Origin of the sequence: Pseudomonas syringae (assembly GCF_001698815.1) — a bacterium.
Lineage (GTDB): Bacteria > Pseudomonadota > Gammaproteobacteria > Pseudomonadales > Pseudomonadaceae > Aquipseudomonas > Aquipseudomonas syringae_A.
Map to the genome: position 1 here is coordinate 1 of NZ_LGSI01000068.1, position 114,554 is coordinate 114,554.

General features: G+C 57.5%; 102 protein-coding genes, 2 tRNA genes, 1 pseudogene and 2 riboswitches (1 of these 107 running past the window's edge). Of the genes and pseudogenes, 47 read left to right on the forward strand and 58 right to left on the reverse strand.

Going from position 1 to position 114,554, the window contains the following annotated elements; translation table 11 throughout:
- The 3 genes and pseudogenes from AFK24_RS23575 to AFK24_RS23585 all read right to left on the reverse strand — a co-directional run.
- A pseudogene (locus tag AFK24_RS23575) lies at positions 1-465 on the reverse strand (integrase domain-containing protein); the annotation flags it as partial.
- A 911-nt stretch (positions 466-1,376) separates the two neighbouring features.
- Positions 1,377-2,699 (reverse strand): tyrosine-type recombinase/integrase, encoded by a 1,323-nt coding sequence (locus AFK24_RS23580; RefSeq protein WP_065835522.1) that lies wholly within the window; start codon positions 2,697-2,699, stop codon positions 1,377-1,379.
- A gap of 162 nt (positions 2,700-2,861) precedes the next feature.
- Positions 2,862-2,937 (reverse strand) — tRNA-Asn (locus tag AFK24_RS23585).
- Between the two features lie 161 nt (positions 2,938-3,098).
- Here AFK24_RS23585 and AFK24_RS23590 point away from each other — a divergent pair.
- Positions 3,099-4,724 carry an NADP-dependent glyceraldehyde-3-phosphate dehydrogenase gene (locus tag AFK24_RS23590; RefSeq protein ID WP_065835523.1) on the forward strand — a complete coding sequence of 542 codons (1,626 nt, stop codon included), beginning with the start codon at positions 3,099-3,101 and terminating at the stop codon, positions 4,722-4,724.
- Positions 4,725-4,811: 87 nt separating this feature from the next.
- Positions 4,812-5,171: a biliverdin-producing heme oxygenase gene (locus AFK24_RS30175; protein WP_139110567.1), complete on the forward strand. Its 360-nt coding sequence runs from the start codon at positions 4,812-4,814 to the stop codon at positions 5,169-5,171.
- Between the two features lie 185 nt (positions 5,172-5,356).
- Here the strand turns inward: AFK24_RS30175 and AFK24_RS31255 are convergent, their stop codons facing one another.
- Positions 5,357-5,506, reverse strand: coding sequence for a hypothetical protein (locus AFK24_RS31255; protein ID WP_170826386.1), 150 nt, complete (start codon positions 5,504-5,506; stop codon positions 5,357-5,359).
- Between the two features lie 144 nt (positions 5,507-5,650).
- Here AFK24_RS31255 and AFK24_RS23600 point away from each other — a divergent pair, with 144 nt between their 5' ends.
- The 3 genes from AFK24_RS23600 to AFK24_RS23610 all read left to right on the forward strand — a co-directional run bounded on the left by AFK24_RS23600 (position 5,651) and on the right by AFK24_RS23610 (position 8,469).
- On the forward strand, positions 5,651-6,535 hold the full coding sequence (locus AFK24_RS23600; RefSeq protein WP_065835524.1) for a DMT family transporter: 885 nt from the start codon (positions 5,651-5,653) through the stop codon (positions 6,533-6,535).
- Positions 6,536-6,693: 158 nt separating this feature from the next.
- Positions 6,694-6,927 (forward strand): hypothetical protein, encoded by a 234-nt coding sequence (locus AFK24_RS23605; RefSeq protein ID WP_065835525.1) that lies wholly within the window; start codon positions 6,694-6,696, stop codon positions 6,925-6,927.
- Between the two features lie 111 nt (positions 6,928-7,038).
- Complete coding sequence (locus AFK24_RS23610; protein ID WP_065835526.1) at positions 7,039-8,469, forward strand: NAD-dependent succinate-semialdehyde dehydrogenase; 1,431 nt, start codon at positions 7,039-7,041, stop codon at positions 8,467-8,469.
- Between the two features lie 69 nt (positions 8,470-8,538).
- Here the strand turns inward: AFK24_RS23610 and AFK24_RS23615 are convergent, their stop codons facing one another.
- Both AFK24_RS23615 and pbpG read right to left on the reverse strand, forming a co-directional pair.
- A complete protein-coding gene (locus tag AFK24_RS23615) occupies positions 8,539-8,997 on the reverse strand; it encodes a DUF2214 family protein (protein WP_065835527.1) in 459 nt (152 codons plus the stop codon).
- A 219-nt stretch (positions 8,998-9,216) separates the two neighbouring features.
- On the reverse strand, positions 9,217-10,152 hold the full coding sequence (gene pbpG, locus AFK24_RS23620; RefSeq protein ID WP_065835528.1) for a D-alanyl-D-alanine endopeptidase: 936 nt from the start codon (positions 10,150-10,152) through the stop codon (positions 9,217-9,219).
- A 264-nt stretch (positions 10,153-10,416) separates the two neighbouring features.
- On the opposite strand from pbpG, the gene AFK24_RS23625 reads away from it, so the two are divergent.
- Positions 10,417-10,977, forward strand: a complete 561-nt coding sequence (locus AFK24_RS23625; RefSeq protein WP_065835529.1) for a hypothetical protein — start codon at positions 10,417-10,419, stop codon at positions 10,975-10,977.
- 103 nt (positions 10,978-11,080) lie between these two features.
- On the opposite strand, the gene AFK24_RS23630 is transcribed toward AFK24_RS23625, so the two are convergent.
- The 3 genes from AFK24_RS23630 to AFK24_RS23640 form a co-directional block, all read right to left on the reverse strand.
- Positions 11,081-11,263, reverse strand: a complete 183-nt coding sequence (locus AFK24_RS23630; protein ID WP_065835530.1) for a hypothetical protein — start codon at positions 11,261-11,263, stop codon at positions 11,081-11,083.
- A gap of 115 nt (positions 11,264-11,378) precedes the next feature.
- Positions 11,379-11,573: a hypothetical protein gene (locus tag AFK24_RS23635; RefSeq protein ID WP_065835531.1), complete on the reverse strand. Its 195-nt coding sequence runs from the start codon at positions 11,571-11,573 to the stop codon at positions 11,379-11,381.
- A gap of 207 nt (positions 11,574-11,780) precedes the next feature.
- Complete coding sequence (locus tag AFK24_RS23640; protein WP_065835532.1) at positions 11,781-12,149, reverse strand: hypothetical protein; 369 nt, start codon at positions 12,147-12,149, stop codon at positions 11,781-11,783.
- A 223-nt stretch (positions 12,150-12,372) separates the two neighbouring features.
- On the opposite strand from AFK24_RS23640, the gene AFK24_RS23645 reads away from it, so the two are divergent.
- Positions 12,373-13,185, forward strand: coding sequence for a shikimate 5-dehydrogenase (locus AFK24_RS23645; protein ID WP_065835533.1), 813 nt, complete (start codon positions 12,373-12,375; stop codon positions 13,183-13,185).
- A gap of 67 nt (positions 13,186-13,252) precedes the next feature.
- Here the strand turns inward: AFK24_RS23645 and AFK24_RS23650 are convergent, their stop codons facing one another.
- Positions 13,253-13,930, reverse strand: a complete 678-nt coding sequence (locus tag AFK24_RS23650) for a YceH family protein (protein ID WP_065835534.1) — start codon at positions 13,928-13,930, stop codon at positions 13,253-13,255.
- A 166-nt stretch (positions 13,931-14,096) separates the two neighbouring features.
- Here AFK24_RS23650 and AFK24_RS23655 point away from each other — a divergent pair, with 166 nt between their 5' ends.
- Positions 14,097-14,606 carry a DUF1993 domain-containing protein gene (locus AFK24_RS23655; protein ID WP_065835535.1) on the forward strand — a complete coding sequence of 170 codons (510 nt, stop codon included), beginning with the start codon at positions 14,097-14,099 and terminating at the stop codon, positions 14,604-14,606.
- 222 nt (positions 14,607-14,828) lie between these two features.
- A complete protein-coding gene (locus AFK24_RS23660) occupies positions 14,829-15,983 on the forward strand; it encodes an MFS transporter (RefSeq protein WP_065835536.1) in 1,155 nt (384 codons plus the stop codon).
- On the opposite strand, the gene nhaR is transcribed toward AFK24_RS23660, so the two are convergent.
- A complete protein-coding gene (nhaR, locus tag AFK24_RS23665; protein ID WP_065835537.1) occupies positions 15,980-16,882 on the reverse strand; it encodes a transcriptional activator NhaR in 903 nt (300 codons plus the stop codon). The two genes, AFK24_RS23660 and nhaR, sit on opposite strands and share 4 nt — an antisense overlap.
- A gap of 133 nt (positions 16,883-17,015) precedes the next feature.
- Here nhaR and AFK24_RS23670 point away from each other — a divergent pair, with 133 nt between their 5' ends.
- Positions 17,016-17,252, forward strand: coding sequence for a hypothetical protein (locus tag AFK24_RS23670; protein WP_065835538.1), 237 nt, complete (start codon positions 17,016-17,018; stop codon positions 17,250-17,252).
- A gap of 30 nt (positions 17,253-17,282) precedes the next feature.
- Entirely contained in the window at positions 17,283-18,044 is a 762-nt protein-coding gene (locus tag AFK24_RS23675) for a TerC family protein (protein WP_065835539.1), read from the forward strand.
- A gap of 51 nt (positions 18,045-18,095) precedes the next feature.
- Here the strand turns inward: AFK24_RS23675 and AFK24_RS31260 are convergent, their stop codons facing one another.
- Positions 18,096-18,266, reverse strand: a complete 171-nt coding sequence (locus AFK24_RS31260) for a hypothetical protein (RefSeq protein ID WP_170826387.1) — start codon at positions 18,264-18,266, stop codon at positions 18,096-18,098.
- Positions 18,267-18,484: 218 nt separating this feature from the next.
- Between AFK24_RS31260 and AFK24_RS23680 the strand changes: the two genes are divergently transcribed.
- Entirely contained in the window at positions 18,485-19,183 is a 699-nt protein-coding gene (locus tag AFK24_RS23680) for a hypothetical protein (protein WP_065835540.1), read from the forward strand.
- Positions 19,184-19,216: 33 nt separating this feature from the next.
- On the opposite strand, the gene AFK24_RS23685 is transcribed toward AFK24_RS23680, so the two are convergent.
- Positions 19,217-20,500: an NAD(P)/FAD-dependent oxidoreductase gene (locus tag AFK24_RS23685; protein ID WP_065835541.1), complete on the reverse strand. Its 1,284-nt coding sequence runs from the start codon at positions 20,498-20,500 to the stop codon at positions 19,217-19,219.
- Positions 20,501-20,685: 185 nt separating this feature from the next.
- Between AFK24_RS23685 and AFK24_RS23690 the strand changes: the two genes are divergently transcribed.
- The 3 genes from AFK24_RS23690 (at position 20,686) to AFK24_RS23700 (ending at position 23,555) form a co-directional block, all read left to right on the forward strand.
- Positions 20,686-20,762 (forward strand) — tRNA-Val (locus AFK24_RS23690).
- 333 nt (positions 20,763-21,095) lie between these two features.
- On the forward strand, positions 21,096-22,613 hold the full coding sequence (locus tag AFK24_RS23695; protein WP_065835542.1) for a DUF2235 domain-containing protein: 1,518 nt from the start codon (positions 21,096-21,098) through the stop codon (positions 22,611-22,613).
- Positions 22,614-23,123: 510 nt separating this feature from the next.
- Positions 23,124-23,555 (forward strand): nuclear transport factor 2 family protein, encoded by a 432-nt coding sequence (locus tag AFK24_RS23700; protein ID WP_065835543.1) that lies wholly within the window; start codon positions 23,124-23,126, stop codon positions 23,553-23,555.
- A 94-nt stretch (positions 23,556-23,649) separates the two neighbouring features.
- Here the strand turns inward: AFK24_RS23700 and AFK24_RS23705 are convergent, their stop codons facing one another.
- Positions 23,650-24,015, reverse strand: coding sequence for an NUDIX hydrolase (locus AFK24_RS23705; protein WP_065835544.1), 366 nt, complete (start codon positions 24,013-24,015; stop codon positions 23,650-23,652).
- A 265-nt stretch (positions 24,016-24,280) separates the two neighbouring features.
- Positions 24,281-24,661, reverse strand: coding sequence for a hypothetical protein (locus AFK24_RS23710; protein WP_065835545.1), 381 nt, complete (start codon positions 24,659-24,661; stop codon positions 24,281-24,283).
- A 273-nt stretch (positions 24,662-24,934) separates the two neighbouring features.
- Between AFK24_RS23710 and AFK24_RS23715 the strand changes: the two genes are divergently transcribed.
- On the forward strand, positions 24,935-25,141 hold the full coding sequence (locus AFK24_RS23715) for a hypothetical protein (RefSeq protein ID WP_065835546.1): 207 nt from the start codon (positions 24,935-24,937) through the stop codon (positions 25,139-25,141).
- Positions 25,142-25,151: 10 nt separating this feature from the next.
- Entirely contained in the window at positions 25,152-25,400 is a 249-nt protein-coding gene (locus tag AFK24_RS23720) for a hypothetical protein (protein WP_065835547.1), read from the forward strand.
- Positions 25,401-25,407: 7 nt separating this feature from the next.
- Here the strand turns inward: AFK24_RS23720 and AFK24_RS23725 are convergent, their stop codons facing one another.
- Positions 25,408-26,013 carry a hypothetical protein gene (locus AFK24_RS23725; protein WP_139110574.1) on the reverse strand — a complete coding sequence of 202 codons (606 nt, stop codon included), beginning with the start codon at positions 26,011-26,013 and terminating at the stop codon, positions 25,408-25,410.
- A 247-nt stretch (positions 26,014-26,260) separates the two neighbouring features.
- On the opposite strand from AFK24_RS23725, the gene AFK24_RS23730 reads away from it, so the two are divergent.
- From AFK24_RS23730 to AFK24_RS23745, 4 genes are all read left to right on the forward strand, one after another.
- Positions 26,261-27,598, forward strand: a complete 1,338-nt coding sequence (locus AFK24_RS23730) for an MFS transporter (protein ID WP_065835549.1) — start codon at positions 26,261-26,263, stop codon at positions 27,596-27,598.
- The gene (locus AFK24_RS23735) at positions 27,579-28,508 is read left to right on the forward strand and encodes a 2-hydroxyacid dehydrogenase (RefSeq protein ID WP_065835550.1); all 930 of its coding nucleotides are present in this window, start codon (positions 27,579-27,581) and stop codon (positions 28,506-28,508) included. Before AFK24_RS23730 ends, AFK24_RS23735 begins: the two co-directional genes overlap by 20 nt.
- A gap of 189 nt (positions 28,509-28,697) precedes the next feature.
- Positions 28,698-31,595, forward strand: a complete 2,898-nt coding sequence (locus tag AFK24_RS23740; RefSeq protein WP_065835551.1) for a sensor domain-containing phosphodiesterase — start codon at positions 28,698-28,700, stop codon at positions 31,593-31,595.
- Positions 31,596-31,764: 169 nt separating this feature from the next.
- On the forward strand, positions 31,765-32,322 hold the full coding sequence (locus tag AFK24_RS23745; protein ID WP_065835552.1) for a hypothetical protein: 558 nt from the start codon (positions 31,765-31,767) through the stop codon (positions 32,320-32,322).
- 137 nt (positions 32,323-32,459) lie between these two features.
- Here AFK24_RS23745 and AFK24_RS23750 read toward each other — a convergent pair whose 3' ends face one another.
- The 8 genes from AFK24_RS23750 to AFK24_RS23785 form a co-directional block, all read right to left on the reverse strand.
- Entirely contained in the window at positions 32,460-33,398 is a 939-nt protein-coding gene (locus AFK24_RS23750; protein ID WP_065835553.1) for a carbohydrate kinase family protein, read from the reverse strand.
- Between the two features lie 32 nt (positions 33,399-33,430).
- Positions 33,431-34,912: a xylulokinase gene (gene xylB, locus AFK24_RS23755; protein ID WP_065835554.1), complete on the reverse strand. Its 1,482-nt coding sequence runs from the start codon at positions 34,910-34,912 to the stop codon at positions 33,431-33,433.
- Between the two features lie 7 nt (positions 34,913-34,919).
- On the reverse strand, positions 34,920-36,404 hold the full coding sequence (locus AFK24_RS23760; protein ID WP_065835555.1) for a mannitol dehydrogenase family protein: 1,485 nt from the start codon (positions 36,402-36,404) through the stop codon (positions 34,920-34,922).
- An 18-nt stretch (positions 36,405-36,422) separates the two neighbouring features.
- Positions 36,423-37,526 (reverse strand): ABC transporter ATP-binding protein, encoded by a 1,104-nt coding sequence (locus AFK24_RS23765; RefSeq protein WP_065835556.1) that lies wholly within the window; start codon positions 37,524-37,526, stop codon positions 36,423-36,425.
- A 36-nt stretch (positions 37,527-37,562) separates the two neighbouring features.
- Entirely contained in the window at positions 37,563-38,396 is an 834-nt protein-coding gene (locus AFK24_RS23770; RefSeq protein ID WP_065835557.1) for a carbohydrate ABC transporter permease, read from the reverse strand.
- A 10-nt stretch (positions 38,397-38,406) separates the two neighbouring features.
- Positions 38,407-39,315: a carbohydrate ABC transporter permease gene (locus tag AFK24_RS23775; RefSeq protein ID WP_240500452.1), complete on the reverse strand. Its 909-nt coding sequence runs from the start codon at positions 39,313-39,315 to the stop codon at positions 38,407-38,409.
- Positions 39,316-39,418: 103 nt separating this feature from the next.
- The gene (locus AFK24_RS23780) at positions 39,419-40,729 is read right to left on the reverse strand and encodes an ABC transporter substrate-binding protein (RefSeq protein ID WP_065835559.1); all 1,311 of its coding nucleotides are present in this window, start codon (positions 40,727-40,729) and stop codon (positions 39,419-39,421) included.
- A 240-nt stretch (positions 40,730-40,969) separates the two neighbouring features.
- Positions 40,970-41,875: an AraC family transcriptional regulator gene (locus AFK24_RS23785; protein ID WP_065835560.1), complete on the reverse strand. Its 906-nt coding sequence runs from the start codon at positions 41,873-41,875 to the stop codon at positions 40,970-40,972.
- Positions 41,876-41,963: 88 nt separating this feature from the next.
- On the opposite strand from AFK24_RS23785, the gene cobF reads away from it, so the two are divergent.
- On the forward strand, positions 41,964-42,731 hold the full coding sequence (gene cobF, locus AFK24_RS23790) for a precorrin-6A synthase (deacetylating) (RefSeq protein ID WP_065835561.1): 768 nt from the start codon (positions 41,964-41,966) through the stop codon (positions 42,729-42,731).
- 144 nt (positions 42,732-42,875) lie between these two features.
- Here cobF and AFK24_RS23795 read toward each other — a convergent pair whose 3' ends face one another.
- Together AFK24_RS23795 and AFK24_RS23800 are read right to left on the reverse strand one after the other, a co-directional pair.
- Positions 42,876-44,174, reverse strand: a complete 1,299-nt coding sequence (locus tag AFK24_RS23795; protein ID WP_065835562.1) for a glycosyltransferase — start codon at positions 44,172-44,174, stop codon at positions 42,876-42,878.
- 13 nt (positions 44,175-44,187) lie between these two features.
- On the reverse strand, positions 44,188-44,547 hold the full coding sequence (locus AFK24_RS23800; protein ID WP_065835563.1) for a response regulator: 360 nt from the start codon (positions 44,545-44,547) through the stop codon (positions 44,188-44,190).
- A 267-nt stretch (positions 44,548-44,814) separates the two neighbouring features.
- Here AFK24_RS23800 and AFK24_RS23805 point away from each other — a divergent pair, with 267 nt between their 5' ends.
- From AFK24_RS23805 to AFK24_RS23825, 5 genes are all read left to right on the forward strand, one after another.
- Complete coding sequence (locus tag AFK24_RS23805) at positions 44,815-48,318, forward strand: response regulator (RefSeq protein WP_065835564.1); 3,504 nt, start codon at positions 44,815-44,817, stop codon at positions 48,316-48,318.
- Between the two features lie 48 nt (positions 48,319-48,366).
- Positions 48,367-49,188 carry a CheR family methyltransferase gene (locus tag AFK24_RS23810; RefSeq protein ID WP_065835565.1) on the forward strand — a complete coding sequence of 274 codons (822 nt, stop codon included), beginning with the start codon at positions 48,367-48,369 and terminating at the stop codon, positions 49,186-49,188.
- Positions 49,185-49,802 (forward strand): chemotaxis protein CheB, encoded by a 618-nt coding sequence (locus AFK24_RS23815; protein ID WP_065835566.1) that lies wholly within the window; start codon positions 49,185-49,187, stop codon positions 49,800-49,802. The genes AFK24_RS23810 and AFK24_RS23815 overlap by 4 nt, the downstream gene beginning before the upstream one ends.
- Entirely contained in the window at positions 49,796-50,977 is a 1,182-nt protein-coding gene (locus AFK24_RS23820) for a hybrid sensor histidine kinase/response regulator (protein ID WP_065835567.1), read from the forward strand. Before AFK24_RS23815 ends, AFK24_RS23820 begins: the two co-directional genes overlap by 7 nt.
- Positions 50,978-51,076: 99 nt before the next feature.
- Positions 51,077-51,454: a response regulator gene (locus AFK24_RS23825; protein ID WP_065835568.1), complete on the forward strand. Its 378-nt coding sequence runs from the start codon at positions 51,077-51,079 to the stop codon at positions 51,452-51,454.
- A 60-nt stretch (positions 51,455-51,514) separates the two neighbouring features.
- Here AFK24_RS23825 and AFK24_RS23830 read toward each other — a convergent pair whose 3' ends face one another.
- Complete coding sequence (locus AFK24_RS23830) at positions 51,515-53,545, reverse strand: response regulator (protein ID WP_065835569.1); 2,031 nt, start codon at positions 53,543-53,545, stop codon at positions 51,515-51,517.
- A complete protein-coding gene (locus AFK24_RS23835) occupies positions 53,542-55,026 on the reverse strand; it encodes an ATPase domain-containing protein (protein WP_065835570.1) in 1,485 nt (494 codons plus the stop codon). The genes AFK24_RS23830 and AFK24_RS23835 overlap by 4 nt, the downstream gene beginning before the upstream one ends.
- Before the next feature lie 302 nt (positions 55,027-55,328).
- On the opposite strand from AFK24_RS23835, the gene AFK24_RS23840 reads away from it, so the two are divergent.
- Both AFK24_RS23840 and nudC read left to right on the forward strand, forming a co-directional pair.
- A complete protein-coding gene (locus tag AFK24_RS23840) occupies positions 55,329-56,141 on the forward strand; it encodes a crotonase/enoyl-CoA hydratase family protein (protein ID WP_065835571.1) in 813 nt (270 codons plus the stop codon).
- Between the two features lie 16 nt (positions 56,142-56,157).
- Entirely contained in the window at positions 56,158-56,994 is an 837-nt protein-coding gene (nudC, locus tag AFK24_RS23845) for an NAD(+) diphosphatase (RefSeq protein ID WP_065835572.1), read from the forward strand.
- Here nudC and AFK24_RS23850 read toward each other — a convergent pair.
- The 5 genes from AFK24_RS23850 to AFK24_RS23870 form a co-directional block, all read right to left on the reverse strand.
- Positions 56,962-57,741 carry a sulfite exporter TauE/SafE family protein gene (locus tag AFK24_RS23850; RefSeq protein ID WP_065835573.1) on the reverse strand — a complete coding sequence of 260 codons (780 nt, stop codon included), beginning with the start codon at positions 57,739-57,741 and terminating at the stop codon, positions 56,962-56,964. The genes nudC and AFK24_RS23850 overlap by 33 nt on opposite strands.
- A 96-nt stretch (positions 57,742-57,837) precedes the next feature.
- A complete protein-coding gene (locus AFK24_RS23855) occupies positions 57,838-58,605 on the reverse strand; it encodes an SDR family oxidoreductase (protein WP_065835574.1) in 768 nt (255 codons plus the stop codon).
- Between the two features lie 26 nt (positions 58,606-58,631).
- Complete coding sequence (locus AFK24_RS23860) at positions 58,632-59,699, reverse strand: phosphotransferase family protein (protein ID WP_065835575.1); 1,068 nt, start codon at positions 59,697-59,699, stop codon at positions 58,632-58,634.
- Between the two features lie 201 nt (positions 59,700-59,900).
- Complete coding sequence (locus AFK24_RS23865; RefSeq protein ID WP_065835576.1) at positions 59,901-60,215, reverse strand: SCP2 sterol-binding domain-containing protein; 315 nt, start codon at positions 60,213-60,215, stop codon at positions 59,901-59,903.
- Between the two features lie 55 nt (positions 60,216-60,270).
- On the reverse strand, positions 60,271-60,981 hold the full coding sequence (locus tag AFK24_RS23870) for a histidine phosphatase family protein (protein ID WP_065835577.1): 711 nt from the start codon (positions 60,979-60,981) through the stop codon (positions 60,271-60,273).
- A 202-nt stretch (positions 60,982-61,183) separates the two neighbouring features.
- On the opposite strand from AFK24_RS23870, the gene sohB reads away from it, so the two are divergent.
- Both sohB and AFK24_RS23880 read left to right on the forward strand, forming a co-directional pair.
- The gene (sohB, locus tag AFK24_RS23875) at positions 61,184-62,206 is read left to right on the forward strand and encodes a protease SohB (RefSeq protein WP_065835578.1); all 1,023 of its coding nucleotides are present in this window, start codon (positions 61,184-61,186) and stop codon (positions 62,204-62,206) included.
- Positions 62,207-62,362: 156 nt separating this feature from the next.
- Positions 62,363-65,980 (forward strand): NEL-type E3 ubiquitin ligase domain-containing protein, encoded by a 3,618-nt coding sequence (locus tag AFK24_RS23880; protein WP_065835579.1) that lies wholly within the window; start codon positions 62,363-62,365, stop codon positions 65,978-65,980.
- Positions 65,981-66,044: 64 nt separating this feature from the next.
- On the opposite strand, the gene AFK24_RS23885 is transcribed toward AFK24_RS23880, so the two are convergent.
- Both AFK24_RS23885 and AFK24_RS23890 read right to left on the reverse strand, forming a co-directional pair.
- A complete protein-coding gene (locus tag AFK24_RS23885) occupies positions 66,045-66,539 on the reverse strand; it encodes a DUF934 domain-containing protein (protein ID WP_065835580.1) in 495 nt (164 codons plus the stop codon).
- Positions 66,523-68,181 carry a nitrite/sulfite reductase gene (locus AFK24_RS23890; RefSeq protein WP_065835581.1) on the reverse strand — a complete coding sequence of 553 codons (1,659 nt, stop codon included), beginning with the start codon at positions 68,179-68,181 and terminating at the stop codon, positions 66,523-66,525. The genes AFK24_RS23885 and AFK24_RS23890 overlap by 17 nt, the downstream gene beginning before the upstream one ends.
- Before the next feature lie 496 nt (positions 68,182-68,677).
- On the opposite strand from AFK24_RS23890, the gene AFK24_RS23895 reads away from it, so the two are divergent.
- Positions 68,678-69,763: an ABC transporter substrate-binding protein gene (locus AFK24_RS23895; RefSeq protein ID WP_430962176.1), complete on the forward strand. Its 1,086-nt coding sequence runs from the start codon at positions 68,678-68,680 to the stop codon at positions 69,761-69,763.
- Positions 69,764-69,775: 12 nt separating this feature from the next.
- Here the strand turns inward: AFK24_RS23895 and AFK24_RS23900 are convergent, their stop codons facing one another.
- Positions 69,776-70,006 carry a DUF2970 domain-containing protein gene (locus AFK24_RS23900; RefSeq protein ID WP_065835582.1) on the reverse strand — a complete coding sequence of 77 codons (231 nt, stop codon included), beginning with the start codon at positions 70,004-70,006 and terminating at the stop codon, positions 69,776-69,778.
- Between the two features lie 105 nt (positions 70,007-70,111).
- Positions 70,112-73,819, reverse strand: a complete 3,708-nt coding sequence (metH, locus tag AFK24_RS23905) for a methionine synthase (protein ID WP_065835583.1) — start codon at positions 73,817-73,819, stop codon at positions 70,112-70,114.
- A gap of 348 nt (positions 73,820-74,167) precedes the next feature.
- Here metH and AFK24_RS23910 point away from each other — a divergent pair, with 348 nt between their 5' ends.
- A complete protein-coding gene (locus AFK24_RS23910; RefSeq protein ID WP_065835584.1) occupies positions 74,168-75,190 on the forward strand; it encodes an acyltransferase family protein in 1,023 nt (340 codons plus the stop codon).
- A 100-nt stretch (positions 75,191-75,290) separates the two neighbouring features.
- Positions 75,291-75,884: a Fe-S biogenesis protein NfuA gene (gene nfuA, locus AFK24_RS23915; RefSeq protein ID WP_065835585.1), complete on the forward strand. Its 594-nt coding sequence runs from the start codon at positions 75,291-75,293 to the stop codon at positions 75,882-75,884.
- A 177-nt stretch (positions 75,885-76,061) separates the two neighbouring features.
- Here nfuA and cobM read toward each other — a convergent pair whose 3' ends face one another.
- The 4 genes from cobM to AFK24_RS23935 are packed head-to-tail and all read right to left on the reverse strand — an operon-like array spanning position 76,062 to position 78,162.
- Positions 76,062-76,808 carry a precorrin-4 C(11)-methyltransferase gene (gene cobM, locus AFK24_RS23920; RefSeq protein WP_065835586.1) on the reverse strand — a complete coding sequence of 249 codons (747 nt, stop codon included), beginning with the start codon at positions 76,806-76,808 and terminating at the stop codon, positions 76,062-76,064.
- Positions 76,809-76,851: 43 nt separating this feature from the next.
- Positions 76,852-77,283, reverse strand: a complete 432-nt coding sequence (locus AFK24_RS23925; protein ID WP_065835587.1) for a cobalamin biosynthesis protein — start codon at positions 77,281-77,283, stop codon at positions 76,852-76,854.
- Positions 77,261-77,962, reverse strand: a complete 702-nt coding sequence (locus AFK24_RS23930; protein WP_065835588.1) for a CbtA family protein — start codon at positions 77,960-77,962, stop codon at positions 77,261-77,263. Before AFK24_RS23930 ends, AFK24_RS23925 begins: the two co-directional genes overlap by 23 nt.
- Before the next feature lie 11 nt (positions 77,963-77,973).
- Complete coding sequence (locus tag AFK24_RS23935; RefSeq protein WP_065835589.1) at positions 77,974-78,162, reverse strand: CbtB domain-containing protein; 189 nt, start codon at positions 78,160-78,162, stop codon at positions 77,974-77,976.
- Positions 78,163-78,262: 100 nt separating this feature from the next.
- A riboswitch (cobalamin riboswitch) is annotated at positions 78,263-78,479 on the reverse strand.
- Between the two features lie 76 nt (positions 78,480-78,555).
- Positions 78,556-78,780: riboswitch (cobalamin riboswitch) on the forward strand.
- Between the two features lie 112 nt (positions 78,781-78,892).
- Between AFK24_RS23935 and cobW the strand changes: the two genes are divergently transcribed.
- Genes cobW through AFK24_RS23955 form a run of 4 tightly spaced genes read left to right on the forward strand, consistent with a single transcriptional unit; the run spans position 78,893 to position 85,430 of the window.
- Positions 78,893-79,957: a cobalamin biosynthesis protein CobW gene (gene cobW / locus AFK24_RS23940; RefSeq protein ID WP_065835974.1), complete on the forward strand. Its 1,065-nt coding sequence runs from the start codon at positions 78,893-78,895 to the stop codon at positions 79,955-79,957.
- Between the two features lie 3 nt (positions 79,958-79,960).
- Positions 79,961-83,719, forward strand: a complete 3,759-nt coding sequence (cobN, locus tag AFK24_RS23945; RefSeq protein ID WP_065835590.1) for a cobaltochelatase subunit CobN — start codon at positions 79,961-79,963, stop codon at positions 83,717-83,719.
- A 20-nt stretch (positions 83,720-83,739) separates the two neighbouring features.
- Positions 83,740-84,759 carry an ATP-binding protein gene (locus tag AFK24_RS23950; protein ID WP_065835975.1) on the forward strand — a complete coding sequence of 340 codons (1,020 nt, stop codon included), beginning with the start codon at positions 83,740-83,742 and terminating at the stop codon, positions 84,757-84,759.
- A 53-nt stretch (positions 84,760-84,812) separates the two neighbouring features.
- Positions 84,813-85,430: a vWA domain-containing protein gene (locus AFK24_RS23955; protein WP_065835976.1), complete on the forward strand. Its 618-nt coding sequence runs from the start codon at positions 84,813-84,815 to the stop codon at positions 85,428-85,430.
- 99 nt (positions 85,431-85,529) lie between these two features.
- On the opposite strand, the gene AFK24_RS23960 is transcribed toward AFK24_RS23955, so the two are convergent.
- Positions 85,530-85,796, reverse strand: a complete 267-nt coding sequence (locus tag AFK24_RS23960; RefSeq protein ID WP_065835591.1) for a hypothetical protein — start codon at positions 85,794-85,796, stop codon at positions 85,530-85,532.
- 385 nt (positions 85,797-86,181) lie between these two features.
- Here AFK24_RS23960 and AFK24_RS23965 point away from each other — a divergent pair, with 385 nt between their 5' ends.
- On the forward strand, positions 86,182-87,507 hold the full coding sequence (locus AFK24_RS23965; protein WP_065835592.1) for a sigma-54 dependent transcriptional regulator: 1,326 nt from the start codon (positions 86,182-86,184) through the stop codon (positions 87,505-87,507).
- Positions 87,508-87,533: 26 nt separating this feature from the next.
- Here the strand turns inward: AFK24_RS23965 and AFK24_RS23970 are convergent, their stop codons facing one another.
- On the reverse strand, positions 87,534-88,061 hold the full coding sequence (locus tag AFK24_RS23970) for an AAA family ATPase (RefSeq protein ID WP_065835593.1): 528 nt from the start codon (positions 88,059-88,061) through the stop codon (positions 87,534-87,536).
- Positions 88,058-88,621, reverse strand: a complete 564-nt coding sequence (gene pnuC / locus AFK24_RS23975; RefSeq protein WP_065835594.1) for a nicotinamide riboside transporter PnuC — start codon at positions 88,619-88,621, stop codon at positions 88,058-88,060. The genes AFK24_RS23970 and pnuC overlap by 4 nt, the downstream gene beginning before the upstream one ends.
- Positions 88,622-88,946: 325 nt before the next feature.
- Here pnuC and AFK24_RS23980 point away from each other — a divergent pair, with 325 nt between their 5' ends.
- Positions 88,947-89,777 carry an undecaprenyl-diphosphate phosphatase gene (locus tag AFK24_RS23980; protein WP_065835977.1) on the forward strand — a complete coding sequence of 277 codons (831 nt, stop codon included), beginning with the start codon at positions 88,947-88,949 and terminating at the stop codon, positions 89,775-89,777.
- Between the two features lie 8 nt (positions 89,778-89,785).
- Positions 89,786-90,229 carry a DUF1294 domain-containing protein gene (locus AFK24_RS23985; protein ID WP_065835595.1) on the forward strand — a complete coding sequence of 148 codons (444 nt, stop codon included), beginning with the start codon at positions 89,786-89,788 and terminating at the stop codon, positions 90,227-90,229.
- Positions 90,230-90,236: 7 nt separating this feature from the next.
- Here the strand turns inward: AFK24_RS23985 and AFK24_RS23990 are convergent, their stop codons facing one another.
- Positions 90,237-90,581: an MmcQ/YjbR family DNA-binding protein gene (locus AFK24_RS23990; RefSeq protein WP_065835596.1), complete on the reverse strand. Its 345-nt coding sequence runs from the start codon at positions 90,579-90,581 to the stop codon at positions 90,237-90,239.
- Between the two features lie 24 nt (positions 90,582-90,605).
- Complete coding sequence (locus AFK24_RS23995) at positions 90,606-91,511, reverse strand: LysR substrate-binding domain-containing protein (RefSeq protein WP_065835597.1); 906 nt, start codon at positions 91,509-91,511, stop codon at positions 90,606-90,608.
- Between the two features lie 128 nt (positions 91,512-91,639).
- Between AFK24_RS23995 and AFK24_RS24000 the strand changes: the two genes are divergently transcribed.
- Together AFK24_RS24000 and AFK24_RS24005 are read left to right on the forward strand one after the other, a co-directional pair.
- Entirely contained in the window at positions 91,640-92,251 is a 612-nt protein-coding gene (locus AFK24_RS24000) for an FMN-dependent NADH-azoreductase (protein ID WP_065835598.1), read from the forward strand.
- A gap of 298 nt (positions 92,252-92,549) precedes the next feature.
- Entirely contained in the window at positions 92,550-93,590 is a 1,041-nt protein-coding gene (locus tag AFK24_RS24005) for an alpha/beta hydrolase family protein (RefSeq protein ID WP_065835599.1), read from the forward strand.
- Between the two features lie 46 nt (positions 93,591-93,636).
- On the opposite strand, the gene AFK24_RS24010 is transcribed toward AFK24_RS24005, so the two are convergent.
- The 10 genes from AFK24_RS24010 to glgA all read right to left on the reverse strand — a co-directional run bounded on the left by AFK24_RS24010 (position 93,637) and on the right by glgA (position 107,746).
- On the reverse strand, positions 93,637-94,299 hold the full coding sequence (locus AFK24_RS24010) for a glycosyltransferase (RefSeq protein WP_065835600.1): 663 nt from the start codon (positions 94,297-94,299) through the stop codon (positions 93,637-93,639).
- Positions 94,296-94,910, reverse strand: a complete 615-nt coding sequence (locus AFK24_RS24015) for an SAM-dependent methyltransferase (protein WP_080482278.1) — start codon at positions 94,908-94,910, stop codon at positions 94,296-94,298. Before AFK24_RS24015 ends, AFK24_RS24010 begins: the two co-directional genes overlap by 4 nt.
- Positions 94,907-95,665 (reverse strand): PIG-L deacetylase family protein, encoded by a 759-nt coding sequence (locus AFK24_RS24020; protein ID WP_065835601.1) that lies wholly within the window; start codon positions 95,663-95,665, stop codon positions 94,907-94,909. Before AFK24_RS24020 ends, AFK24_RS24015 begins: the two co-directional genes overlap by 4 nt.
- Entirely contained in the window at positions 95,662-96,681 is a 1,020-nt protein-coding gene (locus AFK24_RS24025; protein WP_065835602.1) for an acyl-CoA dehydrogenase family protein, read from the reverse strand. Before AFK24_RS24025 ends, AFK24_RS24020 begins: the two co-directional genes overlap by 4 nt.
- On the reverse strand, positions 96,678-98,882 hold the full coding sequence (gene glgX, locus AFK24_RS24030) for a glycogen debranching protein GlgX (RefSeq protein ID WP_065835603.1): 2,205 nt from the start codon (positions 98,880-98,882) through the stop codon (positions 96,678-96,680). The genes AFK24_RS24025 and glgX overlap by 4 nt, the downstream gene beginning before the upstream one ends.
- Positions 98,883-99,036: 154 nt before the next feature.
- Positions 99,037-99,465: a DUF2934 domain-containing protein gene (locus AFK24_RS24035; protein ID WP_065835604.1), complete on the reverse strand. Its 429-nt coding sequence runs from the start codon at positions 99,463-99,465 to the stop codon at positions 99,037-99,039.
- 17 nt (positions 99,466-99,482) lie between these two features.
- Positions 99,483-102,266, reverse strand: coding sequence for a malto-oligosyltrehalose synthase (locus tag AFK24_RS24040; RefSeq protein WP_065835605.1), 2,784 nt, complete (start codon positions 102,264-102,266; stop codon positions 99,483-99,485).
- Positions 102,263-104,341, reverse strand: coding sequence for a 4-alpha-glucanotransferase (gene malQ, locus AFK24_RS24045; RefSeq protein WP_065835606.1), 2,079 nt, complete (start codon positions 104,339-104,341; stop codon positions 102,263-102,265). Before malQ ends, AFK24_RS24040 begins: the two co-directional genes overlap by 4 nt.
- The gene (treZ, locus tag AFK24_RS24050; RefSeq protein WP_065835607.1) at positions 104,331-106,145 is read right to left on the reverse strand and encodes a malto-oligosyltrehalose trehalohydrolase; all 1,815 of its coding nucleotides are present in this window, start codon (positions 106,143-106,145) and stop codon (positions 104,331-104,333) included. Before treZ ends, malQ begins: the two co-directional genes overlap by 11 nt.
- A 14-nt stretch (positions 106,146-106,159) precedes the next feature.
- On the reverse strand, positions 106,160-107,746 hold the full coding sequence (gene glgA, locus AFK24_RS24055; RefSeq protein ID WP_065835608.1) for a glycogen synthase GlgA: 1,587 nt from the start codon (positions 107,744-107,746) through the stop codon (positions 106,160-106,162).
- A 594-nt stretch (positions 107,747-108,340) separates the two neighbouring features.
- Here glgA and AFK24_RS24060 point away from each other — a divergent pair.
- Positions 108,341-108,832 (forward strand): GNAT family N-acetyltransferase, encoded by a 492-nt coding sequence (locus AFK24_RS24060; RefSeq protein WP_065835609.1) that lies wholly within the window; start codon positions 108,341-108,343, stop codon positions 108,830-108,832.
- A 564-nt stretch (positions 108,833-109,396) separates the two neighbouring features.
- Here the strand turns inward: AFK24_RS24060 and AFK24_RS24065 are convergent.
- Entirely contained in the window at positions 109,397-111,139 is a 1,743-nt protein-coding gene (locus AFK24_RS24065) for a phosphoethanolamine transferase CptA (RefSeq protein ID WP_065835610.1), read from the reverse strand.
- A gap of 355 nt (positions 111,140-111,494) precedes the next feature.
- Positions 111,495-111,668 carry a DUF6026 family protein gene (locus tag AFK24_RS24070; protein WP_065835611.1) on the reverse strand — a complete coding sequence of 58 codons (174 nt, stop codon included), beginning with the start codon at positions 111,666-111,668 and terminating at the stop codon, positions 111,495-111,497.
- Between the two features lie 318 nt (positions 111,669-111,986).
- Between AFK24_RS24070 and gnd the strand changes: the two genes are divergently transcribed.
- The 3 genes in view from gnd to AFK24_RS24085 are tightly spaced (each overlapping or abutting the next) and all read left to right on the forward strand, a layout consistent with a single transcriptional unit that may run on beyond the window.
- Positions 111,987-112,964, forward strand: coding sequence for a phosphogluconate dehydrogenase (NAD(+)-dependent, decarboxylating) (gene gnd, locus AFK24_RS24075; RefSeq protein ID WP_065835612.1), 978 nt, complete (start codon positions 111,987-111,989; stop codon positions 112,962-112,964).
- Positions 112,964-114,496 (forward strand): glucose-6-phosphate dehydrogenase, encoded by a 1,533-nt coding sequence (gene zwf, locus AFK24_RS24080; protein WP_065835613.1) that lies wholly within the window; start codon positions 112,964-112,966, stop codon positions 114,494-114,496. The genes gnd and zwf overlap by 1 nt, the downstream gene beginning before the upstream one ends.
- Positions 114,489-114,554, forward strand: partial view of a Cof-type HAD-IIB family hydrolase gene (locus tag AFK24_RS24085; RefSeq protein ID WP_065835614.1) — the 5' end (the start) only. Its footprint extends 753 nt past the window's final position; the window shows 66 of its 819 coding nt (coding positions 1-66); its start codon is at positions 114,489-114,491; its stop codon lies beyond the right edge, outside the window. Before zwf ends, AFK24_RS24085 begins: the two co-directional genes overlap by 8 nt.

Below are 114,554 nucleotides of genomic sequence, written 5' to 3' on the forward strand. Positions count from 1 at the left end.
ACGCGGCTGCTGGTGTGCGCAAAGCACCTCTAAGACCCTCTTCACATGTTCGCGGTCTTGGCCTTGCGGCACCGAACGACGAACACTGGTGCGCCGCATTCCTAGCGCCTTGCTCGGACTCGGTACTTTCACATACGGATCACCGCGAAGCGCTGTCAGGGTCCGATTGACGCTGGACAATCGGTTTTGCGCAGTGGCGATGGCGAGATCGCTGCGCTCAACCAGGTGGCGCAGATGCTCCGCGTAATCCAGCAAGGTCTGCCGATCAATCTGCCGTGCGTCATTAATTCCCGGGCCATCCTCCGACCGACACCAGCGTACAAACGCCAGCCAACGATCACTGTGTGCTTTGACCGTCCCGTAATGCCCGCCGCCAAACAGATCACGTAGCGCCTGTGGCCCGGCATAACTAAGTTGCCGGCCATAGCCAAAATTGCGCCCGCCACGTTTACCTACCAGTGCCATGATCAAATTCCTGTCGAAGCCAAATCTTTGAAGCTTTCCCCGCGTCATCCCGCCAAGAATGTTGAGTGTTATCAGGGATCAAGGCCCCTGCGACCTGTGAGGGTTGTCTACTAACGCGGGACTGACGGCTCATTACGACCGGGAGCTTGGGCATCTCATGATCTGGCCTCCTGAACACCTCCGAAGAAGTGGGCGGGTGGAGGCTGCACTGGCTGACGAGACCAATGCCGCGAGAACCTGAGTCGGGTGAAGGCAGTGAGGCGATGACCGGGGCATGCCTGACTGTCAGTCAGGTGCAGTCCATTCCCTGGGCTGCGGCACCACCATCTGCATCGCTGTTGCTGGTGACTTCGGTGTTTGTCACGCCGATTGTCACGAGGGGAAATGCCGCAATGCCCTGTACGACGTGGCTTGCAGCAGTGGTACGAGCGCCCGTCTCTTTCCGGGAGAAAGAGACGGGCGCAGGTTGGCGCAATGAAATGGCCAAGCGGATAGGTTGCTGCAGGGCAGCTATGAAAGAGTATGAGTTGCCGCATTGGGCACACTGATAAAAGTAGGCATCCATCACATCGCTGTGACCGTGCGAGCCGCCGGACGCTAATCGCACTTTGGGAGAACCACCACGGTGTGGCGTAGCCTTAAAGGTTCTGGCTACCTGGGGCTGCTGTCAACGACAGCGCTTTGCCCGATCTTTTCTACGCCTGTGGATAATTCGGGTCAAGACTCGAATTTTCGGGAGTTCTGCGGCTGTAGATGAAGCTATCCACCGGTGGAAATCCGTGGTTTTCCGCAGACAGTTGCGTGGGCTTTAGATTTTTTAAGTGAGGTCCATCCAAACAGGGCGGCTTTGCAGCCCTGTTTGGATGGACCCGCGTGGACAAGCGGATCACTGAGATATGAGGACCGAGCGCTTACTCGGTTGCGCCACGTTTTGCTTTTAGTCGAGTGACGTTAGCACCCGTCTGATTGGCGAATTCGCGTGGGCTGACATGCTCCTGCTGATTAGCCTCAAGGTAACGACTCCACCAGTTCATGATCAGTCTGCGCTCTTCGATGAACTCGGCCTTGTGGATGTAGGCCGCTCGGACGTTGTTGCGTTCCTTGTGGCTCATCTGCCGCTCGATGGCTGTGTCCGTCCACAAACCGGACTCGATCAGTGCGCTGCAGGCCATCGAACGAAATCCATGCCCACAGATCTCGGATTTGGTGTCGTACCCCATCTTCCGAAGCGCGCTGTTCACAGTGTTTTCGGACATTGGTTTCCAAGACTTGGTATCGCCTGCGAAGACCAAGTCAAATTTGCCTGTGATTGCGCGGATCTGTTCGAGCAGGGCGACCGCATGTGGCGATAAGGGTACAAGATGGATATCGCCTACCATCTTCGTACCCCTTGTGGAAAAGGGTACGCCTTCCAATGCTGGTCGCGTATCGGGTATTTCCCAGACGCCACGCTTGAGGTCGAACTCGCTCCAGCGGGCGAAGCGCAGCTCGCTGGAGCGTACAAACACGTGCAGCGAGAGTAAGACCGTCAGCCGGGTAAGTGCGCGGCCTTTATAGGTGTCGATCCGTTCCTGCAATTCAGGCAAGCGCGATAAGGATAAAGCGGGGCGGTGGACGACTCGCGAGGCTTTGATCGAGCCTACGAGGTCGTACGCAGGGTTCACGGTGATAAGCCGGAGGCGCTTTGCCTCGCGCATGATGCTCTGCAGGTAGTTTTGTACCCTTAAAGCAATGTCTATCGTTCCGCGCTTCTTGATCGCTTCCAAGGGCTGCATAAGGTCGTGGGTGTCTAGGTCGACAATGGCGCGGGCGCCGATTAGCGGGAAGAGGTGGGTTTTGAGGCGGCTCATCACTGTCTTGGAATAGTCTGGTGCCCACTTGGCTGACATTTCCGTGTGCCAGCCGAGGGCAACGCTTTCAAAGGTGCGGCCTTTGATTAGGGCTTGCGTCTTGGCTTGGTGCTTGGCTCCTATGGGATCAATGCCATCCGCCAGCATTCGCTTGACCTCCAAGCGCTTGCGGCGCGCATCGGCGAGGCCAACGATGGGATAGTTGCCGAATGAGGTCAGTCCTTCCCGGCCATCAGGTTTAACGTATCTGAGACGCCAGCCTTTGCGGCCATTGGGTTGGACTAGAAGGTAAAGGCCGTCGCCGTCGAAAAGCTTGTAGGCGCGGTCTGTGGGCTTGGCCGAACGGCAAGCTGAATCGGAGAGTGGAGCAGTGGTGCGCGACATAAGGGTACTCCCTATTATCGAACTGACCTTTATCCCAAACTCTACCCTTAAAACGGCTGGTACCCACCGGAATCCGACGGAACGCCAAAACGAAAAAACCCGCCAGAAGGCGGGTTCTTCGGGGGGTTCAGAGATTTTGGAAGCCTTCTCTGGAACCTTGTCTGGCTCCACGACCTGGACTCGAACCAGGGACCCAGTGATTAACAGTCACTTGCTCTACCAACTGAGCTATCGCGGAATGAGCGCTATGTTACTGATTGGATTGGAGAAGTCAAGCAAGCCGGAAAATATTTTCGGTTGCCGGCAGGTTGTCTTGGCAGAGGATTCGTTCGAGGCAAGGGTTTGGCGTAAGGTAGCCGGGAACGTGTTTGTTGCCAATTTCACGAGAGGTGCAAGGAAGTGACTGTTAACAGCCAACTTGAAACATTATTTCCCGCGCTGGAGGACATTCCGGAGCAGTATCGTCCGTGCGACGCCATTGAGCAGCGCGAATACCTGGTCGGTGGGACATTGCATTTGTGGCCGGGGCCGTTGGCTCCGGTGCGCAGCCCGATTTGCCTGACGGTTCCGGAAGGCATCCGCTCGGTGATTCTCGGCAGTACGCCATTAATGGATGCCGCAACTGCGATGACGGCGTTGGACGCTGCTGTTCAGGCTTACGACCGTGGGCAGGGCAGTTGGCCGACAATGCGGGTCGTGGATCGAATTCGCCACGTTGAAGCCTTCCTCAAGCGTATGCGAGAGCAGCGAGAAGCCGTGGTCAAGCTGTTGATGTGGGAAATCGGCAAGAATCTCAAAGATTCGGAAAAGGAATTTGATCGAACCTGCGATTACATCGTCGACACTATCCATGCATTGAAAGAGCTGGATCGGCGTTCAAGCCGTTTTGAACTCGAGCAGGACACGCTGGGCCAGATCCGGCGTGTACCGTTGGGCGTAACACTGTGCATGGGGCCTTACAACTACCCACTGAACGAGACCTTCACCACGCTGATCCCTGCATTGATCATGGGCAACACCGTGGTTTTCAAGCCGGCGAAATTTGGAGTGCTGCTGATTCGCCCGCTGCTTGAGGCGTTCCGTGACAGTTTTCCAGCCGGTGTGATCAATGTTATCTACGGCAGTGGCCGCGAAACGGTCAGTGCCTTGATGGCCAGCGGCAAGATCGACGTGTTCGCCTTTATCGGCACCAACAAGGCTGCCAGTGACCTGAAAAAGCTCCATCCCAAGCCTCATCGCCTGCGTGCTGCGCTGGGCCTGGACGCGAAAAATCCGGGCATTGTCTTGCCGGATGTCGATCTGGACAATGCGGTCAGCGAATGCGTTACCGGCTCTTTGTCATTCAATGGGCAGCGCTGTACCGCATTGAAGATTCTGTTTGTGCATGAAAACGTGGTTGACAGTTTTCTGCAGAAATTCACCGCCAAGCTCGCCCAGTTGAAACCCGGCATGCCTTGGGAGCCGGGCGTATCGCTGACGCCTTTACCCGAGCCGGGGAAAACCGAATACCTTAAGGGGCTGGTTGATGATGCGCTGGAAAAAGGCGCGCAAGTGGTAAATCCTGGCGGTGGTGAAATCCGCGAAACGTTTTTTTACCCTGCGCTCTTGTATCCGGTAAATGCTCAGATGCGGGTTTATCACGAGGAGCAATTCGGGCCGGTGGTGCCTGTCGTGGTGTATAGCGATCTGGAAAAAGTGATCGACTACGTCCTGGATTCCGATTTCGGCCAGCAGTTGAGTATCTTCGGCACAGACTCGGCTCAGGTCGGTCGCCTGGTCGATGCATTCGCCAATCAGGTCGGCCGTATCAATATCAATGCGCAGTGTCAGCGTGGCCCTGATCAGTTTCCTTTCAACGGTCGAAAAAACTCAGCGGAGGGAACATTGTCTGTGCATGATGCCCTGCGGGTATTCTCGATTCGAACTCTTGTGGCAGCCAAATTCCAGGATGCGAACAAGGCGTTGATCAGCGACATCATAAGAAACCGAGAATCGAGTTTTCTAACCACCGATTACATTTTCTGAAAGATGGTTCATGGATATCGGCGTCGCGATTTGGCGTCGATAGCCATTGTTGAGCCAATACTTACACTTTGCCGGACTTGAAAGACCTTGGTTGAAACACACACTCAAGCAGCGTTGAATCCTGGGAAGATGAATGTCTCTCTGGTTCATCAGGAACTGCGCGATGCCACCGCCGCGCCCCATCAATCCCTCGAAAAAAGACTGCCCTTTGTTTCTGCTGACCTGGACAGAGGTGTTTATCTGCGCCTGCTCGAAGCCTATTACGGCTTTTACTTTTCCCTTGAACGACAACTTGACCAGGTTTCCGATCTCGATACCTCGATCCTCATCGGCCGACATAAAGCAGCGGCGCTGGCGCAGGATCTTGAAGTGCTGGGGCTTACTCAAGAGCAAATTGCCGCGCTTGAGATATGCCATGAACTGCCCCCACTGAACAGCCGGCTGTAAGCGCTGGGTGTCATGTATGTGATGGAAGGCGCGACGCTCGGCGGTCAGGTATTGAGTCGAATCGTAAAGACCAAGTTATCGATTGAAAGCGGCAGTGGTGCTGCTTTCCTTAATGTTTATGGGGGCGCTGCAGGGCAGATGTGAAGGAGTTTTCTTACGCTGCTTTCGGTCGTTGATGATCCCGTTCAGCGCAGCCAGGTCGTCCAGTCTGCGCTTCTCACCTTTGAGAGTTTTGAACGTTGGTTGGAGCGCTCGCAGGTTTTACGGTAATTGGCGATGCGGCAGAAATCTTCCTGGCTGTGGACCTGAGCGTCGTTGCGGGACCGCTCGGTCATAAATATTCCTGAATTCTCCGGCTTTGTTTGGATTACTGCAGGCGCTTCTATATTCTTGCGCTATCCATCACTCAGGGACGGCGGGCACATTGCCGTATTGGCATCCAGTCAAGTGCCTGTTTTCTGCCTCGCCAAGGAAACTCGATGAGCACTGCCAGCACGCCCTTATCCGGCGTCAATCAGCCACTCAAGGGTATCGCCCTTATTGTTCTGGCGACTCTTCTGTTCTCTACGCATGACACGCTGTCCAAATACCTGTCGGGTTTCTATCCCATCGTCATGGTGGTCTGGGTGCGCTACGTCGTGCACACCTTGCTGATGGCCTGCATTTTCATGCCTTCGGCGGGCTTGCGGGTATTGCGAACCAAACGGCTGAAACTGCAAGTGATGCGTGCGTTGTGTCTGTTGGGCACCAGTCTGTTTTTCACCACCGGCCTGATGTACATACCACTGGCCGAAGCGACGGCCGTTAACTTCCTGGCTCCCTTGTTAATCACTGCGCTGTCGGTTCCATTGCTGCGTGAGCACGTCACGCGCAAGCAGTGGGCCGCCGTATTGGTCGGTTTTGTCGGCGTGCTGATCATCGTCCATCCGGGGGGTGAGCTGTTTACGCCAGCCAGTCTTCTGCCACTGTGTTCGGCGTTGTGTTTCGCTTTTTATCAACTGTTGACACGTATGGTCAGCGCCCACGACAGCCCGACGACCAGTAACTTCTTCGCCGGCCTGTTCAATACCCTTGTGATGTCGGCATTGGTGCCCGTTTTCTGGAAAACGCCAGAGCTCAAGCATCTGCCGTTGATGCTGGCGCTGGGAACATGCGGCATGGTCGCGCACCTGCTGTTGACCCAGGCTTACCGCTTCGCAGCTCCCGCGATGCTGGCGCCATTCAGCTACTGCCAGATAGTGTTCGCAGGCCTGCTGGGTTATCTGATCTTCGACCATGCCCCATCGCTGACCGCACAGTTCGGTATCACGGTCATTTGCCTCAGCGGCCTGGCTGCTGCCTGGCAGCAGCGCAGAAAAGGCTGATTCGCTCAGTTTTGGCATCGTGGCGCAATCGCTGGCCCCTGATTTCCCAGACAGGTTTACCATGTGCTCACCTTTTTACCGCGTCGGTCACTTGGCTGATATTTAATTGTTGCCTGGCGCGGTCTTCTGCCTTCTTTTTGCATGCCAGGAATTAATACATGAGCATTGACCAGATATCCCTCCCTAAAGGCGCAAGCCCGCACGCTGAAAAACTGTTTGAAGCGATCACACAGGCAGGCACAGTCAGCGAGCTGAATCGCGCGGGCGGCAAGGCTGAGGGCTTCGTGCTCGGGCTGGAGACAGCCAAGGCGATCAAAAGCCAGATCGCCGAGCGGCTTTATGTCGTTTTCGATGACGCCGCAACCCAGCGTGAAACAGAACTGACGGACTGAGTTTGGGTGCTATCCAAGGGCGCTTTTCGGCCTGGCAGATATTCACGCTTGACCAATACGAGCAGGTACCCCTAAATTCGTTCATCACTTGAATGCGATTGGAGAATCTCTATGTATCCTGATGTTCTGCTTTTCATCGACGGCCAGTGGCGCGCCAGCCGCGATGGTCGAACCTTGCCAGTCATCGATCCTGCTACCGGTGAAACTCTGGGTACCGTGGCCCATGCTGACATCGCCGACCTCGATGAAGCGCTGGCTGCTGCCGAGCGCGGTTTTGCGGTGTGGCGCCGAACCTCGGCCTTCGATCGCTATAAAATCATGCAAAAGGCTGCGCACTTGCTGCGTGAACGTGTCGAGACCATCGCTCGCATCCTGACCCAGGAACAAGGCAAGCCGCTGGCCGAAGCGCGCACCGAAACCCTGGCTGCAGCCGATGTTGTTGAATGGCTCGCTGAGGAAGGTCGTCGCAGTTACGGACGAATCGTTCCGTCACGAGGCGCAGGTATCGAACAAAAAGTCATCAAGGAGCCCGTAGGTCCTGTTGCTGCCTTCACGCCGTGGAACTTCCCGATCAATCAGATTGTGCGCAAACTGTCATCGGCATTGGCTGCCGGCTGCTCGATCATCATCAAGGCCCCTGAAGAAACCCCGGCATCGCCTGCCGAATTGATTCGTGCCTTCGCCGATGCCGGTGTCCCGGCGGGCGTGATTGGCCTGGTTTATGGCGATCCAGCCCAGATTTCCAGCTATTTGATTCCACATCCAGTGATCCGCAAAGTCACCTTCACTGGCTCGACGCCTGTGGGCAAACAACTGGCGGCGCTCGCTGGCCAGCACATGAAGCGCGCGACGATGGAGTTGGGCGGGCACGCACCGGCACTGGTCTTCGATGACGCCGATATCGATCTGGCAGCGCGGGTGCTGACGATGTCCAAATTCCGTAACGCCGGTCAGGTCTGTGTTTCTCCGACTCGAATTCTGGTTCAGCGCGGCGTGTTCGATGCGTTCACCGAGAAGTTTGTTGGCCTGACCCGCGAAATCAAGGTCGGCAACGGACTTGATGCCACTACCACGATGGGTCCGGTCGCCAATGATCGGCGCATCCCGGCCTTGGCCGCGTTGGTGGATGATGCGCGTGATGCCGGCGCGACCGTGCACGCCGGCGGGCATGCCATTGAAGGCCCGGGTTATTTCTTCGAGCCGACTGTACTCAGCGGCCTGACTCGCGATATGCGCATCATGAACGAAGAGCCTTTCGGCCCTGTTGCGCTGCTGGTGCCTTTCGACACTCTGGAAGAAGCCTTGGAAGAGTCCAATCGGGTGCCTTTCGGGCTCGCGTCGTATGCGTTCACTACATCGATGAAAACGGCCAATGCGTTGAGCACTTATATCGAGGCAGGCATGCTCTCGATCAACCATTTGGGGATTGGCCTGCCTGAGATTCCGTTTGGCGGGATCAAGGACTCGGGTTATGGCTCCGAAGGCGGCACCGAAGCCATCGAGGCGTACCTCAATATCAAGCTGGTGACTCAGTACAACTGATACGGCCCGCATCGAGTTCGACTCGGCCGCGAAATCCTCACAGGTCTCGCGGCCGAGTTGTTTCTGCTTTTAGCTGAGCAAGTTCCCCCGCGCCATCCCGGTCGCGGCGATCACTATGATGACCATCAACGCCGCTTCTGCATGGCTGATCCTGGCAAATCGCCGGGCGCGGCGCGTGTCAATGTGCTCCTGGTTTTTGAACGCTATACGCCACTTGATGAACGCGAACATGGGTATGACTTCCAAGACCACAATCGCAATGAATGCCAGCATCTTCAGGTGAAACAGCGGTTGGTGCAGGTAGTAATAGGAGCCTTTTTCAAAACCGCCAAACGCGCGAAGGGCGCCAGTGATCAGCAGTATTGCGGCGGATATTCCCCAGATGTTGTCCACCACGAACACGTCTCTGAAGGACCTTGGGTCATCGTCGCGCAGTCGACGCAACGCGCGTCCTCGGGCCAGCACGGCCGCCAGGGCAAAACCGAACGCCAGTAGATGCAATGCGGCCAGAAGCCATTTGACGAGCATGTTTTGTACTCCCGAAAGCCGCTCGAATTAATGCAAGCGTTGACAGAGGTTTAGCTCATGGGAGGATTGTTTGCTTGAAGAGCGGTGCGTCGGGGGATGAAATTTTTGTTAAGCGGGGTAGTTGCAGCTGAAGTTAGGGTGTGGCAATTGCCGATCAACTGCAAAGTGTGCGGGGCTTTGCAGTCAATCGCCAAATTCAGGAAATGAAGAGCAGGGCGGTTACTCTTTGGCCTGCAATCCATTCTGTTTCATGATCAGGTTTTTTTCCTTTTTATACTGCAAGGCAACTTCAGGTGCCGGGCCGCTTTTGCCTGTCTCCATCCATAGGCGCAAACGGCTGGCGTCGGCGAAGTGGGTGTATTTACCGAACGCATCGAGGATCACCACTGATACCGGGCGATTGGCCATGCTGGTCAGCAACACCAGGCAATGGCCTGCTTGATTGGTGAAACCGGTCTTGGTCAGCTTGATGTCCCAAGTGGATTTGCGGACCAGGTGGTCGGTATTGCTGAAGCCCAGGCTGTACGTGGGCTTACGGAATGTGACGGTCTTCTCTGGCGTCGTGCTCAGCTCGCTCAACATCGGGTATTTCCGAGCCGCCAGGACCAGCTTGGTCAGGTCGCGCGCGGTCGATACGTTGTAGATCGAGAGGCCGGTCGGCTCGACATACACCGTGTGCTTCATGCCTAGCGCCTTGGCTTTGGCGTTCATAGCCTGGATAAATGCGGCGTAGCCGCCAGGATAGCTATGGGCCAGGCTCGCTGCAGCGCGGTTTTCCGACGACATCAAGGCGATCAGCAGCATCTCTTTACGTGGCAGTTCGCTGCCGATTTTGACCCTGGAAAACACGCCTTTCATTTCCGGCGTTTGCGAGATGTTGATCGGGATGACTTCATCCATGGGCAGTTTTGCGTCAAGCACGATCATTGCCGTCATGAGCTTGGTAACCGAAGCGATGGGCACAATCACGTCGGGGTTGCTGGAGTACAACACCTTGTCCGTTTGCAAGTCGACGACCATGGCACTGCCAGAGGCAAGATGCAGTTGTGACGGGTCGCGTGAAATGGCGGCGGGCTCGTTCGCCTGGGCACTGGTGCAAAGTACCGGGCCTGTAAGAACAAATAATAGGCCGAGAAGAGAAAGATGAATTTTCAAGCGAGATGCTCACTAAGAGTGGAAAGTACGATATCGCACGGAGTTATAAGAACAATGCCGCATTTTAGGAGCACAGTTCGTTACTGTCGATGGGTGTTGTAAGACCTTTCGCTAATAAAACTGCAGCGACAGGCAAGGTTCAGCTTCTGCCGACAAAGCCGGTCGATTAAGGCTGGTTGTTGAATAGTCGTGGTGCGCCAGACGCGCAACGATTAGCATCTCATGCCATCGATGGTTGCCTACGCAGATCAAAGGAGTCGCGCAATGCCCAAAGGTTTTATCAGTAAGGATTACGCAGTGTTGGTGATCGTCGCCGGTGCCGTCGCCGTAGTCCTGTCGGGCTTGGGGTTCTTTTCCAGGCCGGCCGATTGGGCGGGTTGGGTACAGGCCACGGGATTGATTGTCGGGATGATGGCTGCCGTTGCTATCCCGGCCATTCAGAAGAAGCAGGATGCTGCAATCCAGCATCAGCAATTGCGTACGCGTGAAACCGGTTATGCACGCCGTATCCAGTACCTTTGCGGTGAGCTCAGCGAGCTGTTGGCCAAGATCAGCGTCAGTTTGAATCATTTGCGGGCGTCCGATCGGCACCGTTTGCAAAACACGTTGCAGGACTATCTGCATCGCCTGTTCGAATCGCACAAGCAGGACTTGAACGATGATCGTGTGGTCATTGCTTATGAGTTACGGCAAGTCGCCAATGACTTGATTGATGAACTTGAGAGCGGCCGCGCTGACCGTGTGGTGTTCATGGGGCTTGAAAAACGCCTGCAGAAACTGGCGCATCGTTGTCAGGTCAACGCCGCGATGGCCGAGCGTACCTGATTTCGGACAGGCAAAAAAAAGCCCGCACCAGGGGAGGGATGCGGGCAAGGGGTTGTGCGGAGCAACGCACGATTTCGGGTAAAACGAAATTCGGTGAAAAGCCTTAGCCGTTGAGCTGGGCGCCGTCGAGTTTCTCGGAAAGCGCCTGGGCCGCAGGCAAGGATGCGAATGGGCCGCTAACGGGTTCGCCGTTCTGCATCAGATACCAGCAGGCCAGCAGGCCGCGCGCTCTGAGGTTCGCCGGAACAGCGCTTCCAACTACCGACATGATTTGAACCTTGGTCATAACTGCCTCCATCAATCTATGGCGCTACTTTAAGGCGCCATGACGGGATGCAGAAATCACCGCTCTCGATAGTCGACATTGATGACAAAAGAAATGTCCGGCAGGTCGCGACGGATCAGTCGACGACCAGATCCAGCATTGCAACAACTTCCGGGTCGGTCAGTAAGCCTTTTTCGACCAGGTTTTGTGCCAGAAGGGAGAGGAGCTTGGCGGTGCGATGCCCTTCAAGACTCTTCAACTCCGTCAGGGCGCTGTAGACCTTGTTCGAGGTGCAGAGTCCAGCGGCTCGGTGCGGGTGCTGTGTCGGCATAAACGCATTCCTTGTTTTTATGAGGTTCGATACGGCTGTCTACAGGATGACCGGTCATCCGTTGAATGATTCCGATCCAATGATGATCGGTCCCGGAGCCAGTCAATGTTCTGAAAGCGACTGTCGGGTTAGCGGTGTCGCCGGACTGGCTTTCCTGAAACTCACAAACAACAACCCCGCCTGGCTGGCGGGGCTGAAGGTCAACTGTTACCAGCGACCGCGATCATAATAACCACGGGGCGGACCGTAGTAATAGCCGGGTGGCGGGCCGTAATGGCGTGGCTGATAGTAGACCGGTGGCGGGACGACCACCTGATATCCCGGCTGATAGTAAACCGGTGGCGGCGGCGCCTGGACATACACCGGCTGCTGCACATAAACAGGCTGTGGCTGTTCGACATAGACGGTTCGGTCACGGCCTGACGAAACCACTGCACCCACGACCGCAGCGCCGACAATGGCACCGACTACTGCCGGACCACCCCAGCCACCACCGCCGCCGCCATGGGCGTTCGCTTGACCTGCGAGGGCTAGGGCACCTATTAACAAGGCAACCTTGGGGATTTGACGAATCATGACTGTTCCTCGGCTTTCAACCCCGTTGTCGCGGGCTTGCATTCTTCTCAAGCACTGCCACGGGATAATTCTAAGACAGCGGTTCCAGGGAAAACTGCGAAGCCGTTGCGTAAATTTTGTGTAAGGTATCCAGCGTGTTTATAACTACCGGATCGACTTACTGATGCGGTGTGAATAGTACGCCTGCCGGGCAGGTTTTTTCTAATACCGTTGAGGAGAAATAATGCTGATGGTCCCCAACAAAGAAACGCAGCTGTGCATGTCGCTTGCCGGACGCCCCGGTAACTTCGGGGTGCGTTTTCATAATCACTTGTATGAGCAGCTCGGACTCAACTTTTACTACAAGGCTTTTACGACTGGCGACCTTCCTGCCGCAATCGGCGGAATACGTGCCCTCGGTATCCGTGGATGTGGGGTGTCGATGCCGTTCAAAGAGGCGTGTATTGAATGGGTCGACGAGATGGATGCCTCCGCAACCGCGATTCAGTCGATTAATACCATCGTCAACACTGACGGGCATTTAAAGGCCTATAACACCGATTACATCGCTGTGGAGCAACTCCTGCAGAGTCGAGCGGTGCCACGCAGCGAGTTTGCCTTGCGCGGCAGCGGCGGCATGGCCAAGGCGGTGGTGTCTGCCATGCGTGATGCCGGCTTTACGAGCGGGCTGATTGTCGCCCGCAATGAAACAACCGGCCGCGCCCTGGCAGATGCCTGTGGGCTGCGCTGGCAGGCTGAGCTTGGCAAGGAGCGTCCGTCGCTATTGGTCAACGTTACGCCGCTGGGCATGAGCGGCGCGCAGTCTGAAGAGCTGTCTTTCAGCGAGGATGCCATTGAAGCCGCAGAGACGGTTTTCGATGTGGTGGCTACGCCAGCGGATACGCCTTTAATCAAGGCAGCCAGACGTTTGCAAAAGCGCATTATCAGCGGCGATGAAGTCGCGGCCATTCAGGCACTGGAGCAGTTCGTGCTGTACACCGGAGTGCGCCCGACCAACGAGCAATTCCAGCTGGCGGCGGCGTTTGCTCGCGGCTGATGAGCGTTTTTGCCCTGTTTATCCTATTGAATAAACAGGGCAGAGTGCCGTTTGGTCGCTACAAGAGCTATTCAAGCTTCGCGAGGCGCTCTTCGAGTGCTGCAATGCGCGCTTCCAGCTCGTCCAGGCGTTCGGCGGATGCCGATGCTGAGCTGCCGGAACTGCGCTCCGGCGAGCTTTGCCGGTTGGCGAGTATTTCCTGCAGCTCTTCAGGGTTGCCCAGGGTGTGCATGTAACGGTCTTCCCGCTGCCCGGACTGGCGCGGTACCAACATGGCCATGTTGCGGGAAATCAGTCGTTCCAGCTGGTGAACCACTTGCTCGCTGTCCTCGAAGTCATGCATCCGGTTGCTGCGGGTGAGCAGCTCGTTGACAGTTTGCGGGCCGCGCAGCAACAGCAAGCCGGTCAGAATTACCTGCGCCGGAACCAGCTCCAGCGCCTTGTCGACCTTATGTTCCCAGCGATCAGCGCGGCTGCCCATGACCAGGCGTGTCAGGCGTTGGCCTTCCAGAGCGCGCAGGCTTTGGCCGACCTGGCCTGGCGTCAGGTTCATCACCGGATCGCGGCTGGTTTTCTGATTGCAGGCGGTCACCAGAGCGTTAAGGGTCAGCGGATAGGTTTCAGGACTGGTCGCTTGTTTTTCGATCAGGCAACCCAGAATGCGCAATTCCGTACTGTTCAAGTGCAGCGCGTCGGTCGTGTCGGGCGCGTCTGTAGGTGACGTCGAGGGCTGTTCGATAGACATGGCGCTTTCCATAGGCGATGGCGGGCAGTCAGCCTAGGCTGTGTGATGAATATTTTCCAGCGCCTGAAGCTTGTCTTTGCGCTTTTCCCGGACGACGACAATAAAGACCAACTGCGTTGCCAGGATAGCGTGCCTATAATCTGTTACCTTTCATTCAGGATCTGTCATGACTATTTCTCTGTATTCCGCCTCCATCCCGGTGTTTCAGCAAATGCTCAACGCGCTGAGCGCTATCCTGACCAAGGCTGAAGCCCACGCAACAGAAAAAAATATCCAGCCTGAGGCGCTGCTGCAGGCTCGTCTGTTCCCGGACATGCTCAACTTCACCCGCCAGGTGCAGATCGCTGTCGACTTCGCCAAAGGTGCTTCGGCACGTCTGGCGAATGTAGAAATGCCGAAATATGACGATACCGAGACTACCTTTGCCGAGCTGCAAGCCTTGCTCGCCAAGACCCTGGCGTTCATCGGCAGCATCAAGCCAGAGCAGGTCGACGGCAACGAAGAGATCGAAATCATCCTGCGTCCCGGCACACCCAAAGAAAAGCGCTTCACCGGCCAGAGCTACCTGCTGACCTACAGCCTGCCGCAGTTCTTCTTCCACGTAACCACCGCATACGACTTGCTGCGCCACAACGGCGTAGAAATCGGCAAGCGTGATTTCATGGGAGCGGTTTGATTCGCTACATGATGAGTCGTTGAGTCGTTGAGTCGTTGAGCCATTGATCAGCGTCAGTCGCGTCGCCGCATGACCGGTTTCATGCGGCGGGGCATTTTGACTCAAGTGTGCGGGTGATTCTCACGCTCTGGGCCTGTTAATCCGCTATTTATTACGCCTGATTTATGTCCCTGACAGATCCTTTCATTCGAACCGATCTGTGTCGTCGTTCTGGAGTTTTTGATGTTGTTGCCTATTTTTCTGTTGTCAGCGGCCGGTTTCACGGTGCTGACGACGGAGTTCATCATTGTCGGCTTGCTGCCAGCGATTGCTCGGGATCTGGACGTCACGGTGTCTCAGGCTGGCTTGCTGGTGACCTTGTTTGCCTTCACCGTTGCTGCGTTCGGGCCGTTCTTGACGGCGTACTTTTCACGCTTCGAACGCAAGCGTTTATTCGTCACCATCCTGATCATGTTCGGCCTTTCCAACGCTGTGGCGGCGCTGGCGCCGAATATCACCGTGATGGCCATCGCGCGCCTTATTCCCGCCCTGGGTCTGCCGGTATTCTGGGCGCTGGCCAGTGAGACCGCAGTGAATATCGTCGGCCCGGCCCACGCTGGCCGCGCCATCGCCAGGATCGGCTTCGGCATCGTTTGCGCCACAGTGTTCGGGATTCCAGTCGGTACGCTGATCTCCGATGCGTTTGGCTGGCGCAGCGCTTTTGCGTTGCTGTCGCTGGTGGCCTTCGTCAAAGCCTTGCTCCTGGCGGTTTATCTGCCTGCAACCCCTCAGCATAAAGACCCGGTGTCGCTGTTGAGTCAGTTGCGCATCCTGCGTAGCCCGTTAATGCTCGGGCATGTCCTGCTCTCGGTGCTGGTGTTCAGCGGCATGTTTACTGCTTACACCTATCTTGCCGACATTCTTGAAAGCCTGGCGGGGTTCAACGGCACAGTGGTTGGCTGGTGCCTGATGGGTTTTGGCGCAGTCGGGCTGCTTGGCAACTCCTTGGGCGGACGCGCCGTAGACCGTCATCCATTGATTGCCAGCCTGGTGTTCTGCGCCTTTATGATCACCGGCATGGTCGCCGTGGTGCCCTCCATCCATTCGACATTAGGTTTGGCGTTGGCACTTGCCATGTGGGGCGTCACCCAATCGGCGCTGTTCCTGGTCAGCCATGTGCGGCTGATGAAGGTCGCACCTCACGCCCCGGCATTCGCCGCGTCGCTGAATATTGCTGGCGCCAATCTGGGCATCGGGATTGGCGCAATTATCGGCGGCCGGGTCATCGACCATCTGGGGCTGGGTAGCCTGGGCTTCGCTGCTGCGGGGATCATCCTCTTGTCGATTGTCCTCGCACTGATCTTGATGACCGCCAGACCCAAACCGCTCTGCACCTAGACGGCGTCGGTGAACAGCTTGTGCCGGGCACTTTCGGTGATCGCGATAATGCCCGGGTGCTTGACCTTGCGTTCTACGGAAATGGCGTAGAACGACTCGGTCACGGCATCAGTCTGGCCGAGCAGCTCGACGCCGTATTGCGCCTGCACCTCATCGGCAATCACGCTGGGCGCTACGAATATGCCGCTGCCTGACTTGCCGAAAGCCTTCATCAGCGCGCTGTCGTCGAACTCCCCGACAATGCGTGGCTGTACATTCTGATCCGCAAACCAGCGCATCAACCTGCTGCGTACGACGGTTTCCTGTCCTGGAATCAGCAACGGCGCTCCCTGCATGCTGGCGGGGAAGTTTTTGCCATAGCGCTGGGCCAGTTCTGGCGTCGCGAAAAAGCTGATGCCGCACTCACCCAGTTTCTGGCTGTAACCTTTAATGTCCAGGTGTGAGGGCATCGGACTATCGGAAATCACCAGATCAAGGCGCTGGATTGCCAGATCGGCCAGCAACCGTTCCAGTTTGTCCTCGCGGCAACTGATGCGCATCGGCTCCTGCAACTCCATGGTGGGCGCGATAAGCCGATAGACGATCGATTTGGGCACCACATCGGCCACGCCGACGCGAAACAGAATTTGCTGCTCGTCCGGCTGCGCACGCAGCATTGCTTCAAGCTCATTGCCCAGCTGAAACATTTGCTCGGCGTAGGGCAGGGCAAGTCGACCGGCTTCGGTCAGTTCCAGCTGGCGTCCGACCCGCTGGAACAAATCGACACCCAAGGTCTGCTCCAGCAGGCTGATCTGACCGCTGATGGTTTGCGGGGTCAGGTTCAACTGGTCGCAGGCGCGAACAATGCTGCCGGTTTTGGCCACGACCCAGAAGTAATGCAACTGTCGATAATTCAGCATGAAGTTTCCCGATTCGTTATCGCCGAAGTATACGCCTTGAAAATACGAATTTTCCTGAACTATCTGCCTGACTAGAATGCGCCCCTATCGCCGGACCGAGTCAACGCGTCCGGCTAATCTCATGAGGCACCCCATGATCAAACCTTTGCGCATCGCACTGTTCACGCTTCCTCTCTTGTTTTTGGCCGGTTGTGATCAGGTCGAAACATCCACCAAACAACTGTTGAATACCGCCGCCGATTCTGCCAAACAGGCCATCGACGATACGCAGAAGGCCGCCACCAAAGCGCTTGACGATGCCAAACAGGATCTTTCCATGGCGCAACCCAAGCCGCGCGACAAGACTGATAAAGCCAATCAAGAAATCTGAATTCGTTTTTAACTGAACCAGGGCATCACTATGGAATACCTGTTAGAACTCGCAACAAGCCCGGCGGCCTGGGTCGCGTTGGCGACTCTGGTCGTCATGGAAATCGTACTCGGGATCGATAACCTGATCTTTATTTCGATTCTGACCAACAAATTGCCGGTGCATCAGCAGCAGAAAGCACGCAGGCTGGGTATCGGCATGGCGTTGTTCCTGCGTCTGGGCCTGCTTAGCACTGTGGCGTACATCGTGCAGCTTACCGAGCCGGTCATCGAAGTGTTTGGCCAGACGTTTTCGTGGAAGGACATGATCCTGATCGCCGGTGGCCTGTTTCTGGTGTGGAAAGCGACTACAGAAATCCACCATAGCGTGGACATCAAGACCGAGGCCGAAAAGAAGATCGAGTCGACCCTAACCTTGGGTATGGCGGCTGCGATCGGTCAGATTCTGATGCTCGACCTGGTGTTTTCCATCGACAGCATCGTGACCGCTGTGGGCATGACCGAGCACTTGCCAATCATGATAATCGCTGTGATCAGTGCCGTGGTCGTAATGCTGGTCGCTGCGGACCCGCTGGCGAAGTTCATCAACGACAACCCAACCGTGGTGATGCTGGCGCTGGGCTTCCTGATTATGATCGGCATGACGCTGATCGCCGAAGGCTTCGGTGCTCACGTGCCTAAAGGCTACGTCTACGCAGCCATGACCTTCTCGGCATTGATCGAGGGTTTGAACATGCTGTCGCGCCGGGCCAGGCTCAAGCGAGAAGCGGCTCAAGCATCAGAGACGCAGTAACTGAAGAGGTCGGCGCGGTTGATATCCGCCGCCGACCTTTTCACGTTGAGATCAATGGGCCGCCGCGTGGGGGCCTTTTCGTGGCTTTTCGCGTTTGACAGGTGCAACACCCGTCTCACGGTGATGATGACGACGAGAAATTCGCATCACACCCCAGAGCATGGCGGTGGCAACAGCCATCCATGCGGCGATCAGCATCACGATTGTCATTCCCAGGCTCATAAGTCCTCCACGGACTTGCTTTCTATCCAGTCCTTCTAATCGACAGTCTAGTACTCGGCATGTTTCGGTAAATTGACCAATGGTCTCGAACCCAGGATCAATTTGGCATAGCCAGCCGCACTGACTGCGCTATCAGGCTATACCCGTGCGCTGTGTCGCCCTATGATCGGCGTTCGAGTCAGGCCGCAGGTGGCCGACGTCTGTTGAAGTGAGTGAACATGCTACCGGTATTCCTCCGATCACCCATGGTTGGCACGAAATGGAAAGTTCTGGCTGTTGCCGTTGTCTTGAGCCTGGTCGGCTGTGCTTCAGCCCTTACGCCTGAAATCCAGCGGCTGCCGGACCGGGTTGAGCTCAATAACGTACCGTTCTTTCGCGGCAATGCTTATCAAAGCGGACCTGGCGCACTGGCCAGCATGTTGGCGAATCAGCGGGTCCAGATAACTCCGGGTTTGCTCGACAAGCCGCTGCAACTGCCGGGCGGCGAGGGCAGGCTTGAGCAAAGTATGCCGAAGCTGGCACGCGAGTATGGTTTCCTCGTGTATCCCCTGGATGACGGCTTGCAATCGCTGCTGACGCAAATTTCCGCCGGGTATCCGGTCATGCTGCGCTTTTCCGAGGGCACCGTCCTGAAAGAGCCGCGCTACGCCGTGCTGGTGGGCTACAACCGGATCAAGCAGACGGTGTTGCTGCATGCGGGCATGAACCGTCGGCTCATGATGAGTTTCAGCAGTTTCTCATCGGCCTGGGAAAATGCGGGAAGTTGGGCGGTGTTAATACAAAGTCCGCGTCAGCTGCCTGCCAACCTGAACGAACCGCGATGGATAGAGGCAGCGGACGATCTGGCCCAGGCGGGTCAGGAACAGGCAGCCGGCGAGGCCATCAAGACATTGAAGGCACGCCAGGCCGCTAACTGAGTTAGGGTGGTGCAAGGCGCCGCCCTCGATGCATCAAAAACCCAGCTTGTCTCTCAGGCCGTAATACCAAGCGCCTAGAGCAGTCAGTGGCGTACGCATCAACTTGCCACCGGGGAAAGGGTAGTGCGGCAGTCCGGCGAATGCATCATAGCGTTCGGCCTGACCGCGCAACGCTTCGGCCAGCACCTTGCCCGCCAGATGCGTATACGTCACGCCATGACCGCTGCAACCCTGCGAATAATAAATATTGTCGCCAAGCCGCCCGACCTGAGGCAGGCGGGATAGCGTCAACAAGAAATTCCCGGTCCAGGCGTAGTCAATCTTCACGTCCTTGAGTTGCGGAAAAGCCTTGAGCATCTTTGGCCGGATGATCGCTTCGATGTTGGCCGGATCACGGGCGCCATACACAACGCCGCCACCAAAGATCAGGCGTTTGTCCGCAGAAAGACGATAGTAGTCCAGCAGATAATTACAGTCTTCGACGCAGTAATCCTGCGGCAGAAGTGTCTTCGCCAGCTCGTCGCTCAAGGGTTCGGTGGTAATGACTTGCGTGCCGCAGGGCATGGACTTGGCGGCCAGTTCCGGGACGAGATTACCCAGATACGCATTGCCCGCGACAATGATGAACTTGGCGCGAACCTTGCCCTCGGAGGTATGCACCACAGGGTTGGCGCCTCGCTCGATGCGAATGGCAGCCGATTGTTCATAAATCGTGCCGCCCAAAGATTCCACCGCAGCAGCTTCCCCCAGCGCAAGATTCAACGGATGGATGTGCCCACCACTCATGTCGAGCATGCCGCCTATGTATTGGTCGCATGCCACCACTTCCCGAATACGGGCTTGATCCATGAGTTCCAGCTGAGTGTGCCCGTAGCGTTCCCAAAGCCGCTTCTGCGCTTCAAGGTGGCCCATTTGCTTGGGTGTCAGCGCGGCGAAGACACCGCCATCCTTCAAATCGCACTGGATCTGATACCTGGCAACCCGATCACGAATGATCGTAGCGCCCTCGAATGCCATCTGCCCCAGCAGCTGCGCCTGCCCAGGCCCGACTGTGCGCTCGATAACATCGATATCACGGCTGTAACTGTTGACGATCTGTCCACCATTGCGGCCCGACGCGCCAAAGCCAACCTTGGCCGCCTCCAGCACCGTTACCCGAAAGCCGTGTTCCAGCAGAAAGAGCGCGCTGGACAAACCGGTATATCCCGCGCCAATCACACACACGTCTGTTTCCACCTCGCCCTGCAATTGCGGGCGAGGAGGGGCTGAATTGGCCGAAGCTGCGTAATACGACTGCGGATAAAGAGTGTTCGCCATCCTTTAACCTCCGTTTAATATATTTTACGAATGGCCCGATCCTACCGGAGATCAAAAAACTGCACCAGCCAGCGACGGATTAAAGGGGAAAACCGGAAATCCTAAAAAATACGCATATTCATAGAGTTAGCGTGAAAAAAGGTGTTGACACACATTTAGATATCCGTAGAATGCCGACCCACAGCAGGCGCGTAGCTCAGTTGGTTAGAGCACCACCTTGACATGGTGGGGGTCGCTGGTTCGAGTCCAGTCGCGCCTACCAAACAAAATCCGGTCCTGCTGCCGGTCTAGAAGGGCTCACCGAAAGGTGGGCCTTTTTTTGTTGTCTGCGATTTGCAAAACCTTTGCAAATCCCCGTCGTCGAGGACCTACACACCCTTGACGCCCGCTACTGCCTAAACTTGAATCTATCTATCGCTGGATATAAGTGGTCAGCACACTCCTCCATGTTCGAGGTGGCAGGTGACCACGTTAGATAGGCGTACTCGATAAGATTACAGTCGCTGTTGGTGTTATGTGTCGGTACATCCATCAGTTCGTGCATGGGGAATAACGTCAATCCTTACAGCCTGGCTCGAGCAGGCAAGGAACCCCCATGGCAAACATTGTGATTTGCTGCGACGGCACCTGGAATACCCCTGATCAGCTGGATAAGGGCGTTCCAGCCCCTACCAACGTAGTCCGGCTTTACAATACTTTGGCCGAAGCGGATGAACTCGGGCAGCGACAGGAATATTACTACCATCCCGGCGTGGGGACCTCGGGCAAGTGGTGGGACAAGAAGCTTGGCGGTGGCACCGGGGCAGGGCTGGACCAGTACATCAAAAGCGCCTATCAGAAGCTGTGTTACAGCTACTCACCTGGCGACGATATTTTCCTTTTTGGCTTTAGCCGCGGTGCCTATACGGTGCGAAGCCTGTGCGGGTTCATCGGCCATTGCGGGTTGTTGAAGATACGAGACCTGGAGCCTAACGAAGTTTGGACTCGCATCGAATCACTGCTCAAGCTCGGGTACCGGCGCAAGCTGGAGACTCGCGCAGATTGGGATGACCGGGGCTGGACGTTTCACAACTCTGCAGATGCGGACATACCCATTCGGTTTATCGGTGTCTGGGACACGGTGGGGGCGCTAGGTATACCGGATGATATGGCGCTGCTGAATCTACTGGACGACCGCAATCGCTACACGTTTCATGACACCACGCTGCACGACGCAGTACGCACTGCCCGACACGCCCTGGCGATGGACGAAAGGCGGGCATCGTTTCAACCGACGCTCTGGACCGATGTACCTCCAGCGCGTGACCTCAAGCAACTCTGGTTCCCCGGAGTACATTCGGACGTAGGTGGCGGTTACCGTGAGAATGGTCTGGCCGATGGCGCATTGAAATGGATGATCGAAGAGGCCGCGCAATGCGGGCTTGAATTTAACAAGGCAGTTGCGCAGATCAAACCGGACTACCACGACATGATGCATGACTCCTGTGATGGTGTATTCGGTGTTTTACCCACGCTACCTCGAAGTATTTCGCATCTCACAGATGAAACAACAAGCTTTCACTCTTCCGCTTTGCAGCGCCAACAGGACCCACCCATCAGTCAATCTCCCTATCGCAGGGCGCGCCAGTTCGAGCCGCCGCTACCTCTTGCACTGGACATTTCATCGCGCATAGCCTGGAACGAAACGGGTGTATGGCTACAGGCCGGCGTGACCTACAGGTTCAGTGCGTCTGGTGAGTGGTTGGATGGTTCAGTGCGCTGTGGTCCCGAGGGAACGGCTGACGGGAATTTCCAGCCCGCAGAGTTGGCGCATTTGCTAAGCAGCGCCTGGGGGAAAGTAGAGACGTTGTACGGCAAGGTCTTCAACAACTCCGATGCCAATTTCCACCTGACCAAGCGCCACGAACCTTACCCGTGGTTTTGTCTGGTGGGTGCCATTGCCAACAGTGATGGAGTGGATGGGAAGGGATATCTGAGAAAACCCGAGACGTTTGTGATTGGACTCGGTTGCACCTACACACCGAAACGCTCGGGGTACTTATACGCTTATGCCAATGATGCCTGGAATTGCTACGACAACAATCAGGGCCATGTCGCACTCAAGATAAATTAACGCAGCTATGGGTGCATGCTTGCTCTGATTGCATTAGCTCTCTGCTGGGAGGTCTGGAAGGGCCAACCGAAAGGTTGGCCCTTCTTTGTGGGGGGGCATTTGAGAAAACGATCTTCACGACCGGATTCTCAAGTCGCAATACCCGCTCATCCGCCACGCTCGCTCCACGTGAACTGCATTTATTCTTGTCACCTGCATCTGTTTCGAAATCTGCTCCGCTCTGACAATGGTTGCGCCAAGTCGCTTGGGCCCCTGATCAACGTTCGGGGGTTTCGAGTTGGCTTGGCCGACAACCTGTCATTGAGTAGGAGACATGATGGCCAAGCTCGCGTTTTTCATGATTGGATTTCTGGTGTTGACCATTGGAATCGCCCTCCTTGCGACGATCCCGCCGACATAGCTGTCTGGCGTGTGCGCTGGCCCTTGTCACCTTCATCGGATCTGCTATGTTGTATGACGTCGTATAAATCTGTTGCATCTCTGCGTCATCACAACAATAAGGAATCATCAATGAAGAACTACAAACTGCTGCTCGGTTTTTTGTGTCTGTTCGGCGGCTACGTAGCCACCGCTCACGCCTCTGACGAAGCTGACGTCGAAAAGGCGGTAGATAAGCTGACCCAAGCGATGTGGCACAAGGACATAGCCGAACTGCAGGCGCTGACGGCGGACAACCTGACTTATGGTCACTCCAGCGGCACCATTCAGGACAAGAAAGCGTTTATCTCCGATATCGAGACAGGCAAAAGCGCGTTTCAGGAACTGAAGATGCTCAATCAGAAAATTACCCTGTCCAACGACACTGCGCTGGTTCGCAATCACTTCTCCGCTCAGGCCATCAACAGCGGAAAACTGGTGCCAACCGAGATCGAGAACTTCCAGATCTGGCAGAAGCAGGGTGGGAAGTGGTTGCTGATTGGTCGCCAAGCCTTCCGTTTCTGATCGTTGGCTCATGTTCTGTCCGGCAGTGGTCTGAACATGGCAATCCGACATGAAATCGCATAAGCGATGACATGCGTCTGGGAGCGGGTTTATTTCAACCCGCTTGCCTGGCGTAGGACTTTACGATGGCTTTGGTGGCCGAGCTGGCATTGAGTTCGCTGACGTTTTTCATGTGCAGCCACTTGCAGGCCGCAATTTCATTTTGCGGCAAAGGCTTGGCAGACGCCGAGACCTCTGCCATGAAAATGTGATGAATGATTTTGTCTTTTCCGTATTCGGCCAGATAGATCAATTCAAGATCCTCCAAACCGGTTTCCTCGCTGAGTTCCCGAATCGCTGCTTGTTCGGGCGTCTCACCGCTTTCGATTTTACCGCCAGGCAATGCCCATCTTGATTTCGGTTTGCGCACATAGAGAATCATGCCGTCGCGCTTGCAAATCACTGTCGCTCGTTCTTTCATATCTGCTCTACCTTTTCACACGACCAATGGTCACTGCGGGTCGTTTTTGCTTGTACGTGCTGTGCTCGAAGGTAAATCAGTCATTTCGCCGTCATGAATCCACTGCTATAAATTCACTGTCATAAATCCTTCACATTCATTGTCAGAGCATTAATGATGCCAAGTGCGGTGCATATTTGTTTTCGAAAAAAAGCCCGGTGGAAGACCGGGCTGGTGAAATCGCTCTGGGCAGTTTGCTGCCGGGATGGCTTTCGCCATCAACCATCTATTCATGACTGCTGAAGAAATCCGGTTTCGCTACGGAGCCGGCGATCCTGCGATAAGTCTGGTCATCCGTGGCTGCCAGGAACTTTCTGCCATCCTTTAATGTTGCCCAGAACGTGACTTCTGTTTCTTCCCCGGCCAGGATGAGACCCGCCGCTGCGCCCATAGGGCCCAACATCAGGGCGCCTGCGAGTCCCAGGCCAATCGCGTCTTCTACTTTTTTACTGGATGCCTGGCTGGCGATTGCTACCGATTTGAGTGCCTTGCCCGGAATCTGAATACCAGGCCAAGGATGCAGGGGCGTCTCGATTCTGATTGCGCCGGAAATATACTCCCCATCACCCTGAAGAAAGTCACCCGCTAATACTTTGATCTTAGCCATGTGATATCTCCCTGTTTTCAACGAGAAGAATGATTCCGCGCCCCAAAAAAGTGCGTGTCAAGCGCACGGGGACGAAGCGCTGACTCACTTGAGTAACAGGAAATTGCAGTCGTCTGCAGCGTGCGGAATAGAGCAGGCGGGCGCGTTACGGCCGGTAGTGACCGGTTGTCGGACAACTTCTGCCAATCCACGACTGCGAGTGTCCATATCAATTACAGGGCAGTCGCAAAGCTGCCATCGGCTACGAAGTACGCTTGAATGGATGGAACTGTTATGACGCTTCGCAACGATTTTCAAAGTCAGGCAAATGCGTTGATGGTAGAGCTGGACGACTCCACTTCAGTGATGATGGGTATGGTTTACTCCCACCAGACGACAGGTCCGGTTTGGGAGGCGGCGTCCATGCGCCAAAGTACCTCGTTCGGTCGCCTGGCCGCTTTCCTCAAGCGCTCGGATCATTTCGGCCTGGCTTTGGGCTGAGCGAGGTCTTATGGCTGAGCTTTATACGCACCTGGTCGCTTATCGATTCAATGGCGAGCAGCGGGAACAGTCGTTCGAACTGACCGCTGCCGCGCTGCCCGCGCATGTCGCTGCATTGCATCTATTGCAGTTGCACTTCGGCGATTCGGAAAACAGCCTGATCATGCCTTCTGCTGATTCAGCGCCCGACGAGATTGTGCGGCAGGCGCTGCTGCTCGGTATTTCTGATATCCACACCGAGCCCGCAGCGCCGTTATAAAAGCGGGCTACATCGGCGGCGTCACGCCGTCCTTGCCTGCAGATATAGCCTGTGCCGACAAGCTGCCATCTGCGGCCTTCTGGGCAAACATCACAACCTTAACCCCTGGCTTCAACAAACTTCTGTCCCCCGGAACCAGATTTACAATTGGCACGTCCTCAGGAATGACAATCGTCTTCTGCCCGCCCTTGTAGTTCACCGTGATTGAGCGCCCGTTGCTGGTGACCAGATCGCCCACCGCACCATTGGTCATGGTGCTGTCCTTGGCCAGATCAAACGGGCGGTGCCCATCTCCGGTGCCGGCCATTTCCGGGGGGAAGACGTGGATTTCCAGCGCCTTGAGTGTGCCGTCGGGCAGCGGAACGGCGGCCGAGCCGATGTAACTGCCCGGTTTGATGTCAGCGACCTGCGCCAGCGTGACCCCGCGAACCTGGGTTTCCTTCAGCAGATTGACGGTCAGATCTTCACCTCGATTGGTGCGGACCTTCAACACGTCACCTTCAATCGCAGAGATCGTCCCACGCACGCCCACTCTTGGTGCCGGAGCATCCTGCGCAACGCTCTGGCTGGCGCCCAACAGACAAGATGTCAGTACCGCGGTGGACAAAAGCATGCCGCGCAATGACTTGCCGAGTAGAAAGCTCATAACGGATTTTACCTGTGAGTCGATCGAGGAGATTGGAGCTTACACCCAATAACAAATCCTGCCGTAAATCACATCCCATATAATGGGATGTAAATTCATATATTGAAATATATAAACATCTCGTCTAAGGTCGCTTGCAACGGTTTCGCCGACTGGTGCCTTCAAGGCCAGTGGTCCCGACAATAAAGACAAAAAAGACAACAGAGGGCTGTTTATGTCCAATCCCATCGAGACTGGCCTGCATGCCAGCACCATCGGAAGACTCAACTTGAAGTTGATTCCGTTTCTGATGCTGCTCTACATGGTCGCTTACATCGACAAATCGAATATCTCCGTCGCTGCACTGCAAATGAACGCTGACCTGGGCCTGACCGCACGCATGTACGGGCTGGGCGTAGGACTGTTCTTCCTCACCTACATCCTGCTTGAAGTGCCCAGCAGTCTGATCCTTACCAAGGTCGGCGCGCGGCGCTGGATCGCCAGGATCATGATCACCTGGGGCATCGTTGCCGCGGGGATGTGCCTGGTGCAGACCGCCAATCAGCTTTACGTCATGCGCCTGTTATTAGGCGCAGCGGAGGCCGGTTTCACGCCCGGTATCATCTATTACCTGTCCCAGTGGTATCCAAAGACTGATCGCGCCAGAGCCATGTCGTTTTTCTACATTGGCGCAGCGCTGGCTTCAGTGATCGGGTTGCCGCTGTCCGGGGCATTCCTGCACATGGACGGGATCTTTGGCGTCAGCGGCTGGCGTTGGCTGTTCCTGCTTGAGGGTATTCCGGCGGTAGTACTGGGCATTGTTGTGCTGCGTTATCTCCCGGACTCGCCGGAAAGCACCCACTGGCTGGATGCGGCGCAGAAGAAATGGCTGGCGCGCACGATTGCCGCCGAGCAGGCCACGACACCGATTTCTCATAAAGACGCCTGGCACGTTGCGTTCCGCAATCGCCGGGTTTGGCTGCTCAGCCTGTTCTGGTTGCTCCAGGCGTTTGGCACCATCGGGATCACGCTGTTTCTACCGCTGATCGTACAGTCGGTATCGAAGCAGGGCTCCTTCACCGTGAGCGTCATGTCGGCGCTGCCATTCTTCGTCGCCTGTATTTTCATGTACTTCAACGGCCGTCACTCGGACAAATCGGGCGAGCGTGGCTGGCACTTGGGTGGGCCGTTGCTGGGCGCTGGCGTGCTGTTGGCGTTGGCGGTGTTCAGCGGTAATCAATGGCTTTCCTACGGGATGCTGGTACTGGCCGTAGGCCTCAACTGGGCGGCGACGCCAGTGTTCTGGGCAACCACTACTGAATACCTCTCCGGCCCTGCGGCGGCTGTTTCCATTGCCTTGATCAACTCCATTGCCAACCTGGCCGGACTGGGTTTACCGCCTGCCATGGGCTGGATCAAGGATGTTACCGACAACTACGACTATGCCTTGCTGCTGGTTGCCGGGGCGTTGCTGGCAGGCGGTGTTCTGGGGATTTATCTCGGAACGGGGAAAACTCCTACGGTTGCTCAACCTGTTATTCAAGGGAATGTTGATGAAATCTCACGTGCTTAAAATTGCCCGGCTGCCGGATTTGCTCAATGAGCGTTTGTATGCCCAGTACGACGTAATTGACGCCACGGAAAACCCTGCGGACCTGCCCGCCAACGCATTCAGCGTTCGCGCGCTGTTGGCCAATGGTGAATCCCGGGTCAGTCGTGAGTTGATTGAAAAACTGCCCGAGCTGGAAATTATCGTGGTATTCGGCGTGGGTTACGACGGCGTGGATGTCCAGGCCGCCAGGGAGCGGGGCATCCGTGTGACGCATACGCCGGACGTGCTTACCGACGATGTCGCTGATTTCGCCATGGCATTGCTGTTGGGCATCGGGCGTCGCACCGCCGACGCTGACCGCTTCGTACGCGCCGGAGCATGGTCCGACGGGCCGTTTCCTTTTACCCGGAAAGTCAGCGGTGCCCGATTGGGCATCATCGGTCTTGGCCGTATCGGCAAAGCAATCGCGCGTCGTGCGGCGGGGTTCGACATGCGCATCGCTTACACCGGTCGCAAGCCTCAGGACGTGCCTTATGACTTTTTTGCCTCAGTCGTTGAGCTCGCTGCGGCAGTGGATTTCCTGGTGATCGCAGTGGGCGGCGGTGAAGAGACGCTGCATCTGGTCGACACTGAGGTTCTGAATGCCTTGGGCCCGCAGGGCATTCTGATCAACGTCGGGCGCGGCAGTGTGATCAATGAAGGCGCGTTGGCTGCCGCGCTGCGGGACAAGCGCATCTACGCCGCAGGGCTGGACGTTTTCGAGAACGAGCCGCAGGTTCATCCGGATTTGCTGGGCCTGGATAACGTATTGCTGACGCCGCATATGGCCAGCGCGACTCAGGATACTCGCCAGGCGATGGCGGACCTGACGTTGAGCAACCTGGCGGCGTACTTCGCAGGGGAAGCGTTGCCGACACCCATTCCGGAATAACACCCAAAGCGCAGGTGCAGCCTGACAAGCACCGACGACTTTCATACTCATTTACGACATTGTTTTGCCCGTGAGTGATAGAGAAGTGAAATAACTCAACTTTCTTACAGGTCAATCGAATATCCCGCTTGCGCCGCCCAACACCCGCCGCGAATATAAGCCCTTGCGGTTTCTGGTTATGGAGCTTTCATGAACGTACCTCCCTTGGCCCATGACCAGAGGCGTCCCGACCATGGCAAAGGTGCAGCAGCGGAATTGATTGCGAGCATGGAAGCGTTAACCCCCATAGCGAGTCAGGTCACTATCGAGACGCTGCTCCTGGCTGCCAAAAGCCAGGTGGCGGATGTCCCTTGGGCCGTTTACGGTGCTGGCGAACCCATGTATTTGTTGGGACACGGATCGGCACTACCCGCGCTCGATTGGCCAGCCAGTCTCCAGGCCAGTCAGCTCGACGTGCTGTGCCGGACTCGGCGATTGCACCGCTGGCCTGCCGGCAGAGGCGAGGAGGCGCTGGGCTGGTTGCTGGCTCCTCAAGAGCAGTACGCGAACCCGGAGCTGGCCACTCTGGCTTTGCAGGTTGGCTACCAATTGCAGACCCAGGCGTTGGCGCGAGCGCAGATTACCCAGCGAGTGTTATACGAGATCACTTATCTGGCCAGCACGACCCGGCATCGCGGCGCGTTTCTGGAAGGCGTACACAAAGAACTCGCCACGCTTATCGACGCTGAAAACTTTTACCTGGCCCTTTACGATGCGGGCACCGGCAAAATCACCTATCCCTATTACGTCGATATCACCGATGTCGATGCTCTTGAGCCTGAAGCGCACGAATACCTGGACCCGTCCCAGATATCGATGACCGGCTATGTCTTGACCAGTGGTCAGCCGCTGTTCGTCGATGCGGCGGATATCGAACGTGCCAGCCAGGAAGAGAAGTTTTTTTGCCTTGGTCATCGGCCCGAGTTCTGGATGGGGGCACCCCTCAGAAATGCTTCCGACGATGTCTTCGGCATGCTGGCTATGCAGGTTTATGACGTGTCGCGGGTCTACAGCGCAGAAGATCGCGTGTTGTTCCAGGCCGTTGCGCGTCATGTAGCCATGGCGCTGGATCGTATTCTGCACCGCGCAGACCTCGAACGAACCGTGCTGTTGCGCACCCAGGAGTTGTCCGCGCTCAACGCCGCGTTGCGTCAGGAAGTGCTCGATCGTGAGCGCGCCGAACATTTGCAGAGCGCTTTGTTTCAGATTGCCGAGCTATCGAGCCAGCCGGGAGACATGGCTGAGCTGTTTCACAGTCTGCATTTGATTGTTGGCGAGTTGCTGGTTGCGCTGAACTTCTATATCGCGCTGTATGACACCGCGACCTGCGAAGTGACCTTTCCCTACTACGTTGACGAGCGATTGACCAAGCGGCCGTTGCCACGGCGGGGCCAGCGTGGCTATACCGAATATGTGATCCGTCAACGGCGTGCCTGCCTGATCGACAGTGACGATGCCCTGCGCCTTGAAGCTGTTGGCGAGATCGAAATAGGTAACGAGGACAATCGATCATCGTCCTGGTTGGGGATACCGCTGTTCGAAGGTGATGACGTTCGCGGTGTGCTCGCGGTGCAAAGTTATTCGCCGCTGGTGAGCTATTCATTGCGTGATCAGGAACTGCTGACCTTTGTTTCGCGCCATATCGACACCGCGCTGTCCCGACGCAGCGCCGCCGAGGCTGTACACACTGACAATCTGCGCCTGGAAGCCAGAGTTCGCGACCGTACTCGCGAACTCGATCAGGTCAATGCCAGATTGCAGCACGAGAACTCGCACGATTCCCTGACGGGTCTGCCCAATCGCACCCATCTGCAGCAGCGCCTGCATGCCGCCTGGCAGGATTTCCGCGACCACGACCAGCCGATGGTGGTGATGTTCATCGACCTGGACCGCTTCAAGCTGGTCAATGACAGCCTTGGGCATCATTTCGGCGACCTGCTGCTGACTCAGGCAGCGGACCGCCTGCGCAGCTGCATGCGTGAGAGCGATTTGCTGGCGCGGTTGGGCGGCGACGAGTTTGCCGTGCTGGCAGTCAGCGCGACGCTGGATAGGGCCGTTGGTATTGCCCAGCGAATTCTCCAAGCCTTCGATCTGCCGTTTCGTGTGGACGCGCATGCGGTGTTTTCCTCGTGCAGCATCGGTATCGTCGGCGCCGACAGTCAATTCCATCAGGAGCCCACGGACCTGCTGCGCGACGCCGATATGGCCATGTACCGGGTCAAGAATGGCGGGCGTGACAGCTTTGCGGTGTTCAATCAGGAGCTGCGCCGGGAAGTGTCCGACCAGGTCGAGCAGGAAGGCGCATTGCGCAATGCGCTCAAGCGCACCGACGAGCTGATACCGTATTTCCAGCCAATCATCAGCATTGAAACCGGTAAGATACTGGCCCTCGAAGCACTGATTCGCTGGCGCCAGCCTGATGGGCGAGTGGTTGCCCCTGGGCATTTTCTGCCGGCTCTGGAAGGCTTGCGCCTGATCGGACGTTTGGATCAGTACATGTTGCAGTGTGTCATCGCCATTCTGGCGCAGCCGACCAACAGCCACTGGCCGACCGTTCATGTGAACTGCTCCAGCTACAGCATTACCCGTCCGGAGTTTGCCGGGGAACTACTCGCCATGTTGCAACGTTACGACGTTGCCCCGTCGAGGATTTGCCTGGAGTTGACTGAAGGTGCGCTGGTTGCCGAGCCGGAACTCGCCCGGCAATCCATGAAACACCTTGCCGACCATGGCATGTCAGTGGTGCTGGATGATTTCGGCGCGGGCTTCTCCTCGCTCAGCTACGTCCATCAATATCACTTCAGTGGTTTGAAAATCGACAAGTCGTTCATTCTTGAACTCACCACCAGTGCGCGCAGCCGGGCTATCGTGCGGGCCATTGTGCGAATGGCGCAGTCTCTGGATCTGACCGTTGTGGCGGAAGGCGTGGAAGACGAAGCGACTCTCGATCTGCTGCGTGAAATCGGCGCGGGTCAGGCGCAGGGCTATTACTTCTCCGTACCGTTGCCGCAGGAGCAATTGCTCCTGAGTAATGATCTCGCCCAGTGAGCGTGCGGCAGTGCGCTGCCACTTGTGGTTGCCCTTTGCCGCTCTCACTGCCTGGAGAGTCGCAGACGCAACGGTGAGACCGCGTAATCAAAGGCCTGTAGCGAAGTTCGTGAAGTGGCACTGGTTTTGCTGCGTTATGCGTACTGCACTTTGCAGCAGGAGGTGAGCGATGAATACAGCCAGCATCAGCACGCTCCATCACTTGGTATCACAAGTGGTAGGGCGCAAGACCCAGGAGGATGTGTCCAAGGACGCATTTGCCGTTCCGGTTGCAGCGGCCAGTCCGGTTCCGGCCGTGGACGCGGTCAGCGAGAACACCAGCGACAGCAGCAAGGATTCAACCTTCGACGAAGCGTTCGCCAAGTTATTGGTGAACCTGAAGGCGTCGACGCAGACGACGGATGCGCAAGCCGCATTTACGCCTATTGCTGTTGATACCAGCATTGCGGCCAAGGATTCAGCCGTGACCAGCGAGGCCGATGTGGCTGCAGCGACGTCTTCGACTTCCTCGGCACAACAGCAATTCATGGACTTCATGAATCTGTCGCCTGCCGAGCAGATGCGCGAGAAGCTGACAGGGGTGAGCAAGGAAGAGTACGAAGCCATGTCGCCGGAGCAGAAATTGTCCGTTGATAACAAGCTTCAAGCCGCTTTGAAAGAACAGCAACAAACAGCGACTGCCGATATCAACGGCAAGATCCTGGCGGCCAGGTTGGCGCTGGTCTAAGGCTTTTCTGAGCAAGCGCGGTCTCGTTGGAGCGAGGCTTGTCCGCGAAGAACGATAACGTGGTGGGTCTGGCCTACCGCGTCGCCTGATTCGCGGGCAAGCCTCGCTCCAACGGTCCGCGTGTTTGCCGCGCGAAATTACCCCAACTGCTGCCGATACGGTAAATCCGGACCGACCTTGGTGCAGGTCAGTGCTGCGGCTTTTACTGCGAATCTGAGCATTTCGTCCAGCGTTTCCCGGGTCAACGAAGGCAAGCTGGCAGGGCTGTCGAGTTGGCGCTCGGTGAGGAAGGTTATCAGCGCTGCCTGAAAGGTATCGCCCGCGCCAACGGTGTCGGCAGTAATCACCGTCTCCGCTGGAATCGACCATGTACCGTGCTGGCGGGTGAAGATGCTTGCGCCCTGAGTGCCGCGCGTCAGGACGACCAGTTGGCAGCGCTTGCCAAGCCAGCTTTGCGCGATGTCTTCAGGACTGCGCCCCGGATAGAGCAGCGCCAGGTCTTCGTCGCTGACCTTAATAATGTGCGCATGCTCGGCAAAGGCGCCAATCTGCTCGCGCCAGCGGACGATGTCCGGGGCCGGGTTGAGGCGTACGTTAGGGTCCAGCGTAATCAAGCGCCGGTCACTTTCCCGTACCACCAGCGCCAGCAAGGTATCGGCTATCGGCTGTACCACCAGGGAAAACGAACCCACGTGGATGCCGCGCACTTCGTCGCTCAGTTCCGGCAGATCGCCGAGTCGCAATTGTCGGTCCGCGCAGCCCTCGCCGCGAAAACTGTAGTGGGGCGAACCGTCGGCACTCACGGCAACCATTGCCAGCGTCGTGGGTGCGTCGAAATCCACCAGATAGTCCGCACGGACGCCTTCTTCATCCAGCACGGTGCGCAGGCGCCGGCCGAGATAGTCCGTTGACAGGCCGGCAAAGAAACCGGAGTCCACACCCAGCCTGCGCAAGCCGACGGCGACGTTGAAGGGCGAGCCTCCGGCAATCGCCTGGAAGCCCAGTGTGTTGCTCTTGCCAGCGCTGCCTGGCTGGCTGAAAAAATCGAACAGCGCTTCGCCACAAACCAGATACATAGGTGCTCCCTGAAAATAGTGCGCCAGCGCCGTCAACCGACCTGCAGCTGGCTGCGATAGTGCTCATAGACGCGTTGATAAGCCGCGACGTTTTGCGCGTGTGGACGGGTTTCACTGGCCGAATCCAGGCTGACGCAACGCGTACACAACTGCTCGAGGGTTTGCTCGCCGTGAGTCGCCTGGGAAAAACACCAGGCGGCCTGAATCGCCGCCCCGAGTGCCGCGGCCTCGCTGTGTTCGGTGCAGATTACCGGAGTGTTCATGATGTCCGCGACGATCTGCCGCCACACCGCACTTTTCGCGCCGCCGCCGATCAGGCGAATGTTCTCGCTGCGTATGCCGTTGGCGCGCAACAAGTCCAGGCCGTAGCGCAAGCCGAATGTGGTGCCTTCGACCACGGCACGACTGAGATTGGCCCGGGTCAGGTTGGTGCTGTCCAGGCCCAGAATACTGCCGGTGGCGTGGGGCAGGGCGGGCACGCGCTCGCCATTGAGGAACGGCAGCATCAGCACACCCTCGGCGCCGATCGGTGCCTGGCTGACCGCCTCGTTGAAGGCTGCGATATCCAGCCCCAACAGTTCGCGAATGGCGCTGCTGGCATTGGTCAGATTCATCGTGCAAATCAGCGGCAGCCAGCCACCGGATGACGAACAGAAGGTCGCGACTGAAGGCTGTTCGCTGACCTGGGGTTGATCGGCGAAGGCGTACACCGTGCCGGATGAGCCGAGACTCATGGTGATCGCCCCCGGTTGAATGTTGCCGGTGCCGATAGCGCCCATCATGTTGTCGCCGCCGCCGCTGGAAACCAGCGCCGAAGGGTTAAGTTCCAGCAACTGCGCGATGTGCGGCAAGATCTGTCCGACCGGTTGCTGCGCTTCCAGCAACTCGGGCAGTGCCCGGCACAAGCGGCCGCTGGGGTCGATGTGCTCCAAAAGCGGTAGATCCCAGTCCCGGGTGCGTACATTGAAATAGCCGGTCCCCGATGCGTCGCCGTATTCGCTGCAGTAACGGCCGGTCAGCCAGTAGTTGAGATAGTCATGGGGCAACAGAATCTTGTCGATCTGGGCAAATACGCCGGGATGTTGCTCCAGAGTCCACAAGAGTTTGGACACCGTATAACCCGGCGCAATGGCGACTCCCAGCCGCGCCAGTGAACCGCTTTCGCCGCCCAGATACTCAAGCAATCGATCGTTTTCCGGGGCGGTTTCGGTGTCGCACCAGAGTTTGGCCGGGCGTAACACCTGGCCCTGGCTGTCGAGTAACACCAGACCATGTTGCTGACCGGAAACGCCGATCCCCAGAATTTCGGCGCCGGAAATGCCTGCCTGAATCAGTGCTTCCTGGGTGGCCTGCGCGAAAGCGTCGAGCCATTGTTGCACGTCCTGTTCGCGGAGCCCGTTGGCGCCACTGATCATGCTGTGGGCAGCAGAGCCCTGGCCCAACACCTTGCCGCTGACGGCGTCGAGCACAATGGCCTTGGTGCCTTGGGTGCCGCAATCGATTCCGAGAAACATGGGCGCCTCAGACGGTTTGGGCCAACAGGTTTTCCAGAGTCTTGCTGACCCCCAGTTCCTTCAGGCTGTTGAGATTGTGCTCAAAGGCGGCAATGAACTCGGCGGACTGCGGGATGGCATTGCCGAAAATTTCTTCGACTTCCAGCAAGCGTTGAGTGATCAGGACGTCATCGGCCACCAGTGCCTTGCAGAACGTGGCACGCGGATCGACAACGGTATAAGGCACGCCATTTTCACCTTCGCTGCGTTGCAGATACACCGCCCAGGCCGCGACGACCAGTGACGCCCGCTCAAGATTGCCTTGATCGAGAATCAGACGGTTGATGGTCGGCACGGTGAACTTGGGAAATTTCGAGGAGCCGTCGGAGCAAACCCGCTCCAACTGGTCGGCAATCGCCTGGTTGGAAAAGCGCTCGATCAGAGTGTCTTTGTAGCCTTCCAGATCGATTCCGGGCACCGATGCCAGCTGTGGCGTGACGTCCAGGTCCATATAAGTGCGGATGTACTGCACAAACAGCGGGTCGTTCATGGTTTCGTGAACGAAGCGATAGCCTTTGAGCGCGCCCAGATAGGTCAGCGCCAGATGGCTGCCGTTGAGCAGCTTGATCTTCATTTCCTCGTAGGGGGTCACGTCATCGGTGAACTGTACGCCGACCTTTTCCCAGGCCGGCCGCCCGTCCACGAATTTGTCTTCCAGCACCCATTGCACGAAGGGTTCACACACCACCGGCCAGGCGTCGTCGATGCCTTTGTCATCCGCCAGTTGCAAGCGATGCGCCGAACTGGTCATGGGCGTAATTCGGTCGACCATGGCGTTGGGGAAGCTCACCTGTTCGGCGATCCAGTCGTGCAGATCCGCATCGCGCAGCGCGGCAAATGCCAGCAGCGCCTTGCGCGCAACCGCGCCGTTGTGCGGCAGGTTATCGCAAGACATCACGGTGAAGGCGGGCGTACCGCTGGCGCGGCGCTTGCTCAGGGCCGCGCAGAGCAGGCCGAACACGGTTTTCGGTTGGTCCGGGTTGGCGAGGTCGTACTGAATCTGCGGCAAATGCGCCATGAACTCGCCATTACTGTCGTCGATACAGTAGCCGCCTTCGGTGATGGTCAGCGAGACGATACGGATCTGCGGGCTGGCCAGTTTGTCAATCAAGGCTTGGATGCCGTCTTCTGCCAGCAACATGCCGCTGATGGCGCCAATCACCCGGGTTTCGGTGTCCGGGGTATCGCCCAGTTCGTACAGCGTGTAGAGAAAATCCTGTTCGACCAGCGCGTCATGCACGGCGCGATCTTCCGGACGCAGGCCGATGCCGCAGATGCTCCAGTCGTGACCTTCGCCGGTGTTCATCAAGGCATCGGTATAAAACGCCTGATGCGCCCGATGGAAACCGCCGACGCCGATATGGGCGATGCCCTGCCGTGTCGCGGCCGGAGAGTAGGCCGGGAGGGCAATGGTTTCTCCCAGTTGGGACAGATTCTGCTTGTTCAGTTTCATGGTGGCGATCTCTAAGACTTAGGCGGCAACCTGCAAGGCTTTGGCAATTACCAGCCCTTGGGCGTCGAATAAATGACAGTGCGCGCTATCCAGATGCAGATTGAGCGTCTCGCCATACTGGCTGGCCAGGTCGCCACGAATACGCATGGTCAGCATCTCACCGGCGTGAGTGCGCACATGGCAATACGTGTCGCTGCCCAGTCGTTCGCTGACGTCGGCGATGACCTGCAACTGGCAATCGCCTTCCCTGGCGAGATTCAGGTGTTCCGGACGGATGCCCAGTGTGACCGGATTGCCCACGCTCATGTGTGCATTGGTGAACGGCAGGCTGATGCGCGTGCCGGCGTCCAGTTCGACTTCGCAGCCGCCGGCCTCGACACGGCTGACCTTGCCCTTGAGAAAGCCCATTTTCGGCGTGCCGAGAAAACCGGCGACAAACAGATTGGCCGGGTGGTGATACAGCTCCAAGGGAGAGCCAACCTGCTCGACCTTGCCGCCGTTGAGCACCACCACTTTGTCGGCCAGGGTCATGGCCTCCACTTGATCGTGGGTCACGTAGATCATCGTCGCTTGCAGCTCTTTATGCAGACGCGACAATTCCAGGCGGGTCTGCACTCGCAACGCCGCATCAAGGTTGGACAGCGGTTCGTCAAACAGAAAGATTTTCGGGTTGCGCACGATGGCGCGGCCGATGGCAACACGTTGGCGCTGGCCACCAGAGAGCTGCTTGGGTTTGCGCTCCAGCAGCGGGCCGAGTTCAAGAATGCGCGCGGCTTCGTCGACTTTGCGTTTGATCTCGGCCTTGTCGCCACCTGCGAGGTCCAAGGCAAACGACAGGTTCTTGCCCACGGTCATGTGCGGATACAAGGCGTAGGTCTGAAACACCATGGCCAGGTCACGTTTGGCCGGGGTCACCTGAGTGATATCACGGCCATCCAGTTCGATGGTCCCGGAAGTTACGTCTTCCAGACCGGCGATCAAACGCAGCAGGGTGGATTTGCCGCAGCCAGACGGACCGACGAAGACGACGAACTCACGGTCGTTCACGTCCAGGTCGATGCCCTTGATTATCTGGTGGCCGTCGAAGCCTTTTTGCAGATTTCTGATAGTGAGATTAGCCATAGCGGTTTCACTCTTATTCTTGAAAGGGGTACAGGTCTATTTCACTGCGCCGAAGGACAAGCCACGCACCAGTTGTTTCTGGCTGATCCAGCCGAAGATCAGGATCGGCGCACAGGCCAGGGTCGACACCGCCGAAAGCTTGGCCCAGAACAACCCTTCGGGGCTGGAGTAGGAGGCGATCAATGCAGTCAAGGGCGCGGCGTTCGATGAGGTCAGGTTCAGCGACCAGAACGCCTCGTTCCAGCACAGAATCAACGACAGCAGCGCTGTTGAGGCCAGACCGCCTTTGCAGATCGGGATCAGTACCTTGAAGATCTCCTGACGGGTGCTGGCGCCGTCCAGCCTTGACGCTTCGAGGATTTCGCCGGGAATGTCCTTGAAATAGGTGTAAATCATCCAGACCACAATCGGCAGGTTGATCAGGGTGTAGATCACGATCAACGCGATGCGCGAGTCCAGCACGCCAAAGGTCTTGGCCAGCAGGTAAATAGGCATCAGCACGCCCACCGGCGGCAGCATTTTGGTAGAGAGCATCCACAGCAGCGTGCTCTTGGTGCGCTTGGTTTCAAAGAACGCCATGGAATAGGCGGCTGGAATTGCGATCAGCATGCACAACGCCGTGGCGCTGAAGGAAATCAGCACCGAGTTCCAGGCAAAGTGGAAGTAGTCGCTGCGTTCCTGGATGTGCAGGTAGTTTTCCAGGGTTGGCATGAAAATGAACTGCGGTGGCGTGGCGAAGGCATCGATCTCGGTCTTGAAGCTGGTCAGTACCATCCAGAAGATCGGGAAGAAAATCAGCGCCGCAATGGCCCAGCACAGCGTGCCGAGCAGCACGCTTTGCAGGCGGCGGGATTGTTTGAGCGTCATCATGGCAGGGCCCTCATGACTTGTCGGTGAGGTTTTTGCCGATCATCCGAATCAGGATGATCGCGGCAATATTGGCAATGACCACGGCAATCAGCCCGCCAGCCGACGCCATGCCCACGTCGAATTGCAGCAGCGCCTGGTTGTAGATCAGGTACGCCAGGTTGGTCGAGGCGAAACCGGGGCCGCCATTGGTGGTGGTGAAGATTTCCGCGAACACCGAAAGCAGGAAGATTGTCTCGATCATCACCACCACGGCAATTGGCCGGGCCAGGTGCGGCAGCGTCAGGTGCCAGAAAATCGCGATGGGGCCGGCACCGTCCAGGCGCGCAGCTTCTTTCTGTTCCTGATCCAGCGATTGCATGGCGGTCATCAGGATCAGGATGGCGAACGGCAGCCATTGCCAGGACACGATAATGATGATCGACAGCAAGGGAAAATGCGCCAGCCAGTCGATGGGCTGAGCGCCAAAGAACTTCCAGACCGAGGCGAGAATCCCGGACACCGGATGGAAAATCAGGTTCTTCCAGATCAGCGCGCTGACCGTGGGCATGATAAAGAACGGGGAGATCAGCAATACGCGCACGATGCCCCGGCCGAAAAACTCACTGGCCTCCAGCAATGCCGAGATCAGCACGCCAAGAATCACGCTGATCGCCAGCACGCTGCCCACCAGCAGCAGGGTGTTGGTGGCGCCCGGCAAAAAGCCGCTGTCGGTGACGAAGTATTCGAAGTTTTCCAGACCGACGAATTCGTTCTCGCCGGGGTTGAGCAGGTTATAGCGAATCAGGGAAAAGTAGATGGTCATGCCCAGTGGCACGATCATCCATACCAGCAGCAACAAAACTGAAGGGCTGACCAGAAACCAGCCGGGTTTGGTCAGATGGCCTTTTTTGGCCTGTGGTTGGTCGCTGGACGATTCCATGCGCGGACTGGCGGCTGAGGTATTCATGATGGCTCCGAACCTGGGTGCAAAAGTGAGCAGAGTATCGAGGGACAAGCGTCCCTCGACCGATAGTCAGTAACGACTATTTCTTCGGATAACCCGCTCGCTTCATGTCCCGCTCCGTAGAGGTCTGGGCTGCGGCGAGAGCCGCGTCAACTGAGGTCGTGCCCACGAGCGCAGCAGAGAACTGCTGGCCGACTGAAGTCCCGATTGCCTGGAACTCAGGAATGGTCACCAATTGAATGCCCACATAAGGCACGGGCTTGAGCGTTGGTGTCTTGGGCGTTACTGCCTTGAGGGATTCCAGGGTGATTTTCGCGAATGGCGCGGCTTTCATGTATGCGTCGCTGTAAGTTGAAGCCCGGGTGCCCGGCGGTACGTTGGACACGCCATCCTTGTCAGCCACCAGCGTGGCGTATTCCTTGGAAGTGGCCCAGCTGCTGAACGTCTTGGCATCGGCCTGGTTTTTTGCGCTGGTAGGGATCGCCAGAGCCCAGGAGTACAGCCAGGCTGAGCCTTTGTCAGTGACTTCATGGGGGGCGTAGGTGAAGCCGACGTTATCGGCAACCTTGCTTTGGGTTTTGTCGGTGACGAAAGAACCGGCGACGCTGGCATCCACCCAGATTGCACATTTGCCACTGTTGAACAGCGCCAGGTTTTCATTGAAACCGTTGCTGGATGCTCCGGGCGGGCCGGACTTCTTCATGGTGTTGACGTAGAAATTCAGCGCGTTCTTCCATTCCGGCTGATCGAATTGCGGTTTCCACTGTTCATCGAACCAGCGCCCGCCAAAGGAGTTGGCGACGGTGCTGATCAGCGCCATGTTCTCGCCCCAGCCAGCCTTGCCCCGCAGACAGATGCCGTATTGCTCTTTGGATTTGTCGGTCAGTTTTTCCGCGAACTCAGCAATCTGCGTCCAGGTCGGACGCTCCGGCATGGTCAGCCCGGCGGCCTTGAACAGATCGGTACGGTAATAAGTCATGGAGCTTTCGGCGTAGAACGGCAGGGCGAACAGCTTGCCATCGACCGACAGACCATCGCGCACGGAAGGGAACACGTCATCCAGCGCGTAGCTGGCGGGCAGGTCCTTCATCTCTTGCAGCCAGCCTTTGGCGCCCCAGAGCGAGGCTTCGTACATGCCGATGGTCAGCACGTCGAACTGGCCGCCTTTGGTGGCGATGTCGGTGGTCAGGCGTTGACGCAACACGTTCTCTTCGAGCACGACCCAATTGAGCTTGATATCTGGATGCTGTTCTTCGAAGGTCTTGGACAGCCGCTGCATGCGGATCATGTCGCTGTTGTTGACGGTTGCGATGGTTACGGTGTCGGCGCTGACCAAGCCGCTGAGCGTCAGGCAGGTGCTTGCAAGTAGCAGTTTTGCTGAGGTCTTCATCGATCACTCCTCTTCTTCGCCCAGTGAGCTGCAGAAGGTCGGTTATTGTTTTTGTCTCTTCCGGAGGCAAGGAAGATGTCTACTGATTACAACGGGCCGCAGGCGCAATGACAAATCCTGCGCAGCACTGCAACTGATACTATTTTGCACTCGCTGAGCAGAGCGAAAGCTTTCCCCACCACGCTGCAACAGCCAACAGCGCTGTTTGAGCGTAGACGATGAGGATCGGGGAGGGGTGAATCAGTACAGGTTCTGCTCGGTCAGGCGCTGAACGGCCAGACGGCGATAGTGTGAAGGCGTCATGCCTTTGAGCTGCTGAAAGCGTCGGTTGAAGTTGGAAATATTGTTGAAGCCGGATTCGAAACACACATCAGTGACCGGTTTGTCACCGTCGGCGAGCAGTTCGCAGGATTTGCTGATCCGCAGGCGATTGACGAACTCGACGAAACAGCGCCCGGTGGCCTGCTTGAAGACCCGAGAGAAGTAAGCCGGCTTCATGCCCAGATAATCGGCGACTTCCTCCAGCGGCAATTCCCGTGCGTAGTGGGCAAAAATATAGTCAACGGCGCGGTTGGTCCGGTCGATACTGTGCTCGTCAGCCATTTGCGCGCAGGTGCTGCCGGACAGAAGCTGGTAATCGTCGCTGGCGGCCAATAGCTCCAGCAGGATAAAGAAGTGTCCGAGACGGCTGATGCCCTTGGCGTCGGCGATTTTCTGCATCAACTTCATGGCCTGGCGAATGGTGCGCCTGCAGCGGAACTCAATGCCCGACTGCGCACGTTCCAGCAAGGGCGCCAGGGTTTTGAGTTCGGCGAAGACCTGGTTGCCGCTCTCGAACAACTCATCGGTGAAATTCACCAGCATGTCGCGCTTGGGGATGACTTGATCTTCCTCAATCTGGCTGATCCAGTTGTGTGGCAGGTTTGGCCCGGTCAGGAACAGGCTTTCGGGGTAAAAGTTGCCAATGTAATCGCCGACGAAGACTTTTCCCGAACTGGCGACGATCATATGCAGTTCATACTCTTTATGAAAGTGCCAGCGCACCAGCGGACACGGGAAACCGTGTTCGCGATAGATAATCGACAACCCGTTGTGATCGTCCATCAGTTCGTAGGAAGGATCGGTGACTCTTGTTGTTTTTGTCATGCGGCGGCCGTTCAAAGAGTTGCCAAGAGACTAATGTGCCTTCGCCAGCGGCGGTAGGCAATGGCTGTACATTTGCGGGATGCTTGCAATGAAAACTGTCCTTCTGATCGGCATCGGCGCGGGCCATCCCGAACACATCACTGTTCAGGCAATCAACGCGCTGAATCGTGCCAAAGTGTTTTTCATTCTGGATAAAGGTTATGCCGATGATGACCTGCTCCGGCTGAGAAAAGAGATCTGCCAGCGCTATATTACCGATCCCGACTACCGGTTGGTCGTCGTCCAGGACCCGCAGCGTGAAGCGGATCCGCTGTCCTATGAAGCCGGGGTCGAGCGCTGGCACGAGCAGCGCGCGGTGTTGTTCGAGCAACTGATAGACGATGAACTCAAGGCTGATGAAATCGGTGGGTTCCTGGTGTGGGGTGATCCGTCGATTTACGACAGCACCCTGCGCATCCTCGAGCGAGTGCTGAGCCGAGGGGTGATCGAATTCGATTACGCGGTCATCCCGGGGATATCCAGTGTTCAGGTTCTGGCGGCGCAACATCGCGTTGCACTGAACCGAATCGGCGAGCCTATCCACATCACCACCGGCCGACGCCTGGCAGCGGAGCAGGGTGTGAGCGTGGACAACGTGCTGGTGATGCTCGACGCCCATTGCACCTTCGAACGGTTTGTCGGCCAAGGCCTGCATATTTACTGGGGAGCGTATCTGGGCACAGCTGACGAGATTCTTATCGCTGGCGAGCTGGATGACGTCTGCGAACGCATCAAGCACGTCCGGCAGACGGCGCGTCAGGACAAGGGCTGGATCATGGATACGTATCTGCTGCGTAAGCTGGAATCCCTGAATTAGGTAAACCGCTTCGCGAGCAAGCTCGCTCCCACAGGGTAGATAGTTGTGGGAGCAAGTTTGCTTGCGAAGGCGGTATTTCTGACATGCAGATGTGTCGGATGTACCTGCCGATTCGCGGGCAAGCCTCGCTCCAACAGATGCTATTTACGGCAGACGATTCTTCGCCTCAATCCACTGCGCCATGTACTTGGTGCTTTTGTGGTGATGGTGACGCAGCATCGCGCCGGTGAAATTCGCGGTTCGGTGTTCCTGCAGGTTTTGTCGCAGGTAAGTGATTCGCTCGATCAGGCTCGCGCAATGTTGTTGATGCTGATACCGAGCTTTAAGCAGCGCCCAGCCAGCCTGTTGCGCCTCTTGCCATAAACTCCGGTGTTGATACAGCCGAATGGCCGCATCGGCGATCGCGGTGGCACTGCTGGCAATGGCGCCCGGCCAGGGCATTTCGCCGTGCATGGCTTCGGCGCCGATGGGCGTAGTGACCGTCGGTGTTCCGCACAGCATGGCATCGACAATTTTGCCCTTGATGCCCGCGCCGAAACGCAAAGGCGCCAGACAGACCCGCGCCCCCGACATGACCTGCAAGGCGTCTTCGGCCCAGTTCATGATGTGGAACCCCTGAACCGGGTTATGCAGCGCCGTGGCCTTGGGTGGCGTGTAGGCGCCGTAAATGTGCAGTTGTGCCTTGGGCAGTTGCTGGCGAATCAAAGGCCAAACGGCGTTCTTCATCCACAACACCGCGTCCCAGTTGGGGGCGTGGCGGAAGTTACCAATGCTGAGGAAGTTCGCCCGTTCCTCAAAAGAGGGTGACACAGTGCCAAGCCCATCAATCATCAGCGGACACCAATGCAGCAGCGCCGCCGGCATGCCGAACCTGGCCGTGAGCAGTTGGATTTCCACGTCTGAGGTCATCAGGTTTAGATCGGAGCGATAGAGCGCTGCCACTTCACGTTGCGCCAGGTCACCGGTGGCCATTGCGGAATAAACCGTGGCTTCTGATGACTCAAAATAATCAATTAAATCATCAGGCTGCGAGCTATTTTCAAGAAACTGCTTGAGCTGTAAGTGACGGGTATTGCGCAGGCTTTGCAGGTCCGAAGTTTCCAGGACGCGCAGCGCTGCGGGACAATGCTTCTCAACTCGCCAGCCAAATTGCTCTTCGATCATGAACTGGTCGAACAGCACGATATCCGGAGCCAATTCGCTGACAAATGCATCGAAGCTACTGTTATTGAGCTCGATGCGCACTTGTGTAATACCCAGCGCCGACAAGTCCGCCATGTGCTCACCCTCTGTTGCAGGGCTGGCGAAGGTAATCTGCCAGCCCTGTTCGAGAAAGCATTGGATCAACTGCATCATGTGGCCGCTGGCTGCCGAAGAACGTGGCTCCGGCCAGACGTAGCCGATAATCAGGACGCGAACAGGTTCGCCGTTGTGTGCGGCCATCGATTGATGGGTATCAGGCTTGTTCAAGAATGCTTTTAACCTTGTCGCGCAGTTGATCAATGGAAAATGGTTTGCCGATGGAGTGCATGCCGGGCGGCACGTCGATGTTCTCCGAGTAGCCGCTGGCGAATAACACGGGCAGCGCGGGGCGCTTGTCACGGGCCTTGAGGGCCAGTTCTGTCCCAGTCATGCCAGGCAAACCCTGATCGGTCATCATCAGATCGATGGTTTGATCGTTATCGCCAAGAAACTCCAGCGCCTGTTCTCCGTCTGCAGCCTCCAGCACGCTGTATTCCAGCTCCTCAAGAACGTCGACGATCAGCATGCGCACAATGTTGTCGTCTTCGACGACGAGAATGGTGCTGGCAGACATGATTGGTTTCCTTGAAAAAAGACGGTTGTCGATGGCGGTGTAGCGTCGCCCGTTTATGAGTAAGTGAAACGCCTCTGGAAGTTCCCGCTGACTATTAAAAACCTCCATTTGAGGGGCGTCACCCGTCTAATGGTGACATCCATTGGCCATCGGGTGAGAAATCGTTGCAAAAGTTCTGAAATTTCAACCCGATGTATCAGAAATGAGAGTCTTTTACTAAAGATTGCGGCAAACTCCAACGTTTTGATAAATCGCTTGGGACTTCTCATGATCCATCCGTCTACCGTCGATGAGCAACGTTTCCGTAAACTGCTGAGCCGCAACGTCAGTCTGCCTCTGGGCGTCGGCGTTATCAGCGCGGTTTTCTTTGTCGGGTTGATCACCTACCTGTTGTCGGTGATTCAGTGGGTCGAACATACCGACCGGGTGATCAACAACACCAACCGCGCGCTCAAGTTGTCCATCGATATGGAGACCGGCATGCGCGGCTTCCTGTTAACCGGGGACGAGCACTTCCTTGACCCATATGAAGTCGCCAAGCCCGCAGTCAATGCCGAACTCCAAGGCCTCGAAGCGCTGGTTGCGGATAATCCGGCCCAGGTCGACCGGCTCAAGCGCCTTGCTGCGCTGCAGAACGAGTGGAACACCTTCGCTCAGGACATGATCACCACCCGGCGCGAGAACGGTGACTATTCGGCTCAAATCCAGGCCGGGCGAGGTAAACGCCTGACCGACGAAATTCGCAATGAATACGAACAGATTGTAGCGACCGAGCAGCAATTGCGCCTGACACGCAACGATACCGTCACCCGTACCACAATTTTCTCGGTTGCCCTGTATCTGGTATTCGTCCTCAGCGTCAGCGGCCTGCTGGCATTCGTTGGCCGCCGGGATATGGTTGCTCTTTCAACAAGTTACGCCGGCAACCTCAAGCTTCAGGAAGCCAATGCCGAGCGCTTGCAGAAAATCGCCTGGCTGCGCAACGGGCAAAGCGAGCTGGCTGAGCAAGTGCTTGGGCAGTTGACCTTGAACATACTCGGTTCCAACGTCTTGCAGTTTTTTGCCGACTATCTGGGTGCGGTAGTTTCTGCGGTTTACGTCAGCCAGGAACACGGCGGCCTCAAGCGTGTGGCCTGTTACGGTTTTTCCCGCGAGCAGGAAAACAACGAACATTCGATCTACAGCGGTGAAGGTATCGTCGGACAAGCTGCCCGGCACAAGCAGATCATCAAGCTTGAAGACGTACCGGTTGACTATTTCAAGGTCACCTCCGGGCTGGGCGAGGGCTCGCCGCGCAGCGTGGTCGTGATTCCCACCAGCAACGATGACCACGTCAATGGCGTGATCGAACTGGGTTTTCTGCGTCCGTTGACCGACCAGGATCTCGAGTTCATGGAGCTGATCGCCGACAACGTCGGCACTTCCATTGAAGCTGCGCGCTACCGTCAGCGTCTTCAGGAGGTCCTGGCTGAAACCCAGCAGCTCAACGAAGAGTTGCAAGTGCAGCAGGAAGAACTGCGCACCGCCAACGAAGAGCTGGAAGAGCAGTCGCGAATCCTCAAGGAATCCCAGGCGCACCTGGAAACCCAGCAGGCCGAGCTTGAACAGACCAATGAGCAACTGGCCGAACAAGGCCAGGCATTGTCGGATCAGCGCGACGCACTGGATCGCAATAACGAAGAGTTGCACCTCGCACAGATCGAACTCGAAGCCCGTGCCGATGAATTGCAGCGCTCCAGCAAGTACAAGTCCGAATTCCTTGCCAACATGTCCCATGAGTTGCGCACGCCGCTCAACAGCTCGCTGATTCTGGCCAAGCTGCTGGCCGAGAATCCGACGGAAAACCTTACGGCCGAGCAGGTCAAGTTCGCGGAGTCGATCTATTCGGCGGGCAACGATCTGCTCAACCTGATCAATGACATTCTGGACATTTCCAAGGTCGAGGCCGGCAAACTCGACATGCGTCCGGAAAACAGCAGCGTGGCACGTCTGGTTGAAGGCCTGCGCTCCATGTTCGAACCACTGGCGAACGACAAGAAGCTGGATTTCCATGTCGAGTTGCAGGCGGGCGCGCCGACGCTGTTGTATACCGACCGCCAGCGTCTGGAACAGATTCTTAAAAACCTGCTTTCCAATGCCATCAAGTTCACTGAAACCGGCATGGTCAGCATGATCGTGTCGCGTCAGCCCGGCGAAGGCATTGCCTTTACCGTGCGCGACTCGGGGATTGGCATCGCCGAAGAGCAGCAGCAAAGCATCTTCGAGGCGTTCCGTCAGGCTGACGGCACAACCAACCGGCGCTATGGCGGCACTGGCCTGGGACTCTCGATTTCTCGTGACCTGGCGGCGCTGCTCGGCGGCTCGATCAGCGTTACCAGCGCGCCGGGGCAGGGCAGCATCTTCACCTTGGTACTGCCTGAGCAATACGTCGAGCAGGTGCAGCTGGAATATGGTCAGGAGCCCGTTGCGGTGGTCGCCGCGCCATTGCCGGTCGCCCACGTTGCGCCGGTGGCGCCGATTGCCGCAGCAGTTCCAGCCACGCCCATTGCCACGTTTGTCGATGACCGCGACAAGGGCCCGTTCACCAAGCGCTGCATCCTGGTAATTGAAGACGAGGTGGCGTTCGCGCAGATCCTGTTCGATCTGGCCCATGAATTGGGCTATCACTGTCTGGTCGCTCACGCAGCCGACGACGGCTTCAACCTCGCGGCGCAATTTGTGCCCGACGCCATTTTGCTGGACATGCGCCTGCCGGATCACTCAGGCCTCACCGTCTTGCAGCGCCTCAAGGAATTGGCCTCGACCCGACATATTCCGGTCCACGTTATTTCGGTCGAGGATCGCCAGGAAGCCGCGATGCACATGGGCGCGGTCGGTTACGCCGTCAAGCCGACCACCCGCGAAGAACTCAAGGACGTCTTTGCCAAGCTCGAAGCCAAGCTGACGCAGAAGGTCAAACGCATCCTGTTGGTCGAAGACGACGCCTTGCAGCGTGACAGCATCGCGCGCTTGATCGGCGATGATGATATTGAGATCACTGCGGTGGGTTTTGCTCAGGATGCCCTCGATCTGCTGCGCGACAATATTTACGACTGCATGATCATCGATCTCAAGCTGCCGGACATGCTCGGTAATGACCTGCTCAAGCGCATGTCCACCGAAGAGATTTGCGCCTTCCCGCCCGTGATCGTCTACACCGGGCGCAACCTGACCCGCGATGAAGAAGCCGAGCTGATGAAGTATTCGCGCTCGATCATCATCAAGGGCGCGCGCTCGCCGGAGCGCCTGCTCGATGAAGTGACGCTGTTCCTGCACAAGGTCGAGTCGCAGCTGTCCAATGAGCGGCAAAAAATGCTCAAGACCGCCCGCAGCCGGGACAAAGTGTTTGAAGGCCGCAAGATTCTTGTGGTCGATGACGACGTACGCAATATCTTCGCCCTGACCAGCGCCCTGGAACACAAGGGCGCGATTGTCGAGATCGCCAGGAATGGCATCGAGGCAATCAGCAAGCTCAATGAAGTCGAAGATATCGATTTGGTCCTGATGGACGTGATGATGCCCGAGATGGACGGCTATGAAGCGACCACCGAAATCCGCAAGGATCCTCGCTGGCGCAAGTTGCCGATTATCGCGGTGACCGCCAAAGCCATGAAAGACGATCAGGAGCGCTGCCTGCAGTCCGGCTCCAATGATTATCTGGCCAAGCCAATCGACCTGGATCGGCTGTTTTCGCTGATCCGCGTCTGGCTGCCGAAAATGGAACGTATTTGAGTTTCAGCGGCCAAATTTGAGCTTTCGTCTTCATCACCAGGTTGACCTATGCATCAGGATCGAAACACCGAGATAGAGTTACGCCTGCTGATCGAGGCGATTTATCTCAAATACAGCTATGACTTTCGCGATTATTCCGGCGCGTCGGTCAAGCGGCGGGTCAACCATGCGTTGCGTCAGTTCGACTGCTCGACCATTTCTGCCTTGCAGGAGCGGGTGTTGCACGACCCGGCGGCATTCATGCAATTGCTGCAATTTCTTACCATTCCGGTCAGCGAGATGTTTCGCGACCCCGGCCATTTTCTGGCAATCCGTCAGGAAGTCGTGCCGTTGCTCAGGACCTACCCGTCGATCAAAATCTGGATCGCCGGTTGCAGCACTGGGGAAGAAGTTTATTCAATGGCCATTCTGCTGCGTGAAGAAGGCCTGTTGGACCGCACGATTATCTACGCTACGGATATCAATCCAAGGTCTCTGGAAAAAGCCAAGCAGGGGATTTTTTCTCTGGAGAATATTCGCGCTTATACCCAGAACTATCTGAAAGCGGGCGGCCAGCGGGACTTTTCCGATTACTACACCGGCGCCTACGAGTACGCCATTTTCGACAAAACCCTGCGTGAGAACGTGACGTTTGCCGATCACAGTCTTGCAACCGACAGCGTGTTCTCAGAAACTCAATTGATTTCCTGTCGCAACGTGTTGATTTATTTCAATAAAAAGCTTCAGGATCGAGCATTTGGGTTATTCCACGAGTCGCTTTGTCACCGCGGCTTTCTGGTGTTGGGCAGTAAGGAAACCCTGGACTTTTCTGCTTACAGCAAGAGTTTCGAGGCTTTGGTGAAACAGGAACGGATCTACCGCAAGTCATGAAGAGAACTTTCAGCAGCGGTGAATTGACTGAACAAGTATTACCCGTAGTCGACGCAATTGTCGTGGGCGCGTCGGCGGGTGGCGTAGAAGCTTTGTTGAAGATTTTCGGCGCGATCAAACCCGGCTTTCGCTTGCCGATTCTGACGGTATTGCATGTGCCTGAAGAGCGCCGCAGCCAGCTGGCTCAGGTGTTCCAGGCGCGTCTGCCGATTCCGGTCAAGGAAGCCGACGACAAGGAAAGTATCGTGCCTGGCACTTTGTATTTCGCGCCGCCGGGTTATCACTTGTCGGTGGAGACTGATCTGAGTCTTTCCCTGAGCCAGGAAGATCGGGTGTTTCATTCACGACCCAGCATCGACATTCTGTTCAGTTCGGCCAGCGACGCATTCGGCGCCCGACTGGCGGGCATATTGCTGACTGGGGCCAATAACGACGGTGCCGCAAGCCTGGCCTACATCAAGCAGGGCGGGGGGATGACCGTGGTACAGGATCCGAATCAGGCTCAGGCGCGCACCATGCCCGAAGCGGCGCTGGCACTGCACAGCCCTGACTATCTGCTGCCTTTGCATGACATCGGCCAACTATTGATCGAGCTGGAAAGAATCGCATGTTGAGTGATACCCAGGCCAAGTTGCTGATCGTCGACGATTTGCCGGAAAACCTGCTGGCCCTCGAAGCGCTGATCAAGCGCGAAGATCGCGCCGTGTTCAAGGCTTTGTCAGCAGATGAAGCCCTGTCTTTGCTGCTGCAACACGAATTCGCCATGGCGATTCTTGACGTGCAGATGCCAGGGATGAACGGCTTTGAATTGGCAGAGCTGATGCGCAGTACCGAGCGCACCAAGAGCATCCCCATCGTGTTCGTCAGTGCGGCCGGTCGCGAGCTGAATTACGCGTTCAAGGGTTACGAAAGCGGTGCAGTGGACTTCCTGCACAAGCCACTCGATATCCACGCGGTCAAAAGCAAGGTTAACGTGTTCGTTGACTTGTACCGCCAGCGCAAAGCCGTCAAAGAGCAGGTCGAAGCACTTGAGCAAAGCCGGCAAGAGCAGGAAGCATTGCTCAAGCAGTTACAGGTGACCCAGAACGAACTTGAGCGCGCCGTGCGGATGCGCGATGACTTCATGTCGATTGTTTCCCATGAAGTACGCACACCCCTTAACGGGCTGATCCTGGAAACCCAGCTGCGCAAACTGCATCTGGCCAAAGACAACATGGCGGCGTTCACTCTGGAAAAACTGCGGGCGATGGTGGATCGCGATGAGCGGCAGATCCAGAGTCTGATTCGGCTCATCGAAGATATGCTCGACGTGTCGCGCATCCGCACCGGCAAGTTGTCGATCCGCACCAGCCCGTTTGATTTGGTGGAACTGGTCAGCAACCTGCTGGAAAGCTTCTCCGCGCAAATTGCTGCCGCAGGCTCGACGGTGAGCTTCACCGCTGACGATCCGGTGATCGGCGTCTGGGACGAGTTCCGTATCGAACAGGTGGTCGCCAACCTGCTGACCAATGCCTTGCGCTACGGCGCCCGCAAGCCGATCCGCGTTCGCGTCTACAGCGAGGACGGCCAGGCGCGGGTTGATGTGCGCGACGAGGGCATCGGTGTCAGCCCGGAAAACCAGAAGCGGATTTTTCAGCAATTCGAGCGGGTTTCCGCCAACCATGCGGTGCATGGCCTGGGGCTGGGCTTGTTCATTTCTGATCAAATCGTCGCGGCGCATGGAGGCACGATCAGCGTCGAAAGCGAAGAAGGCCAAGGCTCGCTGTTCCGCATATGCCTGCCGCTTTGAGCGGATCGAGGCGTTGGGGCAGATTAATCTGATATTCGCGCAACCTACAGGACGCTGCACGGTCGTAATGGCAGCTATTTATAGATCGAAGGCAGTCCAATGAGCTCTGATGCAGAAAATGTCGTCCTCATCGTCGAAGACGAACCGCTGATTTTAATGCTGCTCGCTGATTATCTATCAGGCGAGGGCTATCGTGTGTTGCAGGCGGAGAACGGTGAACAAGCGTTTGAAATCCTCGCCACCAAGCCGCATCTGGATTTGATGATTACCGACTATCGTCTGCCTGGCGGAATATCCGGGGTGATGATTGCCGAGCCGGCGGTCAAGCTGCGCCCTGAACTGAAGGTTATTTTTATCAGCGGTTATCCAGCGGAAATAATCGATTCAGGCAGCCCGATTGCTTTCAAAGCCCCGATCCTCGCCAAGCCGTTCACCATGGACAGTTTGCATTCCCAGATTCAAAGCCTGCTTTCCTGAGAGCTTGCGTCGCGATAACGCCACTGACTGCCAGGTCGATGGCGTTGAATGGCGAGTTGATCAGGCTTCAATCATTTCCCGAACCTTGGCCGTCAAATGATCGAAGGCGAACGGCTTGGTGATCATTTGCATGCCGTTATCGAGGAAACCCGCACGCACAGCGGCATGCTCGGCATAACCGGTAATAAACAGCACCTTGAGCCCCGGTCGCAGCTGGCGGCCAATTTCAGCCAACTGACGCCCGTTCATGCCCGGAAGGCCGACGTCACTGATCAATAGATCAATGCGCTGCGCCGATTCCAGGATAGGCACTGCGGAATCAGCAGCCCCGGCAACCACAAACTGATAACCCAATTCGCTCAGTACTTCGCTGACCAGCGCCCGTACCGCCGGATCATCTTCGACGATCAGCACCGTTTCTCCCGCGTTCGCCTGGGTCGCATTGGTTTCATAGACAAGTTCATCCTGAAGCTGCTCACCCTTGAAGCGCGGCAGGAACAGCTGCACCGTCGTGCCGTTGCCCACTTCACTCTTGATCGCCACGTGACCGTGGGACTGCTTGCTGAAGCCATAGATCATCGACAGCCCAAGTCCCGTGCCCTGACCTATGGGTTTAGTGGTGAAGAAAGGGTCGAAGGCGCGGCTGATGACCGTGTCCGGCATGCCGTAGCCGGTGTCGCTGACGCTGAGCACGACGTAGTCGCCCGGCAGGAGATTCTCATGGGCATCGGTAAACGACCGGTCCAGGCGCTGATTGAAGGTTTCGACCAACAGCAGGCCGCCGTCGGGCATTGCATCACGGGCGTTCAGTACCAGATTGAGCAGGGCGCTTTCCAGTTGATTCGGGTCAGCCTCGGCGGTCCACAATTGTTCGTTGAGGCGCATTTCCAGGTGGATGCTTTCATTGAGGCTGCGATGAATCAGCTCGCCCATGGAATTGACCAGCTGATTCATTTGTACCGGCTTGGAATCCAGCGACTGCCGACGGGAAAAGGCCAGCAGACGATGGGTCAGCGCAGCGGCACGGTTGGCCGAGGTCACACCCAGATCGATCAGGCTGTCCAGATCCTCGGTGCGCCCACGCGCCAGGCGCCTGCGCAGCAACTCCAGACTGCCGATGATCCCGGTCAGCATGTTATTGAAGTCGTGGGCGATGCCGCCGGTCAGCTGACCGACCGCTTCCATCTTCTGCGACTGGCGTAGCACTTCCTCGTTATGGCGCAGCTGCGAGGTGCGCTCTTCAACCTGCTGCTCCAGTGTTTCGTTAAGGCGGCGTAATTCGGCTTCGGCCTGTTTACGCTCAGTGATATCAGACGTTACGCCCGCCAGTGAACTGACCCTGCCATTTTTGGCCCGGATTGCTCTGGCGCGGACATCAACCCAATTCAATGAGCCATCGGGCCATACGTTGCGGTACTCAATAATGAAATCGTCACCCGAATCGAGACTGCGCTGCAGGGCCGACTGCATACGCGGTTGATCCTCGGCGTAGACCGAGTACAGCCAGTCGGCATAGACGAAAGTGTCGTCTTCGTCCCGGCCATAATGCGACTTGCTGATGGCCGAGCAGGTCAGGGTCAGAAACTCCGATTCCAGTTGCCATGAACCTAATCTGCCCGCTTTCAGGGCGTTTTGCAGGCGCTGCTCGCTTTCCAGCAGATCTTCCATGCGGGCCCGGGCTTCGTATTGACGGCGGCGGCCACGAACAGCCGTGGAGACCAGGCTGACCAGGGTAGCGGGGTGGAAAGGGCGCTCCAGGAACGTCACGTTCCCCAGCAGCGCACCCAGGTACGCCGATGGGTTCTGTTCAGGCCCGCCGTGGTGGGTCAGCAAGACAATGGGAATGTCGGACCAGGCAGGCTGGCGCTTGAGCGTTTCAAGCAGCGTGCTCATGTCTGCGCCGCGCAGCGCTTCGTCGGCAATGATCGCCATGCCTGCGCCCGAACTGAGCTCCTTGCTCAATTCAAGCAGGTTCGAAGTCGCCATGGCGGGGAATCCTGCTTCCTGCAGAATCGCCAACGCGATCTGGCTGTCACGTCCACGTGGGGCGAGAATGATAGCCCGTTCCGAAAACAGCCCTGGCGTGCTCACACGTCATCATCCGGCAGCAACGGATTGTTCTCGCCAAAGTAGTGAGGAACACCGCGCAGCACGCCTTGAAATGCCTCAAGCGGTGCACCGATTTTCAGACCGGCACTGCCGATGCGGTATTCGCGGATTGTCGATTCGTGAGTGCCGGTGCGTTTCTTGATGATTGATACCGCGCGGCGTACCTGACCCATGGCTTCGAAGTAGCGCAGCAGAATGACGGTGTCGGCCAGATAGGTGATGTCAACCGGGGCGCGCATGTCGCCCACCAGACCGTGTTGCGCGACAGTCATGAACGTCGAGGCACCCTGGCGGTTGAGATAGAGCAACAACTCATGCATGTGCAGCACCAGCGCATTCTCTTCAGGCATTGCTGCCTGATAGCCGTTGATACTGTCAATGACAACGGTCTTGATCTGCTTCTTGTCCACGCAACTGCGCACCCGATGGGCGAACTCGCCGGGCGACAATTCCGCCGCATCCACTTGTTCGATCAGTAGATTGCCGGTTTCCTGCAATGCAGCCAGGTCAATACCCAGCTTGTTCATGCGGTTGAACAGCAGGCCCATCTCTTCATCGAAGATGAACAGGCCGACACGCTCGCCGCGCGCTACTGCAGCCGCAGCGAATACCATGGAGATAAGCGATTTGCCGGTACCGGCCGGGCCGAGGATCAGGGTACTTGAACCGCCGTCGATGCCGCCGCCCAACAGCGAATCCAGCTCGGCGATGCCACTGGAAACCACTTCTCGCTTGTACTGATTGCGATGTTCAGCAGCCACCAGCCTCGGAAACACGTGAATACCATCGGCCATGATCGTGAAATCGTGGAAACCGCCCCGGTACTTCTGGCCGCGGTATTTCACGACACGCAAACGACGACGTTCGGCACCGTAGTTGGGGTTGAGCTCTTCGAGGCGAATCACGCCGTGAGCAACGCTGTGCACGGTCTTGTCCAGTGCTTCAGTCGTCAGGTCGTCCAGCAGCAAGACGGTTGCATCAAAGCGAGCGAAGTAATGTTTGATGGAAAGAATTTGCCGGCGATAGCGCAACGAGCTTTGCGCCAACAGGCGAATCTCGGAAAGGCTGTCAATGACCACCCGGGTTGGCTTGACGCGTTCGACCACTTCGAAAATCTGCCGCGTTGCTTCGCCCAGTTCCAGGTCCGAGGAATACAGCAGACTCTGATGATTCTCGGCGTTGAGCAGGCTTTCAGGTGGAGTCAGCTCGAAGATGACGATGTTGTCACCCAGCTCCCAGCCGTGGGACATGGCACCTTCGCGCAACTCAAGGTCGGTTTCCGATAGCGTGATGTACAGGCAAACCTCTCCGGCGAGCGCGCCAGCCTGAAGAAATTGCAACGCAACGGTGGTTTTACCTGTTCCGGGTTCTCCTTCGAGGAGAAACACATGACGTCGAGACAGACCTCCAGACAGAATGTCGTCAAGACCCACGATGCCGGTTGCTGCTTTTGATGTAATCAAGAATCGCCCTCTCGCGACCTGAGAAAATTTCGCACGGTTCTGCAGGGTGCCCGTTGGCTGGCAGGACCGCGTACTGCTTGTTGCGTGAGTGAAGATCGGTTACTTGTTACTGGACCGCTGCGCGAATCGGCGGTTCATAATTTTGCCTAATAGCCTCGGCTTTTTCCATGGAACCGACCGAGCTGAAGGTCCGGGAAATGGCGCAACTATCGCCTTACGAGCGGCCATTAAGCCTTGTTATAGTCTGTCGGCTGAGATTGCGCCGTCGCCAACAATAATAGCCGCCATTCAAGGAGTCCCCCGTGCCCGACTATCAAGCCTTTGTCGTAGAGGTTAACGAGCACATCGCTCATGTGCAGATCAATCGACCGGACAAGATAAACGCCATGGACGCTGCGTTCTGGTCCGAAATCATCGAGATCTTCCAGTGGATCGACGACACCGATGACGTACGCGTGGTGGTGCTCAGCGGCGCTGGAAAGCACTTTTCTTCAGGCATCGACTTGATGATGCTCGCGTCGGTTGCCAATGAACTGGGCAAAGACGTCGGGCGTAACGCGCGCACCTTGCGACGCACTATCCTGCGGCTGCAAGCCTCCTTCAGCGCCGTCGACAACTGCCGCAAGCCGGTGCTTGCGGCAATCCAGGGTTACTGCCTGGGCGGTGCCATCGACCTGATCTCCGCGTGCGACATGCGCTATGCCGCCGAAGATGCGAAATTCGCCATCCGCGAAATCGACATGGGCATGGCGGCGGATGTGGGTACCTTGCAACGTCTGCCGCGCATCATTGGTGATGGCATGATGCGTGAACTCGCTTACACCGGGCGCACAGTCCTGGCGCAGGAAGCGCAGCGCATTGGCCTGGTCAATAAAACGTTCGAGGATCTGCCGGCGTTGCTGGAAGGTGTGTTCGCCATCGCCCGTGAAATAGCCTCCAAGTCACCCATTGCAATTGCCGGCACCAAGGAAATGATCACCTACATGCGCGACCACCGGATCGATGACGGTCTCGAACACGTTGCTATCTGGAACGCTGCCATGCTGCAATCAGCAGATCTGAAGCTGGCCATGGTCGCGCACATGAGCAAGCAGAAACCGATATTCGAGAATTGAGTGAAGGGAGGGTTCCATGACAAACCTTAAACGCTGGAGTACCGCTGTGCTGGATACCGAGGTTACGGGCGGCTGGGCGGTGGTTAACGGCGAGCAAGGTTTCCTGCTGGACGGCAATGGTGTGATGTTCCCCCGTGAATGGCTGAAAGCCCAGGACCTGCCGGTGATCGGCGAACACGGTATTGGCCATTTTGATGGCGAGCCGGTGTTCGTCCTGGTCCTCAAGGGCGGGGTGGAGATCGACGGCTGTCGTTGGCAGGGGCTTCGGCAGTTCATGCTGGAAGGCGATTTCGCCGTGTTCCAGAAGCTTGGCTATGCGGCGCAGATCAGCACCTGGACTCGCGAGCATCGTTATTGCGGGAGTTGCGGGCGGCCCACGCAGCAAGTGCCAGGCGAGCGGGCGATGTACTGCGAGCATGACAACCTGCGGTTCTACCCGCGCATCTCACCGAGCATGATCGTCTTGATCACCCGGGGTGACGAAGTGCTCCTGGCCCGCTCGCCGCGTTTCGTTACCGGTGTCTACAGCACCCTGGCGGGCTTTGTCGAGCCGGGTGAGTCGGTGGAAGACTGCGTTCATCGAGAGGTCATGGAAGAAGTGCAGCTCAAGATCAAGGACATCGTTTATATGGGCAGCCAGTGCTGGCCGTTCCCGCACTCGATGATGCTGGGTTTTCACGCGCAATACGAAAGCGGTGACATCGTGCCTCAGGCCGACGAAATCGAAGATGCCCGCTGGTTCAGCATCCACGATCTGCCGCCGCTGCCAGCCAGCCGCTCCATTGCTCGCTACCTGATCGATTCTTACGTGGCGCGGCGCTTAGGCACCGCCGAACCAGTGTTGCCAGGCTAGGCGAACGGTCAACCCCAGCACGACGGTGATAAACACCGGGCGGATGAATTTAGCCCCGCCCTTGATCGCACTTTTGGCCCCGAAATAGGCGCCTGCCATGACTGCCGCGCCCATCGTCAGGCCAATCGGCCAGTCCACCTGACCGGAAAAGATGAATACCGACAGCGCGGCGGCATTGCTGACGAAGTTCATGCTGCGCGCCACGCCGCTGGCCTTGACCAGATCCAGCGGGTAGATCAACAAACTGCTGACCGTCCAGAAAGCTCCGGTGCCGGGGCCAGCCACGCCGTCGTAGAAGCCCAGACCCAAGCCTTGGGGCAGCTGCCACTTCTTTTTGATCGGAGCATTGCTGTCCAACGGCGCCTTGGGCGTACCGCCGAACAACAGATACAGGCCGCAGCCAAATACGATCACCGGTAGCATCTGGTTCAGCCATTCAGCGGGCAGGTAATGCGCAACCACCGCGCCGATAACTGCGCCGACAGCAGTCCCCACCAACGCATGCAGCCATTGGCGCGGATCGAACAACTTGCGTCGGTAGAAGGTAAAGCTGGCCGTCGCCGAACCAAAAGTGGAGCTGAGCTTGTTGGTGCCCAGCACCAGATGGGGCGGCAAACCGGCGGTCATTAGCGCCGGGGTGGTCAGCAAGCCACCGCCACCGGCGATGGCGTCGATGAATCCGGCAACAAAGGCAACAACGGCGAGCACCGCCAGGGTGGTCAGGTCGACACTGAGTTCAAATGGCATGGTGAAGGGCTTATAGGGCAGTTTGCGCAGAAAAGGCTGCGTCAGAAGCCGCGCATCTTAACCCCAAGCCGTTGGCATGTCAGGTCGGGATCAGCCTCAGGACAGAAATCCCCCGTCTACATTCAATGCAACGCCAGTGGTGTAACTGGACGCTTCGCTGGCCAGGTACAGCACCGCGCCTGCCATTTCGCTCGGCGCTGCGACACGTTTGAGGGGGATCTGCTGTAGGGCCACATTCAGGATCGCGTCGTTCTTGACCAGTGCCGAGGCAAACTTGGTGTCGGTCAGGCCGGGCAGCAGGGCGTTGCAGCGAATGCCAAACGGGGCGCATTCCTTGGCAAACACTTTGGTCATGTTGATCACGGCGGCCTTGGTAACCGAATAGATGCCCTGGAATACGCCTGGCGAGACACCGTTAATCGACGCCACATTGATAATGCTGCCACCGCCACCTTCGCGCATTAGTTTGCCAGCTTCGACCGACATGAAGAAATAACCGCGAATATTCACGTCGACGGTCTTCTGGAAGGCGCTCAGATCAGTGTCCAGCACATTGCAGAACTGCGGATTGGTCGCGGCATTGTTGACCAGAATGTCCAGGCGTCCGAACTGTTCGCGTATCTGGGCAAACACTGCGCTGATCTGCTCCATTTCGCCGATATGGCAGGCAATCGCCGTGGCTTGGCCGCCATCGGCAATGATCGCATCGGCAACCTGCTGGCAGCCGTCGATCTTGCGACTGGAGACGATTACGTGGGCGCCTTGCTGGGCGAGCAGTTTGGCGATGGCCTCACCGATGCCACGGCTGGCGCCGGAAACAAAGGCGATCTTGCCGTCGAGGTCGAACAGTTGGGTCTTGGACATGTCGTGTTCCTGTCAGCGGGTGGCTGTCAAAGTGTGGATCGGCCAATCACCTGCAGGCTCATCTGCTCCAGCAGCTTGTTCATGTGAATGAACTGCGCGAAGCGTTTGTCCTGGGTCTGGCCGTGGAAGAAACGGTAGTAAATCTGCTGCACGATACCGGCCAGGCGGAACAGGCCGTAGGTGTAGTAGAAATCGAAGTTATCAATGCGTATGCCGGCGCGTTCGGCGTAATAGTCGACGAATTGCTGGCGTGTGAGCATGCCGGGCGCGTGGCTGGGCTGGCGCCGCATCAACTGCACGTCTGCCGGGTCGCTGGCTTCGATCCAGTACGCCAGGGTATTGCCCAGGTCCATTAACGGGTCGCCCAGCGTGGTGAGTTCCCAATCCAGCACGCCAATGATGTTCATCGGGTTGGTGGGATCGAGCAGCACGTTATCGAAGCGATAGTCGTTATGGACGATGGACGGGACCGGGTGGTCCGCTGGCATTTTGTCGACCAGCCAGGCCTTGACCACGTCCCATTGCGGCGCGTCGGGCGTGCGGGCCTTGTCGTAACGTTCGCTCCAGCCGTGGATCTGGCGTTGCACATAGCCCTGAGGTTTGCCCAGATCACCCAGTCCGCACGCCTGATAGTCAACGCGATGCAACTCCACCAGCCGGTCGATGAAGCTCTTGCACAGCGCTTGGGTTTGTCCGGCATCCAGGCCCAGCTCTGGCGGCAGATCCGAGCGCAGGATGATGCCCTTGATACGCTCCATCACGTAGAACTCAGAGCCGATCAGCGATTCATCCGTGCAATGCACGTAAGCTTTCGGGCAATAGGGAAAAGCGTCCTTGAGTTGATTGATGATGCGGTACTCGCGGCCCATGTCGTGTGCGGACCTGGCCTTTTGGCCAAAGGGCGGGCGGCGCAGTACGAGTTCCTGCTCAGGGTAGCGGATCAGGTACGTAAGGTTGGAAGCACCACCCGGAAACTGGCTGATTTGCGCCGTGCCGCTGAGGCCGGGGATCTGCGCCTTCAGGTAGGTATCGATCAGCGCGGCGTCGAGTTCTTCACCGGGGCGAATTTGTGTGGACTGGTCAGTAAGCGCCATGCTTATCCCTTCTGCTTATTATGGTGCGGGAGAATCATTGACTAATCGAATGTAGCTCACAAGCCGAAAACCGTCTTATCGACCTGCGTGTTGCTGCCCGATCATTGATTGTGATTGCTCTGCCGGCAAGGCATGGGGCGATCTGCGGGCATAAAAAAACCGAAGCCCTTCGGCTCCGGTTTTTTGGGCATTGTGCTGCAGTCAGGCCGGGAACAGCTCGCTCAGCTTCATTGCCAGCATCATGTCGCCTTCAGCGCGCAGCTTGCCGCCCATGAAGGCCTGCATGCCATCGGTTTCGCCGCTGACGATGCCTTTCAGGGTTTCGCTGTCCATGACCAGAGTCACTTGGGCGTCCGGGTTTTCGCCTTCCTGCAATTCGCAGGTGCTGTCCTTGACGATCAACGAGAAATTCTGGGTTTCGTCGATACGGAAACCGAAAACCAGATCCAGGCCTGCGGCGGCAGCAGGGTTGAACTTGGCTTTCATTGCTTGTACGGCGTCGGCTACAGAGGTCATGGTTCGATCCTTATTGTGTTGATATCGGTGTCCCGAAGAACAGGTTTGGCCAGACTCAGCGATAAGTGATGAGTTCCGGCGTGTTCAACAGTTGCAAATGAGCATGGCTGTTGAAGGAAGCCAAAGCCACCTCGCGACCACGAAACCTGAGCTGGTTGAGCGAGGTGTTGACGATTTGCCAGTTGAGTTCAAATGCCTGCGGTGCAGGTATCTGGATAATCAGATGCAGCAGGGCGGTAATGGTGCCACCGGAAGTGAAGACCGCGATGCGCTCATTCGGTCCGGCGCTTTCAAGAATGGCCAGCAGCCCGGCCTCGACCTGGGCGACGAAACCCAGCCAGCTTTGCAGGCCGTCAGTGTCGTAATCGCCACTGAGCCAGCGGGCAATAATCAGGGCGAACAGTCGTTGAAACTCGCCGCGGTGCTCGGCGGCATTGCGCATCACATGCAGCGCTTCGGGTTCGTCAGGGAGCATGGCCGGGAGCAGGGCGCGAATCACTGCATCGGCGTCGAACTCATCGAATGCACGGTCAATTTCCAGAAGCGGGGTCGGTAAATCAAGCACGGAGAACTGAGCCAGCGCGGCTTCTGCAGTGTGCTGTTGTCGACGCAGGCCACCTGCGATGCAGCGGTCGAAATTCACGCCCAACTGAGCGAGATACTTACCCAGCACCTGAGCCTGGCGAATTCCGATGGGCGACAGCACGTCGTAGTCGTCTGCGCCGAACGAAGCCTGGCCATGTCGTATCAAATAGATGCTGCCCACGTCCGCTTCGTCCCGGTACGTTGAAAGTTTTGCGAGGTTATGAGGATGCCAAGAGCGTGTCAATAAAAAAACATACGCTTGTTTGAATCAGTGTGTCGCGTGCTGTCACGACGTCCGACTGGTCGGCGCCTGACTGCGCCGGTATGCTTGAACGATCCGCTGCCCTTGCTTGGAAAGGGCGCAATCCATGTGAGGAGTATCTGTGGAGTTTTTAGCCGATTACGCCAGCTTCCTGGCCAAAACGGTCACCCTGGTTGTCGCTATCGTTGTTGTTCTGGTCGCCATCGCTTCCCTGCGCGGCAAGGGCCGACGCCGTTCTGCCGGCCAGTTGCAAGTCACCAAACTCAACGATTTCTACAAAGGCCTGCGTGAGCGCCTTGAGCAATCGCTGCTCGACAAGGAACGGGTCAAGGCTTTGCGCAAGGAGCAGGGCAAGGCGCTCAAGAAAGAGAAGAAACTGGGTGAACCCAAACCTCGGGTTTACGTCATGGATTTCGACGGCGACATCAAGGCGTCCGCCACTGAAAGCATGCGCCATGAGATCACCGCGCTGCTTACCCTGGCCACCGACAAGGACGAAGTCGTCCTGCGTCTGGAGAGCGGCGGCGGCATGGTCCACAGCTACGGCCTGGCCTCCTCGCAGCTGGCGCGTATCCGTCAGGCAGGTATTCCGTTGACCATCTGCATCGATAAAGTCGCTGCCAGCGGCGGGTACATGATGGCGTGCATCGGCAACAAAATCATCAGCGCGCCGTTCGCGATTCTTGGTTCCATCGGCGTGGTCGCGCAGTTGCCCAACGTCAACCGCCTGCTGAAGAAACACGATATCGATTTCGAAGTGCTGACGGCGGGTGAGTACAAGCGCACCTTGACCGTGTTCGGCGAAAACACCGAGAAGGGCCGTGAGAAATTTCAGGAAGACCTGGACATCACCCACGACCTGTTCAAGAACTTCGTGGCGCGCTACCGGCCGCAGTTGGCGATTGATGAAGTGGCCACCGGCGAAGTCTGGCTGGGCATGGCTGCGCTGGACAATCAGCTGGTCGATGAACTGAAGACCAGCGACGAATATCTGTCCGAGCGCGCCAAAACCGCCGAGGTGTTCCACCTGCACTATGTGCAGCGCAAAAGCTTACAGGAGCGAGTTGGCCTCGCGGCAACCGGTTCAGTAGATCGCTTGTTGCTGAGCTGGTGGAGTCGCCTGACTCAGCAGCGCTTCTGGTAATAGCTGTTGGTTGTACGTTTCACATCAAGCGCTTGTTGTCGTTACTGACAGCAGGCGCTTTTTTATGCGCTGGATGCGGTAATTATTCAGGCTTTTTTACCGGGGGCGCGTTGATAGGCTGTTAGTCATTTATTGCAATAAGGAGATTGCAAACTCATGCCTGACGCAGTTATTGACCCGTATCGCAACGCTCTGCTGGACGCATTTGTTGCCAGTCACGGCGCGATCGTAAAAAGCCCTGCAGCGTACGCACGGCAGGTTATCAAAGCCCACGTGAAACAAAGATGGCAACAGGATATCGAACCTGATGACGTCCGACTCAATACCTTCATTTACTCTGAGGTGCGGGGCGCAGACACATACCCGGCAACATTGCACACGTCGCTGTCTTTGACTAACGCGTTATTGCGCAAATGGCATCAGCATCTGACGATGTTCAGCGGGCTGGGCTATGTTCAGCCCTACCGTGCCGGTGGCCTACCGATGCGTCTCGTCCCCTCATTGAATACTGTCTACCATTCATTGGTTTACGAAGGCCTGTATCGTCGATGCGAGCCGCAGACTTACGGCGCGGACACTCATCTGGATATCGATCCCGCCGAATTCAAGAAATTTGTCTGGGCCACGGATCTGCGGCAGCAGTACATGGCTTATCTGAGGACGTTCATTGACGCCCATGCTCGGCACTATCCGGTATTGGCCAAAGCGGCTTTTCTTAAAGCGGCATTTCTACAGCGAGACGAAAACAGCCTGCAGGAGATTGATAAACAGCTGGTGCTTAAGAGTCTCGGATTGCCAGCTTCGCAGCAGTGGCAGGCGTTGACGCCCGAGTTACTGGAAGGGTCGGTGCCAACTGACCCGCACATCGTTGTCGCTCTTTTGCAAGTTCACCGATATCGCGCCAGCGACGCATTGGTCATCAAAAACGCACAGACCGGTCGCACGGTGTTGTACGTGCCTGGTAACTCTTCACCTCTGCATGGTTTTGAAAATGAGCAGCAGCTTGCACAGTGGGTGGCTGAGCAGTGCCGTGATGTGCTCAAGCGCAGGTCGCTCGAAGGGCATTTCCCGGAGAAGGACGCCCATGACGGTGTGTTTCTCAGCGGTCTGCACAACGCCCTTGAAGGCATTGCGCGTTATCCGCGATGGCTCAACAACGCGACCGGCATCTGGTCACCCATTCATTGCGTCCATGCGGGCAGCAAGATCCACGGCGATCCATTTGTTTTCCTGCGCGACCGAATGGTGGAGCGGTTGCGAGCCGATGCGATATTCAGCATCCATACCCGAGGCGATGCCCGGCTGGAAGGCTTCGCCCAGGGCTTGAACAGAAGCCTGATCTTCACCGGCGCTGTCGCCCTGATCGTGCCCGAGGCGATTCCTTATATCGTCGGGCTTTCGATTTCCCTGATAGGCGTGGGCGCTGAGCAGGCTGCAAATGGCCGGACCTTGCACGAGCGTCGTCAAGGCGGCGAGCGTGTTGTGTTCGGGCTATTGAATGCCTTGCCATTGGCGGCTGAGAAGCTCATCGCGGTTGCCAGCGACGCGGGCGCTGCGGCGGAGGAGGTGACAACCGTTACCGTCGAGCTGAAACCTGCGCGTGGCGCAACTACGGATAGCGAGCCGCAGCCGAGCAACTTCATCCAGCCCCGATTTGACTATGCACCGCAGAACCTTCGATCCCTCGATGCCAGGCTGCGCGAATCGTTGCGGGCGTACGAGGCGCCACCGGATTCGCTGCGCGGTCAGCCGACGATTCACGGCCCCAACGGGATGCTGGATATCTACCACCGCGAAGGTCGGTATTTCGTTGCCCTGCACGACAAGGCCTACGAAATTCGCTGGGAGGAGGCCGCACGCCAGTGGCGAATCACCGACGGCAATGGCAAGCCAGGCCCCTTGCTCAAACAGCAGGAAAACGATCAGTGGGACATCGACCTCGGCGGGCTCAAAGGCGGAATGGAGGGCGATCAAGTGGTTCCGAACCTTCCGATTATGCCTTCAGAGCCTTCGCTCCATGAACAGGTCAACGTGCTGTATCCCGGATTCACATCGGATCAGACGGCTGAATTTCTTGCTGAACTTCGGGCCAACGGTACTTCAGTCGAAATTCAACTTGCGCGTCTGTCCATGGAATTCAAAACTCTTGAACGCGTTCTCGAACGTTGGGCCAAAGGACCGATGACCTGGCGGGCGGTCACCGAAACCCATTCGGTACCCATTTCAGAGCTGGCCCGGCGTCAAGCGGCGGATATCATCAAGCGCTGCTGGCAGCGACTGACCCCGGTGGACGGCCCGGTTGCGTTGCGTCTCGATGGTTACGTGCTCGATCTGCATGGCATTGCCACGGGCGATCTGCCGCATTTGCCAGCGGATTTCAGCCACGTCACGGCGGTCAACCTGTCGCGAACTTACATTTCCCAGCAAAGCGCCAGCGAACTCCTCAGCAAGACGCCAAATCTGCGTTGGCTGAATATCGAGAACAATTTTTTACGAGGCGTGCCGACCAGCGTCGCAAGGTTGCGACACCTGACGCGTTTGTCCCTGGCCAATAACCGAATTGTCCTGACACCCTTCGCAAGGGACCTGTTGCGCCCACTCAGTGGATTACGACTGCTGAACCTGGAGCGAAATCCGCTAGGGGGGGCACTGGATGTGAGTTCCATGCCTGGACTGATCAATCTGTTCCTGCGTAGCACCGGCCTGGAAGAGGCGCCCGCTGGTGTCTTTGAACTCCCTCAGTTAATGGCGCTGGATCTGAGGAATAACCGCATTACCACTCTCCCCGATGCGTTTTTCGAGACTCCATGGGCGCCACACCGTACTTTGCTTGATGGCAACCCGCTAGCCATCGGTACCCGGGCACGTATCGCGCAGATAGGCGGGCCATCCGTCGCGGTGGAGCCGGTGGAGGGCGTAGACGTTTGGCTGCAGCGCACGCCTGCGCTGGCACGAAGGCAGCGGCGGACTCTGTGGGAGTTGTATGGCGCCGAAGAACACGCTGACGATTTTTTCGACTTGCTGGCTCGGTTACGAAGCTCTGCCGATTTCAATCTGACGCCAGACGCGGTGACGGAGCGGGTCTGGTTACTGATGGAGGCGGGCGCCGAGGACCAGGCGTTGCGCAGTCGACTGGTAGCCATGGCGGCCAATCCACAGACCTGTGTTGACGGCGCCACGGTCATGTTCAGCGAAATGGAGCTGGAAGTGCTGGTGACCAAGGCTCGAGCATTGGCGACGGCAGGCCATGAAGGGCCGCAACTGCTAACGCTGCTGCGGGGTTTGCTTCGTCTGGAGGAGGTTGACGGTATTGCCAGGGCGGATGCGGCGGGCCGGATCGGGTTTACTGAGGATGTTGAGGTACTGCTCGCTTACCGTGTGGGTCTGGTCAGCCGCCTGGACTTGCCCCTGAGCACGCGAACCATGCAGTTTTCAAATTCGGCTAGTGTTACCCCGGAGATGCTGGACAGGGCAGAACAGCTGGTTCTTGGGCGGGAAACCCAAGCTGCGTTGGTGGAATTCGCCCTCAAACGGGAGTTTTGGCTGCTGTACCTCGAAGAACGATATCCCGCTGAATTTCTCGCTTGCCGCAAAACCACCGAACTGCGCATGGAGGCCCTGGACGACCTGCAAAGCGAAGGTGCCATGACCGACGGCGCCTACAAGAATGCAGCGGAAGAGATTCTGCGCCAGCGCCGGGCGGACGAAAGTATGCTGATGAAGCAATTGACTCAGGCTGAGGTGGCGCAGAGCCCTGGTGCCAACAGCGTTTGACGCTTGATAAAAAAGGCCAGGCCGGATAATTCCGGCCTGGCCTCTGGTTCACGCGCGCAGTCGTTTATCGCCGGCGAAACAGTGGCAAAGGATCATCGGCGGCCGCTTGATAGGTCACCGAGAAATCCCGCAGGCCTTCCAGGGCCTCGTAGGGATCTTTGTCTGCACGAATCGCGAAGGCATCGAAGCCGCAGCGGTGCATGTAGAACAACTGATCGCGCAGCACGTCGCCAATGGCGCGTAACTCGCCCTTGAAACCGTAGCGATCACGCAGCAAGCGCGCATTGGAGAAGTTGCGACCATCGGTGAACGCTGGGAAGTTCAGGGCAATGACCTGGAACTCGTTGACGTCATCGCCGATTTCTTCAGCTTCTTCATCGCTGTCCAACCACACACCCAGTCCGCCGTCACGGGCTTTGAGTGCATGAGCGTGTTCGCGCCAGAGCGCGAGTGGCACGATCAGGTCGTCGCAATTGGACAGACCATCAAGGGTCGTATCCTTTGGCAGCAAGTGCCAGGTTTCGTCGACGACTTCGTTGTTCTTAATGATTCGCTGCATAGACGCGCTCCTTGAAAGGGTCGATACCGATACGCTGGTAGGTATCGATGAACCGCTCGTCTTCGTTACGTTTTTCAACATAAACGTCGATCAGCTTCTCGATGACATCCGGCATCACGTCCTGGGCGAAGGACGGGCCGAGAATCTTGCCCAGGCTGGCGTCGCGGCTTGCGCTGCCACCCAGTGACACCTGATAGAACTCTTCGCCCTTCTTGTCCACGCCCAGAATGCCGATATGGCCGACATGGTGGTGACCGCAGGCGTTCATGCAACCGGAGATGTTCAGATCCAGCTCACCAATGTCGAACAGGTAATCCAGGTCGTCGAAACGGCGTTGAATCGATTCGGCAATCGGGATCGACTTGGCATTGGCCAGGGAGCAGAAATCGCCGCCGGGGCAGCAGATGATGTCGGTCAGCAGGCCGATGTTCGGTGTGGCGAAACCTTGCTCGCGCAGCTCATTCCACATCGTGAACAATTGTGTCTGCTCAACGTCCGCGAGAATGATGTTCTGCTCGTGGGAGGTGCGCAGCTGGCCGAAGCTGTAGCGATCGGCCAAGTCGGCGATGCCGTCCAGTTGCTTGTCAGTCACGTCACCGGGTGCAACGCCGGTTGGCTTGAGCGACAGGGTCACGGCCGCATAGCCAGGCTTCTTGTGCGCCAGGACGTTGCGGGTGCGCCAGCGAGCAAAACCGGGGTGCTGTTGATCCAGTGCGGCCAGTTCGGCCGATTGATCGGTCAACGCCCGGTAATCAGGGTCGACGAAGTGCTTGGCAACGCGATGCACTTCGGCGTCGGTCAACGTGGTCTGGCCACCGCGCAGGTGGGCCATTTCCGCGTCGACCTTCTCGGCGAACACTTCAGGCGTCAACGCTTTCACCAGAATCTTGATCCGGGCCTTGTACTTGTTATCGCGACGGCCGTAGCGGTTGTAGACCCGCAGGATGGCGTCGAGATAGCTCAGCAGGTCCTGCCACGGCAGAAACTCATTGATGAACGCGCCGACCACCGGCGTGCGGCCCAGGCCGCCGCCGACCAGAACGCGAAAGCCCAGCTCGCCTGCAGCGTTGAGCACCGGCTCTAGGCCGATATCGTGCACTTCAATGGCTGCGCGGTCAGTGCTGGAACCATTGATGGCGATTTTGAACTTGCGCGGCAGATAGGCGAATTCCGGGTGAAACGTCGTCCACTGACGAACGATTTCGCACCACGGACGCGGATCCACCACTTCGTCGGCAGCGACGCCGGCGAACTGATCAGTGGTCACGTTGCGCAGGCAGTTGCCGCTGGTCTGAATCGCGTGCATCTGCACGGTGGCCAGCTCAGCCAAGATATCGGGAATGTCTTCCAGCGCCGGCCAGTTGAACTGAACGTTCTGGCGGGTGCTGATGTGCGCGTAGCCCTTGTCGTAGTCACGGGCAATCTTCGCCATCATGCGCGCCTGACGGGAAGTGAGTTGCCCGTAAGGCACCGCGACCCGCAACATCGGCGCAAAGCGCTGAATATAAAGGCCATTTTGCAGGCGCAGCGGACGAAACTCTTCTTCGCTGAGTTCCCCCGCCAGGTAGCGTCGGGTCTGATCACGGAACTGCTTGACGCGGTCCTCGATGATCCGCTGATCGTACTCGTCGTATACGTACATATAGGTCCTGTTCTCAGGCAATAACGGCAAATCTGCGCGCACGGCCGCGCACTCCCAACGGAGCCGAGGGAAGATACCAGTTTGCAGTTATGCGCAAAAGTGAAGTTTGAATATATGCACAGAACCAAAAGTACTAAGCCGCTTATCTTGCCTCGATAACCCTGCTTGTCATATGGGCATACGTCTACTTTACTGAGGTCGAGCCGACAGTCAAAGCGACTGTTCTCGTTTTTTGCAGCCACCCAAATAAGACCGACAAGAGGGATGCAATGAGTAATCACCCGAAGATCAGCAAGTCCGACAGCCATGTGGATGCGTGGGCCATTTTCTTCATCATCATGCTTGTCGTGGGGGCCGCCGTTTTCTGGGTCAGTCACCAGTAGCTCAATCCGTTTAAATTTAACGGTACAGATAATCAGGTCAGCAGCCGATACGTATTCATAGGCCATTTAGCGGCGGGAATATGTCTGGCTACAGCAAAGGCTCGATTATTGGTCTGAACCGTCTTGTCCGCGGCGTGCTGTTCGCAGCAGGTTGCCTATGGGCGAGTTCGTCTCTGGCTGTCTCCGTGGTTTTCCTGAACCCCGGCCCTGCCTCGGATGGCTATTGGCAGTCCTACGGCAGATTCATGCAAGCGGCGGCGGAAAAATTCGAGATGTCCCTTGAGGTGATTTACACCGACCGGGACACTCGCAAGCTGCTGACATTTGCCCGCGAGGCGCTGCAAGGTGCCAACCGCCCGGATTATCTGATGTTCTCCAATGAATTGAACGTCGCGCCGGAGATACTGCGCCTGTCCAGGGGCAGTGGCGTGAAACTGTTCGCGGTCAACAATACCCTGACGCCCAACCAGATCGGCATCCTCGGTGATTTGTCGAAAAGCTATCCGGACTTTATCGGCAGTCTGGTTGGCAACGATGAAGAAGCGGGTTACCTCACCGCGAGTCAATTGTTTCGCCTGGGCTCAGACACTGCGAAAGGCCAGTCGGTGGAGCTGTTGGCGTTTTCCGGCACCAATAACACCCCGGTATCGCTCAAGCGCGAGCAGGGAATGTATCGCGCCTTGGCCGAACATCCCGAGGTGCACCTGCGCCAGATCGTCCTGGGTGGCTGGCGCAGAGATCGTGCTCTAGAGCAGGCCAGGATTCTGCTCAAGCGCTATCCCGGTATACGCCTGGTCTGGACGGCCAACGACCAGATGGCGTTCGGCGCGATGGACGCCGTGGCTGAGACCGGCAGGCAGCCAGGCAAGGACATCCTGTTCAGCTCGATCAATTGGGCGCCAGCGTCGCTGGATGCGCTTCGGGATGGACGACTCAATGTGATTGCCGGTGGCCATTTCATGCTGGGTGGCCTGGCCATGGTGTTATTGCATGATTACGAAGCAACCGATCCCGCCGCCCGGAAAAATATGGGGGCGCGGGAAGCGCAGTTGATGCAACTGTTGGTGAGTGGCGACATACCGAAAATTCGCAGTGCCAGTCAGCGCGACGACTTCGGCATTGATGTGCGCCAGTTCAGCCTTGAAGGCAAGCCAGCTGGCACCGAGTACGAGTTCATCCGCAAAACCGTTGCGCCCTGATGCACGCCGGGCTTAGCCCACGGCGAAGTGCATCACCAGTTGGACCACGCCGAATAACATCGCAGCGAAAATAATCGTGAACAGCAGGCCCAGCACGGCAAAGTGCACGGGTTTGCCGTGGGTAAAGTCTCGCTCGCGATTTTTGCCACTCTGGACACCGAATGCTGCGGCCATGACGCTGTGCAGCATCTGCCAGAAGGTCGGCGGCTTGCCATTAGGAGAGTCGTTGAGTGGATCGTCCATACGGCCTCGCAGTTGTTTGTTGAAGAGGTCGCATAAAGCTTAGGCGAAAAAAAGGAGCGCATGCTCGCGCCCCTCCAGTTCGTCGCCAAACAACTTGCGTAAGCGTTACTCGTCGTAGCCCAGGTTCGGTGCCAGCCAGCGTTCGGTGACGCTCAACTCCTGGCCCTTACGGGCGGTGTAGCTTTCGACCTGATCCTTGTCAACCTTGCCCACGGCGAAATACTGCGCTTGCGGGTGGGCGAAGTACCAGCCGCTGACTGCCGCTGCCGGGAACATGGCGTAGTGCTCGGTGAGGAACACGCCGCTTTTGCCGGGTTGGCCTTCTGGCATCGGGTCCAGCAACTGGAACAGCGTGCCTTTTTCCGTGTGGTCCGGGCAGGCCGGATAGCCTGGGGCAGGGCGGATGCCGACGTATTGTTCCTTGATCAACTCGTCATTGCCCAATTGCTCGTCCTTGGCATAACCCCAGTATTCCTTACGAACCTGTTGGTGCAGCCATTCAGCGCACGCTTCGGCGAGACGGTCAGCCAAGGCCTTGACCATGATCGCATTGTAATCGTCGCCCTTGTCCTGATATGCCTTGGAGACTTCTTCAGCCCCAATGCCAGCGGTGGTGATGAAGCCGCCGACATAATCCGTCACACCGCTGCTCTTGGGCGCGACGAAGTCGGCCAGAGAGAAATTCGGCTTGCCGTCGGTTTTGATGATCTGCTGACGCAAGTGGTGCAGTTTTGCGATTGGCTTGCCGTCTTCGCCATAAACTTCCAGGTCATCTTCATCCACCTGATTGGCCGGCCAGAAACCGAACACTGCGCTGGCGCTGATCAGCTTTTCGTCGATCAGCTTGCGCAATAGCTCCTGGGCATCGGCGAACAGCGAGGTCGCCGCTTCACCGACGACCTCATCCGTGAGAATGCGCGGGTATTTGCCGGCCAGATCCCAGGAGATAAAGAACGGCGTCCAGTCGATGTATTCGGCCAGCACGTCGAGGTCAATGTTTTCCAGGACTTTGGCGCCGGTAAATGTCGGTTTCACCGGGTTATAGGTTTCCCAGTCGAACTGTGGCTTCTTGGCGACGGCCGCGCCGTAGCTCAGGCGCTCGGTGCGGGCGCTGCGCGCCGAGGTGCGTTCGCGGACCTCGATGTATTCGAGGCGGGTCTTCTCGATGAATGCTGGTTTCAGCTCCTTGGACAACAGCTGAGTCGCCACACCCACGGCACGGGAAGCGTCAGTGACGTAGATGACTGCGTCATTGCTGTATTTCGGTTCGATCTTCACCGCCGTGTGCGCCTTGGACGTCGTGGCACCGCCGATCATCAGCGGCAGGTGGAAGTCCTGACGCTGCATTTCCCGGGCAACGTGGACCATTTCGTCCAGCGAAGGCGTGATCAAGCCGGAAAGGCCAATGATGTCGCACTTCTGTTCCTTGGCGACTTGCAGGATCTTTTCAGCCGGGACCATGACGCCAAGATCGACGACGTCGTAGCCGTTACAGCCGAGTACCACGCCGACGATGTTCTTGCCGATATCGTGGACGTCGCCCTTGACCGTAGCCATGAGGATCTTGCCCTTGGCCTCCGGCTTATCGCCTTTTTCCAGTTCAATGAACGGAATCAAGTGGGCCACAGCCTGTTTCATGACTCGAGCGGACTTCACCACCTGAGGCAGGAACATTTTTCCCGAGCCGAACAGATCGCCGACGATATTCATGCCGGACATCAACGGGCCTTCGATCACCTCGATAGGCCGCGCGAACGATTGGCGGGATTCTTCAGTGTCTTCGACGATGTGCGTGGTAATACCTTTGACCAGAGCATGTTCCAGGCGCTTGTTGACCGGCCAGCCACGCCACTCTTCGGTTTCAGCTTCCTTGACGCTGCCGTCGCCCTTGAACTTGTCGGCAATCGCCAGCAGCGCGTCGGTGCCTTCCGGGTTGCGGTTGAGCACGACATCTTCAACGCAATTGCGCAGCTCGGCCGGGATCTGGTCGTAGATTTCCAGCTGGCCGGCGTTGACGATGCCCATGGTCAGGCCGTTGCGAATCGCGTGCAGCAGGAACACCGAGTGGATCGCCTCGCGCACAGGATTGTTGCCCCGGAACGAGAACGACACGTTGGACACGCCGCCGGAGGTCAGTGCGTGGGGCAGGTTGTCGCGAATGTAGGCGCAGGCATTGATGAAGTCGACGGCGTAGTTGTTGTGCTCCTCGATACCGGTGGCGATGGCGAAGATGTTCGGGTCGAAAATGATGTCTTCCGGCGGGAAGCCCACTTCATTGACCAAAATGTCGTACGAGCGTTTGCAGATTTCCTTCTTGCGCTTTTCGGTATCGGCCTGACCTTTCTCGTCAAACGCCATCACCACCACGGCCGCGCCATAGCGCTTGCACAGTTTGGCGTGATGAATGAACTGCTCGACGCCTTCCTTCATGCTGATGGAGTTGACGATGCCTTTGCCCTGAATGCACTTGAGACCGGCTTCGATCACTTCCCATTTCGACGAATCGATCATGATCGGCACGCGCGAGATATCCGGCTCGCCAGCAATCAGGTTGAGGAAGGTCACCATGGCCTTCTTCGAGTCCAGCATGCCTTCGTCCATGTTGATATCGATCACCTGGGCGCCGGCTTCGACCTGTTGCAGGGCGACTTCCAGGGCTTCGGTGTAATTGTCTTCACGGATCAGGCGGGCAAAACGGGCGGAACCCGTGATGTTGGTGCGCTCGCCGACGTTGATGAACAGCGATTGGCGATCGATGGTGAACGGCTCAAGGCCCGACAGGCGACAGGCTTTCGGAATTTCCGGGATAACACGCGGCGCATATTTGCTGACGGCTTCGGCGATGGCCTTGATGTGGCCCGGTGTTGTGCCGCAGCAACCGCCGACGATATTCAAGAAGCCGCTCTGGGCGAATTCTTCGATGACCAGCGCGGTTTGGGCCGGGGTTTCGTCGTACTCGCCGAACTCGTTGGGCAGGCCGGCATTGGGGTGCGCCGAAATCCGCGTGCTGGCCTTGTTGGACAGTTCTTGCAGATAAGGCCGCAGCTCACTGGCGCCCAGCGCGCAGTTCAAACCTACAGAAATGGGTTTGGCGTGGCTGACCGAGTTCCAGAAGGCTTCAGTGGTCTGCCCGGATAGCGTACGGCCCGAGGCGTCGGTAATGGTTCCGGAAATCATGATCGGCAATTCGAGGCCGAGTTCTTCGAACACGCCCTGCACGGCGAAGATCGCCGCCTTGGCATTGAGTGTGTCGAAGATGGTCTCGATCAGGATCAGGTCAGCGCCGCCCTCGATCAGGCCTTTGGTGGCTTCGGTGTAGTTTTCCACCAGTTCGTCGAAGGTAACGTTGCGATAGCCGGGGTTGTTCACGTCCGGTGACAGCGAGCAGGTGCGGCTGGTGGGACCGAGCACGCCAGCGACAAAACGCGGCTTGTCCGGGGTTTCCAGGGTTTTTGCATCGGCGACCTTTCGAGCCAGGCGAGCGCCTTCGACGTTCAGCTCATACACCAGCTCTTCCATGCCGTAATCGGCCTGGGAAACCTGGGTGGCGTTAAACGTGTTGGTTTCCAGAATGTCCGCGCCAGCGTCCAGATAGGCTTTTTCGATGGCGCCGATGACATCCGGACGGGTCAGGATGAGCAGGTCGTTATTACCTTTGACATCGCTTGGCCAGTCGGCGAAACGTTTGCCTCGGTAATCCTGCTCTTCAAGGCGGTAGCTCTGGATCATGGTGCCCATACCGCCGTCGAGGACCAGAATCCTCTGTTGAAGAGCTTGCTGGAGAGCGTGATGGCGAGCGGTGCGGTCAGACATAGGGCTACCTGGAAAAGGTCGATACAGAAAGGTCGAGATGATATCAAACCCGAACGGTTTTAGTGTTGATTACCCTTTTGCATGAATATCGTTCATGTTGAGGGCTCATCGGCAGCCGCGAGGCAGGGATCGAGGCGTCAGCAATTCAATGCCGGTCAATACTGCTGAAAATCATCGCAGGCCTTATGGGACATGGCTTGCGGCCATCTTTTGATTTGCCTCCTTTAGTCAGTTTCTCCGATCTTTTCCGCAAAAACGTGGTCCGACTCCAGGAGTGTCCGGGGGCGCGCTTCTGGTTTGCCTTCCCGGACTGTGATTCAAAAGTCAGGCGACAGAGGTTGTTTATAGATGCTGATTTCGGTTCAAGCCCTGCGGGCACTCGCCGCTTGGGCAGTGGTGTGTCATCACTTCATGCAAATTTTTTTCGACTTTCATGCGTCGGGCCCGATAGGTCAGTTTTTTGTTTCCAAGGGTGCTGTCGGTGTCGATATCTTTTTCGTCATCAGCGGTCTGGTGATCTTTCTTTCGACACAAAATACCGATATGCCCGCGGGTCGCTTCATGCTTAACCGAATTATCCGCATTGTTCCCGCCTACTGGTTTTACACCGCCATCATGGGGCTGCTTCTGGTTTTTGCAGCGCCCTTGCTGCCGCATCAGGTCATCAGCTGGCAGAATTTCCTGTTGTCACTGCTGTTCATTCCTTCTGAAAACCCTGGTGGATATGGTCTGTATCCCACGCTGAACGTCGGCTGGACGCTGAACTATGAAATGCTCTTCTATCTGCTGTTTTCGACGGTGTTTCTGTTTCAGCAGCGCCATCGCCCGTTGATCGTCGCCGCCGCGCTGTTTGCCGTCAGCGAAGTGCTGGCGCGTTCCGGGTTGATCAGTCGCTTCTACGGCAATGACATCGTCTACGAGTTTTTGCTGGGGATCGGCATCGGCATCATCTATCGCAAGGGCTGGATCAGGGAGGGTGTCTGGTTACCCTTGCTCGGCATCGCCACCGCGCTGGTCACTATCTATCATCTGACGCCATCGGAACGACTGCTCAACTGGGGCTTGCCCAGCGCGTTGATTGTCTTGTCGTGCATTTCCCTGGAACCCTGTTTCCGGGGTAATCGACTGCTCAAGATTCTTGGCGATTGTTCGTATTCGGTGTATCTGCTGCACGTGTTGGTGCTGTATGCCGGCTGGCTGGCGGCCGAACATTTCGCGCTGAATCCGTACCTGGTGTTCGCGATATGCGTGCCTGTCATCGGGCTGGGCGCATGGGGCAGCTATGAATGGCTCGAAAAAGGCCTTTACCGCCGTATGAAGGGTTGGTTGGACAAACGCCGCAGCGCTGATACCGCGCAGGTTCTTTCCTGATCGGTTCTTTTCCGACCTGCTCTTTTCCGACAAAAATACTAGGACTTTGTATGACGCAGCCGATTGGCGTAAACTGCCAGCACGTCTGCGAGGAATTTTCATGACCGCTATCATTATTACCGATGCTGCCCACGACTATCTGGCCGATCTGCTCGAAAAGCAGAACGCCCCGGGCATCGGCATCCGCGTGTTTATTACCCAACCTGGCACCCAATACGCTGAAACCTGCATTGCTTATTGCAAGCCGGGCGAAGAAAAGCCTGAAGACAAGGCCATTGGCCTGAAAAGCTTCACGGCCTGGATCGATAACTTCAGTGAAGCGTTTCTCGACGATGCTGTCGTCGATTATGCCACTGATCGCATGGGCGGCCAGTTGACCATCAAGGCGCCAAACGCCAAAGTTCCGATGGTGAACGCCGACAGCCCGATCAACGAGCGCATCAGCTATTACCTGCAAACCGAGATCAATCCCGGTCTTGCCAGCCACGGCGGCCAGGTAACACTGATCGACGTCGTTGAAGAAGAAGACAAGAACATCGCTGTGCTGCAATTCGGTGGCGGTTGCCAGGGTTGCGGTCAGGCCGATGTGACGCTCAAGGAAGGTATCGAGCGCACGTTGCTCGAACGTATTCCTGAGCTGAGCGGCGTGCGTGACGTGACTGACCACACGCAAAAAGAGAACGCTTACTACTAAGTGAGCGATCTGCGCAGCATCAAAAACCCCGACACGTTCGGGGTTTTTTTATAGCTGCGGCATACGGCTGTTTTCCCTGTAGGAGCGAGGCTTGCCCGCGAAAGCGTCATTCCAAGCGATGGGTTTTTTGAAACTGCGATTCGCGGGCAAGCCTCGCTCCAACAAAGGGGTTCAGCATCACGGCCTGAACAAATGTGCATGCCCCGCACGGTACAGCGAAGACTCCCCAAAGCTGTCGTCAGCCAGAACGCGCCCCACCAGAATCAACGCCGTACGCCGAAAGCCCTTTTCAAGCACCTTTTCCTCGATGTCCGCCAGCGTGCCCAGCACCCAGTCCTGATCCGGCCAGCTGGCGCGGTGCACGACAGCAATCGGGCAGTCGCTGCCGTAATGGGGCAGCAGTTCGGCAATGATTTTGTGCAGATTGTTGACCCCGAGGTGAATCGCCATGGTGGCGCGGTGTTGTGCCAGGCTGGCCAGTTCTTCGCCGGGCGGCATTGTGGTCTTGTCGGCGAAGCGGGTGAGGATCACGCTTTGTGAGATATCCGGCAACGTCAGTTCGGCGCCGAGCAGGGCGGCGCAGGCAGCGGTGGCGGTAACGCCCGGAATGATCTCGAACGGAATGTTCAATTCGCGCAGATAACGGATCTGCTCGCCGATGGCGCCGTACAGGCTCGGATCACCTGAATGCACCCGAGCTACATCCTGGCCTTGTTCATGAGCGGATTTCATCAAGGCGATGATCTGTTCGAGATGCAATTCGGCGCTGTTGCTGATCTGGATGGCGCTGTGGCCGTCCAGCACCGCAGTTGGCACCAGCGATCCCGCATAGATGATCACCGGGCAACTTCGGATCAGCCGTTGCCCCTTGACCGTGATCAACTCCGGATCGCCAGGGCCTGCGCCGATGAAAAAAACGGTCATGGAAACTCCAGATTCTTTAGTGGAAACGGTGTGAGAGGAGGGATTATCGGCTATTGAGCTGGGTACTGGCCAAGGCAAATGTCGCCTGCAGATTATTGACCCGAGGGATAAGCAAGCGTGCAGTACCTGATCGACTCGCCAGCGCCAACGCTGCGCTCTCTGCAACCCCGTAACAGCCGGTGTGTTCAAAGGCAGTCAACGAACGATGAGTCAATTGCGCTTCGTAAAGGTTGAGTTGCTGTGCGCTGAAGACGGTCAGCGGCAAGCGCAGCAGCCGCGCCAACTCCAGCAGACCGGGCTCATTGCTTTTCAGGTCGATGGAGGCGAGGGCACTGAGGTCTTGCAACTCAATGCCATGACTTCGCAGGCTGGACTCGATCAACTCAAGCAGCACGCCAGCGGAGCATCCGCGCTGGCAGCCTAGCCCGGCCACCAGCGTCGGTTGCGATTGATCAGGCTTGATCAAGTTCGGCATTGTTGCGGCGGAACAGCCAGGCGCTGATCACGCCCATGGCAATCCAGAACAGCGCGTTGGTCAGCAACGAGGCGATCTTGAACTGCGACTCCAGCGCTTCGGGCGCCAGGCTCTCATGCACTGGCGGTTGCGGCGCGCCGATGATATGCGGCACGACCAGAATCGCCACGCCCAGCACTTTGAGCAGCCAGTTCTTGCCGAACACGATCAATGCCAAAGCCACTGCAGTCGATGCAGCAGTGCCGATCCACCAGATTTGCCGTTGGGTCAGGTCCGCAGCTGCAGTGCCCGGCAGTTCTGGCGGCAGGCCAAGTGTCGGCGCGAGGGTGAACACCGCAAAACCTGCCAATCCCCACAGCACGCCTTGGGACGTCTTGCCTGGAGCGCGCAAGGTATAAAGACCGGCCAGCATCAGCGCGAAACCTACCGCGACTACCAGATTGCCGCCGGTAGTGGACAGAATGCGCTGCCAGCCATCTTGCGGAGACCAGGATTCCTCGTCATGTACATGACCGGCCGGGGCGTTTTCGGCGTGCTCGTGCACCTGCTCGGTCGGAGCGTTCTCGTAGGTTTCCGCTTGCAGAATCAGCGGCGCGACCCAGAAACTTTGCAGCAGGGTCAGGAGCAGTGCGGCAATCAGGCCAGTGAAGCCTGCCGTCTGAGCAATTCGCTTGAACATGGCGTCAGGTCTCAATGGCAAGGAAAGGCAGAGCTGTGACGGGTGTCATGCGCGGCATTGTGCACGGCGTCGATGTGCGAGAAGCCGGCGAAGTACACCAGGCACGCGCCGAGAATAGCAGCGCTGATGGCAGCGGTCAGGCGTTGGGTCTGGGTGGCGGTGGTGGTGCTGGCGGCGTGGCTGGTTGTGCTGATCGACATGGCGCTTCCCTCTTGGATGTCGGCAAGGTGAGGGGAACGCATGAGAGCTCCGCTGACAGGCGTCAGAAGAGATCAACAGCGCCCGCCCACCGCGGGTTTGTCAGAAGTTTCATGTCGGGCCGGTCTCCGGGCTTGCGAGGGGTCGTTTGCTCAACCTTAAAGAGTCACCTTCCCATGCCGTTGCCGGTCACAGTGGATCTGACTCTTCACTCGCTTACCGTTGCGGGGGCAGCGCCGGACTTGCACAAGCCATGAGGCCTGAACGCACCGGTTTCCCGTTTCACCCTGTGAAGGGCACCCGAACAAGGCGTACAGGAGAGCATGGGCCGGCGTTGAACGTCAATCAGTTCACGTCGGACGCAGGCTTGTGATTGACCTGCCGATGGTCACTGCGTAGCCTTGCGGGTTCGAGGTTCTGTGCCCTGCACCCGCTGCCATGCAGCCGGACAGTGCACAGCTAAGAAGGGAACGCGGTCAATGCCGCGGCTGCCCCCGCAACTGTAAGCGGTCAGGTTCATTGCACAGCCACTGCGCCAAGCGGGAAGGCGCCATGAATTGCAGGTGGACTGTCCACCCGTAACCGCAAGCCAGGAGACCTGCCTCGATCCGGGCATCATGCCCTGCAAATTCTCACTACAACCGGGCGGGGTGATCCGGTGGCGAATCCAGTCCTGTGCCTGATCACCGGGTTTTCGTCCTGTTTGCCCGCCGCTTCGCCAAAGGGCACCTGATGAAAACACTGGCCAAACTTCCCGTCACCATCGTTACCGGCTTTCTGGGCTCGGGTAAAACCACGTTATTGCGCCACATGCTCGACAACGCAGAAGGGCGGCGCATCGCGGTGATCGTCAACGAGTTCGGCGAGCTGGGCATCGACGGCGAAATCCTCAAGCAATGCACCATCGGTTGTACTGAAGAAGAAGCCAGCGGCCGGGTTTACGAGCTGGCCAATGGCTGCTTGTGCTGCACCGTCCAGGAAGAATTCTTCCCGGTGATGCGCGAACTGGTAGCGCGTCGCGGCGATCTTGATCACATCCTCATCGAAACCTCAGGTCTGGCGTTGCCCAAGCCACTGGTACAAGCCTTCCAATGGCCGGAAATCCGCAACGCCTGCACCGTGGATGCCGTGATTACCGTGGTCGACAGCCCGGCAGTGCTGGCCGGCACCTTCGCTGCATTCCCGGATCAGGTCGACGCCCAGCGCAAGCTGGATCCGAACCTGGACCACGAATCGCCGCTGCACGAGCTGTTTGCCGACCAACTGGCCAGTGCCGACCTCGTCATCCTCAACAAAGCCGACATGATCGACGCCGCAGGTCTGGCTGCCGTGCGCGCCGAGGTTTCCGAAGAATTGCCACCAGCGGTCAAGGTCATCGAAGCCAGCAGCGGCCGTTTGCCGATCAGTGTGTTACTGGGCTTGGGTGCCGAATCCGAACTGCATATCGATGCCCGCAAGACCCATCACGATCACCACGAAGGCGACGACCATGACGATCACGATCATGACGCCTTTGACTCGATCTCCATCAAGCTGCCGCAAGCCGACGAAAGCCTGTTGCTCGATGCGCTCACGCAACTGGTGGTTGAACACGGCGTCTTGCGTGTCAAAGGCTTCGCGGCCATTCCCGGCAAGCCAATGCGCTTACTGATTCAAGGCGTGGGCACGCGTTTCGACAAACATTTCGACCGCGCCTGGGGTGCTGACGAAGAGCGCGCGACCAATCTGGTGCTGATCGGCCAGAAACTGGACGCTGCGGTACTTGAAGCACAACTGCGTGCTGCGGTTGCTGGCTGACCCATGCATTTACTGAGAACCCAGCCCGGTGGTTTCGTACCGGACGACAGCATCGCCGACCTGGGGCAAACCCCCGCCGAGCTGGTGATTCTCTGTAGCGGCGACTCAAGCCTGGCCTTGCTTGCCGAGGCCGCGCAACAGTTGCCGGATGATTATCCAAGCCTGCGTCTGGCCAACCCGATGCAGGTGCAGAATCATGCTTCGGTTGATCTTTATGTCGACCAAGTGCTGCGCCACGCCAAAGTCATCCTTATTTCCTTGCATGGTGGCATCGGCTACTGGCGCTACGGCGTCGAGCGGTTGATTGAGCTGGCCGGGCGAGGTGTGCAAGTCATTCTGGTGCCGGGCTGCGACAACGCGGACCCGGAGCTGACCGATCTGAGCACCGTTGCCGCCGAAGACTGCCACCGTCTTTGGCAGTTTTTGCGTCAAGGCGGCTTGCACAATGCGCTGGAACTGTATCGCTGCCTGGCAAGTGGTTGGCTGGAGCGGGATTATTCCTGGTCCGAACCGCAGCCTTTGCCGCGCACGGCGGTTTATCACCCAAACACTTCCCGCGCAGAACTCAGTGACTGGCAGGCCGACTGGCAAGCCGGTCAGCCGGTTGTGGCGCTGCTGTTTTATCGCTCGCACCTGCAAGCGGCAAACACCGCCTTCATCGATGAGTTTTGCCTGCGCTTACAGGCGCAGGGCTTGAATCCTCTGCCCATTGCAGTAGCCAGTCTCAAAGAAGCGGGCTGTATGACGCGGGTGGAAGATTGGCTGGACGAAGTTGAGGCCGAGCTGATCCTCAATACCACCGGCTTTGCCCAGTCCAGTCCGGAAGCCCCGCATTTGCGACCGTTTCGGCGCAATATCCCGGTCATTCAAGCCATCTGTGCGCAGGACAACGAACCTGGCTGGCGCGCCAGCGAGCAAGGCCTCGGCGCGCGGGATCTGGCGATGCACATTGCCTTGCCGGAGCTGGATGGACGCATCATCAGTCGGCCGATCAGCTTCAAGGACCTGGCGTGGCACAGTGAGCGCAGCCAGTCGGATGTGGTCTGCTACCGCGCCCAGCCGGAACGCATGGATTTCGTCGCCGAACTGGCGCGGCGCTGGATTCTGCTGGCACGTTTGCCCAATGCGGAAAAACGTGTCGCCTTGATTCTGGCCAATTACCCGACCCGTGACGGACGTATCGGCAATGGCGTGGGCCTCGATACTCCAGCAGCGGCGCTGAATATTCTGCGTGCGATGCAGGCCGAAGGTTACCCGGTGGCTCCGTTGCCCGAGACAGGTACAGCATTGATCCACCAACTACTTGGTGGCGTGACCAATGACCTGGACAGTCTTGATTTGCGCCCGTGTCAGCAAAGCATGGCGCTGGATGAATACCTTGCCGCTTTCAACGCAATGCCAGCGGCCAATCGGGAGGCGGTCAACGCCCGGTGGGGTGCGCCGGACGCTGATCCGATGTTTCGCGCCGGGCGGATGATGATCGCCGGGCTGCGCTTCGGCCTGACCTTCGTCGGAATTCAGCCTGCCCGGGGTTATCAGGTGGACCACAGCGCGGTTTATCACGACCCGGATCTGGTGCCGCCCCATGGCTATCTGGCGTTCTACTTCTGGTTGCGCAACGTCTATGGCGCCAATGCGCTGATTCATGTCGGCAAGCACGGCAACCTGGAGTGGTTGCCGGGTAAAGGTGTTGGCTTGTCCGAAAGTTGCTGGCCGGATGTGGTGCTGGGCGCGATGCCGAATATCTATCCGTTTATCGTCAATGATCCGGGCGAGGGCGCCCAGGCCAAACGGCGCACCCAGGCGGTCATTATCGACCACCTGATGCCGCCGCTGACCCGCGCCGAGACCTACGGGCCATTGCGTAACCTTGAATTGCTCGCCGACGAATACTACGACGCCCAGCTGCTCGACCCGCGCCGCGCCCTTGAACTGCAACGCGACATCCTCAAGCTGGTGCGCGAGACCCACATCGACCGTGAGCTGGCGCTTGAGTCGGTCAATGACAGCGACGCCGCAACCTGGCTGCCGCGCCTGGATACCTATTTATGCGACCTGAAGGAATCGCAGATTCGCGACGGTCTGCACATCTTCGGCGAGTCTCCAAGCGGACGGCTGCGTATCGATACGTTGCTGGCCCTGCTGCGTATTCCGCGCGGTGACGGGCGAGGTGCGCAATCCAGTCTGTTACGCGTCTTGAGCAAATCCTTCGAACTTGGATTTGATCCCCTGGATTGCGAATTGGCGCAGCATTGGGACGGACCTAAACCTCAGGTCTTACTTGAAGTCAGCTCCGACCCCTGGCGAACGGCGGGGGATACGCGGGAGCGGCTTGAGCTCTACGCTGCTTGGTTGATAGAGCAAGTAATTGCAGATAGATCTTTTGATATATCTAGTGATAACAAAGAGCTGAAGCTGATCGTTGATAATCTACGCGAAGTTGTTGCGCCTCGATTGGATGCTTGCGGACCTGGTGAAATCCAAGGGCTGCTGGACGCGTTAAGTGGGCGCTTTGTGCCTGCCGGCCCGAGCGGTGCGCCAAGTCGTGGCCGTCTTGATGTATTGCCAACTGGCCGTAATTTCTTCTCCGTGGACGTACGCAATCTGCCCACCACGACGGCCTGGCGTATCGGTTTCCAGTCGGCAAACTTGTTGCTGGAAAGGCACTTGCAAGACAATGGTGATCATTTACGTCAGCTCGGCCTTTCGGTCTGGGGCACGGCCACGATGCGCACTGGCGGTGACGATATCGCTCAGGCCATGGCGCTGATGGGCGTGCGTCCGGTCTGGGCGACGGGCAGTCAGCGGGTGGATGATTTCGAGATTCTGCCGTTGAGTCTGCTGGACCGACCGCGCGTGGATGTCACGCTGCGGGTGTCGGGTTTTTTTCGGGATGCGTTCTCCAACCTGATTCGTTTGTTCGACGCGGCGGTGCAGGCGGTGGCGGATCTGGACGAGCCGGAGGACATGAACCCATTGGCCGCCAAGGTGCGTCAGGAGCGCGCCACCCTTGAAAGCACTGGCATGACCGAAGACGATGCTGCGCGGCAGGCGGGCTGGCGAATCTTCGGCGCCAAGCCGGGGGCTTACGGCGCGGGTGTGCAGGGCGCCATCGATGGTCGCTTATGGCAGAGCCGCGATGATCTGGCCGAGGTCTACCTGAATTGGGGCGGCTACGCTTATGGCGGTAGTGATGAGGGCACCCCGGCCCGTGAGCGTTTCGCTCAGCGCTTGTCGCAGGTCCAGGCGGTTTTGCAAAACCAGGACAATCGCGAGCACGACTTGCTCGACTCTAACGACTATTACCAGTTTCAAGGCGGGATGCTCGCGGCCGCCGAAAGCCTGAGCGGAGCGAAGACTGCCAGCTATCACGGCGATCACAGCCAGCCGGATCTGCCGAAAATTCGCACGCTCAAGGAAGAACTGAATCGAGTGATACGCTCCCGTGCGGCCAATCCAAAATGGATCGACGGGGTCAAGCGCCACGGCTACAAGGGCGCATTCGAGATGGCCGCGACGGTGGACTTCCTCTTCGCCTTCGATGCCACCACCGAACTGATCGATGATCACCAATACGCACTGCTGGCCGACGCCTATCTGCTGGATCCAGCGACCCGTGATTTCATCCAGCAACACAATCCGGACGCCTTGCGCGATATGACCGAACGCATGCTTGAAGCCCAGCAGCGCGGCCTTTGGCAAGAACCCGGTGATTATCGTGAAGCGCTGGAAACCCTGCTGCTGGACATAGAAGAAAACTGATGACGGTGCATGACACGACCATGAGCGAGATCCCGCATTTTCCACTGGCGGCGGTAGTGGGCTCCGATGAGCTGAAACTGGCGCTGTGCCTGACCGCCATCGACCCGAAAATTGGCGGCGTGCTTATCGAAGGGCCGCGCGGTATGGCCAAGTCGACCCTGGCACGAGGGCTGGCTGATCTGCTGGCCAGCGGCCAATTCGTCACCTTGCCACTGGGCGCCACCGAAGAGCGCCTGGTGGGTACGCTGGACCTGGACGCGGCGCTGAGCGAGGGTCGGGCGCAGTTTTCCCCTGGCGTGCTGGCCAAGGCCAATGGTGGGGTTCTGTATGTCGATGAAGTAAACCTGCTGCCGGATCATCTGGTCGATCTACTGCTGGATGTCGCTGCCAGCGGTATCAATCTGGTGGAGCGCGACGGCATCTCCCATCGCCATCCCGCGCGTTTTGTCCTGATCGGCACAATGAACCCTGAAGAAGGTGAGCTACGCCCGCAACTGCTGGATCGCTTTGGCCTGAATGTCGCGTTGAGCGGGCAAACCCTGCCGGTTGAGCGCGGGCAAATCATTCGTCGCCGACTGGATTTTGACAGTGATCCTCGAGGCTTCTGCGCGCAGTGGCAAACTCAGCAGGATGCGTTACGCCAACGCTGTGAGCAGGCGCGGCAGTTGCTGGATAGCATCGCCCTGGACGATCAGGCGCTGCAGACCATCACCGAGCGCTGTTTCGCCGCTGGCGTTGACGGGATGCGCGCCGATCTGGTGTGGTTGAGAGCGGCCCGTGCCCATGCGGCATGGCGTGGCGGTGCTGTTATAGACGAGCAGGATATCGACGCCGTTGCCGAGTTCGCCTTGCGTCATCGGCGACGACATCTCCCGCCGTCTGAGTCGCAAAGTCCAGCACCACAGACCCAGCAGCCGAACCCTCAAGACTTATCAGAAAATAAGCCGGAGCAGGGCCAAGGCAGTTGGGGTGAGCTTACGTCGCAGCCAATGCCGGTGGGCGCTCGGCGTACAGTGCCGAGCTGGCCAAAAAAGCCTTAGGCATCCGCTCCCGGGCAACGATGGGGGCGGATGCCAGGCCTCGCCCCGGAACGCTGAGCGGCGGTAAAAGCGGTGCGTTGCACAACGCTGGCGACGGTCACATTGCCTGGGTTCCCACCTTGTTGCGGGGGCGACCTCGGGTGCACAGCGATCTGGTGCGCCAGCCGCGCAGCAGTCAATCCGGTGAAATGTGGCTGATCATCGTCGACGCCTCGGCTTCTACGCGACGTCATCAGGCGTTGAGCCTCGCTAAAGGTGTGCTCGCTCAAGTATTCGATGACGCCTATCGTCGCCGGGTGCGACTGGCGCTGCTGACTGCCACTGGAGGTTCACCTCGCTGGCAACATCAGGGCCTGAAGGCCTCGAAAGCGCTGCAACCCTGGCTGGATGGCCTCGGTGCGGGCGGCGGAACGCCTTTGTTCGCCGCGTTTGACCAGGCTACCGAATGGCTTGCCTTGCGGCAGAAGCGGTATCCGGCCGAGCAGCATCGATTGCTGGTGATAACTGATGGTCGGGTGAAGGATCAAGCGACGCTGGGAACATTTAGTTGCCCAGGCTTATTGATCGACATCGAGTGTGGACCGATCCGCCTGGGCCGTGCCGAGCAACTGGCTGCCCGGCTCGGGATCGAGTATCGGCATATTGAAAGCCTGGTTGACGCCGACCGTTAGGCGGTAGCCAACCCCAGATGCGCAACAAGTACCGGCATATTCATTGGCTTACGAGACGCCTTCGCGGGCAGGCCTCGCCGCAATGAATTGCGGTTTCATTCAGGCCGGCATGGTCCATGGCTCAAGGCGATAACCTTCACTGCTGATAGCGGCGCGCGCTTGTTCAAGCATGCTTGCCAGTTGCGCAGGGTCTGAATAGGCACTGCGTGGAATCTGGCTGTGGCCAATGCGGGTACTGGTCCGGTCGATGACGCTCAGACTCAGTTCGCCGTTACCGTCTTGTGGCGCCCACGCCACACACTTGAAGGGTTCGAAGGCGTGTCCAGCGATCAGCAATGCATCGTTAAAGCGCAATGGGGCGTTCATGATCAATTCCTCAAATGGCCCGTAGCAAGTTCGTCGCCGTCGGTGGGCTTACCGTTCGGCTGGTTACTTGTGTTGATGCCAATTGACCGGGGTTGAGTCACATCACGCGCCGATATTTTTTGAGTTTTTTACAGGTGCCACGTATTTCGCCGCCTCCAGACAAGTCGTCAACGCCAACTAACGGGCAACTAAGCCTATTGACGAACCGTCTCATTAATGAAAATCCACGCGGCGCGTCGCCTAATTACATTTCGATCTTAGCCTTATAGTTAAACGGTACAAGTGCGTGTCAAATTTTTGCTAATGTAAGGATCGTGCACGCCAACTGTCTGTTTATAAAAAACTTTCTCCTTTAATTTTAGAATCAAGGCGCCAGGGAATTCTTATGCATGAATCGGCACCACCGCGACGTCTATTAATTGTTGATCCATGCGATGACTGTCACCAGCTAATCCCGGTCCTGCGCGCTGCAGGCTGGGACGTCGATAGCAGCACTCTGGAGTCTGCCATCGGCCGCAGCTGCGATGTGGGCCTGATTCGCTTGATGCCCTATCACTTCGACCACCCCGAGTTGGTCAAGGAGCTTATTACACGCAGCCACACCGAGTGGATCGCTGTGCTTACACCTGATGATCTGCGCCGGGAAAAAATCGGCGACTTTGTTTGTGAATGGTTTTTCGATTTTCATACGCTGCCTTTTGATGTCGCCCGTATGCAGGTGACCTTGGGCCGCGCTTTTGGTATGGCGCGGTTGCGGTCCCAAGGCAGCACTTATGTATCGGGCCAGGAGCACGAGATGCTCGGTGAAAGTCGACCCATTCGTGAGTTGCGCAGATTGTTGAGCAAACTGGCACCTACTGAATCACCGGTGCTGATTCGTGGTGAAAGCGGAACCGGCAAAGAGCTGGTCGCGCGCACGTTGCATATGCAGTCGCATCGCCGGCATAAACCGTTCGTTGCGATCAATTGCGGCGCAATCCCGGAGCATCTGATTCATGCGGAGTTGTTTGGCTACGAGCAAGGCGCGTTCGAAGGCGCTCATGAGCGCAAGATTGGCCAGATTGAAGCTGCTGATGGCGGAACCTTATTTCTCGATGAGATAGGCGATCTGCCTATGGACCTGCAAGCCCACTTGCTGCGGTTTCTGCAGGACCGGCATATCGAGCGTATCGGCGGCGGTGAGCCGATCCCTGTTGATATCCGGGTGCTGGCGGCCACGCATGTCGACCTTGAGGCCGCCATTCGCAAAAAGCGTTTTCGCGAAGATCTGTACTATCGGCTCAACGTTTTGCAAGTCGGCACGGCGCCATTACGCGAGCGGCATGGCGACCTCGCGCTGTTGGCCAACCATTTCGCCCATTTCTACAGCCAGGAAACCGGACGTCGAGCGCGTAACTTCAGTCAGGACGCGTTGATTGCGATGGGCAAGCATGACTGGCCAGGAAATGTGCGGGAACTGGCAAATCGGGTGCGGCGCGGGCTGGTCCTGGCGGAAGGTCGCCAGATAGAAGCGGCTGATCTGGGCTTGCTGGGCGAAGATGATGTTGTTACCAGCATGGGCACGCTGGATGACTACAAGTCCCGGGCTGAGCGTCAGGCGCTGTGTGATGTGCTGACCCGCCATAGCGACAACCTTAGCGTTGCGGCCAAGGTTTTGGGCGTATCGCGTCCGACGTTTTACCGATTGCTGCACAAACACCAGATCCGATGATGGGTTGGGGTATTTACGCCGGGCAATCAGTCGCCAGCGAGCAGTCCCCGAACAGCAGCGAAAGCCTGTATCCGACGATTTATCCAATCTCCGCTAATGACTTCGTAAGGCTGTTGAAGGGCTTCCAGCCAGTGCTGACTGAGTGAAAAGAATGTCTGGCGTGACGCAAGGTCTGGCTGACAGCGTTGGCCGTCACTGATCCAGTCGACTCCCTCGGGTGCCAGCAACAGATGAAGGTCGTAGTGGCGTTGCAGCAATTGCTGCTCGACCCAGGGCGGACAGTCCCCAAACAATGCGTGACTCCAAAGCATATTGCTCAGCAGGTGCGTGTCGAGAATGACCAGCGCGCAGGCGGTAGCGCGGGCGGCGTATTCTCGATCCAGTTGTCCTTGAGCGATCGCCGGGATATCTGCGTAAACCGTGTCACGTTGTTGTTCATCAATGAAGTCACGGACATACTCGCCAACCACAACGCCGCCAAAATTGCGCTGTATTTCTGCGGCCAGCCAGCTTTTACCACTGGATTCCGGGCCGGCAAGCACTAGAACCTTCATTGAGCAAGCGCCGGAGTGCGATGCCATTCGCGCCAGCCCTGGATCGCCAGCAGCAGGAACATGCCGTAGAGCGCAGCGGTCACGTACAACTCCTTGTAAACGAACAGGCCGACAAAAATGACATCGATGACAATCCACAATGGCCAGCACTGCACGCGCTTTTGTGCCATCCAGACTTGAGCCACCAGACTGAAACCAGTCAGCGCCGCGTCCAGCCAGGGTTGTGCAGCATCGGTGAAGTTTGCCATGAGCCCGCCCAGCACCAGACTTACAACCACACCCAGTCCCAGACCGATGAACACGGTGCCAGATGGCAGCCAGGTTATCGCTCGTACTTCCAGCGTCGGGCCGCGTCGGGTCCATTGCAGCCAGCCGTAGACTTGCAGCGCGGCATAGATCACTTGCAGCAGCACGTTGGAATACAGCTTGATGTCATAAAAAATCCAGCTGTAGATCAATACCATCACCAGACCGATAGGCCAGCACCATGCATTCTGCTTGACCGTCAGCCAGACAGCGATTACGCCCAGGGCTGCGGCGAACAGTTCAAGAGGGGACATGGGTACTCCTTGGCGGTGAAGAAAAACGCGGGGGATTGTAAGCGGATATTGGAGGATCAGGCAGCCTTTACCGTTCGCAAGCCAGGAATGCGGCAGCTATAGAGACCGCCCTACATTTGCTCGCAGAACGTCAATGCCTGCACGTCAATCTTCAATGCAAGCGCAGCGGGCATAAGGTCTGCTAGCATCGCCACGCCTTGCACCGGGATCAACGCCAAGCTCCGGTTTTTACGGGGTTTTCACATTGCACCGGGCATATTCGCGACCGGATTGAATTCAACAATTTTTAGAGGCCTGCTTCGAGCATTGCTTCACTGGGGGAATGATGGATCTTTGGACAGCCGCGCAGGCGTTGATTCTCGGGGTAGTGGAGGGTTTGACAGAGTTTCTGCCCATTTCCAGCACTGGACATCAGATCATTGTCGCTGACTTGATCGACTTCGGTGGTGAGCGCGCCATGGCGTTCAACATCATCATTCAGCTTGGCGCGATCCTGGCGGTGGTCTGGGAATTTCGGCGCAAGATTCTGGATGTGGTCATCGGTTTGCCCAAGCAGCGCGAGGCGCAGCGTTTCACGCTCAATCTGTTTATCGCATTCCTGCCCGCAGTGGTGCTGGGGGTGATTTTTGCGGATCTGATTCACCAATACCTGTTCAACCCCATCACTGTCGCCACGGCGCTGGTAATAGGCGGCGTGATCATGCTCTGGGCCGAACGCCGCGAGCATGTGATTCGGGCCTACAGCGTTGACGAAATGACCTGGGTCGATGCCCTGAAAGTCGGGATGGCGCAGTGCCTGGCGATGATTCCAGGGACTTCGCGCTCCGGTTCGACGATCATCGGTGGCCTGTTGTTCGGCTTGTCGCGCAAGACGGCCACTGAGTTCTCGTTCTTCCTGGCAATGCCGACCATGGTCGGCGCTGCGGTGTACTCGGCGTACAAATACCGCGACCTGTTCCGCCCGGATGACTTCCCGGTGTTCGCCATCGGGTTCATCACCTCGTTTATCTTCGCCATGATCGCTGTGCGTGGGTTGCTGAGATTCATCGCCAGCCACAGCTATGCAGTGTTCGCCTGGTACCGAATCGCTTTCGGTTTGCTGATTCTTGCCACCTGGCAGTTCGGTTGGGTGGACTGGACTTCGGTCAAAGGCTGAAAAACACAATGCAAGAGCGTAACCCGTCAAGAAACAGGAACAATGTCGAAGCCGCTCGGGCCAAGCATTCCATGCAGTTCCCGAAACTCAAGCTGATCATTCTGATCCTTGTCTGCGCGGTACCATTTTTCGGTGCCTTGTCGATGCTGCTCCAGGGGGCGTGGCTGCCCTCGGCGATTTATCTAAGTATGAGCTTGCTGACGTTCGGCCTGTATTGGCGCGACAAACGTCAGGCCCGACTGGATGGGTGGCGAACGCCCGAAAAAGTCCTCCATGGCGCCGAGTTGCTGGGTGGTTGGCCGGGTGCTCTGTTGGCGCAGCAGGTGTTTCGGCACAAGACGCGCAAGGTGAGTTACCAACTGGTGTTCTGGTTGATCATCCTGCTGCATCAGGTGGTGTGGATCGATCGGGTATTCCTGGGCGGTAATTTTCTGGCCCGGCACTTTTACTGATCAGCGATCAGAGCTTCAGCGCGACTTGCAGGCGCTTGGGCAAGCGGCTCACCACCAACTGGTGCGAGCGAGTCAGCAAGTCCTGCAATTCCGCATCGCTGAGGGAGTAGGGCACTGCCACGCTGATCCAATAGGCCCTGGCCAGATAGGGCGCAGGGCGAATGCCTGGGCGGTCGACGTATCCCAGGAACAGTTCCGGCGCGACCTTGAACGACAGACCTCGGCCGGCAAGGTCCATTACCGCGAACATCTTCTTCTCGGCTAACGAGAACACTCGCGTCCCACCCCATTTGTAATCTTCGCGAGCGCCTGGCAGCTGTAGGCAAAATTGCGCGACTTCTTCTATCTGCATAAACGATCTCCGGCACACGCTTGATCAAGCGCAGCCTTTCTCTTGGATGAAGGACGCAGAAACGTGATCGATCCAGGCCCGAACCGCAGGCAGCATGCCACGTCGCTGAGTGTAGGCGGCCTGGAGATTACCTCCGGGGAGCGACCAGTCGGGCAGCAACCGGATCAACTGCCCGTTGGCCAGTTCCTCGTGGCAATTCATCATCGGCAACATCGTTATCCCAAGTCCGCGTAACGCAGCGCTTTTTCTAATCGGGAAATCATCGACGACCAGGCGTGGTTCCAGTGCAATTTCCACGCGTTGGCCGTCCACGTGTTGCAGCCGGAAGTGAACCCTGCGGTCCGCCTCGACAGCGCCCAGAACCGGCAGGCTGGCCAGATCCGCCGGGTTGTGAATGGCGTAGCCTTCCAGCAGCTCGGGCGAAGCGACCAGCGCTACATGAGCTGGCGACAGCTGGCGAACGATCAGGCTTGGGTCTTCATCACCGATATCGCGGACCCGAAGTGCGACATCGATGCCTTCGTTGACCAGATCGACGCGCCGATTGACCAGCATCAGTTCGAGCTGCACGTGAGGGTGGCGCAGCAGAAACTCGTCGATCACCGAAGACAGATTCCAGTGAATCATCCCGACTGGACAAGACACCCGTAATCGGCCGCGCGGTTCCGCCGATAGGGATGCCACCGCTTCATCGGCCATTTCCGCCTCCAGCAGCATTGCCTGGCAATGGCTCAAATAGCGCTCGCCCACCGTAGTGAGTGCCAGTTTGCGGGTGGTGCGTTGCAGCAGGCTGACGTTCAGGCGGGTTTCCAGCTCGGCAATTCGCCGTGACAATCGCGACTTTGGAATACCCAGTTGGCGCCCGGCAGCAGCGAAACCGCCAGCCTCAACCACTTTGACGAAGTAATAAAGATCGTTGAGATCCTGCATGAGCGGTCCAATTGTTCTATGAGTGGGACGAACTATCGCATTTATGCCGACTAATCAGCCATTGGTTTGCGCTGTAGGATTATCCCACTTGATCGCCAGGCGGCGATTCTCCACTTGGGAAGCACGTTATGAAACTTCTGCACATCGATTCCAGCATCCTCGGCGATCACTCCGCTTCGCGTCAGCTCAGCCGCGCCGTTGTTGAAGCATTCCAAGCCAGTGAAGCCGATACTCAGGTCACTTATCGTGATCTGGCCAGCGTTGCCCTTAGCCACTTTTCCGCTTCGACCCTTGCTGCCGCTGGCACGCCGCTGGAAGGCCGTGATGCCGCGCAGAAACAGGAAGTGGATGGTAACGAAGCCACGTTGCAGGAATTTATCGACGCTGACGTCGTAGTCATCGGCGCACCGATGTACAACTTCACCATTCCAAGCCAGCTCAAAGCCTGGATCGACCGCATCAGCGTCGCCGGCCGTACTTTCCGTTACAGCGAAGCCGGCCCTGAAGGCCTGTGCGGCGGCAAGCAGGTCATCATTGTTTCCACGGCAGGCGGCCTGCATGTGGGTCAGCCGAGCAGCGTAGGTCATGAAGACTTCCTGCGTTTGCTCTTCGGCTTCATCGGCATCACCGACCTCAAGTTTGTGTTTGCCCACGGCCTGGCCTACGGCGACGAGCCACGTGCCAACGCTATCAGCAGCGCCCAGAAGCTGATTGCTGAAGAGTTGTTCGCAGTCGCCTGATTGCGAAACTGAAAAAACCCCAACGCTCACATCGGGCCTTGGGGTTTTTTTGCGGAATAAACCGGGCGAGTTGGAGCGGGGCTTGCCCGTGAATCAGGCGCCGGGTGGTACAGATCCACCGTGTGATTGTTCTTCGCGGGCAAGCCTCGCTCCAACGGGTAAACGCGCGGTTATTTGTATTGGAAAGTTTATTTCCATTTAGTTGGCCCGCCTTATGCACTATTTCACCCAAAGCGACTCTGATTTGTAGATGCGCAAACAGGCGTGGGTCGTTGCAGAACCAAGGTAGGGTGTTGTCATGGTGCGTCTATGTGCACTGCTGCTGATTTGTTTGTTTGACGGCTTGGTTTCGGTGCAGGTGCAGGCTGCCGAAACCTGGAGCGTTGGCTTTCATCAAATCGATTTTCCCGATCCACTGGATTCGCAACCGATGCACGCCATCGCCTTTTATCCCTCGACCGACGAGGAGCAGGTGAGCAAGGTCCAGGGCTACACCATTGAGGCCGCCCAGGACGCGCACATTGCAATGGGCCGCTTTCCACTTCTAGTGCTCTCTCACGGCAACACTGGTACACCGCTGGCGCTGCATGACCTGGCGACGTCGCTGGCTCGTCAAGGCTTTGTCGTCGTCGCGGTGATCCATCCGGGGGACAACTATCTCGACCACAGCCGCCTCGGCAGCCTGAGCAACCTTTATGGGCGACCGTTACAAGTCTCGGAAGCGATCAGTGCGGCGCTGCTTGACCCCATGCTGGCGCCTTACCTGAGTGCCGATCAGGTCGGCGTCATCGGTTATTCGGCCGGAGGTGAAACAGCGTTGATCCTCGCCGGTGCTCAGCCGGACCTGCAGCGTCTGCGCAAATATTGCCTGGACCGCCCGCAAGATCGAGACGCCTGCAAAACCCAGGGCGAACTGCTGGCCGACCGCGATGATCTGAGCCCGCAGGCCGACCCCCGGGTTGGCGCACTGATGTTGATGGCGCCGCTCAGCCTGATGTTCGGCCGTACCACCTTGGGCGATGTTCATGTTCCTGTTTTGATGTACAGCGGCGACGGCGACGAGTTGCTGGCCATCGACATGAACGCTGATGCCTTGGCGCGCAAGTTGCCGCAAACCCCGGATTACAAGTTATTGGCTGGGGCAGGGCACTTTGTGTTCATGGCGCCTTGTACTGACGAACAACGAGCGACCATGCCGATCGTCTGTACCGATCGAGAAGGCGTGGATCGCGAAGACATCCATCGCAACCTGAGTGCCGAAGCCGTGCGTTTTTTCGAAGAGGTGCTGGGGATGCCTGAACTTGCGCACACCGGGATGCAGACCGCGCATCAGCAGTGATCTTCAGACAACAACGATTTGATAGAGAGGTCGGCAGACCGCCAGGTCAAGCCGGGCTGCTACTCAGCGTTCGCAAGTAATCACCAAACCCACCCTGGGCGCGAGCGTTGAGTCGAGTGCTGGTGGTCACACGCGGGCGGCAACTCCAGGCGATTCGTGCGCCGCTCATCTCCAATTGGCGGATTAGCTGGACATCTTCGTGACAGGCGAGCGGTGGGAATCCTCCGGCGCGCAGGTACGCTACAGCGCTGACGCCCAGATTGGCGCCGTGAATATGCCGATGGTCGTCGCGATGCTGGTAGTGCTGTTGGTAGCGGATTTGTGCGTGTTCGGGAATATCCTTGTCCCAATGGCCTGGAGTGACGGTGCCGCACACTGCATCGGCATCCAGCGCCAACTGCTCGACCAGCCAGTCCTCGGCAACGGTGCTGTCACCATCAGTGCAGGCAATCCAGCGCGCCCCGAGATCCAGCAAATACTGCGCGCCCGCCGCGCGGGTCTGGCCGACGTTGCGCGCCAGCACTTCGAGGATAGCGACCGGGTAACCCCGAGCAATCTCGGCGGAGGCATCCGAGCAGCTGTCGAGCACAGCGAGGACCACCACCTGTTCGCCGGCAAGGGCTGGATGTTGACCCGCTTGCAGCACGGTCTCCAGGCATGCGCCCAGCAGTTGCTCCTCGTTATGCACCGGAATCAGTACGCCAATCATCGAAGATTCTCCATTTGCGCGACTGAGCTAGCGTCCCGGCTCCACAGATCGAGCAGGAAATCGGGCTCCTGATGGTTGAAAACCCGGTGCATGCCCAGGCGATCCTGAAGGACGGCGTGCACCTGCTCGGCGTTCATCGGACACCCGTCAATTTGCGGTCGCCAGTGACAAGCGAGCAGCTGGCCGTCTCCAGTCAGCGACTGCAACGCCCGATCAATCCAGAGCTGCAGGTCGTGCTCATCCAGGTAATAACCCAACTCACTGAAGACGATCAGGTCGAACTGACCTTCCGGCCATTGTTGCGGTAAGCGGCCATGCATCACGCTGGCATGGCTGAAGCCGATAAGGCGTTCCCGTGCCAGCTCGACCGCTGGCATGCAGGTATCGCAACAGATCAGATGCTCGCAACGCGTGGCCAGATCCGCGCTGAGTTCACCATTGGCGCAGCCGGGCTCAAAAATCCGTTGGTAACGTTCCTTGGGCAGGGCTGCGAGGGTCAAGGCGCGCTTGCGGCGTTCATACCAACGCTGTTTGAATGCCCACGGATCGTCGTTACCGTTAAACAGTGCGTCGAAATAACTGTCATTGACACTGGCGGACTGATTATTCACAGGAACACCACTTCAAAGGGCCGCATCAATCGCTCCAGCACCGAGGGTGGTAGCACCGGCGGCAAGCCAATCAGTGGATCGCCCTCAAGCTGGCTGGCGAAGGCATGCGCCGCATGACGCTTGCGTGCTGTCGTCATCGGGTCAAGGAGGATCTTGCGGGCCCGTTCCCAAGGCAGACGTTCATCTTCGGGATCGGCCCAATGCCAGGCCCAGATGGGCACTTCATGAAATTGCGCGCCCACGGCGGCTGCGGCGCGGGCACTGGCGCGCCCAACGGCTTCATGATCGGTATGCCCATCCATGGCCCATGTTGCAAACACCACATCGGTAGGGCGCAGGTAACGTTCGAGAAATGCCACCAGTTCGTCTTCCTGCTCAGCGACTGCGCTATCGCCGAATCCGCCACGAATCCATTGCAGGCTGTGCAAAGGTATATCCAGGCGACGCAACGCCTCAGCACTTTCCTGAGGGCGAATAACGCTCAGTCGCTCCGTTGTCCATGCTCGCGAGCCGGGATGGCTGCCACTGCCGTCAGTGACGGAAATCAGCTTCAACTGGCGATCCAGTTGGGCAAGCTGGCGCATCAGGCCACCACAGCCGAGAATTTCATCATCCGGATGCGGCGCAATGATGACAGCGCGGGAATTGACCGGCACCAATACATCGACGGTAATCACCGGCAGCTGAGCGAGTTTGTGCGAGTTGTTCCAGGCTTGCAGCGAGGTGCCGCTGCCGACGATTGGATTTTCTTTCATAGCAGCCACGTCCTTGATGGCGGGACCGAACCCTGGCGGGCGGTCAGTTGACCCAATGCCGCCAGGTCCCGTTCTGCGTGACTCTGGCGAAGAAATACCGGCAGATCAGCGATCAACCGGGCGAAATGCGCGTCCTTGCAATAGGGGCCAGCCCCCATCGCGCGACCCACATGGAACATAATCTGTTCAGCGCTGTGCTCGATGACCGCACGACAGCGCCGAGCCAATAGCTCGGCATCGTCGTGCGGGTTTGAATCGAGGCTGACAGCTGCTGTTTGTAGCACCGTTGACGCGCTGTGCAGTGCTGTATCCACCGCACCCAGATGCGCCATTGCATGCGGTTCATCCTGTTTGATTGCCTGTTGCAACAAACGCTGGGCAATCCCACGGGATGCGCCGTACCAGCAAGCGGCAATACCGATGCCGCCTTGCCAGAATCCAGGCCGGACCAGATAGGCGCCGGGTTCACCAACTGTCATTGCCTGAGCATTCTCGAACAGCACTTCCACGCTGCCGGTAGCGCCCATTCCAATGGCACGCCAACCGTCATTGCTGACGGTGACGCCTACCTGATCGAGCTTGACCGCCACCAGTTGCTGGCGATCCTGCTCGTCCCAGGTCGTGATCAATGCATGACTCAGTACCGCTGCGCCGGAACACCAGGCCTTGCGGCCGTTGAGTAGCAGCGAGCCCGCGTCACGACGAACATTGACCCGGGCCTGGGGAGGCTCGGCAGCCCACATGCCCCAGGTGCTGCCCGTTTCGGGCAGGGGAGCCTGAAGCTCGTGCATGATTGCCAGAGCATCCGTATGACCTTCGAACAGTTTGCACAACCCAAGGTCGTGCCCGGCAACACAGGCCAATGCCTGCCAGCGCTCAAGTGTCTGACCGCCGGCGGGAAGTGGCAGCTGATCCAGCCGTTCAGTCACCAGCGCCTGCAAGCACTCGCCCAGCGCACGCGTATCGGCATAGCCGTGCCTGCGCCAATCGAGAAACTCGCTCAGCGCCTGGCTCATGGCTGCTCGTCGCGCTGCAGTTCGAACAGCAGCAGGGAGCGCGCCGTAACTGTGTATTCAGCACCAAAGACAAACTCTTCCTTCAGGCGTGCATCCGGCTGATTGGTGTCGAGCAGGCAAGTCCAGTGAGCCCCTTCCGGTACCTGCGGCAGGGTGAAGTTGACCCCATCATGGTGCGAGTTGACCACCAGCAGCAGCGTTGCGTCCGCGCCGGGACGACGAATGCCGGTTTCCTGCGCGCGGCCATCCATCAACATACCCAGGCAACGCGCATTAGCGTCTTCCCATTGATCGATGCCCATTTCGCTGCCGTCCGGAGACAGCCAGGTCACATCCTTGACACCGATTTCTTCGTTGTAATCGCCTACCAGGAAGCGGCTACGACGCAGGATTGGATAAGTCTGGCGCAGCTTGATCAGGCGTTTGACGAACTTGAGCAGCGCTTTGCCATCTTCGTCCAGATCCCAATTGACCCAGCCAATTTCACTGTCCTGACAGTAGGCGTTGTTGTTGCCATGCTGGGTACGGGCGAACTCGTCACCGGCAACCACCATCGGCGTGCCTTGGGCCAGCAGCAGCGTGGCGAAGAAGTTACGCATTTGACGCAGGCGCAGCGCGTTGATTTCCGGATCGTCAGTCGGGCCTTCAACGCCGTGGTTCCAGGACAGGTTGTTGTTGCTGCCGTCCTGGTTATTCTCGTCGTTGGCTTCGTTGTGCTTGTCGTTGTACGACACCAGGTCGTGCAGCGTGAAACCATCGTGAGCGGTGATGAAGTTCACCGAAGCCTGTGGACGACGGCCGCGCTGATTGAACATGTTGCCCGAAGCGGTCATACGACCGGCGAAGTCCGCCAGCTGCGCTTCATCGCCTTTCCAGAACGCCCGCACGGTGTCGCGGAATTTGTCGTTCCACTCCATCCAGCCCGGTGGGAAACCGCCCACTTGATAACCGCCTGGACCGCAATCCCACGGCTCGGCAATCAGTTTCACCTGACGCAACACAGGGTCCTGACGGCAAGCGACCAGGAAGCTGTGGCGTTCGTCGAAACCGTCGTGGTAACGGCCGAGGATGGTTGCAAGGTCGAAGCGGAAGCCGTCGACGTGCATTTCCGTCGCCCAATAGCGCAACGAATCGGTGACCATTTGCAGCACGCACGGGTGACTCAGGTCCAGCGTGTTACCGGTGCCGGAATCGTTGATGTAGAAGCGTTTGTCGTCGGGCATCAAGCGATAGTAGGAAGCGTTGTCGATCCCGCGCATGGACAGGGTCGGGCCCAGCTCATTGCCTTCTGCGGTGTGGTTGTAGACCACATCGAGGATCACTTCCAGACCGGCATGGTGCATGTGCGCGATCATTTCCTTGAACTCGGCGATTTTGCCATGGGCAAGGTAGCGCGGGTCCGGAGCAAAGAAGGCAATGCTGTTGTAGCCCCAATAGTTGGTCATGCCTTTGTGCAGCAGATGCTGGTCATTGACGAAGGCATGAATCGGCAGCAGTTCGACGGAGGTCACGCCCAGCTTGCGAATGTGTTCGATCACCGGCTCGACCATCAAGCCGGAGAAGGTGCCCTTGAGCTCATCCGGTACCTCTGGATGGCGCATGGTGAAGCCGCGAACGTGGGTCTCATAAAGAATGGTTTTGTCCCACGGTACGCTGACTCGCTGATCACGACCCCAAGTATAGGCCGGGTCAATGACCTTGCTTTTGGGTACGAACGGCGCGCTGTCGCGCTCGTCGAAGCTCAGGTCGCCGTCTTCATGGCCAATGGTGTAGCCGAACAGGGCTTCCGACCATTTCAGCTCGCCGACCAATTGCTTGGCATACGGGTCGATCAGCAATTTGTTGTGATTGAAGCGGTGACCGTTTTGCGGGTCATACGGCCCGTAGACCCGGTAGCCATAGATCAGCCCAGGGTGCGCGTCGGGCAAGTAGCCGTGGTAGATCTCGTCGGTGTATTCCGGCAACTCGATGCGTTCGAGTTCAACTTCACCAGTGGAGTCGAACAGGCAGAGTTCGACCTTGGTTGCATTGGCCGAGAACAACGCGAAGTTGACGCCCAGACCATCCCAACTGGCGCCCAGAGGGAAGGGCAGGCCTTCCTTGATGCGCGAGGAATTGATTTCCGGAATTGCGCTCTTCTCCTTGGTGGGCTCGCCCTTCGGGGCCTCTTTTTTTGCGGTTTTAGACTGCTGCGTGCTCATGGCTTATCCTGGAGTTGTAGATTTACAAGGCGGCCGGGACCGCTATCGAAGCCCGTGGCTTCAATTAAAAAAACAGAAAAATGGGTTTGCCGCAGGTGAGGACCGTGACCGGCCCATCCCCTGCGGTCTTTAACTAACGCTGCACCCTGAGAATTCAGGGAGCCGAAGGCTTACGCGGCTTTTTACCAGCGGGTTTCGCAGGCTGTTCTGCCTGAGTCACGGGTGTGGACTGTTTGCCCTTGGCTGCTGGCGCTGCGGCAGGTTTTGCAGCGGGTTTCGCCGCAGTAGCTGGCTTGGCAGCCGGGGCTGCGGTGGCCTTGCTGGCAGGCTTGGCAGCCGGTTTGGCTGCAGCTTTGGCTGTCGGCTTGGCGGCAGGCGCGGTTTTGCCGTCAGATGTCTTGTCGACCTTAGGCACCTTGGGCTTTGCTGTCTTGCTAGCAGAGGACTTTTCTGGGGCCTTCGCCTCGGCTTCGGCCAGTTTGCGGGCCATTTTCCAGTGGCGCTCATCCTGGCCTTCAGGTTGGCCTTCTGATTCCCAAATTTGATATGCAAACTCGCGAATTCGTTTTTCGTCGGCACTCATCTCGACACTCCCAGGTATTACGTAGTTTGAATAAACAGATTCACAGAAAATTCCTTGAGTGCTGCGTTGAGCAACAACTCCCTACCAGTTGTGACTACGGCCTCCGAAAAAAGTCCCTTCCAACTTGCTTCTGAATCCGTGAACGGTAAAAGGACCCGCGTATCTCCCCAATTGTCGGCATTGATGAATGGAGCTTGGGCGGTGCCCAATAGTTCACTAAACAACCGTGGAACAATGACAATTGCATGTACGCCATCCAGGATCCGGGCGAAGGCCAAGACCCGATCAGCGTGAACGCCAGCCACTTCCAGAGGAATGTACTGGCCGCGACTGAACAAGCCCGAATGTTCGGCGCGCAGGTTCAGTACTTTGGCGATCACTGCCTGTTTGATTCGCCCGTCCTGCCAGTTGCCGAGCAACTCGGTGACGCTGGCAATCTCGCTCAACGATTGCGCCCTTGCAGGATAGTCAACCGGGCGACGGTTATCCGGGTCCACCAGACTAAAATCCCAATACTCGGTGCCTTGATACAGATCCGGAACACCGGGCACGGTATTGCGAAGCAAAGTCTGCGCCAGGCTGTTGAGCGCACCCGCTGCGGCGATTCGGTTGGCAGTGGCGCCTAACGACTGGCGCAATGCAAGACCTTCAGGGGCCAGCAGGATGTTATGCAGGAACTCCCGGCATGCGCGCTCATACGGCTCGTTATTGGCGCTCCAACTGCTTTGCAGTTTAGCTTCGCGCAGGGCTTTTTCCTGCCATTGAGTCAGTCGATTCGCATAGGTTTTGTAGTCTTCCTCGCTTTCCAGACCGAAAGGCCAGCTACCCAACATGGCTTGATACAACATCAGCTCATCGCCAGCGCTGATCGTGACGTCTTCACCTTTAAGGGGTAGGGCCAGTTGGCGCCAGCGTTCGATTTGCTCGGCGTACCAGCCTGAGCACTCGCTCAAAACCGCCAGCCGGGTCCGAGTATCTTCGCCGCGCTTGTGGTCGTGCGTGGCGGTGGCCAGCAGATTGTCCGGGAACGACTCCAGGCGCTTGAGGCACGCCGCATGGAAGTCCTCGACGGGTGCGCTGAAGTGTTGCGGGTGGAAACCCACGTCGTTACGCGACAGCAACACTGCACTGCGATAGAACGACGTGTCTTCTACTGACTTGGCCGCTACCGGCGAGGTCAACTGCTGGAAGCGCACACAGGCATTGCGATACAGTTTGCGCTGACGGCCGCGTGGCAGTTCGCGCCAGGATTCGCCACCCAGCCAGCGTTGCAGATAATCCAGTACCTGCCAGTCAGCTTCGCTCAGGGTATTGCGCGCGCCGTGCATGGCTTGCTGGAAGAAGCGGTCATCTTCCGCAGAGCGGCCGCACACGCCGATATAGGTGCGATAAATCGGGAAGTTGACCACCAGCGCCAGTAGCGCCCGGCGAATTGCGCCCAGAGTCAGGTCTCGGCTCATCAGATCGCTACGTGCGACTTGCAGCAGGGATTGGGCTACGTTTTCGAAATCCCCGGCCAGGGTGCCGTGCAATACCAAGTCGCGAGCTTCCAGCACTTCCTGATTGAAGTCAGCAGTGCGTTCACTCAATCGACTCCACAGTTCCGCCAGCGGCGCCTGTCCCTTGGGATCATGTTGCAGCAGCGACACCTGGTTCATGAACTCGTAGCCAGTCGTGCCGTCTACGCCCCAGTCTTCGCGCAGCTGTTCGTCAGGACCAAGGATCTTTTCGACAAAGATCGGCAAGTGCGCCAATTCGGTGCCAGGTGGTCGTTGCGAGAGCAGTCTTTCTACGCGCCGACGCAATTTACGTCCGTAGCCGCGCGGATCGGCGAGCCCGTCGATATGATCGATTCGCAAGCCGTCAACCAGACCTCTGGCGATCAGCTCGAAGATCTTGCCGTGAGTCGCCTCAAACACATTCGGCCGTTCAACGCGCAAACCGCCCAGTTCGTTGATGTCGAAGAATCGCCGCCAGTTGATGTCGTCACCCGCCGTTCGCCAGCTGGCCAGCCGATAGTGCTGACGTTCAAGCAGTTGATGCAGGCGCTCGAAACCCTCGGGTTTACTGGAGTCAAAGCGTGCCAGGCGTTGCTCGATGGCCGCTACGACGGCGCTGTCCTGGGCCAGTTCGGCGAGTTCGGCGCGGGCTTGACGGGCACGTTCATAAGCCTGCGGATACTGCTCCAGCGCAGCAAACCGCTTGCTCAGCTCGATCAGCTGCGGGTGTTCTGCCGATTCCAGCAACGGACCGTAGGTGGCCGGATTAATCGGGAAGTGATGCTGATAATGCTCGATGTAAAAAGCGCCATGCTCAGCGTCGAAGCGCAAGGGGATCTCACCAGCCTGCAACACGGTGCCGTAATCGCTGCTCAGGAACGGCAGCAGCAATTGACCCTCAAGCAAGGGGTCCGGGGAGTTCCACTGGATGTCAAAAAAGTCCGCGTATGGGCTGCGGCGTCCCCATTCGAGCAGATCGAGCCACCATGGATTATCTGCGCCGCCAACCGCCATGTGGTTGGAAACGATATCTAGAATCAGCCCCATGCCATGTTCGCGCATCGCGTTCACCAGGCGCAGCAGGGCGGGCTCGCCACCGAGCTCCGGGTTGATCACGCGTGGATCGACGACGTCATAACCGTGCATCGATCCTGCACGGGCCTTGAGCAGCGGCGAAGCATAGATATGGCTGATGCCCATGCTGGCAAAGTAGGGTATCAACGGCACCGCATCGTCGAGGGTGAAGTCTTTGTGAAACTGCAAACGCTGAGTGGCACGCAGCGGATTGATAGTCTGTTTCATTGGTCACGCTCCGCAGCTTGAAGACGTGCCTGAGAAAGCAGCTCGATACGTCGCGCCACGTGTGGATCATCCAGCAAAGTGCTGCAATCACCCGGAAGTCGGCGTCTCCAGTTTGGGTGGCTGTCGGTGGTGCCCGGCAAGTTGAATTGCTCGGACAGGCCCATCGCATCCTCCATCGGCAACAACACCAACGGCGCACGGGTATGGCCTAGATAACGAACTGACGCATCAATGATCTGATCGACTTCCAGACTGTCGTCGCAGAAATTATCGGAATTCTGCGCGAGAGCGGTACACAGTCCGGCACGCTCCTTTTGTCGATCCAGGCGCCATTGCCCGGCTTGCTGGCTGTCCACTAAATCGAGTTTGAGGTTCCAGTCGATGTCTTTCTCGGCCAGCCAGCCCGCGAGTGTCGGCAAATCATGGGTGCTGGTCATCGCTAGGGCTTCGTCAGACCAATCCAGGACCGGTTTGAAATGCGCGTTGTGCTGTTCGAACAACAATACGCGCATGCCGAGAATCGCCCGGGCCGACAGTTTTTCATGCAGGCCTTCAGGCACGGTGCCCAGGTCTTCACCCAGTACCACGGCTTTATGCCGCCATGACTCCAGGCTCAACAGACGCAGCATGTCATCCAACGGATAATTCAGGTAAGCGCCTTCACTGGCCAGAGCTCCCAGCGGTACCACCCAAAGCCTTTGCAGACCCATCACGTGATCAATACGCAGGCCGCCGGCATGAGCGAAATTGGCGCGCAGCATTTCGATAAACGCACGAAACCCATTGCGCTTGAGGCCAGCCGGGGAAAACGCCGAAATACCCCAACTCTGTCCGGAACGGTTGAGGATGTCCGGTGGCGCGCCGACGGTCAGCGCAGACAGCAGCTCATCCTGACGACTCCAGGCCTGGCTGCCAGCGCCGTCCGCGCCCACCGCCAGATCAGCAACCAGACCAACCCGCATGCCGCTGCTGCGTGCCGCGATTTGTGCGCGCTCAAGGCCTCTAGCCATCAGCCACTGCGCAAAGGCGTGGAAACTGATTTGCGCGCCATGTTCAGCAGCGAAGCCAGCAATGGTTTCGCTGCGAGGATTCTTGAATGCTTCCGGCCATTCATGCCAGTTCTGACTGATACCCAAGCGGTCGCTTTCATCACGCAGGGTTTCGAAACGACAGTGGTTCTCCAGCGCCTCGCCGCCACTGTGGCGGAAGCTGTTGAAGTCTTCATGCAAAGGGTGGTCACAACCGCTGAACGCTTCGTAAAGTTTGTGCAGCACTTTCCATTTGGCCGTGGCCGCAGCAGGCCAGTCGATCAGCTCAAGCTGTTCGAGACGCTTGAGTTCGTCACCGAGCCCGGTTTCATCGATTGCCAGACGCAAGGCTCGCTCACCGAGAATAGTGCCAGGCGAACAATACAGACTGTTGAGGAACAGCCGGCTTGAAGGCGAGTAGGGGCTGAAACGATGGGGGTCGTTGGCAAACATGGCATGCACCGGGCTGATCGCCAGAGCATCAGCGCCTCGCTCACCCGCCTTGCGGGCCAGCGCTTCCAGCGCTTGCGTGTCACCGAAGCCGCCATCACCCTCGCGGTGCAGGGCGTACAGCTGAACAGTCAGGCCCCAGGTGCGGGCGACTTTTGTGTCGGTAGCCATGGCCATGCTGAAACAGGTTTCAGGCGCTACGGCGATAGTCAGATGCTGCCCGGCAATGCTCAATTGCTGGTAGCCAACGGGCGCCAGCGCTGGCAGTTGCCCGGTGGCGGTCAGATTGGCGTCGATAGTAGCGCCATCCTCCAGCGACAGCACAAACGGCGTACCCGGTTCAAACCAAGCACTCAAATCCAGGTTGCTGCCGTGGTCGACGGTCAGCAGTGGCGGTGGCGTCGGCTGATGATTTGCAGCCCGCAGTCGTTGCAGACTGGTGTCGATTTCATCATGGCTGTCGGCGGGATAACCCAGGCCGTCCAGCACTTTGCACAGAACTTGCGGGCTGACTCGCTGTGGCCGGCCGTTTGCATCGATCCAGTCCACTGACAAGCCTGCTTCGGTTGCCAGTGCCTCTAGTTGCTCATTGCTCATCCTGTCTCTCCAGAACATCGATTGCTATCAGGCTGACAATGGCCGTGTAAGGATTGAGGGTGCCTCGCCGGGAAAGTTCTGCCGCATGTGGCAGTGTTTCAAAAAGAACGCTGGCCGGGTGCCATTTAGGCGCGGTCACAGCATGCTCGGACAAGTTAAGATCGATACGCAGTTGGGTGCCGTCGCCCATACGCCAGCGCGCCGAAACAGCGCCTTCGCTCAATACATCGCAACCAAGCGCTTGTGCGCCTTGCAGACGCGGCATGATTTCGCAATGGCGGATTTCCAGCAGTTGGCGGTAAAGCTCCAGCCAGCTGTGGTGATCGGCGCCAATGTCGGTTTCCAGGTACACCGCGTCGAAGGCCGGCTTGCAAGCCTCGAAGGTCGCCGGTTCATTGGGATCAGGAATGTGTTCGCGCTTCTCTTCATCGGCGAATGCAGCGAAGTCGGCAAACTCGCCACGACGCCCTTCGCGTACCGCATCGGCCAGTTCGCCATGGTGGTCGGTGAAAAACAGGAATGGCTCGCTCGCCGCCCACTCATCGCCCATGAACATCAGCGGAATCATCGGCGAAAGCAGCAACAACGCAGTCGCTGCTTTCAGGGCCGGGCCATGGCTGATCTGCGAGAGTCGTTCACCAAAGGCCCGATTGCCAATCTGGTCATGGTTCTGCAGAAACAGCACGAAAGCACTCGGCGGCAAATGACCGCTTGATTCGCCGCGAGCATGCCCGTGGCGTGTACTTTCGCCTTGATAGACAAAACCCTGGCTGAGCAGGCGCGCAAGCTTTTCAGTGGCCTCGTGCGCGAAATCCGAATAATAAGCGTCGGTTTCGCCGGTCAGCAGGACGTGCAGCGTATTGTGCCCATCGTCATTCCATTGCGCATCGAAACCCTGCTCCAGAAGACTGGCCTGATTGAACTCGTTCTCCAGATTCAGCCAGACGTGGCGCGGGGCGACGATTTGCTCATGAACCGTGGCGGCCAATTCAGTGAGGAACGTCGAGTCATTGATCGCGTGTACCGCGTCCAGGCGCAGGCCATCGAAACGATATTCCAGCAGCCACATCAGCGCGTTATCAATAAAGTAATCACGCACTTCACGGCGGCGGAAGTCGATGGCATCGCCCCACGGGGTATGCACATCGCTGCGGAAAAAGCCTTTCGCGTAGCAGCCCAGATAATTGCCATCTGGCCCGAAATGGTTGTAGACCACATCGAGAATGACCATCAACCCGAAACCGTGAGCTGTATCGATCAGATGCTTGAGTTCGTCAGGCGTGCCATAGGAAGACTGCGGCGCATAAGGCAGCACGCCGTCGTAGCCCCAATTGCGCGTGCCGGGAAACTGCGCAATCGGCATCAGTTCGATAGCAGTCACACCTAATCCGGCCAGGCGTTCCAGATGTGTCTCGACGCCGGCATAGCCGCCCAGAACCCCGACATGCACTTCGTAGATAACGGCCTCATGCCATGGACGGCCCTGCCAGTGGCTGTTCTGCCATTCATAGGACAGGGGATCAATCACAATGCTCGGGGAATGGACATCAGAGGCTTGAGCGCGGGAGGCGGGGTCGGGGACTTCCATGTCCCCATTGATTTTGTAGCGGTACTGAGTGCCCGCCGGGCAGCGGGCCTCGATTGCAAACCATCCTTCATCTTGCGCAAGCATGGCCAGAGACTGGCCGTCTTGCAGTTCAACACTTACTTGGTCAGCATCCGGCGCCCAAAGGGCGAACCGGGTGTTTTCAGAGTCCAGCAATTCGGCGCCGTGGCGCCAGTTTTTTTCTGTACGCAGAGGCATCCAGCTACCCCTTGTTAGTAATTAAGAGAAACACCCACGTTCTTTTTCAACAGGTCCTGATAAAGCTCTGCGTATGGCTCTACCGCTTGGTGCCAGTTGAAAGGGGCGGCCATCGCTCTGCAGCGCATGGCATTGAGCAACGCCGGATTGGCGAATACTTTGAAAGCTCGATTCAAGGCTTCGGTGTAGCTCTCGACCGTCGATTCATCGAACAGAAAACCGGTCACGCCATCTTCGATCGTGTCCGCCAGTCCGCCGGTGTTGCGCGCAATTGGCAGCGAGCCAAAGCGTTGGGCGTACATCTGGCTCAAGCCGCAAGGTTCGTAACGCGAAGGCATAAGCAGGAAGTCACTGCCAGCGAACATGCGTCGGGCATCGGTTTCGTTGAAGCCGATCCGCACCCCGATCTGACCAGGGAAGCGCAGTGCCAGTTCGCGCATGGCGTCTTCTTCCTCAGGCTCGCCCCGACCAATGATCGCGATTTGTCCGCCTTGCTCGACAATGTGCTCGGCGACACCGATGGTCAGGTCCAGGCCTTTTTGGTAAACCAGGCGTGACACCACGGCAAACAGCGGGCCGGTAGACGGTTCCAGCTCGAACAGTTCCCGCACGTGATCGGCGTTGATTTCCTTACGCTGCCATTCATTGGCCGTGAAGTGGCAAATCAGGTGTTCATCGGTTGCCGCATCCCAACTGGCGTCGATGCCGTTGGGAATGCCACTGAGCTGACCACGATTGGCCTTGCTTTGCAGGAAACCTTCCAGTCCGCAACCAAACTCGGGCGTGGTGATTTCCTTGGCATAGGTCGCGCTGACCGTTGTGATATGGCTGGCATAAGCCATACCCGCCTTGATGAACGACAGCTTGCCGTAAAACTCCATGCCGTCAGCGCCAAGCGCTTCGTCGGGAATCCCCAACTCACGGCTTGAACCAGTGCTGACGGTTCCCTGATAGGCAAGGTTATGAATGGTGAAAATGCTAGGCGTGGCCTGCCCGCGCCAGCGCATATACGCCGGTGCAAGTCCGGCAGGCCAGTCGTGGGCGTGAACCAGCTCCGGACACCACTGAGTCTTGACAGCACCTGCGGCGAATTCGGCAGCGGCCAAGCCCAGGCGTGCGAAACGAATATGGTTGTCCGACCAGTCGCGGCCATTGTTGTCGGCATAAGGGGTGCCTTCGCGTTCATACAGTTCAGGGCAGATCAGTACGTAGATGACCAGTCCGTCCTTCATGTCCATACGGCCGATCTTGCAAGGGGGAAGGGCAGCGTAGCCCCCTAACTGACTGATGACATGAATCGGATTGCCGCTATTGAGGACCTGTGGATAGCCGGGTATCAGCACACGGACGTCGTGCAGGTGACGCATGGCTCGCGGCAGAGCAGCAGACACATCGCCCAAACCCCCGGTTTTAACCAGGTCAGCCAATTCCGACGTCACAAACAGGACTTTTCGCCTGTTGACCGGAGCAATCATTGGCTGTGAGGTGGGCAGTTGCAGCAGTGGAACGCTCGTCGTAGCGAAAACCGGCAGATGAGTCAGCTCGCTGGCCGGCTGATTAAAACTCTCTCCCTTCTGGGTTTTGACAGCGGCGCTTATCATCGATTTCTCCCATTTAATACAGTGTTAGTACTGCACTTGGTTTTTATTGGCCATGTCCTATGGCCGGGCATAAAAGCACTACGCAAGATCAGTACCCATTTACCGTTTGCGTTAAGACTGGACAGAGCGACAGCGCCTGGTTTCGGCACACTGCCAACAGCATAGGCGCTCTATTAAGCTGACCCATGGGTATTCGAGAAGTTTCGACTTTTTTTGTCGGAAATGTCTGGAATGCGGCTTGGCACGGACTTTCGACCGAGCTGGACAGCGACCGGAGAAGCGCTGAAGTCGCCTAATGCTCTTTTTTAGAGCGACGTTTGGCGCGAAACTTCGAAGATTACCGGTCGTCGGATTGTTCGACAATTGAACCACTATAGACGCCTTGCGGCTCGGTGTATTGCGCTTGTGAGCATTTAAGGTACGCAGCGGGGGCTGGATGCTTTTTCCTGGTGCGCGCATCGCTAGTTGTCAGGGCACCCGTGCAAAGAAGTGCGAGCCGGTGGAAACATTTTGGCGCGCAGCGAGATAGAATCAGCGGCCCAGGGCTGAATCCTACGGAAAAGGCCCATCTAAAGCAGTCAGATGAGGAAGGAAATGGAAGCCCCAGAGGTGTTGGTACTGCAAGCGAGTTACACCAATCCGGTTCACGCTGAAGCAATCGGCTTCCTGCTGAATCAATACGCACAAGATGTCATGGGCGGTGGCGAGCCCCTGTCCCTCGATACGCAACAGCAGCTGGCTGTTGAACTGGCCAAGCGCCCCCATGCTTTCAGCGTCCTGGCGTTCGTTGCAGGTCAGCCGGTTGGTCTGGTCAACTGTTTCGAGGGCTTCTCTACCTTCCAGTGCCGCCCCTTGGTGAACATCCACGATGTTGTGGTGATCGGTGGACAGCGCGGCCTGGGAATCAGCCAGAAGATGTTGAGCAAGGTGGAAGAGATCGCTCGCCAGCGCGGCTGTTGCAAGCTCACTCTGGAAGTGCTCGAAGGCAACACGGTGGCTCAGGGCGCGTATTTGAAACAAGGTTTTGCCGGCTATGAGCTTGATCCTGCCATGGGCAAGGCGATGTTCTGGCAGAAAACGCTATAAGCACGATGCGGTAAGGGCTAGGACGCCCGTAGGATAGTTCTGAATTGTTCGTCCTCACATTGCAAGCGGCTTCGGACGCGAGCACTATTTTTTCCAGCGCGCTCAGTCAGGGTGGCGCCAGAATCGATAGGGAGACAGAGATGGCAGGAAGCAAAGCCAAACGTGTGGAGCGCGATCTGATGAGTCGTGCAATGGATGTCACCGTGATCGCGACGACGATAGGGGTGCCTCCGTCGCGAACATGTTGATACCCGGCCTGGGCAGTGCAGTGATCGGTGCAGTTCTGGGGGCCGTCTTCGGTTTTCGTGCAACTCGATTCGTGGATTGAAATGAGCGCCAGGGAAGGCCGATATTGATTTGGGATCAAACCAGCTGCTCAGTGGTGAGCAGCCTGTTGTTTATAGCTACATATCTGGCGTTGTCTGTTCATCACCGCCAAACCCCGGAACTCTCCCATGCGGTGATCATCGCCATGTCCTGCAACCGCCAAAGATCGCCAGGCAATAACCGCAAAAGGCCTGTCATTGCTGACAGGCCTTTTGTTTCTTGCTCGTTCTGATCCGGTTACTTCTGGGCGACTTCCGGTGTGGGCGGTACGGGTTTATCGCCTTGCAGAAGTGAGAAGTCGGTCAGGCCTTTCTCGTGGTAGGGGTCGCCAATCATGCGCGGACGCTCCTTGAAGTCGAAACTGACCAGGCTCTTGCTCGTATCCAGCTCATCAAACGTCAAGCCGGCCAGCTGTGCCCAGGTATGGATCAGCTGAGAGCTGGTGTAAGGCCTGTTCTTGATGCTGGTGAAATCCCAGTTGTGGGTTTGTTGCCACTTCGGTGAGGCGTAGACCATAAAAGGAACGGTATACATCGGCATCGTTGGTTTGGCTTCGTTACGGCCCAGCACGTTATGGCCGGGTGAATCATAGACGTCTTCGCCGTGATCCGAGAGATACATCAGAAAGCCATTTGGATCAGTCTTGGCGTATTCCTTGATCAGGCTCGACACCACGAAATCGTTGTACAACACGGCGTTGTCGTAGCTGTTATACAGCTCCAGCTGGCTGTCGCTGATCGCGTCGGGCACGCCCTTGCGGTCGGTAAACTTCTCGAAAGTCGGCGGGTAGCGATACTGATAGCTCATGTGGGTGCCAAGCAGATGCACCACGATGAGCTTGCGCGGCGCTGGGTCGGTCAAGGCCTTGCCGAACGGCTCGATGACGTCACCGTCGTATTGCCGCGCGTTCTGATTACGGTTGTTGTTGAGGTAAACCTGTTCATCGGCCTGCTCGGAGAACGTCGTGAGCATGGTGTTGCGCTTGGTCATGGTTTGCTGATTGGTAATCCAGAAGGTCTTGTAGCCGGCCTGTTTCATTACGCTGACCAGCGAGGGCGTCTTCAGGTACAGGTCGGGATTTTCTTCGTCAGCGAAAGTCAGGACCTGCTGCAGCGCTTCGATGGTGTACGGGCGCGGCGTGATGACATTGTTGAAGACTTGCAGCTCATTCTTGAGCTGATCCAGGTTCGGCGTGGTCTGGCGCGGATAGCCATACAGGCTCATGCGTTGCCGATTGGTTGATTCGCCGATGACCAGGACCATTGTCGCGGGTAAATCAGCCTGCTGATCCTTGAGGTTGCCCAGCGGTGCAATGTTGCTACTGCTCTGGAGCATGCCTTGCATACTGTCCAGTTGCTGAGTGTAGCGGTGGTACGCCACGAGCATCTGCCAAGGCACCGCAGGCTCGATGCGGGTCTCGAAGGCTTCGATCCCGGACGCTACGTCATCGTGGCGGGCCAGCTGTTTGGCCAGAGGGTAACCAATAATTGCCACCAGCAAAGTTACTGCTACCGCCCATGCGCGACCTCGGGGCATGTACACCGGGCGCAGGCGAGTCCACAGGAAAATCGCAAACGCAGTGTGAGCGATGAATCCAAGAACGATCCACCAGGCGAAGTACTGAGTCATGTACTCGCCCGCTTCCGACACGTTCGACTCGAACATGATGAAGATGACGCTCTGGGAGAATTCCTGCTGATAGATGAAGAAGTATCCCAGGCTGGCCATCGAGCAAGCCCATAGAACGACACCGATGACTGCCGCCATAATCCGTGTTCTGGCCGGGAACATCAGCATTGGCGCGAGCCAGATGCCGCTCATCACGAACGCCTGACGAAACCCGGAAAACCCTGAGGTGTTGGTCAGTTGTATCAGTAATTGGGTAATGCCAGAGAAGTACCAGAAAAAAACGAACAGCCAGGCGAGGCCAGCCCAGTCAAAACCTTTCGGAGTCGTATCGCTCCGTTTAACCATTGTCATCAAGCGCTCCAACTCATCATTCAATTGAGCAGTCCGGGGGAATAAAGGTCCCGACCGCTCGGCATGTCCCTGGTGCGGCGAGGCACAGAACCAGGGCATTTCACAAGGGCGGCAAGTATTACGACGCGGGTGTGAAAAAAATGTCGGCGGTTGCGGAGGGCAGGGGTGACAGAGAGCGCATAGAGGTTACAGAATGTATCGGCGAACAACCGGACAGTCGAAGATGCACACCGCGCATGACCGAAGTTGATCTGGAGAGCTACAGAAAAGGAAGGGAATCACAGGCGGGCAAGCCGGCGAATCGGGCTTGCCGCGATGATCGATAATGCAGGTGCGTTACAAGGTGCAGCAGGGATCAGGCGTGCAGCGCAGTGATTGACTGGCTTGATTGGGACTGTTGCAGCATGAGGCTAAGATGAGCGACCTTTTTCTGCAATTGCTCGCGCTCTTCTTTAAGCTTGCGCAGTTCGTCACGGCGGACAGTGACATAGAGGGTTTGTGGTGCAAGTGCTGGTAGTAGTGTGCTCATTGCTCACCTCGCGAATGGCGGGATTCAACCTGAAAGGCCTGTTGCAATGACTATCGAACGCCGAATCGCCGCTGCATACCTCTCTATCGGCACCGATTCTGATTTCTTTTGCCCAAGAATGGAACTTTTTTATTTTCAATGGTCGCGAACGTTTCCCAATCGCGACAGAATGGCTTTATCCGACAGTCTGAACATACGCTTTCACTGTCGACGGGAACCGATGTCCGACCTTTCAGGACTAACCCCTCATGCGAGGCTCTCCCGAGGGTGAGCCGGATTTGAGGCACCTTTTTCTACAAATTTTAGGAGCAAGGCCACATGCAACTTGGAATTGTTGGGCTGGGCCGCATGGGCGGCAATATCGCACGACGTTTGATGCTCAACGGCCACACCACTGTGGTGTTTGATCGCGATGAAGCATCGCGTAGCGTGTTGGCCAAAGAAGGCTCGACGGCTGTAGCTGATCTTGCCGCCATGGTTGCGGCAATGGATAAACCTCGGGCCATTTGGGTCATGCTCCCGGCTGGCGACCCGACCGAAGAAACCATCGAGGTCTTGAGCGAATTACTTGACGCTGATGACGTGATCATCGACGGCGGCAATACGTTTTACAAAGATGACGTCCGCCGCGCCAAGGCCCTCACGGCCAAAGGTTTGCACTACGTGGACGTCGGCACTTCAGGTGGCGTCTGGGGCCTGGAGCGCGGTTACTGCATGATGATCGGTGGCGAAAACGACATCGTGCGCCGCCTGGACCCGCTGTTCGAAACCCTGGCTCCGGGCTACGGCTCGGTAGAGCGCACAAAAGGTCGTGATTCTGCAGATGACCGGGCCGAACGTGGCTATATCCATGCCGGTCCGGCCGGTTCCGGGCACTTCGTCAAGATGATCCACAACGGCATCGAGTACGGGATGATGCAAGCCTTTGCCGAGGGCTTCGATATCCTCAAGCAGAAGAATTCGGAAAACCTCCCAGTCGAACAACGTTTTGACTTGAACATGGCTGATATCGCCGAGGTATGGCGTCGCGGTAGCGTGGTTTCGTCCTGGTTGCTTGATCTGACTGCCGATGCCCTGGCGACCGATCCTCAACTGGACGCATATTCTGGCGCAGTGGCGGACAGTGGCGAAGGTCGCTGGACCATCGAGGCCGCCATGGAACAGGCCGTTCCGGTGCCGGTGCTTTCCAGTGCGCTGTTTGCCCGTTTTCGCTCGCGGCAGAAAAGCTCCTACGCTGACAAGTTGCTTTCGGCCATGCGTTTCGGCTTTGGCGGCCATAAGGAGGGGCCAAAGTAATGGGGTTGTCGCGCAGCTCGTCTCAGCAAACGCCCGCCGTTGCGCCGCCTACGACGCTGTTTCTGTTTGGCGCCCATGGTGATCTGGTCAAGCGCTTGCTGATGCCGGCGCTGTACAACCTGTTCCGTGATGGTCTGGTCGACGATAACCTGCATATTGTCGGTGTCGACCACAACGCAATCAGCGATGCCGACTTCGCAAAAAAACTGGAAGATTTCATCCGTCAGGAAGCCGCCGCCAAAGTGGCGGAGGGCGGCAAGGAGCCTCTTGATCCTGAGCTGTGGCGGCGCCTGGCGAGCCGGATCAGTTATGTGCAAGGCGATTTTCTCGACGATTCCACCTATGCCGACCTCGCCAGCAAGATCGAAAGCACTGGCACCAGCAACGCAGTATTTTATCTGGCGACGGCGCCGCGCTTCTTCAGCGAAGTAGCGCAGCGCCTGGGCTCCTCGGGTTTGCTGGTGGAAAGCGAAGAAGAATTTCGCCGCGTCGTCATCGAAAAACCCTTCGGCTCCGACCTGCCCAGTGCGGTCGCGCTCAACGCCTGCTTGTTGAAGGTGATGAGCGAGAAGCAGATTTATCGGATCGATCACTATCTGGGCAAGGAAACTGTGCAGAACATCCTTGTCAGCCGGTTTTCCAACGGACTGTTCGAGTCGTTCTGGAACAACCACTACATCGATCACGTGCAGATCACCGCGGCTGAAACGGTCGGCGTCGAGACCCGGGGCAGTTTTTACGAGCACACCGGTGCGCTACGGGACATGGTGCCGAATCACCTGTTCCAGCTGCTGGCAATGGTGGCCATGGAGCCTCCTGCTGCCTTTGGCGCCGATGCAGTACGCGGCGAAAAAGCCAAGGTGGTAGGGGCGATTCGTCCCTGGTCCGAGCAGGAAGCCCTGGCCAATTCCGTGCGCGGTCAGTACGCGGAGAACAGCAAGGACGGCAAGGTCGTCCCCGGTTATCGCCAAGAGAGCAAGGTCGAGCCGGACAGCACCACGGAAACATTTGTCGCGATCAAGGTGATGGTCGATAACTGGCGCTGGGTCGGCGTGCCTTTTTACCTGCGCACCGGCAAGCGCATGGGCGTGCGTAGCACGGAAATCGCGATTTCGTTCAAGCCGGCACCCTATGCGCAGTTCCGTGATACCGAAGTGGACCGCCTCAAGCCCAACTTCTTGAGAATCCAGATCCAGCCTAATGAAGGCATGTGGTTTGACCTGTTCGCCAAGCGACCAGGGCCGACGCTGGATATGGAAGATATCGAGCTGGGTTTTGCGTACAAGGACTTCTTCGAAATGCAGCCGTCCACCGGCTATGAAACACTGATCTATGACTGCCTGACCGGCGACCAGACACTGTTCCAGCGCGCTGACAATATTGAAAACGGCTGGCGTGCGGTACAACCGTTCCTGGATGCCTGGCAGAAGAACCCGCAAGTCGAGTTTTATAAAGCTGGGGAAGATGGGCCGGCCGCTGCCGATGATTTGCTGGCCCGTGATGGTCGTGAATGGCGGGATATTGATGTCTGAGCAAGCTGAACTTCCAATCAAATTCCTGCTTTCCGACATCGATGGCACGCTCCTGCGC

Coding starts and splice junctions, on each gene's coding strand:
- AFK24_RS23580 (WP_065835522.1), bottom strand. CDS start 2,699: ATGTCGCGCACCACTGCTCCACTCTCCGATTCAGCTTGCCGTTCGGCC.
- AFK24_RS31255 (WP_170826386.1), bottom strand. CDS start 5,506: ATGACCGAGCGGTCCCGCAACGACGCTCAGGTCCACAGCCAGGAAGAT.
- AFK24_RS23600 (WP_065835524.1), top strand. CDS start 5,651: ATGAGCACTGCCAGCACGCCCTTATCCGGCGTCAATCAGCCACTCAAG.
- AFK24_RS23605 (WP_065835525.1), top strand. CDS start 6,694: ATGAGCATTGACCAGATATCCCTCCCTAAAGGCGCAAGCCCGCACGCT.
- AFK24_RS23610 (WP_065835526.1), top strand. CDS start 7,039: ATGTATCCTGATGTTCTGCTTTTCATCGACGGCCAGTGGCGCGCCAGC.
- AFK24_RS23615 (WP_065835527.1), bottom strand. CDS start 8,997: ATGCTCGTCAAATGGCTTCTGGCCGCATTGCATCTACTGGCGTTCGGT.
- AFK24_RS23625 (WP_065835529.1), top strand. CDS start 10,417: ATGCCCAAAGGTTTTATCAGTAAGGATTACGCAGTGTTGGTGATCGTC.
- AFK24_RS23630 (WP_065835530.1), bottom strand. CDS start 11,263: ATGACCAAGGTTCAAATCATGTCGGTAGTTGGAAGCGCTGTTCCGGCG.
- AFK24_RS23635 (WP_065835531.1), bottom strand. CDS start 11,573: ATGCCGACACAGCACCCGCACCGAGCCGCTGGACTCTGCACCTCGAAC.
- AFK24_RS23640 (WP_065835532.1), bottom strand. CDS start 12,149: ATGATTCGTCAAATCCCCAAGGTTGCCTTGTTAATAGGTGCCCTAGCC.
- AFK24_RS23645 (WP_065835533.1), top strand. CDS start 12,373: ATGCTGATGGTCCCCAACAAAGAAACGCAGCTGTGCATGTCGCTTGCC.
- AFK24_RS23650 (WP_065835534.1), bottom strand. CDS start 13,930: ATGTCTATCGAACAGCCCTCGACGTCACCTACAGACGCGCCCGACACG.
- AFK24_RS23655 (WP_065835535.1), top strand. CDS start 14,097: ATGACTATTTCTCTGTATTCCGCCTCCATCCCGGTGTTTCAGCAAATG.
- AFK24_RS23660 (WP_065835536.1), top strand. CDS start 14,829: ATGTTGTTGCCTATTTTTCTGTTGTCAGCGGCCGGTTTCACGGTGCTG.
- nhaR (WP_065835537.1), bottom strand. CDS start 16,882: ATGCTGAATTATCGACAGTTGCATTACTTCTGGGTCGTGGCCAAAACC.
- AFK24_RS23670 (WP_065835538.1), top strand. CDS start 17,016: ATGATCAAACCTTTGCGCATCGCACTGTTCACGCTTCCTCTCTTGTTT.
- AFK24_RS23675 (WP_065835539.1), top strand. CDS start 17,283: ATGGAATACCTGTTAGAACTCGCAACAAGCCCGGCGGCCTGGGTCGCG.
- AFK24_RS31260 (WP_170826387.1), bottom strand. CDS start 18,266: ATGAGCCTGGGAATGACAATCGTGATGCTGATCGCCGCATGGATGGCT.
- AFK24_RS23680 (WP_065835540.1), top strand. CDS start 18,485: ATGCTACCGGTATTCCTCCGATCACCCATGGTTGGCACGAAATGGAAA.
- AFK24_RS23685 (WP_065835541.1), bottom strand. CDS start 20,500: ATGGCGAACACTCTTTATCCGCAGTCGTATTACGCAGCTTCGGCCAAT.
- AFK24_RS23695 (WP_065835542.1), top strand. CDS start 21,096: ATGGCAAACATTGTGATTTGCTGCGACGGCACCTGGAATACCCCTGAT.
- AFK24_RS23700 (WP_065835543.1), top strand. CDS start 23,124: ATGAAGAACTACAAACTGCTGCTCGGTTTTTTGTGTCTGTTCGGCGGC.
- AFK24_RS23705 (WP_065835544.1), bottom strand. CDS start 24,015: ATGAAAGAACGAGCGACAGTGATTTGCAAGCGCGACGGCATGATTCTC.
- AFK24_RS23710 (WP_065835545.1), bottom strand. CDS start 24,661: ATGGCTAAGATCAAAGTATTAGCGGGTGACTTTCTTCAGGGTGATGGG.
- AFK24_RS23715 (WP_065835546.1), top strand. CDS start 24,935: ATGACGCTTCGCAACGATTTTCAAAGTCAGGCAAATGCGTTGATGGTA.
- AFK24_RS23720 (WP_065835547.1), top strand. CDS start 25,152: ATGGCTGAGCTTTATACGCACCTGGTCGCTTATCGATTCAATGGCGAG.
- AFK24_RS23725 (WP_139110574.1), bottom strand. CDS start 26,013: ATGCTTTTGTCCACCGCGGTACTGACATCTTGTCTGTTGGGCGCCAGC.
- AFK24_RS23730 (WP_065835549.1), top strand. CDS start 26,261: ATGTCCAATCCCATCGAGACTGGCCTGCATGCCAGCACCATCGGAAGA.
- AFK24_RS23735 (WP_065835550.1), top strand. CDS start 27,579: ATGAAATCTCACGTGCTTAAAATTGCCCGGCTGCCGGATTTGCTCAAT.
- AFK24_RS23740 (WP_065835551.1), top strand. CDS start 28,698: ATGAACGTACCTCCCTTGGCCCATGACCAGAGGCGTCCCGACCATGGC.
- AFK24_RS23745 (WP_065835552.1), top strand. CDS start 31,765: ATGAATACAGCCAGCATCAGCACGCTCCATCACTTGGTATCACAAGTG.
- AFK24_RS23750 (WP_065835553.1), bottom strand. CDS start 33,398: ATGTATCTGGTTTGTGGCGAAGCGCTGTTCGATTTTTTCAGCCAGCCA.
- xylB (WP_065835554.1), bottom strand. CDS start 34,912: ATGTTTCTCGGAATCGATTGCGGCACCCAAGGCACCAAGGCCATTGTG.
- AFK24_RS23760 (WP_065835555.1), bottom strand. CDS start 36,404: ATGAAACTGAACAAGCAGAATCTGTCCCAACTGGGAGAAACCATTGCC.
- AFK24_RS23765 (WP_065835556.1), bottom strand. CDS start 37,526: ATGGCTAATCTCACTATCAGAAATCTGCAAAAAGGCTTCGACGGCCAC.
- AFK24_RS23770 (WP_065835557.1), bottom strand. CDS start 38,396: ATGATGACGCTCAAACAATCCCGCCGCCTGCAAAGCGTGCTGCTCGGC.
- AFK24_RS23775 (WP_240500452.1), bottom strand. CDS start 39,315: ATGGAATCGTCCAGCGACCAACCACAGGCCAAAAAAGGCCATCTGACC.
- AFK24_RS23780 (WP_065835559.1), bottom strand. CDS start 40,729: ATGAAGACCTCAGCAAAACTGCTACTTGCAAGCACCTGCCTGACGCTC.
- AFK24_RS23785 (WP_065835560.1), bottom strand. CDS start 41,875: ATGACAAAAACAACAAGAGTCACCGATCCTTCCTACGAACTGATGGAC.
- cobF (WP_065835561.1), top strand. CDS start 41,964: ATGAAAACTGTCCTTCTGATCGGCATCGGCGCGGGCCATCCCGAACAC.
- AFK24_RS23795 (WP_065835562.1), bottom strand. CDS start 44,174: ATGGCCGCACACAACGGCGAACCTGTTCGCGTCCTGATTATCGGCTAC.
- AFK24_RS23800 (WP_065835563.1), bottom strand. CDS start 44,547: ATGTCTGCCAGCACCATTCTCGTCGTCGAAGACGACAACATTGTGCGC.
- AFK24_RS23805 (WP_065835564.1), top strand. CDS start 44,815: ATGATCCATCCGTCTACCGTCGATGAGCAACGTTTCCGTAAACTGCTG.
- AFK24_RS23810 (WP_065835565.1), top strand. CDS start 48,367: ATGCATCAGGATCGAAACACCGAGATAGAGTTACGCCTGCTGATCGAG.
- AFK24_RS23815 (WP_065835566.1), top strand. CDS start 49,185: ATGAAGAGAACTTTCAGCAGCGGTGAATTGACTGAACAAGTATTACCC.
- AFK24_RS23820 (WP_065835567.1), top strand. CDS start 49,796: ATGTTGAGTGATACCCAGGCCAAGTTGCTGATCGTCGACGATTTGCCG.
- AFK24_RS23825 (WP_065835568.1), top strand. CDS start 51,077: ATGAGCTCTGATGCAGAAAATGTCGTCCTCATCGTCGAAGACGAACCG.
- nudC (WP_065835572.1), top strand. CDS start 56,158: ATGACAAACCTTAAACGCTGGAGTACCGCTGTGCTGGATACCGAGGTT.
- AFK24_RS23850 (WP_065835573.1), bottom strand. CDS start 57,741: ATGCCATTTGAACTCAGTGTCGACCTGACCACCCTGGCGGTGCTCGCC.
- AFK24_RS23855 (WP_065835574.1), bottom strand. CDS start 58,605: ATGTCCAAGACCCAACTGTTCGACCTCGACGGCAAGATCGCCTTTGTT.
- AFK24_RS23860 (WP_065835575.1), bottom strand. CDS start 59,699: ATGGCGCTTACTGACCAGTCCACACAAATTCGCCCCGGTGAAGAACTC.
- AFK24_RS23865 (WP_065835576.1), bottom strand. CDS start 60,215: ATGACCTCTGTAGCCGACGCCGTACAAGCAATGAAAGCCAAGTTCAAC.
- AFK24_RS23880 (WP_065835579.1), top strand. CDS start 62,363: ATGCCTGACGCAGTTATTGACCCGTATCGCAACGCTCTGCTGGACGCA.
- AFK24_RS23885 (WP_065835580.1), bottom strand. CDS start 66,539: ATGCAGCGAATCATTAAGAACAACGAAGTCGTCGACGAAACCTGGCAC.
- AFK24_RS23890 (WP_065835581.1), bottom strand. CDS start 68,181: ATGTACGTATACGACGAGTACGATCAGCGGATCATCGAGGACCGCGTC.
- AFK24_RS23900 (WP_065835582.1), bottom strand. CDS start 70,006: ATGGACGATCCACTCAACGACTCTCCTAATGGCAAGCCGCCGACCTTC.
- metH (WP_065835583.1), bottom strand. CDS start 73,819: ATGTCTGACCGCACCGCTCGCCATCACGCTCTCCAGCAAGCTCTTCAA.
- AFK24_RS23910 (WP_065835584.1), top strand. CDS start 74,168: ATGCTGATTTCGGTTCAAGCCCTGCGGGCACTCGCCGCTTGGGCAGTG.
- nfuA (WP_065835585.1), top strand. CDS start 75,291: ATGACCGCTATCATTATTACCGATGCTGCCCACGACTATCTGGCCGAT.
- cobM (WP_065835586.1), bottom strand. CDS start 76,808: ATGACCGTTTTTTTCATCGGCGCAGGCCCTGGCGATCCGGAGTTGATC.
- AFK24_RS23925 (WP_065835587.1), bottom strand. CDS start 77,283: ATGCCGAACTTGATCAAGCCTGATCAATCGCAACCGACGCTGGTGGCC.
- AFK24_RS23930 (WP_065835588.1), bottom strand. CDS start 77,962: ATGTTCAAGCGAATTGCTCAGACGGCAGGCTTCACTGGCCTGATTGCC.
- AFK24_RS23935 (WP_065835589.1), bottom strand. CDS start 78,162: ATGTCGATCAGCACAACCAGCCACGCCGCCAGCACCACCACCGCCACC.
- cobW (WP_065835974.1), top strand. CDS start 78,893: ATGAAAACACTGGCCAAACTTCCCGTCACCATCGTTACCGGCTTTCTG.
- cobN (WP_065835590.1), top strand. CDS start 79,961: ATGCATTTACTGAGAACCCAGCCCGGTGGTTTCGTACCGGACGACAGC.
- AFK24_RS23950 (WP_065835975.1), top strand. CDS start 83,740: ATGAGCGAGATCCCGCATTTTCCACTGGCGGCGGTAGTGGGCTCCGAT.
- AFK24_RS23960 (WP_065835591.1), bottom strand. CDS start 85,796: ATGAACGCCCCATTGCGCTTTAACGATGCATTGCTGATCGCTGGACAC.
- AFK24_RS23965 (WP_065835592.1), top strand. CDS start 86,182: ATGCATGAATCGGCACCACCGCGACGTCTATTAATTGTTGATCCATGC.
- AFK24_RS23970 (WP_065835593.1), bottom strand. CDS start 88,061: ATGAAGGTTCTAGTGCTTGCCGGCCCGGAATCCAGTGGTAAAAGCTGG.
- pnuC (WP_065835594.1), bottom strand. CDS start 88,621: ATGTCCCCTCTTGAACTGTTCGCCGCAGCCCTGGGCGTAATCGCTGTC.
- AFK24_RS23980 (WP_065835977.1), top strand. CDS start 88,947: ATGGATCTTTGGACAGCCGCGCAGGCGTTGATTCTCGGGGTAGTGGAG.
- AFK24_RS23985 (WP_065835595.1), top strand. CDS start 89,786: ATGCAAGAGCGTAACCCGTCAAGAAACAGGAACAATGTCGAAGCCGCT.
- AFK24_RS23990 (WP_065835596.1), bottom strand. CDS start 90,581: ATGCAGATAGAAGAAGTCGCGCAATTTTGCCTACAGCTGCCAGGCGCT.
- AFK24_RS23995 (WP_065835597.1), bottom strand. CDS start 91,511: ATGCAGGATCTCAACGATCTTTATTACTTCGTCAAAGTGGTTGAGGCT.
- AFK24_RS24000 (WP_065835598.1), top strand. CDS start 91,640: ATGAAACTTCTGCACATCGATTCCAGCATCCTCGGCGATCACTCCGCT.
- AFK24_RS24005 (WP_065835599.1), top strand. CDS start 92,550: ATGGTGCGTCTATGTGCACTGCTGCTGATTTGTTTGTTTGACGGCTTG.
- AFK24_RS24010 (WP_065835600.1), bottom strand. CDS start 94,299: ATGATTGGCGTACTGATTCCGGTGCATAACGAGGAGCAACTGCTGGGC.
- AFK24_RS24020 (WP_065835601.1), bottom strand. CDS start 95,665: ATGAAAGAAAATCCAATCGTCGGCAGCGGCACCTCGCTGCAAGCCTGG.
- AFK24_RS24025 (WP_065835602.1), bottom strand. CDS start 96,681: ATGAGCCAGGCGCTGAGCGAGTTTCTCGATTGGCGCAGGCACGGCTAT.
- glgX (WP_065835603.1), bottom strand. CDS start 98,882: ATGAGCACGCAGCAGTCTAAAACCGCAAAAAAAGAGGCCCCGAAGGGC.
- AFK24_RS24035 (WP_065835604.1), bottom strand. CDS start 99,465: ATGAGTGCCGACGAAAAACGAATTCGCGAGTTTGCATATCAAATTTGG.
- AFK24_RS24040 (WP_065835605.1), bottom strand. CDS start 102,266: ATGAAACAGACTATCAATCCGCTGCGTGCCACTCAGCGTTTGCAGTTT.
- malQ (WP_065835606.1), bottom strand. CDS start 104,341: ATGAGCAATGAGCAACTAGAGGCACTGGCAACCGAAGCAGGCTTGTCA.
- treZ (WP_065835607.1), bottom strand. CDS start 106,145: ATGCCTCTGCGTACAGAAAAAAACTGGCGCCACGGCGCCGAATTGCTG.
- glgA (WP_065835608.1), bottom strand. CDS start 107,746: ATGATAAGCGCCGCTGTCAAAACCCAGAAGGGAGAGAGTTTTAATCAG.
- AFK24_RS24060 (WP_065835609.1), top strand. CDS start 108,341: ATGGAAGCCCCAGAGGTGTTGGTACTGCAAGCGAGTTACACCAATCCG.
- AFK24_RS24065 (WP_065835610.1), bottom strand. CDS start 111,139: ATGACAATGGTTAAACGGAGCGATACGACTCCGAAAGGTTTTGACTGG.
- AFK24_RS24070 (WP_065835611.1), bottom strand. CDS start 111,668: ATGAGCACACTACTACCAGCACTTGCACCACAAACCCTCTATGTCACT.
- gnd (WP_065835612.1), top strand. CDS start 111,987: ATGCAACTTGGAATTGTTGGGCTGGGCCGCATGGGCGGCAATATCGCA.
- zwf (WP_065835613.1), top strand. CDS start 112,964: ATGGGGTTGTCGCGCAGCTCGTCTCAGCAAACGCCCGCCGTTGCGCCG.